97 protein-coding genes and 4 tRNA genes (1 of these 101 running past the window's edge) are annotated in these 100,528 nt (G+C 67.1%); 69 read left to right on the plus strand and 32 right to left on the minus strand.

The annotated features are described in order from the left end of the window. On the plus strand, nt 1-1,767 hold the 3' portion of the coding sequence (locus tag ACJ4V0_RS11365) for an RNA degradosome polyphosphate kinase (RefSeq protein WP_448299692.1). It extends 507 nt beyond the left edge of the window; 1,767 of the gene's 2,274 nt are visible here — the last part of the coding sequence; its start codon lies off the left edge, out of view; it ends in the stop codon at nt 1,765-1,767. After that, on the plus strand, nt 1,757-3,280 hold the full coding sequence (gene ppx / locus ACJ4V0_RS11370; protein ID WP_448299787.1) for an exopolyphosphatase: 1,524 nt from the start codon (nt 1,757-1,759) through the stop codon (nt 3,278-3,280). Before ACJ4V0_RS11365 ends, ppx begins: the two co-directional genes overlap by 11 nt. On the opposite strand, the gene ACJ4V0_RS11375 is transcribed toward ppx, so the two are convergent. Next, entirely contained in the window at nt 3,270-3,707 is a 438-nt protein-coding gene (locus ACJ4V0_RS11375) for a winged helix-turn-helix transcriptional regulator (RefSeq protein WP_448299693.1), read from the minus strand. The genes ppx and ACJ4V0_RS11375 overlap by 11 nt on opposite strands. Before the next feature lie 130 nt (nt 3,708-3,837). On the opposite strand from ACJ4V0_RS11375, the gene ACJ4V0_RS11380 reads away from it, so the two are divergent. The 3 genes from ACJ4V0_RS11380 to ACJ4V0_RS11390 all read left to right on the plus strand — a co-directional run bounded on the left by ACJ4V0_RS11380 (nt 3,838) and on the right by ACJ4V0_RS11390 (nt 6,751). Further along, complete coding sequence (locus tag ACJ4V0_RS11380; protein ID WP_448299694.1) at nt 3,838-4,404, plus strand: NADPH-dependent FMN reductase; 567 nt, start codon at nt 3,838-3,840, stop codon at nt 4,402-4,404. 158 nt (nt 4,405-4,562) lie between these two features. Beyond that, nucleotides 4,563-6,584 (plus strand): acetyl-CoA carboxylase biotin carboxylase subunit, encoded by a 2,022-nt coding sequence (locus ACJ4V0_RS11385; RefSeq protein WP_448299695.1) that lies wholly within the window; start codon nt 4,563-4,565, stop codon nt 6,582-6,584. 82 nt (nt 6,585-6,666) lie between these two features. Continuing rightward, nucleotides 6,667-6,751, plus strand: a tRNA-Leu gene (locus tag ACJ4V0_RS11390). Between the two features lie 124 nt (nt 6,752-6,875). Here ACJ4V0_RS11390 and ACJ4V0_RS11395 read toward each other — a convergent pair. Together ACJ4V0_RS11395 and ACJ4V0_RS11400 are read right to left on the minus strand one after the other, a co-directional pair. Next, nucleotides 6,876-8,387 (minus strand): tripartite tricarboxylate transporter permease, encoded by a 1,512-nt coding sequence (locus ACJ4V0_RS11395; protein WP_448299696.1) that lies wholly within the window; start codon nt 8,385-8,387, stop codon nt 6,876-6,878. Between the two features lies 1 nt (nt 8,388). Next, nucleotides 8,389-8,832 carry a tripartite tricarboxylate transporter TctB family protein gene (locus ACJ4V0_RS11400; protein WP_448299697.1) on the minus strand — a complete coding sequence of 148 codons (444 nt, stop codon included), beginning with the start codon at nt 8,830-8,832 and terminating at the stop codon, nt 8,389-8,391. Nucleotides 8,833-9,352: 520 nt separating this feature from the next. Between ACJ4V0_RS11400 and ACJ4V0_RS11405 the strand changes: the two genes are divergently transcribed. Continuing rightward, nucleotides 9,353-10,945 carry an ABC transporter substrate-binding protein gene (locus tag ACJ4V0_RS11405; protein ID WP_448299698.1) on the plus strand — a complete coding sequence of 531 codons (1,593 nt, stop codon included), beginning with the start codon at nt 9,353-9,355 and terminating at the stop codon, nt 10,943-10,945. Nucleotides 10,946-11,001: 56 nt separating this feature from the next. Here ACJ4V0_RS11405 and ACJ4V0_RS11410 read toward each other — a convergent pair whose 3' ends face one another. Beyond that, nucleotides 11,002-11,772 carry a polysaccharide deacetylase family protein gene (locus ACJ4V0_RS11410; protein WP_448299699.1) on the minus strand — a complete coding sequence of 257 codons (771 nt, stop codon included), beginning with the start codon at nt 11,770-11,772 and terminating at the stop codon, nt 11,002-11,004. A 93-nt stretch (nt 11,773-11,865) separates the two neighbouring features. On the opposite strand from ACJ4V0_RS11410, the gene mgtE reads away from it, so the two are divergent. The 5 genes from mgtE (at nt 11,866) to ACJ4V0_RS11435 (ending at nt 17,301) form a co-directional block, all read left to right on the plus strand. Beyond that, nucleotides 11,866-13,278 carry a magnesium transporter gene (mgtE, locus tag ACJ4V0_RS11415; protein ID WP_448299700.1) on the plus strand — a complete coding sequence of 471 codons (1,413 nt, stop codon included), beginning with the start codon at nt 11,866-11,868 and terminating at the stop codon, nt 13,276-13,278. A 178-nt stretch (nt 13,279-13,456) separates the two neighbouring features. Continuing rightward, nucleotides 13,457-15,031: a putative bifunctional diguanylate cyclase/phosphodiesterase gene (locus tag ACJ4V0_RS11420; protein ID WP_448299701.1), complete on the plus strand. Its 1,575-nt coding sequence runs from the start codon at nt 13,457-13,459 to the stop codon at nt 15,029-15,031. A 74-nt stretch (nt 15,032-15,105) separates the two neighbouring features. Continuing rightward, nucleotides 15,106-15,438 (plus strand): DUF1330 domain-containing protein, encoded by a 333-nt coding sequence (locus ACJ4V0_RS11425; RefSeq protein WP_448299702.1) that lies wholly within the window; start codon nt 15,106-15,108, stop codon nt 15,436-15,438. A gap of 100 nt (nt 15,439-15,538) precedes the next feature. Next, nucleotides 15,539-16,246 carry a ribonuclease activity regulator RraA gene (locus ACJ4V0_RS11430; protein WP_448299788.1) on the plus strand — a complete coding sequence of 236 codons (708 nt, stop codon included), beginning with the start codon at nt 15,539-15,541 and terminating at the stop codon, nt 16,244-16,246. 53 nt (nt 16,247-16,299) lie between these two features. After that, nucleotides 16,300-17,301: a glycoside hydrolase family 25 protein gene (locus ACJ4V0_RS11435; RefSeq protein WP_448299703.1), complete on the plus strand. Its 1,002-nt coding sequence runs from the start codon at nt 16,300-16,302 to the stop codon at nt 17,299-17,301. Nucleotides 17,302-17,452: 151 nt separating this feature from the next. Here the strand turns inward: ACJ4V0_RS11435 and ACJ4V0_RS11440 are convergent, their stop codons facing one another. Then, nucleotides 17,453-18,187 (minus strand): outer membrane protein, encoded by a 735-nt coding sequence (locus ACJ4V0_RS11440; protein WP_448299704.1) that lies wholly within the window; start codon nt 18,185-18,187, stop codon nt 17,453-17,455. A 163-nt stretch (nt 18,188-18,350) separates the two neighbouring features. Next, nucleotides 18,351-18,833 (minus strand): methyltransferase family protein, encoded by a 483-nt coding sequence (locus ACJ4V0_RS11445; RefSeq protein ID WP_448299705.1) that lies wholly within the window; start codon nt 18,831-18,833, stop codon nt 18,351-18,353. A gap of 102 nt (nt 18,834-18,935) precedes the next feature. On the opposite strand from ACJ4V0_RS11445, the gene ACJ4V0_RS11450 reads away from it, so the two are divergent. Genes ACJ4V0_RS11450 through ACJ4V0_RS11460 form a run of 3 tightly spaced genes read left to right on the plus strand, consistent with a single transcriptional unit; the run spans nt 18,936 to nt 21,535 of the window. After that, nucleotides 18,936-20,108, plus strand: a complete 1,173-nt coding sequence (locus ACJ4V0_RS11450) for an isovaleryl-CoA dehydrogenase (RefSeq protein ID WP_448299706.1) — start codon at nt 18,936-18,938, stop codon at nt 20,106-20,108. Nucleotides 20,109-20,120: 12 nt separating this feature from the next. After that, entirely contained in the window at nt 20,121-20,717 is a 597-nt protein-coding gene (locus ACJ4V0_RS11455) for a GNAT family N-acetyltransferase (RefSeq protein ID WP_448299707.1), read from the plus strand. After that, nucleotides 20,714-21,535: a YdcF family protein gene (locus tag ACJ4V0_RS11460; protein WP_448299708.1), complete on the plus strand. Its 822-nt coding sequence runs from the start codon at nt 20,714-20,716 to the stop codon at nt 21,533-21,535. Before ACJ4V0_RS11455 ends, ACJ4V0_RS11460 begins: the two co-directional genes overlap by 4 nt. Nucleotides 21,536-21,539: 4 nt before the next feature. Here the strand turns inward: ACJ4V0_RS11460 and ACJ4V0_RS11465 are convergent, their stop codons facing one another. Both ACJ4V0_RS11465 and ACJ4V0_RS11470 read right to left on the minus strand, forming a co-directional pair. Beyond that, complete coding sequence (locus ACJ4V0_RS11465) at nt 21,540-21,800, minus strand: DUF3253 domain-containing protein (RefSeq protein WP_448299709.1); 261 nt, start codon at nt 21,798-21,800, stop codon at nt 21,540-21,542. A 42-nt stretch (nt 21,801-21,842) separates the two neighbouring features. Continuing rightward, nucleotides 21,843-22,520 (minus strand): DUF599 domain-containing protein, encoded by a 678-nt coding sequence (locus tag ACJ4V0_RS11470; RefSeq protein ID WP_448299710.1) that lies wholly within the window; start codon nt 22,518-22,520, stop codon nt 21,843-21,845. Between the two features lie 110 nt (nt 22,521-22,630). Between ACJ4V0_RS11470 and ACJ4V0_RS11475 the strand changes: the two genes are divergently transcribed. From ACJ4V0_RS11475 to ACJ4V0_RS11495, 5 genes are all read left to right on the plus strand, one after another. Beyond that, nucleotides 22,631-23,044, plus strand: coding sequence for a rhodanese-like domain-containing protein (locus ACJ4V0_RS11475; RefSeq protein ID WP_448299711.1), 414 nt, complete (start codon nt 22,631-22,633; stop codon nt 23,042-23,044). A gap of 92 nt (nt 23,045-23,136) precedes the next feature. Beyond that, a complete protein-coding gene (locus ACJ4V0_RS11480; RefSeq protein WP_448299712.1) occupies nt 23,137-23,784 on the plus strand; it encodes a glutathione S-transferase family protein in 648 nt (215 codons plus the stop codon). An 83-nt stretch (nt 23,785-23,867) separates the two neighbouring features. Beyond that, nucleotides 23,868-25,475 (plus strand): carboxyl transferase domain-containing protein, encoded by a 1,608-nt coding sequence (locus tag ACJ4V0_RS11485; protein ID WP_448299713.1) that lies wholly within the window; start codon nt 23,868-23,870, stop codon nt 25,473-25,475. 297 nt (nt 25,476-25,772) lie between these two features. Further along, nucleotides 25,773-26,501: an SDR family NAD(P)-dependent oxidoreductase gene (locus ACJ4V0_RS11490; RefSeq protein ID WP_448299714.1), complete on the plus strand. Its 729-nt coding sequence runs from the start codon at nt 25,773-25,775 to the stop codon at nt 26,499-26,501. Between the two features lie 60 nt (nt 26,502-26,561). Further along, nucleotides 26,562-27,302, plus strand: coding sequence for a hypothetical protein (locus ACJ4V0_RS11495; RefSeq protein WP_448299715.1), 741 nt, complete (start codon nt 26,562-26,564; stop codon nt 27,300-27,302). A gap of 18 nt (nt 27,303-27,320) precedes the next feature. Here the strand turns inward: ACJ4V0_RS11495 and ACJ4V0_RS11500 are convergent, their stop codons facing one another. Next, the gene (locus tag ACJ4V0_RS11500) at nt 27,321-28,718 is read right to left on the minus strand and encodes an amidase (RefSeq protein ID WP_448299716.1); all 1,398 of its coding nucleotides are present in this window, start codon (nt 28,716-28,718) and stop codon (nt 27,321-27,323) included. A 163-nt stretch (nt 28,719-28,881) separates the two neighbouring features. On the opposite strand from ACJ4V0_RS11500, the gene ACJ4V0_RS11505 reads away from it, so the two are divergent. The 3 genes from ACJ4V0_RS11505 to ACJ4V0_RS11515 all read left to right on the plus strand — a co-directional run bounded on the left by ACJ4V0_RS11505 (nt 28,882) and on the right by ACJ4V0_RS11515 (nt 32,042). Beyond that, nucleotides 28,882-30,939 (plus strand): acetyl/propionyl/methylcrotonyl-CoA carboxylase subunit alpha, encoded by a 2,058-nt coding sequence (locus ACJ4V0_RS11505; RefSeq protein WP_448299717.1) that lies wholly within the window; start codon nt 28,882-28,884, stop codon nt 30,937-30,939. 280 nt (nt 30,940-31,219) lie between these two features. Then, nucleotides 31,220-31,582, plus strand: a complete 363-nt coding sequence (locus ACJ4V0_RS11510) for a netrin-like domain-containing protein (RefSeq protein ID WP_448299718.1) — start codon at nt 31,220-31,222, stop codon at nt 31,580-31,582. Between the two features lie 46 nt (nt 31,583-31,628). Further along, nucleotides 31,629-32,042, plus strand: a complete 414-nt coding sequence (locus tag ACJ4V0_RS11515) for a DUF1489 family protein (RefSeq protein WP_448299719.1) — start codon at nt 31,629-31,631, stop codon at nt 32,040-32,042. 10 nt (nt 32,043-32,052) lie between these two features. Here the strand turns inward: ACJ4V0_RS11515 and ACJ4V0_RS11520 are convergent, their stop codons facing one another. After that, nucleotides 32,053-32,274, minus strand: coding sequence for a DUF2842 domain-containing protein (locus ACJ4V0_RS11520; RefSeq protein WP_448299720.1), 222 nt, complete (start codon nt 32,272-32,274; stop codon nt 32,053-32,055). A 93-nt stretch (nt 32,275-32,367) separates the two neighbouring features. Between ACJ4V0_RS11520 and ACJ4V0_RS11525 the strand changes: the two genes are divergently transcribed. Beyond that, nucleotides 32,368-33,453 carry a COX15/CtaA family protein gene (locus ACJ4V0_RS11525; protein ID WP_448299721.1) on the plus strand — a complete coding sequence of 362 codons (1,086 nt, stop codon included), beginning with the start codon at nt 32,368-32,370 and terminating at the stop codon, nt 33,451-33,453. 277 nt (nt 33,454-33,730) lie between these two features. On the opposite strand, the gene ACJ4V0_RS11530 is transcribed toward ACJ4V0_RS11525, so the two are convergent. The 3 genes from ACJ4V0_RS11530 to ACJ4V0_RS11540 all read right to left on the minus strand — a co-directional run bounded on the left by ACJ4V0_RS11530 (nt 33,731) and on the right by ACJ4V0_RS11540 (nt 36,478). Next, on the minus strand, nt 33,731-35,014 hold the full coding sequence (locus ACJ4V0_RS11530; RefSeq protein WP_448299722.1) for an O-acetylhomoserine aminocarboxypropyltransferase: 1,284 nt from the start codon (nt 35,012-35,014) through the stop codon (nt 33,731-33,733). 100 nt (nt 35,015-35,114) lie between these two features. After that, nucleotides 35,115-35,666, minus strand: coding sequence for a CoA-binding protein (locus ACJ4V0_RS11535; protein WP_448299723.1), 552 nt, complete (start codon nt 35,664-35,666; stop codon nt 35,115-35,117). Beyond that, nucleotides 35,663-36,478 (minus strand): enoyl-CoA hydratase, encoded by an 816-nt coding sequence (locus ACJ4V0_RS11540; protein WP_448299724.1) that lies wholly within the window; start codon nt 36,476-36,478, stop codon nt 35,663-35,665. The genes ACJ4V0_RS11535 and ACJ4V0_RS11540 overlap by 4 nt, the downstream gene beginning before the upstream one ends. Before the next feature lie 99 nt (nt 36,479-36,577). Here ACJ4V0_RS11540 and ACJ4V0_RS11545 point away from each other — a divergent pair, with 99 nt between their 5' ends. Next, nucleotides 36,578-37,027, plus strand: a complete 450-nt coding sequence (locus tag ACJ4V0_RS11545; RefSeq protein WP_448299725.1) for a PaaI family thioesterase — start codon at nt 36,578-36,580, stop codon at nt 37,025-37,027. 52 nt (nt 37,028-37,079) lie between these two features. Here ACJ4V0_RS11545 and ACJ4V0_RS11550 read toward each other — a convergent pair whose 3' ends face one another. After that, nucleotides 37,080-38,669: an AMP-binding protein gene (locus ACJ4V0_RS11550; RefSeq protein ID WP_448299726.1), complete on the minus strand. Its 1,590-nt coding sequence runs from the start codon at nt 38,667-38,669 to the stop codon at nt 37,080-37,082. A 222-nt stretch (nt 38,670-38,891) separates the two neighbouring features. On the opposite strand from ACJ4V0_RS11550, the gene ACJ4V0_RS11555 reads away from it, so the two are divergent. The 3 genes from ACJ4V0_RS11555 to rpsI all read left to right on the plus strand — a co-directional run bounded on the left by ACJ4V0_RS11555 (nt 38,892) and on the right by rpsI (nt 40,742). Then, complete coding sequence (locus tag ACJ4V0_RS11555; protein WP_448299727.1) at nt 38,892-39,596, plus strand: glutathione S-transferase N-terminal domain-containing protein; 705 nt, start codon at nt 38,892-38,894, stop codon at nt 39,594-39,596. Nucleotides 39,597-39,801: 205 nt separating this feature from the next. Continuing rightward, nucleotides 39,802-40,263: a 50S ribosomal protein L13 gene (gene rplM / locus ACJ4V0_RS11560; protein ID WP_296576957.1), complete on the plus strand. Its 462-nt coding sequence runs from the start codon at nt 39,802-39,804 to the stop codon at nt 40,261-40,263. Between the two features lie 2 nt (nt 40,264-40,265). Then, nucleotides 40,266-40,742 carry a 30S ribosomal protein S9 gene (gene rpsI, locus ACJ4V0_RS11565; protein WP_448299728.1) on the plus strand — a complete coding sequence of 159 codons (477 nt, stop codon included), beginning with the start codon at nt 40,266-40,268 and terminating at the stop codon, nt 40,740-40,742. A 230-nt stretch (nt 40,743-40,972) separates the two neighbouring features. On the opposite strand, the gene ACJ4V0_RS11570 is transcribed toward rpsI, so the two are convergent. Next, on the minus strand, nt 40,973-41,437 hold the full coding sequence (locus ACJ4V0_RS11570; protein ID WP_448299729.1) for a hypothetical protein: 465 nt from the start codon (nt 41,435-41,437) through the stop codon (nt 40,973-40,975). A gap of 118 nt (nt 41,438-41,555) precedes the next feature. Next, complete coding sequence (locus tag ACJ4V0_RS11575; protein WP_448299730.1) at nt 41,556-41,786, minus strand: hypothetical protein; 231 nt, start codon at nt 41,784-41,786, stop codon at nt 41,556-41,558. A 110-nt stretch (nt 41,787-41,896) separates the two neighbouring features. On the opposite strand from ACJ4V0_RS11575, the gene ACJ4V0_RS11580 reads away from it, so the two are divergent. Beyond that, nucleotides 41,897-42,718 (plus strand): alpha/beta hydrolase, encoded by an 822-nt coding sequence (locus tag ACJ4V0_RS11580; protein WP_448299731.1) that lies wholly within the window; start codon nt 41,897-41,899, stop codon nt 42,716-42,718. Here the strand turns inward: ACJ4V0_RS11580 and ACJ4V0_RS11585 are convergent. Then, nucleotides 42,715-44,733 carry a PhoX family protein gene (locus ACJ4V0_RS11585; protein WP_448299732.1) on the minus strand — a complete coding sequence of 673 codons (2,019 nt, stop codon included), beginning with the start codon at nt 44,731-44,733 and terminating at the stop codon, nt 42,715-42,717. The two genes, ACJ4V0_RS11580 and ACJ4V0_RS11585, sit on opposite strands and share 4 nt — an antisense overlap. Before the next feature lie 231 nt (nt 44,734-44,964). On the opposite strand from ACJ4V0_RS11585, the gene ACJ4V0_RS11590 reads away from it, so the two are divergent. Next, a complete protein-coding gene (locus ACJ4V0_RS11590; protein WP_448299733.1) occupies nt 44,965-45,177 on the plus strand; it encodes a hypothetical protein in 213 nt (70 codons plus the stop codon). A gap of 79 nt (nt 45,178-45,256) precedes the next feature. Next, nucleotides 45,257-46,072 carry a transglutaminase-like domain-containing protein gene (locus ACJ4V0_RS11595; RefSeq protein WP_448299734.1) on the plus strand — a complete coding sequence of 272 codons (816 nt, stop codon included), beginning with the start codon at nt 45,257-45,259 and terminating at the stop codon, nt 46,070-46,072. Between the two features lie 153 nt (nt 46,073-46,225). Here ACJ4V0_RS11595 and glnA read toward each other — a convergent pair whose 3' ends face one another. Next, complete coding sequence (gene glnA, locus ACJ4V0_RS11600; protein ID WP_448299735.1) at nt 46,226-47,635, minus strand: type I glutamate--ammonia ligase; 1,410 nt, start codon at nt 47,633-47,635, stop codon at nt 46,226-46,228. A gap of 57 nt (nt 47,636-47,692) precedes the next feature. After that, nucleotides 47,693-48,031, minus strand: coding sequence for a P-II family nitrogen regulator (locus ACJ4V0_RS11605; RefSeq protein ID WP_106748590.1), 339 nt, complete (start codon nt 48,029-48,031; stop codon nt 47,693-47,695). A gap of 333 nt (nt 48,032-48,364) precedes the next feature. Between ACJ4V0_RS11605 and ACJ4V0_RS11610 the strand changes: the two genes are divergently transcribed. After that, the gene (locus ACJ4V0_RS11610) at nt 48,365-49,873 is read left to right on the plus strand and encodes an NAD(P)H-hydrate dehydratase (RefSeq protein ID WP_448299736.1); all 1,509 of its coding nucleotides are present in this window, start codon (nt 48,365-48,367) and stop codon (nt 49,871-49,873) included. On the opposite strand, the gene ACJ4V0_RS11615 is transcribed toward ACJ4V0_RS11610, so the two are convergent. Further along, nucleotides 49,870-51,153 (minus strand): multicopper oxidase family protein, encoded by a 1,284-nt coding sequence (locus ACJ4V0_RS11615; RefSeq protein ID WP_448299737.1) that lies wholly within the window; start codon nt 51,151-51,153, stop codon nt 49,870-49,872. The two genes, ACJ4V0_RS11610 and ACJ4V0_RS11615, sit on opposite strands and share 4 nt — an antisense overlap. A 105-nt stretch (nt 51,154-51,258) precedes the next feature. Here ACJ4V0_RS11615 and ACJ4V0_RS11620 point away from each other — a divergent pair, with 105 nt between their 5' ends. From ACJ4V0_RS11620 to ACJ4V0_RS11660, 9 genes are all read left to right on the plus strand, one after another. After that, entirely contained in the window at nt 51,259-51,405 is a 147-nt protein-coding gene (locus ACJ4V0_RS11620; protein ID WP_448299738.1) for a hypothetical protein, read from the plus strand. Nucleotides 51,406-51,529: 124 nt separating this feature from the next. Further along, a tRNA-Leu gene (locus tag ACJ4V0_RS11625) sits at nt 51,530-51,614 on the plus strand. 43 nt (nt 51,615-51,657) lie between these two features. Beyond that, complete coding sequence (gene tig, locus ACJ4V0_RS11630) at nt 51,658-53,016, plus strand: trigger factor (protein WP_448299739.1); 1,359 nt, start codon at nt 51,658-51,660, stop codon at nt 53,014-53,016. A 164-nt stretch (nt 53,017-53,180) separates the two neighbouring features. Next, nucleotides 53,181-53,816, plus strand: coding sequence for an ATP-dependent Clp endopeptidase proteolytic subunit ClpP (gene clpP / locus ACJ4V0_RS11635; protein WP_448299740.1), 636 nt, complete (start codon nt 53,181-53,183; stop codon nt 53,814-53,816). A gap of 255 nt (nt 53,817-54,071) precedes the next feature. Continuing rightward, nucleotides 54,072-55,328: an ATP-dependent Clp protease ATP-binding subunit ClpX gene (gene clpX / locus ACJ4V0_RS11640; RefSeq protein WP_448299741.1), complete on the plus strand. Its 1,257-nt coding sequence runs from the start codon at nt 54,072-54,074 to the stop codon at nt 55,326-55,328. 393 nt (nt 55,329-55,721) lie between these two features. Then, the gene (lon, locus tag ACJ4V0_RS11645; protein ID WP_448299742.1) at nt 55,722-58,148 is read left to right on the plus strand and encodes an endopeptidase La; all 2,427 of its coding nucleotides are present in this window, start codon (nt 55,722-55,724) and stop codon (nt 58,146-58,148) included. A gap of 164 nt (nt 58,149-58,312) precedes the next feature. Next, on the plus strand, nt 58,313-58,624 hold the full coding sequence (locus ACJ4V0_RS11650; RefSeq protein WP_448299789.1) for an HU family DNA-binding protein: 312 nt from the start codon (nt 58,313-58,315) through the stop codon (nt 58,622-58,624). 147 nt (nt 58,625-58,771) lie between these two features. Next, a tRNA-Val gene (locus ACJ4V0_RS11655) sits at nt 58,772-58,847 on the plus strand. 173 nt (nt 58,848-59,020) lie between these two features. Next, a complete protein-coding gene (locus ACJ4V0_RS11660; protein WP_448299743.1) occupies nt 59,021-60,133 on the plus strand; it encodes an AbrB family protein in 1,113 nt (370 codons plus the stop codon). A 69-nt stretch (nt 60,134-60,202) separates the two neighbouring features. Here the strand turns inward: ACJ4V0_RS11660 and ACJ4V0_RS11665 are convergent, their stop codons facing one another. Further along, nucleotides 60,203-62,182 (minus strand): methyl-accepting chemotaxis protein, encoded by a 1,980-nt coding sequence (locus ACJ4V0_RS11665; RefSeq protein WP_448299744.1) that lies wholly within the window; start codon nt 62,180-62,182, stop codon nt 60,203-60,205. Between the two features lie 267 nt (nt 62,183-62,449). Here ACJ4V0_RS11665 and ACJ4V0_RS11670 point away from each other — a divergent pair. The 25 genes from ACJ4V0_RS11670 (at nt 62,450) to sugE (ending at nt 85,776) form a co-directional block, all read left to right on the plus strand. Further along, nucleotides 62,450-62,526 (plus strand) — tRNA-Asp (locus tag ACJ4V0_RS11670). Between the two features lie 285 nt (nt 62,527-62,811). Beyond that, complete coding sequence (locus ACJ4V0_RS11675; protein WP_448299745.1) at nt 62,812-63,189, plus strand: NADH-quinone oxidoreductase subunit A; 378 nt, start codon at nt 62,812-62,814, stop codon at nt 63,187-63,189. Between the two features lie 10 nt (nt 63,190-63,199). After that, the gene (locus ACJ4V0_RS11680; protein WP_448299746.1) at nt 63,200-63,781 is read left to right on the plus strand and encodes a NuoB/complex I 20 kDa subunit family protein; all 582 of its coding nucleotides are present in this window, start codon (nt 63,200-63,202) and stop codon (nt 63,779-63,781) included. Nucleotides 63,782-63,790: 9 nt separating this feature from the next. After that, nucleotides 63,791-64,429, plus strand: a complete 639-nt coding sequence (locus ACJ4V0_RS11685) for an NADH-quinone oxidoreductase subunit C (protein ID WP_448299747.1) — start codon at nt 63,791-63,793, stop codon at nt 64,427-64,429. A 2-nt stretch (nt 64,430-64,431) separates the two neighbouring features. Continuing rightward, entirely contained in the window at nt 64,432-65,616 is a 1,185-nt protein-coding gene (locus ACJ4V0_RS11690; protein WP_448299748.1) for an NADH-quinone oxidoreductase subunit D, read from the plus strand. After that, complete coding sequence (nuoE, locus tag ACJ4V0_RS11695; RefSeq protein WP_448299749.1) at nt 65,613-66,668, plus strand: NADH-quinone oxidoreductase subunit NuoE; 1,056 nt, start codon at nt 65,613-65,615, stop codon at nt 66,666-66,668. Before ACJ4V0_RS11690 ends, nuoE begins: the two co-directional genes overlap by 4 nt. A gap of 4 nt (nt 66,669-66,672) precedes the next feature. After that, entirely contained in the window at nt 66,673-67,974 is a 1,302-nt protein-coding gene (gene nuoF, locus ACJ4V0_RS11700; protein ID WP_448299750.1) for an NADH-quinone oxidoreductase subunit NuoF, read from the plus strand. Nucleotides 67,975-67,979: 5 nt separating this feature from the next. Further along, entirely contained in the window at nt 67,980-68,438 is a 459-nt protein-coding gene (locus ACJ4V0_RS11705) for a hypothetical protein (protein WP_448299751.1), read from the plus strand. Nucleotides 68,439-68,613: 175 nt separating this feature from the next. Continuing rightward, the gene (locus ACJ4V0_RS11710; protein ID WP_448299752.1) at nt 68,614-69,519 is read left to right on the plus strand and encodes a hypothetical protein; all 906 of its coding nucleotides are present in this window, start codon (nt 68,614-68,616) and stop codon (nt 69,517-69,519) included. 119 nt (nt 69,520-69,638) lie between these two features. Beyond that, nucleotides 69,639-71,714 (plus strand): NADH-quinone oxidoreductase subunit NuoG, encoded by a 2,076-nt coding sequence (gene nuoG / locus ACJ4V0_RS11715; RefSeq protein WP_448299753.1) that lies wholly within the window; start codon nt 69,639-69,641, stop codon nt 71,712-71,714. Between the two features lie 9 nt (nt 71,715-71,723). After that, the gene (nuoH, locus tag ACJ4V0_RS11720) at nt 71,724-72,743 is read left to right on the plus strand and encodes an NADH-quinone oxidoreductase subunit NuoH (protein WP_448299754.1); all 1,020 of its coding nucleotides are present in this window, start codon (nt 71,724-71,726) and stop codon (nt 72,741-72,743) included. Nucleotides 72,744-72,753: 10 nt separating this feature from the next. After that, nucleotides 72,754-73,011 carry a hypothetical protein gene (locus ACJ4V0_RS11725; RefSeq protein WP_448299755.1) on the plus strand — a complete coding sequence of 86 codons (258 nt, stop codon included), beginning with the start codon at nt 72,754-72,756 and terminating at the stop codon, nt 73,009-73,011. Between the two features lie 13 nt (nt 73,012-73,024). Further along, nucleotides 73,025-73,525 carry an NADH-quinone oxidoreductase subunit NuoI gene (gene nuoI, locus ACJ4V0_RS11730; protein WP_448299756.1) on the plus strand — a complete coding sequence of 167 codons (501 nt, stop codon included), beginning with the start codon at nt 73,025-73,027 and terminating at the stop codon, nt 73,523-73,525. Between the two features lie 133 nt (nt 73,526-73,658). Further along, nucleotides 73,659-74,264, plus strand: coding sequence for an NADH-quinone oxidoreductase subunit J (locus ACJ4V0_RS11735; protein WP_448299757.1), 606 nt, complete (start codon nt 73,659-73,661; stop codon nt 74,262-74,264). Between the two features lie 3 nt (nt 74,265-74,267). Next, nucleotides 74,268-74,579: an NADH-quinone oxidoreductase subunit NuoK gene (gene nuoK, locus ACJ4V0_RS11740; RefSeq protein ID WP_448299758.1), complete on the plus strand. Its 312-nt coding sequence runs from the start codon at nt 74,268-74,270 to the stop codon at nt 74,577-74,579. A 7-nt stretch (nt 74,580-74,586) separates the two neighbouring features. Next, nucleotides 74,587-76,644 carry an NADH-quinone oxidoreductase subunit L gene (nuoL, locus tag ACJ4V0_RS11745; protein WP_448299759.1) on the plus strand — a complete coding sequence of 686 codons (2,058 nt, stop codon included), beginning with the start codon at nt 74,587-74,589 and terminating at the stop codon, nt 76,642-76,644. Next, nucleotides 76,644-78,167, plus strand: a complete 1,524-nt coding sequence (locus ACJ4V0_RS11750) for an NADH-quinone oxidoreductase subunit M (RefSeq protein WP_448299760.1) — start codon at nt 76,644-76,646, stop codon at nt 78,165-78,167. The genes nuoL and ACJ4V0_RS11750 overlap by 1 nt, the downstream gene beginning before the upstream one ends. A gap of 11 nt (nt 78,168-78,178) precedes the next feature. Then, on the plus strand, nt 78,179-79,615 hold the full coding sequence (nuoN, locus tag ACJ4V0_RS11755; RefSeq protein WP_448299761.1) for an NADH-quinone oxidoreductase subunit NuoN: 1,437 nt from the start codon (nt 78,179-78,181) through the stop codon (nt 79,613-79,615). Nucleotides 79,616-79,776: 161 nt separating this feature from the next. After that, complete coding sequence (locus ACJ4V0_RS11760) at nt 79,777-80,550, plus strand: biotin--[acetyl-CoA-carboxylase] ligase (protein ID WP_448299762.1); 774 nt, start codon at nt 79,777-79,779, stop codon at nt 80,548-80,550. Between the two features lies 1 nt (nt 80,551). Further along, entirely contained in the window at nt 80,552-82,237 is a 1,686-nt protein-coding gene (locus tag ACJ4V0_RS11765; protein ID WP_448299763.1) for a ribonuclease J, read from the plus strand. 99 nt (nt 82,238-82,336) lie between these two features. Then, complete coding sequence (mce, locus tag ACJ4V0_RS11770) at nt 82,337-82,741, plus strand: methylmalonyl-CoA epimerase (protein WP_448299764.1); 405 nt, start codon at nt 82,337-82,339, stop codon at nt 82,739-82,741. Then, nucleotides 82,738-83,010 carry a DUF1467 family protein gene (locus ACJ4V0_RS11775; RefSeq protein WP_448299765.1) on the plus strand — a complete coding sequence of 91 codons (273 nt, stop codon included), beginning with the start codon at nt 82,738-82,740 and terminating at the stop codon, nt 83,008-83,010. The genes mce and ACJ4V0_RS11775 overlap by 4 nt, the downstream gene beginning before the upstream one ends. Before the next feature lie 522 nt (nt 83,011-83,532). Continuing rightward, a complete protein-coding gene (gene proS, locus ACJ4V0_RS11780; RefSeq protein WP_448299766.1) occupies nt 83,533-84,858 on the plus strand; it encodes a proline--tRNA ligase in 1,326 nt (441 codons plus the stop codon). A 3-nt stretch (nt 84,859-84,861) separates the two neighbouring features. Further along, the gene (locus ACJ4V0_RS11785; RefSeq protein WP_448299767.1) at nt 84,862-85,293 is read left to right on the plus strand and encodes a GNAT family N-acetyltransferase; all 432 of its coding nucleotides are present in this window, start codon (nt 84,862-84,864) and stop codon (nt 85,291-85,293) included. Between the two features lie 162 nt (nt 85,294-85,455). Continuing rightward, nucleotides 85,456-85,776, plus strand: a complete 321-nt coding sequence (sugE, locus tag ACJ4V0_RS11790) for a quaternary ammonium compound efflux SMR transporter SugE (RefSeq protein ID WP_448299768.1) — start codon at nt 85,456-85,458, stop codon at nt 85,774-85,776. Nucleotides 85,777-85,920: 144 nt separating this feature from the next. Here the strand turns inward: sugE and ACJ4V0_RS11795 are convergent, their stop codons facing one another. Continuing rightward, nucleotides 85,921-87,024 (minus strand): Kelch repeat-containing protein, encoded by a 1,104-nt coding sequence (locus ACJ4V0_RS11795; protein WP_448299769.1) that lies wholly within the window; start codon nt 87,022-87,024, stop codon nt 85,921-85,923. A gap of 142 nt (nt 87,025-87,166) precedes the next feature. Here ACJ4V0_RS11795 and ACJ4V0_RS11800 point away from each other — a divergent pair, with 142 nt between their 5' ends. Next, nucleotides 87,167-87,919 (plus strand): vWA domain-containing protein, encoded by a 753-nt coding sequence (locus ACJ4V0_RS11800; RefSeq protein WP_448299770.1) that lies wholly within the window; start codon nt 87,167-87,169, stop codon nt 87,917-87,919. A 72-nt stretch (nt 87,920-87,991) separates the two neighbouring features. After that, nucleotides 87,992-88,711 (plus strand): J domain-containing protein, encoded by a 720-nt coding sequence (locus ACJ4V0_RS11805; RefSeq protein ID WP_448299771.1) that lies wholly within the window; start codon nt 87,992-87,994, stop codon nt 88,709-88,711. 30 nt (nt 88,712-88,741) lie between these two features. On the opposite strand, the gene ACJ4V0_RS11810 is transcribed toward ACJ4V0_RS11805, so the two are convergent. Beyond that, entirely contained in the window at nt 88,742-90,307 is a 1,566-nt protein-coding gene (locus ACJ4V0_RS11810) for a serine hydrolase (protein ID WP_448299772.1), read from the minus strand. A 425-nt stretch (nt 90,308-90,732) separates the two neighbouring features. Here ACJ4V0_RS11810 and ACJ4V0_RS11815 point away from each other — a divergent pair, with 425 nt between their 5' ends. Further along, entirely contained in the window at nt 90,733-91,071 is a 339-nt protein-coding gene (locus ACJ4V0_RS11815) for a phasin family protein (RefSeq protein WP_448299773.1), read from the plus strand. Between the two features lie 79 nt (nt 91,072-91,150). Here ACJ4V0_RS11815 and ACJ4V0_RS11820 read toward each other — a convergent pair whose 3' ends face one another. From ACJ4V0_RS11820 to ACJ4V0_RS11850, 7 genes are all read right to left on the minus strand, one after another. Further along, nucleotides 91,151-92,356 (minus strand): vWA domain-containing protein, encoded by a 1,206-nt coding sequence (locus tag ACJ4V0_RS11820; protein WP_448299774.1) that lies wholly within the window; start codon nt 92,354-92,356, stop codon nt 91,151-91,153. 178 nt (nt 92,357-92,534) lie between these two features. Beyond that, nucleotides 92,535-93,323, minus strand: a complete 789-nt coding sequence (gene trpC, locus ACJ4V0_RS11825) for an indole-3-glycerol phosphate synthase TrpC (RefSeq protein WP_448299775.1) — start codon at nt 93,321-93,323, stop codon at nt 92,535-92,537. A 4-nt stretch (nt 93,324-93,327) separates the two neighbouring features. Beyond that, a complete protein-coding gene (gene trpD / locus ACJ4V0_RS11830) occupies nt 93,328-94,344 on the minus strand; it encodes an anthranilate phosphoribosyltransferase (protein WP_448299776.1) in 1,017 nt (338 codons plus the stop codon). After that, nucleotides 94,344-94,958 (minus strand): anthranilate synthase component II, encoded by a 615-nt coding sequence (locus ACJ4V0_RS11835; RefSeq protein WP_448299777.1) that lies wholly within the window; start codon nt 94,956-94,958, stop codon nt 94,344-94,346. The genes trpD and ACJ4V0_RS11835 overlap by 1 nt, the downstream gene beginning before the upstream one ends. 9 nt (nt 94,959-94,967) lie before the next feature. Next, nucleotides 94,968-95,330 (minus strand): hypothetical protein, encoded by a 363-nt coding sequence (locus ACJ4V0_RS11840; RefSeq protein ID WP_448299778.1) that lies wholly within the window; start codon nt 95,328-95,330, stop codon nt 94,968-94,970. Next, nucleotides 95,327-96,844, minus strand: coding sequence for an anthranilate synthase component I (trpE, locus tag ACJ4V0_RS11845; protein WP_448299779.1), 1,518 nt, complete (start codon nt 96,842-96,844; stop codon nt 95,327-95,329). Before trpE ends, ACJ4V0_RS11840 begins: the two co-directional genes overlap by 4 nt. Nucleotides 96,845-96,868: 24 nt before the next feature. Continuing rightward, nucleotides 96,869-98,755 carry a SurA N-terminal domain-containing protein gene (locus ACJ4V0_RS11850; protein ID WP_448299780.1) on the minus strand — a complete coding sequence of 629 codons (1,887 nt, stop codon included), beginning with the start codon at nt 98,753-98,755 and terminating at the stop codon, nt 96,869-96,871. A 165-nt stretch (nt 98,756-98,920) separates the two neighbouring features. Here ACJ4V0_RS11850 and tpiA point away from each other — a divergent pair, with 165 nt between their 5' ends. Then, nucleotides 98,921-99,673, plus strand: a complete 753-nt coding sequence (tpiA, locus tag ACJ4V0_RS11855) for a triose-phosphate isomerase (RefSeq protein WP_448299781.1) — start codon at nt 98,921-98,923, stop codon at nt 99,671-99,673. Nucleotides 99,674-99,710: 37 nt separating this feature from the next. Here tpiA and ACJ4V0_RS11860 read toward each other — a convergent pair whose 3' ends face one another. Further along, a complete protein-coding gene (locus ACJ4V0_RS11860) occupies nt 99,711-100,037 on the minus strand; it encodes a hypothetical protein (RefSeq protein WP_448299782.1) in 327 nt (108 codons plus the stop codon). A gap of 261 nt (nt 100,038-100,298) precedes the next feature. Then, a partial coding sequence (locus ACJ4V0_RS11865; protein ID WP_448299783.1) for a transposase occupies nt 100,299-100,528 on the minus strand: 230 nt, incomplete at its 5' end.

Below are 100,528 nucleotides of genomic sequence, written 5' to 3' on the forward strand. Positions count from 1 at the left end.
GCCTGGCTGGAGGACCATTTCCTTGGCCATGTCTTTCCGGTGCTGACGCCGCTGGCGATCGACCCGGCCCATCCCTTTCCCTTCATTCCCAACCTCGGCTTCACGGTCGCCCTGCAGTTGCAGCGCCAGAGCGACAGCCGACCGATGCGCGCGCTCATCCGCGTGCCCGCCAAGATCGACCGGTTCATCCGGCTGCCCGACCTCGCGGAGACCGGCGCCCGGCGCTTCGTCACACTGGAGCAGACGGTCGGCCTGTTCATCAACCGCCTGTTCCCCGGCTATGACGTGAAGGGGCAGGGCGCCTTCCGCGTCATCCGCGATAGCGACCTCGAGATCGAGGAAGAAGCCGAGGACCTCGTCCGCCATTTCGAGTCGGCGCTGAAGCGCCGCCGGCGCGGCTCGGTCATCCGGCTCGAGGCCGAGGCCTCCATGCCCGACGACCTCCGGCATTTCATCGCCGGGGCACTCGGCGTCGTCGACGACGAGATCTTCCGCGTCGAAGGCGTCCTCGCCCTCAATGAACTGGCCCAGCTCGTCTCGCTCGACCGTCCCGACCTGAAGTTCGTCCCCTATGCGCCGCGCTACCCCGAGCGCATCCGCGACCAGGGCGGCGACTGCTTCGCGGCCATCCGCCAGAAGGATCTGGTGGTGCATCACCCCTACGAGAGCTTCGACGTGGTGGTGCAGTTCCTCAACCAGGCCGCCCGCGACCCCAACGTCGTCGCCATCAAGCAGACGCTCTACCGCACCTCCTCGGACTCGCCGATCGTCAAGGCGCTGGCGGAAGCGGCCGAGGCCGGCAAGTCGGTGACCGCGCTGGTCGAACTGAAGGCGCGCTTCGACGAGGAGGCCAATATCCGCTGGGCGCGCGATCTGGAACGCGCTGGCGTTCAGGTGGTCTTCGGCTTCATCGAGCTCAAGACCCACGCCAAGCTGTCGATGGTCATCCGCCGCGAGGGCGAGAACCTCGTTACCTACTGCCACGTCGGGACGGGCAACTATCACCCGATCACGGCGCGCATCTACACCGACCTGTCCTATTTCACCGATGATGCGGTGATCGGACGCGATGTCGCGCGCACCTTCAACTTCATCACCGGCTATGCCGAGCCGCAGGAACTGGAGGCCATGGCCGTCTCCCCGCTCGGCCTGAAGAAGCGGTTGCTCGACCACGTCGCCGAAGAGATCGCCTTCGCCAAGGCCGGCAAGCCCGCCGCCATCTGGCTGAAGATGAACTCGCTCGTCGATCCCATGATCATCGACGCGCTCTATGATGCGAGCCAGGCCGGCGTGCGCATCGACCTCGTTGTGCGCGGCATCTGCTGCCTGAGGCCGGGCGTGCCCGGCCTGTCGGAGAACATCCACGCCAAATCGATCGTCGGGCGTTTCCTCGAGCACAGCCGCATCTACGCCTTCGGCGGCGGCCATGGACTGCCGCACGCGAAGGCCAAGGTCTACATCTCCTCAGCCGACCTGATGCCGCGCAATCTCGACCGGCGCGTCGAGGTTCTCTGCCCGCTGGTCAACCCGACGGTCCATGAGCAGGTGCTCGACCAGATCATGATCGCCAACCTGAAGGACAACCAGCAGAGCTGGCGTCTCTTGCCGGATGGGACCTCGACGCGTATCAAGCCGGCCGAAGGCGAAGAAGCCTTCAACGTGCACAAATACTTCATGACCAATCCGAGCCTGTCGGGACGTGGAAAATCGCTCAAGGAATCGTCTCCCCGCCGCTTCGCCGCCAGGGCCGAGCGGGCTGACGACTGATGCCTTCGAGATCGCCCCGGGCCGTCTCCAGCTCGGTCCGACGATCGGCGTCATCGACATCGGGTCGAATTCCGTGCGCCTCGTCGTCTATGAGGCGCTGACGCGCTCGCCGACCCCGATCTTCAACGAGAAGGCGCTGTGCGGCCTCGGCCGCAATGTGTTGACCTCGGGTCGTCTGGGCGACGAAGCCGTGGCGCGGGCGCTGGCCTCGATCCGCCGGTTCCGGGCGCTCTGCCGGCAATTGCGCGTCGGCGAACTGCATGTGCTGGCGACCGCCGCGGTGCGCGACGCGAAGAACGGCGGCGAGTTCATCGCGGCCTGCGAGGCGATCTGCGGCGTGCCGCTGAGACTGCTGTCGGGCCGCGAGGAGGCCTATTTCGCCGCCCTCGGCGTCGTCTCGGGCATGCACCAGCCCCACGGGATCGTCGGGGACCTCGGCGGCGGCTCGCTCGAACTGGTGGATCTCAAGGGCGGGAAGATCGGTGCCGGCGTGACACTGCCGCTCGGCGGCCTGGCGCTGCAGGACACCTCAGGGCAATCGGTGAAGAAGGCCGAGCGGATCGCCGCCAAGCTGGTCGGCAAGGTCGATCTCCTCAAGAAGGGCAAGGGCCTGACCTTCTATGCGGTCGGCGGCACCTGGCGATCGCTGGCCAGGCTCCACATGGCGCAGCGCGGCTATCCGCTCAACGTGATGCACGGCTATTCCCTGACCGGCAAGGAGATCGCCGACTTCTGCTATCTCGTCAGCCGCCAGCCGACGGATTCGATTTCGCGCATCGACGTCGTGGCGGAAAGCCGCCGTCCGCTGCTCGCCTACGGGGCCCTTGTCCTCGAGGCGGTGGTTCGCGCCGCGAAGGTCGACAAGGTGGTGCTGTCGGTGACCGGCGTGCGCGAGGGCCTGCTCTATTCCCTCCTCGACGATGAGGAGAGGGCGGCCGATCCGCTGATTTCGGCTGCCAGGGAGCTCTGCCTGCTGCGCTCCCGTTCGCCGCGCCATGGCGAGGAACTGATCGCCTGGACCGACCGGTTCATGGAGGTCACCCATCTGGAGGAATCGGCGGAGGAGCAACGGCTGCGCCATGCCGCCTGCCTGCTGGCCGATATCGGCTGGCGCGCCCATCCCGACTATCGCGGCGAGCAGAGCCTCAACATCATCGCCCACGCCAATTTCGTCGGGGTCGACCATCCGGGCCGCGCCTATCTGGCGCTGGCGAGCTTCTACCGCCACGAGGGCCTGCTCGACGAGTTCATGTCGCCGCGCATCCGCGAACTCGTCGGCGTCAGGCTGCTCGACCGCGCCCGCATCCTCGGCGCGGCGATGCGCGTCGCCTATCTGGTCTCCGCCGCCATGCCGGGCGCCCTGCCGCGGGCGCCGGTGGCGGTCGAGGACCGCCGCCTCGTCCTGACGCTGGCCGGCGACCTCGCCGGGCTTGCCGGCGAGCGCCTGTCCAACCGGCTGCGGGCGCTCGGCCGTCTCGTCGGGCGCGAGAGCGAGTTGCGCGTCATCCCTTGAGGGCGGCGGCCGCTGTCCGGGCTGCGGCCTTCGGCGGGGCAGGGCGCTCGGCCTTGCCGTGCAGCCGGTCGAAACGGGCGCGCGCCGCGTCCATCTCCTCGCGATGGGCGAAGGCCCAGTTGCCGAGAGCCTCGATCGGCACCATCAGCGAGCGGCCGAGCGCGGTCAACTCGTATTCGACCCGCGGCGGGATCGTCGGATAGACGGTCCGGGTCACCAGGCCGTCCCGCTCCAGCCCGCGCAGCGACAGGGTCAGCATCCGCTGCGAGATGGTGCCGATCTCGCGCCTGAGCTCGTTGAACCGTCGCGGGCCCTTCCGCCCCAGCATGCGGACGATGAGCACCACCCACTTGTCGCCGATGCGTGCCAGAACCGGTTTCACCGCCGCGCAATCCTCGGGGCGGTCGTGCGTGTCGGTCACATCCATGTGCCCTGCTTCCTTCCGCGTGCCTTCTTGCGCGATGCAGCGCAAGTTACCAGACTATCCTCGGTTACAAAGAGTAACTACCAATCACGCGCTGCGGAAGCCCCACGGCGGCGCCGCACAGGAGACAACCATGAGCCTCAAGCTCCACACCATCATCACCAGCACGCGCCCCGGCCGCGTCGGCCCGCAGGTCGGCAAGTGGTTCAACGACTACGCCGTCGCGCATGGCGGCTTCACCGCCGAACTCATCGACCTCGCAAGCTTCAAGCTGCCGGTCTTCGACGAGCCGAACCATCCGCGCATGGCCAAATACGAGAAGGATCATACCAAGGCCTGGTCGGAGAGCGTCAAGGCAGCCGACGCCTTCGTCTTCGTCACGCCCGAGTACAATTACGGCGTCTCGCCGGCGCTCTACAACGCGCTGACGTTCCTGGCGCAGGAATGGGCCTACAAGCCGGTGGCCTTCGCTGCCTATGGCGGCGTGTCCGGCGGCCTGCGCGCCGTGCAGCACATCAAGCCGATCCTCACCACCCTCAAGATGATGCCCATTCCGGAGGCGGTCGCCGTTCCCGGCTTCGGGTCCTTCCTCGGCCCCGACGCAGCCTTCAAGCCGAACGATCTCATCGAGACGAGCGCCAAGCAGGTGCTCGACGAACTGGTGAAGTGGGCGGGTGCGCTGAAGCCGCTGCGGGGCTGATCCCCGTCTTTCGGCAGGCAATTTGCATGGATGGTGGCGGCTCCGGAACCCTGTTCCGGGGTCGTCATCCCATTAGCTGAGTGGACGGGTGAGGGGCCTTGGCTCTAGAACCCATCCGATCTCCCCCTTGCTGCGTGCCGCCTGAAAGACTTTCCCGCATGTTCAAGAAGATCCTGATCGCCAATCGCGGCGAGATCGCCTGCCGCGTGATCAAGACCGCGAGGAAGATGGGCATCAAGACGGTCGCCGTCTATTCCGACGCCGACCGCGACGCCATGCATGTGGAGATGGCCGACGAGGCCGTCCATATCGGCCCGCCGGCCGCTGCCGAGAGCTATCTCGTCATCGACAAGATCATTGCCGCCTGCAAAGAGACCGGCGCCGAGGCCGTCCATCCCGGCTACGGCTTCCTGTCCGAGCGCGAGGCCTTCGCCCAGGCCCTGAAGGACAACGGCATCGTCTTCATCGGCCCCAACCCGCACGCCATCGCGGCGATGGGCGACAAGATCGAATCGAAGAAGGCGGCGGCGGCCGCGCATGTCTCCACCGTGCCCGGTTTCCTCGGCGTGATCGAGGACGCGGCGCACGCCACCCGCATCGCCGATGAGATCGGCTATCCCGTGATGATCAAGGCCTCCGCCGGCGGCGGCGGCAAGGGCATGCGCATCGCCAACTCCGCCTCGGAAGTCGCCGAGGGCTTCCAGTTGGCCAAGTCCGAGGCGAAATCCTCCTTCGGCGACGACCGTGTCTTCGTCGAGAAGTTCATCGTCAATCCGCGCCACATCGAGATCCAGGTGCTGGGCGACAAGCACGGCAACGTCATCTATCTCGGCGAGCGCGAGTGCTCGATCCAGCGCCGCAACCAGAAGGTCATCGAGGAGGCGCCCTCGCCGCTGCTCGACGAGGCCACCCGCCGCGCCATGGGCGAGCAGGCGGTCGCGCTCGCAAAGGCCGTGAACTACGATTCCGCCGGCACGGTCGAGTTCGTCGCCGGCCAGGACAAGTCCTTCTACTTCCTCGAGATGAACACCCGCCTGCAGGTCGAGCATCCGGTAACCGAGATGATCACCGGCATCGACCTCGTCGAGCAGATGATCCGCGTGGCGGCCGGCGAGCCGCTCGCGCTCACCCAGGACAAGGTGAAGCTGAACGGCTGGGCGGTCGAGAGCCGCATCTACGCCGAGGACCCCTATCGCAACTTCCTGCCCTCCATCGGCCGCCTGGTGACCTACCGGCCGCCGGCAGAGGGGCCGGTCGGCGAGGCGGTGGTGCGCAACGACACCGGCGTTTTCGAGGGTGGCGAGATCTCGCTCTACTACGATCCGATGATCGCCAAGCTGGTCACCTGGGCGCCGACGCGCGCCAAGGCCATCGCGGCGCAGGCGGATGCCCTCGACGCCTTTGCCATCGAGGGCATCCAGCACAACATTCCCTTCCTTTCGGCCCTGATGCAGCATCCGCGCTGGCAGTCCGGCAATCTCTCGACCGGCTTCATCGCCGAGGAATATCCCGAGGGCTTCAAGGCCCGCCTGCCAGAGGGGGAGGCCGCCGGCGTGATGGCCTCCGTCGCCGCCTTCATCGACCACCTCCACAACGTCCGCAAACGCAAGATCTCCGGCCAGATGCACCAGGGGCACCGGGTCGCCTTCGACCGCGAGCGGGTCGTGCTGATGGCCGGCACGCGCCATGACGCCGAGGTCATCGACGAGGGCGGCAAGATCGCCGTGCGCCTGTTCGACGGACCCGACGGCGCCGAGACCGCGACCCATACGGTCGTCTCGGCCTGGCTGCCGGGCCAGCCGGTCTTCACCGGACAGGTCGACGGCCACACCGTGAACCTGCTCGTCCGCACGGTGCCCAATGGCGTCACGCTCGCCTATCGCGGCATCGCGACCACGGTTCACGTCTATACCCGCCGCGAGGCGGAACTCGCCGCGCTGATGCCGGTGAAGGTCGCCGCCGATACGGGCAAGAAACTGACCTGCCCGATGCCGGGCCTCGTCAAGTCGATCGCGGTTGTGGTCGGCCAGGAGGTGAAGGCCGGCGAGGCGCTCTGCGTCGTCGAGGCGATGAAGATGGAAAACGTGCTGCGCGCCGAGCGCGACGGCAAGGTCAAGTCCATCGCCGCCAAGGCCGGCGACAGCCTCGCCGTGGACGCCGTCATCATGGAGTTCGCGTGAGGCTGCCGGCGGGCGTTGTTTGAGCCTTGCGGCGAGAAGAACGCTCTGCTATTCAGCCGCCTCGCCGGGGCAACCCGGCACTGCGGTCGTGGCGGAACTGGTAGACGCGCTACCTTGAGGTGGTAGTTCTTAACCGAGTGGAGGTTCGAGTCCTCTCGACCGCACCAAATTCGAAGCCCCGGAGGACGAAGGTCCACCGGGGCTTTTTGCTGCGTGGCGCAGGGTCAGGGCACGAAGGGCTTGTCCCTCGGCCGGAGGCGCCCTTGGGCGCCCCCGGGAACAGGGGTCATGTCAGACGGCCGATTTCGCCGCAGCCGGGCGTCGTAGAGCCTGCCGGACCGTCGCGTAGAGCGCCCAGACGACGAGGAGCAAGGCCAGCGTCAGCAGCGTGGCGCTGATCGGCCGGTCGAAGAGGCTCAGGTAGTCACCTCTCGCCATCAGCATGGCGCGCCGGAAGTTCTCCTCGATCATCGGCCCCAGAACAAAGCCGATCAGCAGGGGCGCCGGCTCGAACCCGAGCACCCGCATCGCATAGCCGATGAGGCCGAATCCGAGCGCCATATAGACGTCGAAGACGCTGTTGTTGACGCTGTAGACCCCGATGCAGATCAGCACCAGGATGGCAGGGTAGAGCAGGTGGTAGGGCACGGTGAGGATCCGCACCCACAGCCCGATCAGCGGCACGTTCAGGACCACCAGAAGCACGTTGCCGATCCAGAAGCTCGCGACGAGGCCCCAGAACAGTTCGGGCCGGTTCGTCATCAGCATGGGGCCGGGCGTGATGCCGTGGATCATCAGGGCGCCGAGCATCAGCGCCATCGTGGCGGCGCCGGGAATGCCCATGGTCAGGGTCGGAATGAACGCGGTCTGCGCGGCTGCATTGTTGGCGGCCTCCGGCCCCATGATCCCTTCGATCGCCCCCTTGCCGAACCGCTCGGGCGTTCGCGAGACCTTCTTCTCCACCACATAGCTCATGAAGGCGGCGATGGTCTGGCCGGTGCCGGGCAGGGTGCCGAACAGGGAGCCGATCGCGGCGCCGCGCGCCATCGGCATGATGGACCGCTTCATCTCGCCGGGTCTCGGCAGCATGGACCGGAAGGTGATCCGCGTGTGGGGGCGCTGCTGGCTGCCTTTGATCGATGCGATGATTTCGGAAATGCCGAAGAGACCCATCGCCAGGGCGATGATGCTGACGCCGTCGAACAGGTTGTGGAAGCCCATGGTGAAGCGGTCGGCCCCGGTTTCCAGATCGGCGCCGATGCAGCCGATGAGGACGCCGAGCACCACCATGATGATGCCCTTCACGGGCGAGCCCTGGCTGATGGCGCTGGCCGCGAGAAGTCCGAATAACATGACGGCGAAATAGTCCGCCGCCCCGAAGGCCAGCGCGACCTTCGAGAGAAGCGGCGCAAACCCCATCAGCAGGATGATGCCGACGCTGCCGCCGACGAAGGAGGCAACTGTCGTCATCAACAGCGCCTCGCCGGCGCGCCCCTGCTGCGACATCGGATAGCCGTCGAGGCAGGTCACCGCCGCGGAAGGCGTGCCCGGGAGGTTGAGCAGGATGGAGGCGATCGAGCCGCCATATTCGGCGCCGTAGTAGACGCCCGCGAGCATGACGAGCGCCGCCGTGGGCGACAGGTAGAAGGTCACCGGCAGGAGCATGGAGACGGCGGCAAGCGCGCCGATGCCCGGCAGAACGCCAATGAAGGTCCCGAGAAAGACCCCCAGGAAGCAATAGAGCAGGTTTTCGGGAGAGAAGGCGGTCTGGAAACCCAGCGCCATATTGGCCAGCAGATCCATGTCAGTACCACTTGAGGGGCTGCATGGGCATGCCGAGCAGCTTGATGAACAGGACATAGGCCCCCACGCACAGACCCGCGGCCAGAAGCAGCGTCGGCACGGGGCGGGAGCGGCGGTCGGCCAGCGAGGCGATCGCGACGGTGGCGAAGATGGCCGGCATGAGGCCGAGGAAATCCATCACGATGGCGAAGGTCAGGATGGACGCGCCGACGCTCAGCAGCGGCCGCCAGGACACCTCGGGTGCATCGCCCGGGCGGACGAGGGATGAAACGACGATGATCAGCGACAGGCCGATCATCGCTCCCGATGCCAGCATTGGATAATAGCCCGGGCCCATGGCCGTACTCGTGCCGACCTGGAGCTGGAGCGACCGGACCAGAAACCAGACACCAAGAGCAAACAGGAGGGCGCCTCCGATGAGGTCGCGCAGGTCAATTCGCAGCACGTGGAGAGCCTCCCCTAAAGGGTGATGTTCTTGTGTGATGGGGATGGGGGAACCAATGCAACGATCCATGCCCATCGTGTTCATAGGCGATGCCGGCGATTGCTGGCAAGCAAGGCGCGAATTCGTCAGTATAAGACTATAAAGTGAATTGTGATAATATTGCCGTATTAGTCAATTGTGTTGTGTTACACGTAAATTTCTCGAAACGAATATACCGTTACGGTAACTAGACAATAGAGATGCGATCAGATTGCAACGCGCTTTGGCGAGGGGGGCGCGCTTTTGCCGCATGCAGGGCTTGCCCGCGACACACGCTCCCGCCGGGCCTGCGACACTGCAGTCGGTGCATCCATCGTATCGCTGACCGATAATGATGTGTCGGCATTGGACACCAGTCTTGCCAACTTCGCATGTCTGACGAGAAGAAACTTCCATACGCTTCGTGTGGAAAGGCGGCCCCGTCGTCGGGGAGGTGCCGTCCGCAATTCCCTATGCCCGACCAGATCGAGGGAGCTTTTCCATGCGCATCACCCGTAGGCAGGGCCTTGTCGCAGCCGCCGCGATCCTGGCGGCCCCGAGGGCCACGTTCGGCCAGTCGCGCGACCGGCCGCTGCGTTTCGTCGTCAATGTCGGTCTGCAGAACCTCGACCCGATCGCCAGCCCGTCCTTCGTGACGCGCAACTTCGGCTATCTCGTCTTCGACACGCTGGTCTCGCTCGACGGCAAGGGCGAGTACAAGCCGCAGATGCTGGAGGGCTGGGAGATCAGCGCCGACCGCCTGACCTGGAAGTTCAAGCTGCGCAGCGGCCTTGCCTTCCACGACGGCAACAAGGTGACGTCGGAGGATGTCATCGCCTCGCTGAAGCGCTGGGGCAACCGCGACTCCATCGGCCGTCGCCTGATGGCGGCCACCGGCGAGCTGACGGCTGACGGTCCGGATGCCTTCACGCTGAAGCTGAAACGGCCCTTCGGCGGCGTGCTTGAGGCGCTCGGCAAGCCGTCGGTTCATGTGCCGATGATCATGCCGGCACGCATCGCCAACGCCACCCCGCCAACGCAGCAGGTCTCCGAGATCATCGGCTCCGGTCCTTATGTCTTCCAGCGCAGCGAATGGGTGCCGGGCGACCGCGCTTCCTTCCGCAAGTTCGACAAGTATGTGCCGCGCAGCGAGGCGGCCGACGGCCTCGCCGGCGGCAAGATCGCCAAGATCGAGCGCGTCGAGATGCTGACCATGCCGGACATCGCGCTGCGCTATGCCGCGCTGACGCGCGGCGAGGTCGACTATCTCGAATATGCGCCGGTGGATCTCATTCCGCGCATGCGTCGCGACCGCAACCTCACCTTCGCCCAGGCGAGCGGCCGCGCCAACCTCATGTATGCGGTCTCGATCAACCACTTCCAGGCGCCAATGGACAACGTGCTCGTCCGCCGGGCCATCCAGCAGTGCCTCGACCGCGGTGAGGTGCTGGCCGGCGCCGGCTTCGGCGGCGATCTCGGCAAGCCCGACTGCACCTCCATGTTCATGTGCGGCGCGCCGTTCGAGAACACGGGCGGCAGCGGCAGCATCGCCAATCCGAGCATCGACAAGGCCAAGGCCCTGCTGGCCGAGGCCGGCTACAAGAACGAGAAGATCGTCGTCCTGCATCCGCTCGACAGCCCGCTGCTCAATCCCTTCGGCGCGGTGCTGATCGACCGGATGAAGCGCGCCGGGTTCAATGTCGATGTCCAGGGGCTTGAATGGTCGGCCATCGCCCAGCGCTGGGTGCAGAAGAACCCGCTGGAGCAGGGCGGATGGAGCGTCATCCCGGTGGTCTACACCGGTTTCGACATGTCCGATCCGCTGTCCAACCTCGGCGTCGGCTTCAACTGCACCGGCAACCAGCCCTGGGGCTATTGCGTGCAGCCGATGGTGCCGGCGATCGAGCGCTTCGAGGCGGAGAGCGATCCGGCCAAGCGCAAGGTGATCGCCGAGGAGATCCAGAAGTTCGCGCTGGAAAACGCGACCTTCCCCATCGCCGGCCAGTTCCAGAGCCCGGCGGTGTGGCGCAGCGAGCTCGAGGGCGTCATCGACTTCGGCTTCCCGGTGATCTGGAACATCGAGCGCAAGGCCTGATTGGGGCGCGTCCTTGCGGGGGAGGCGGCTTCGGTCGCCTCCACCCGACCACCGTCTCAGGCCGGCACGATGTGGACGATGCGGTAGCCGTCGCTCGCCATCGCATGCAGCAGGTCCGGCAGCATCGCCGCAGTCTGCGGGCGGGTGTCGTGAAACAGCAGGATGCCGCCGCGCGTCTGGCGTAGCCGTCGCGTGACCAGCGCCAGTTGGGCGTCGGGCGCCATATCGTTCCAGTCGCTCGCCCACAGGTCGCAGCCGAAGACGCCGATGCCGCGGGCGGCGAGCGCCTGGTTCAGCGCAGCGGAATCGCCGAAGCCCGGATAGCGGAAGAACGGCGTGCGGGGCCGGCCGGCATAGCGGCCATAGAGCGCGCGATCGACGGCGGCGAAGCCCGCCTCCATGTCGGCTTCGGCCTCGGCTTGTGGAAGCTGCGCCAGCGTCATCGGATGGGTCATCGAGTGATGACCGACCGTATGGCCCGCCGCGAGCACCCGGCGTGCGAGGGCAGGGTGGGCCGCGGCCTGGCGCCCGATCATGAAGAAGGTCGCCCGCACGCAGTTCTCGGCGAGGGTCGTGAGGATGGGTTCCGTGGTGCCGGGATGCGGTCCGTCGTCGAAAGTCAGCACCACCTCGCCGGGGCTGAGCGGCAGGGTACGCGGGTAGCTCTTGCGGCCGACGCGCAGGCCGTTGCCTGTCGCCACGGGCAGGACCCGCGCCGTGCCGAGGCGGCCCCCGCCACATGTCGCGGCGAGGGCCGGGGCAGCGAGCAGCGGCATGGCGAGCGCGCCGAGAAGGGTTCGACGGGTCGCAGTGCAGGCACGTTTCATCGTCGCGTCATCCTGTGCTTGCCAAACGCGGGCGGCGCATCCAAGAACGGTGCATCCCCACCCAAGTTCATCCCCTCGCTCCGGGAGGCATCCATGGCCGAAACCACGTCGCCTGCCGCCATGGCGGAAGAATGGCGCGACCGGGACTGGCGCGACGAGGATGGCGAGCTTCTTCCCGCCGTCCTGAAGGTCGTGCTGGCGGCTCTCGCGGTCAATGACGCCGGCAGCCTGAAGGCCCTCGTCTCGGCCGCGCACGAGGCCGACGTCGGCGCGGTGCTGTCGCAGCTCAAGTCCGACGATCGCGGCAAGCTCATCGAGCTCCTGGGCTCCGATTTTGACTTCACCGCCCTGACAGAAGTCGACGAGACGATTCGTGTCGAGATTCTCGAGGACATGGCCCCCGAACAGGTGGCCGAGGGCATCGCCGACCTCGAGACCGACGACGCCGTCTCCATTCTCGAGGGCCTCGACGACGACGACCGGTCGCAGATCCTGGACAGGCTGGCGCCCGGCGACAGCTTCGCCCTGCGCCGGGCCTTCGACTATCCGGTGGGGTCGGCCGGCCGCCTGATGAAGGACGAGTTCATCGCCGTGCCGCCGTTCTGGACGGTCGGGCAGGTGATCGACCATCTGCGCGAATCCGCCGATCTGCCCGACGACTTCACTGAAATCTTCGTCATCGATCCGGCGTTCCACCTGCAGGGGCACATCCGTCTCGACCGCTTGCTGCGCACCAAGCGGCCGGTGACCGTCACCGATATCCTCGAGGAGGAGATGCACACGGTCGGCGCCTCCGAGGACCAGGAGGATGTGGCGCTGCTCTTCGAGCGCTACAACCTGCTCTCGGCGCCCGTGGTGGACGAGGCCAATCGCCTCGTCGGCGTGCTGACCGTCGACGACATCGTCGACGTCATCGAGGAGGAGGCTGACGAGGACATCAAAGCGCTCGGCGGCGTCAAGGCGGACGAGGAGATCTCCGACAGCGTCTGGACCACCGCCAAGAGCCGTTTCCGCTGGCTGCTGATCAATCTCGTCACGGCCTTCCTGGCGACCACCGTGCTGAAATCCTTCGAGCACCAGCTCGAGGCCATGGTCGCGCTCGCCATCCTCGCGCCCATCGTGGCGAGCCAGGGCGGCAGCGCCGCGACGCAGACGATGACGGTGGCCGTGCGTGCGCTCGCAACCCGCGAACTCGGGCCCCGCAATGCCTGGCGTATCGTCCGCCGCGAGGCGATGGTCGGTCTTCTCAACGGCATCGGATTTGCGGTCATCACCGGCACGGTGGCCAGCTTCTGGTTCACCAATGTAGGCATCGGTGCGGTGATCGGGCTCGCCCTGATCTGCAACCTCATGGCGGGATCGCTGGGCGGCGTCCTGGTGCCCCTGGCCCTCGACCGGATGAAGATCGATCCGGCGATCTCGTCCGGTCCTTTCGTCACCACGGTGACGGATGTCATCGGGTTCTTCAGCTTCCTGACCATTGCGACATGGTGGTTCAGGCTGTGAGCGGCATGGCATTCAAGTGTTGGTAACCCCGCCAGGATATCCATCAGCTAGCCGGCTGATGATCGCGCGTCGTCGCGGATCGCTCCCGCGCGCCATCATGCCGCACCGCAAAACCTTATCTTAAGCGTCACCGGCTAGCGTCCCACCGGCAGATCATCCGCCTCATCGGGGAACGCGAATGTCGATGTCGGTGAAGCGTCGCGCGGACGCGGCGTTGAGCGGCCATGTCTGGGCGGTCGGCATCGCCATTGCCGCGACCGGAGGTCTGGCAGCGCTGCTCGGGTCGATCGCCTGGTATCCGGCGCGCCTCGTGTGGGGGGCGGACGGGTCGTGGGTCAGCCAGCTTGCGGTCGCCTCCGTTATCACCGCGGTCCTGGCCCTCGCCCTGCTCGCGCGGTTGCGGCTGGCGCAGCGCGACGTGATCGCCGGAGCGCGTTTCCTGCTGCCACCCGGAATGGACAGCCTGACCGGGCTGGCGAACCGCGCCGCCTTCGGGCGGTCCTTCGACGACGCCCTGGCCGACATCGGCCGCAAGGGAGGCGTTACCCTCCTGCTTCTTGACCTCGACCTCTTCAAGGAGATCAACGACACTTACGGCCATCATGCGGGTGACACGGTGCTGGCGGAAGTGGCGCGCCGGCTCGTGAGCGTGTGCGGCCCGGAGGCTGTCGTCGGCCGTCTGGGCGGTGACGAATTCGCCATTCTGATCCAGGGGGCCCCCGCGGCCACCGATATTGCCGCCGCCTGCCGCATGATCATCGCGTCGATCCGCAAGCCGATCATCTGCGACGGCAACACCTTCGGCGTCGGCGTCTCCATCGGGTTCCTGTCCTCGGAAGAGCGCGGGGTTAGCCGCGATGACCTCATGCGGCGCGCCGACCGGGCGCTCTATGCGGCCAAGGCCAGCGGCAAGAGCTGCGCCGTGGCCTTTCATCCCGACATGGACCGGGACGAATCCCACCGTCGCTACCTCGAGCGGGAACTTCGCGGCGGCATCATCAACGGCGAGATCGACATCGACCTGCAGCCGATCTTTTCCGCCGATGGCCGCCAGATCGAAGGCGCGGAAGCTCTGGCGCGATGGAACCATAGCTATCGCGGCAGGATCATGCCGTCCGAGTTCATTGCGCTGGCGGAGAGCTGCGGGCTCATTCACCAACTGGGTTCCGCGATCCTCCTCAAGGCCTGCCGGGCGGCGGCCCGGTGGGACGGTCCCTTCGTTTCGGTCAATGTCTCGCCGATCCAGATGCGGAGACCGGAATTCGTCGCCGATCTGAAGGCGGTGCTCCAGGAAACCGGGCTTCCTGCCGAACGCCTGACTCTGGAGATTACCGAAGGGGTCATGATCGATGATGCGGAGCACGCTCTCAGGTTGACGCGGGAAATCCGCGCGCTCGGCGTCAAGATCGCGCTCGACGACTTCGGAACAGGGTTCTCCTCGCTCAGCTACCTGCGCAAGTTCGGTCTCGATGCGCTGAAGGTCGATCGCAGTTTCGTTGCCGACCTCGATAGCGGAGCCGAGGCCGCGGCGATCCTCCACTGCGTCGTCAACCTCGGACGCGCCCTGGGGCTCACGGTCGTCGCGGAAGGCGTGGAGACTGCAGAACACGCCCGATTCCTGCGGGCGGCCGGCTGTCACCGCATGCAGGGCTACCACTTCAGCGAACCCCTCGGCCTGCAGGCCTTCGAGGCGCGCTTCGGCCTCGACGGCAAGGCGCATGGAATGAGGGCCTTGCGCAGCGCCGTGGCATGACCTCAGGGGTTATCGCGCCCGTCGACGCGCCACGTCAGACTGCCTCGCACCGATCGGAGAGCGAGGAGTTCGCCATGACCGCCTATGCCGTAGCCCACCTGTCGTCCGTCACCATGGGACCGGCCATCGTTGCCTATCTCGAAGCGATCGATGGGACACTCGCCCCCTTCGGCGGGCGCTTCATCATCCATGGCGGCCGTCCAGAGGTTCTCGAAGGCCCCTGGTCGGGGGACCTCATCGCTATCGCCTTTGGCGATCGCGACAGTGCCGCGGCCTGGTACCGCTCGCCGGCCTATCAGGCGATCCTGCCCCTGCGCCGCGACCATTCGGTGGGCGCGTGCTTCCTGATCGACGGTGTCGACGACACCCACCGCGCAACCGATATCCTCGTGCAAGCCGGGGGATGAGGCGTCTGTCCGGCGCTTTGTGTCCTCGACAGCACCGCCGGCGTCGGGCAGGGTCGCGCCTTCATTCTGCCCTCCACGGACCCCTGCCATGACCGACGTCCTGCCCCTCGATCCCGCCATCAAGTCCAGGCTCGAGGCCATCACCACCGCGACACTGACGACGGTGTTGCTCAAGAAGGGTCTGCGGAAGATCTGGATGGCTGGTACGCAGCCGTTCTCGCATGCCGGCAAGCGCACGGTCGGGCGGGCGTTCACGCTGCGCTTCGTGCCCGCGCGCGAGGACCTGGCGACGCCGGCGAGCTGGTCCCACCCGATCTCCACCCGAGGCGCCATCGAGGCGATGCCGGAGGGCGTGATCGCCGTGGTCGACGCCATGGGCTCGAAGGAGGCCGGCATCTTCGGCGACATCCTGTGCGCCCGCATGGCCAAGCGCGGGGTCGCCGCTCTCGTCACCGATGGCGTCGTGCGTGACGCCGACGGCGTGCGCGGCACCGGCCTGCCGGTCTGGTGCTCGGGCGCCGCGGCGCCGGCCTCCGTCGCAGCCCTGACCTTCATCAACTGGCAGGAGCCGATCGGCTGCGGCGGCGTCGCCGTCTTCCCGAACGACATCGTCGTCTGCGACGGCGACGGCGCCGTGCTGATCCCGCAGGACCTGGTCGAGGCGGTTCTGGACGCCGCCGAGGCGCAGGAGCACCTTGAGGGCTGGCTGATGGGCGAGATCGAGAAGGGCGTGCCGCTGCCCGGCCTCTATCCGCCGAACGCCGAGACCAAGGCCCGTTACGAAACCGAAACCGGCCGTAAAGCATAAGGATGGAAGCGGCTGCCATTTCGCAGCCGCAATCCTTGGCCACATCGGTGACGATGACGCGACGCTCCATCTCCCTCTCCGCCATGGTCCTGATGGGGTTCGCCCTCGCCGGGTGCGGCAGCGTGCCGACCGCCGACATCAGTGCGCCGCAGACGGGCGACCATCCCTTCCCGACGCTGACCCACACCGTGGGCCACCACGTCCACCCGGTGCACGGCATCGATGTGTCCAAGTACCAGGGGCAGATCGACTGGGAGCAGGTGAGGGCGGCCGGCGTTGCCTTCGCCTTCATCAAGGCCACTGAAGGCGGCGACCGGCTCGACAGCCGCTTCCGCGAGAACTGGGAAGCCTCGCGCCGGGCCGGCGTGCCGCGCGGCGCCTATCACTTCACCTACTGGTGCCGGCCGATGGCCGACCAGATCGCCTGGTTCAAGCGCAACGTCCCCGTCGAGCCGGATGCTCTGCCGCCGGTGCTGGACGTCGAATGGAATTTCCAGTCGCCGACCTGCCCGCGCCGCGTTCCCGTGGCGCTGGCGCAGGCGAAGATGCGCGAGTTCCTGCACGCCATGGAGCGGCACTACGGCAAGAAGCCGATCATCTATGCCGACATCAAGTTCCACCGCGAGGTCCTCGCCGGCAACGAGTTCGCCGAATACCCGTTCTGGGTCCGCTCGGTGGCGGCTGTGCCGCACGAGCGCTATCCGGGCCGGCGCTGGGCCTTCTGGCAGATCACCGCGACGGGCCGCGTCGCCGGCATCAATACGCCGGTGGACCGCAATGTCTTCGCCGGCACGCGCCAGCAGTGGCAGCAGATCGCCCAGACCGGCTTTCGTCATCGCGGCCAGCCGGTGACGGCGGTGGCCTCCGCCGCGCCGGCCGCGCCCGCTCCTGCTCAGGCCGGCGTGCCGTCGCAGGCTCTCGCACTCGCCGCCGCCGAGACGACCCCGACGCAGGTGCCGACCGCGACCACCAGCGTGCCCGCCGCGGCGGTTCCGCCGGCCGACACGCCGGCCATGACCTCGGCGCCGCTGCCGGCGTCGCGTCCGCGGTTCTGAACGGGTTTCGACTTTGGCATGGGCGCCTTCCAGGGGCGTCCAGGAGTTCCCTGCATTGCCGCCGGAGGCGGTCGGGCATGGCCGGCAGATTCGGCGACAAAGAAAAAGACCGCCCGAATGGGCGGCCTTTCCTGCCTGCAACCGAGCGGCTTCAGTAGCGGGCGACGACGGCCGAGGGCCCCGTCGAGAAGCGGTAGTTGAAGCCCACCATGCCGAGATGGACACGGGTCGCCATGGGCGAGTCGTTGTTGATGACGATGGTGTTGCCCTTTGAGCCGAGGTCCGTGTAGCGGTACTCGGCGAACAGCGACCAGTTCGAAGCAAAGCGGTATTCCGCGCCGACACCGGCCGTCCAGCCAACCATGGTCCGGTTGACGGCGAAGGAGCCGCCGTTCAGGCCGCTGATGTCGAGGAAGGCATAACGGCGCTGGCCGATGGCCAGGCCAGCGGTGCCGTAGAGAAGAAGATCGGGTGTCGCCAGGAAGCCGATGCGGCCGCGGACGCTCCCCATCGTCCGGAGCCAGGTCTCCTGTTCAGAGCCGAGCCCGGTATTGGTCCGCAATCCGATGTTGCCGAACGATACATCGGCGACAACGCCGGCAACAAGGCGATCGACCTGCCAGTCGAAGCCGGCCTGCACACCCCCGAACACGCCTTTGCCGCCGAGCTGCAGGATCCCGCCGGCGCCATTGACCCATCCGAGCGGGTTGGCGACGTTCCAGCCGCCACCATAGCCGACGTGCCCACCGGCATAGAACCCGGTCCAGGACGGAGCGGTCGCGACGATCGCCGCTGCTACCGGTCCCCTGGCGACGCCCAAATCCGCCGCATGCGCTGCCCCTGCCATTGCAATTGCGGCAATGCCGCCAAAGAGAATCGACTTCATGTGCTGTGTTTGCCCTTGCGAATGCGCGGCAGACAAGACCCACCTCAGGTTTCTGAATTGTGTCGGGAATGGGGCGACGGCGCCGTTCTCATGCGATGTTGTATGTCCGCAACAGCGCATATGGCTTCAGGCTTCCCGTCGCGGCGCAGGCGATGGGGACCGTTCAGACCCATCGCCTGACGCGGGCTGCATAGGCCTGCCACTGTTCCCCGAAACGGGCGGCGAGATGCGCTTCCTCGCGGACGATGGCGAAATGCGTCATGGCGAGGAGGAAGACCACGCCCGCAACCCAATAGGCCAGCGAGCCCTCGACGCCGCCGAGGCCGGCTATGAGCAGAAGCTCTCCCAGATAGATCGGATTGCGCGACCAGGCGAAAGGTCCGGCCGTGACGAGCCGCGTGGCGGCGTGGTGCGGCAGGATGGCGGTCCCAGCCCGCGACAGGGTCGAGGAGGCCCAGAGGATGAGCGCGAGGCCTGCGCCGAGGCCGAGAGCGCCGACGAGCTTGGCGAGGCCAGGGAGGGGCAGCGCGACGGGGGCCAGGGCGTTCAGCCCGTATCCCAGCGCCAGCGATGCGACGAAGATGAGCGGCGGCAGCGGATAGCGGTTCGGCCGGTCGGCGCGGGACGTCTCGGGTGTTTCCGTCATGGTCTCTCCCTGCCGCACGGCCGATCATGACAGCCCGCCGCGCCGCTTCTATAACCGGTCGACCCCTGAGGACCCAAGGCCGACACCGTCAAGGACAGAGCCATGCTGAGGAACGCACCGCGCCCCTTCGACTTCGACCTCGGCGAGACCGCCGACATGCTGCGCGACACGGTGTTCTCATTCGCGCAGGCCGAGATCGCCCCGCGCGCCGCCGAGATCGACAAGACCGACCAGTTCCCCATGGACCTCTGGCAGAAGTTCGGGAACCTCGGCCTCCTCGGCATGACCGTGCCGGAGGAGGATGGCGGCACCGGGCTCGGCTATCTCGAGCACTGCATCGCGATGGAAGAAATCTCGCGGGCCTCCGCCTCCGTCGGGCTCTCCTATGGCGCCCATTCCAATCTCTGCGTCAACCAGTTGCGCAAGAACGGCAATGCCGAGCAGAAGAAGCGCTACCTGCCGAAGCTGATGAGCGGCGAGCATGTCGGCGCGCTGGCCATGTCCGAACCGGGCGCCGGTTCCGACGTCGTCTCGATGAAGCTGAAGGCCGAGAAGAAGGGCGACCGCTACGTCCTCAACGGCACCAAGATGTGGATCACCAACGGCCCCGATGCCGACGTGCTCGTCGTCTATGCCAAGACCGATCCGGCGGCCGGCGCGCGCGGCATGACGGCCTTCCTCATCGAGAAGAGCTTCAAGGGCTTCTCCTGCGCCCAGAAGCTCGACAAGCTCGGCATGCGCGGCTCGCACACCGGCGAACTCGTCTTCGAGGATTGCGAGGTGCCGGAGGAGAACGTGCTCGGCCAGGTCGGCAAGGGCGTCAACGTCCTCATGAGCGGCCTCGACTACGAGCGCGCCGTGCTCTCCGCCGGCCCGCTCGGCATCATGCAGGCCTGCATGGACGTGGTCATGCCCTATATCCACGAGAGGAAGCAGTTCGGCCAGGCCATCGGCGAGTTCCAGCTGGTGCAGGGCAAGATCGCCGACATGTATGTGTCGATGAACGCCGCGCGCGCCTATGTCTACGCGGTGGCAAAGGCCTGCGACCGCGGCCAGACGACGCGCGAGGACGCCGCCGGCGCCATCCTCTATGCGGCGGAGAACGCCACGAAGATGGCGCTGGACGCCATCCAGCTGCTGGGCGGCAACGGCTACATCAACGATTATCCGACCGGCCGCCTGTTGCGCGACGCCAAGCTCTACGAGATCGGCGCGGGAACGAGCGAGATCCGCCGCATGCTGATCGGGCGCGAGCTGTTCAACAAGACGATGTGACGGGGGCGGGCGGTGGCCGTCACGCTCAAGCCGCTTACGCCTGATCTCTGGCCGGCGCTGGAAGACCTGTTCGGTCCCAACGGCGCCCATGGCGGCTGCTGGTGCATGTACTGGCGCATTCCGGGACCGCGTCGGAACTGGGCCGACGCCTGTGGCGAGCCGAACCGCGATGCCTTCGAGGCCGTTGTCGAGCGCGGACCTCCGCCTGGTCTGATCGCTTTCGACGGAGAGCGGCCCGTCGGCTGGGTCGCGGTCGACCCCCGGCGTCTCTATCCACGGTTCAATGCGGCGCGGACATCCGCTCCTGTCGGGGCCGGCGGCAGCGACGACGCAGGCGTCTGGGTCATCAACTGTTTCTTCGTCCGGTCCGGAGCGCGGGGCGGCGGCCTGATGCGTGTGCTGATCGACGGCGCTGCCGCCTTCGCGCGACAGAACGGAGCGCGGTGCCTCGAGGCCTGTCCGATCGAGGCGACGCGCAAGCTCGTCTGGGGCGAGGGCTATGTCGGTATCGGCACGACCTTTCGCGCCGCCGGCTTCCGCGAGGTCGCGAAACGGACGCAAACGCGCCCCCTCATGCGGCTCGACCTCTCCCCCGGAAGTCCCGCGTGACCGTGTTCAACACCCTCTTCTTCTACCTCTCCAAGATCATCTGGTGGTTCGCCGCCCCGTCGAACGTGATGATCGGCCTGACGGTGCTGGGAGGGCTGCTGCTCTTCACGCGCTGGAGTCGGGGAGGGCGGCGTCTGGTCGTGCTGGGTGCCCTCGGCCTTGCCGTCTGCGCCTTCTCGCCGCTCGGCGTCTGGCTGGCGCGGCCGCTGGAGGACCGCTTTCCGGTGCAATCGCAGGAGATGCCACCGCCGACCGGCATCCTCGTCCTCGGCGGCTCCATCGACCAGCTGACGACGGCGGCCCGCGGCGGACAGGTGACGCTGACGGCGGCTCCCGGCCGGCTGACCGAAGCGGTCGCGCTCGCCCGCCGCTATCCGGAGGCCCGCCTCGTCTTCACCGGCGGGTCGGCGGCGCTGCTGCGCGCCAACGCCATCGACGAGGCCCGCTCCGCCGCCAAGCTTTTCACTGAGCTCGGCATTCCCACCGACCGCATCACGCTGGAGCGCGAGAGCCGCAACACCTACGAGAATGCCGTGCTGACCAAAGCCCTCGTCCAGCCGAAGCCCGGCGAGCGCTGGCTGCTCGTCACGTCCGCGTGGCACATGCCGCGCTCGGTCGGAATCTTCCGGCGGGCCGGGTGGGAGGTGATCGCCTATCCCACCGATTTCGAGACGCGCGGCACGGAGCGGGAACTCTGGCGGCCGATCCTGCCGGGAAGCCGCGGGCTCGACCTCGTCGACCGCATGGCGCGGGAGTGGCTCGGCCTTCTCGCCTACCGGGTCGGCGGCAGGACGGACGCGCTGTTCCCGGCGCCCTGACGGCCTATTCCTCGCGTGGAATGGTGAGGCGGTAGACGCCGCGGAAGTCGGCGGGATCGACCGGCTTGCCCTTGCGCAGGATGATCAGCCGGCCCTCGATCGCCAGCCGCACGGCGGCGCGGCGCACCGGCTGCATCAGGCTGTGCCAGTCGACGCCGCGGGCGACCGCCACCTGCTTGGCCGGTTCGGACGGATCGATGGACTTCTCGGGACCGCGGGCCCGCGCCAGCGACAGGATGGCTTCTTCGAGATCGGATTCGCTCATTCGCCCCTCATGCACCGATGGCGGCAGGGTGTCGAGCCTCGGTCAGATCACCGACTGACGGCTTTCCGAATAGAACTGCCGGCGGTAGAGCACGGCGAAGACGGCGGTGGTCGCGACCACGAAGACGATGGGGCCGGCGAACCAGCCGAGATAGCCGAGGGCGAAGAAGAAGGCGCGCTGGCCGCGGTTGAAGTGCGCGGCGGCGATGGAGTTCATGCGCGCCGCGCGATCGGCCATGGCCTTCGCCTCGTCGGAGGTGCGACGCTCGCCCTCGGGCGTCGCACCGATCAGGATGGCGCAGTAGTTGAACAGCCGATAGGCCCAGCCGAACTTGAAGAAGGCATAGACGAAGATCACCAGGAGCCCGGCGAGCTTGATCTCCCATTGCTGGCGCGATCCGGCATGGCCGAAGGACAGCGACTGCACCACCTCCACGGCCCGGTCGGAGGCGTTCATGAGGCCGAGGCAGGCGCCGACCGCCAGCAGCGACGTCGAGGCGAAGAAGGACGAGCCCTGCTGCAGGGTCATGTTGATCTGGGTGTCGACGATGCGGTTGGGGCGCACCAGCATCTCCGCCATCCAGCGCTGGCGATATTCGGTCATGGTGGCGGTGAGGCCGCGCTTGCGCCCGCCCCATATCTCCACCAGCCAGGCATAGGCGGCCCAGGCGATGGCGAAGTAGGCGAAGGCGAGACCGTCGAGGAGCGTCAATCCGAACATGGACCATCGGTAGCAAGCCATGTGCCGCGGCGTCCACCCGTCTGCCGTCCGGCGGGTGGTTCAATCCGCGCCCCTGATGCTAGGCTCGCCGCAACCCATCGGAGGAACCCATGCCGCAGACGATCACCAGGGGCTACAAGGCCCTGTTGGAAGAGGCCAATGCCGCCGTCGAGACCCTGACGGTGGAGGACGCCAAGGCGCTGCACGGCCGCGACGACGTCGTCCTCGTGGACCTGCGCGACCCGCGCGAGCTGGAGCGGGACGGCAAGGTGCCCGGCGCCTTCCACTGCCCGCGCGGCATGCTGGAGTTCTGGATCGACCCGGAAAGCCCCTATGCCAAGCCACAGTTCCAGCAGGACAAGAAGTTCGTCTTCTTCTGCGCCGGAGGCCTGCGCTCGGCGCTCGCGGCGAAGACGGCGGTCGACATGGGCCTGAAGCCTGTCGCCCATATCGAGGGTGGCTTCGGGGCCTGGAAGAAGACCGGCGGCCCGGTCGAGGAATGGGTGCCGAAGCACAAGGCCTGACCGATCAGCGCAGCGAATGAGCCGATCACGGCAATTCGCTGGATCGGGTCGCACCCGACGGACATCGTGGCGTCTCGCACGGGAGGCGCCTCATGAAACTCGTCATCGGCAACAAGGCCTATTCGTCCTGGTCGTTCCGGCCTTGGGTTCTCATGCGGATGCTGGACCTTCCCTTCGAAGAGGTGCTGGTCCCGCTCTATCGCGACGGCTCGGCGGAGCGCATTCGTGCGCTCTCGCCCGGCGGCAAGGTTCCCGCGCTGATCGATGGCGACATCGTCGTCTGGGAGAGCCTCGCGATCATCGAACATCTTGCCGACCGTTTCCCCGGCCGGGTCTGGCCTGAGGAGGCCGCGGCGCGCGCCCACGCCCGCTCGCTGTCGACCGAGATGCATGCCGGTTTTGCGGCGCTGCGCAGCCGCTGCCCGATGAACATGCGCCGGGCGCCGAAGGCCGTCGTGCTCGGGCCGGAGACGGAGGCCAATGTCGCGCGCATCGTCGCGGGCTGGGCCGAGGCGCGCAGCCGCTTCGGTGGGGGAGGCGCCTTCCTCTACGGAGCCTTCTCGGGGGCCGACGCCATGTATGCGCCCGTGGTGTCGCGGTTCCACTCCTACGCGGTGGAGGTGCCGGCGGTGGCCCGCGCCTATATGGACGCGGTCATGGCGCTGCCGGCCTGGCGGGAGTGGAAAGAGGCGGCCGACGCCGAGCCCTGGCACCTGGCCGACAGCGACGAGGTGACCTGACCTCCGCCTCTCCGCCCGGATGACAGGCCCGGCGGGCCGCGCTAACCAAGGCGTCCCGCATCCCTCGCAGGAGCCGTGACGCCTTGGCCATCCTGAAATCCGCCTTCAACGCCGCCGCCCCCGAGGCGAAAGCCAATGCCGAATCCTGGCGGGCGATCATCGCCGACCTCCAGGCCAGGCGCGCGGAAGCCGCGCTCGGCGGCAACGAGAAGTCGCGCCAGCGCCATGTCGCTCGCGGCAAGCTGCTGCCGCGCGACCGCGTCATGGGCCTGCTCGATCCCGGCTCGCCCTTCCTCGAACTGTCGCAGCTCGCCGCCAACGGCATGTATGGCGAGCCGATCCACGGCGCGGGCGTCATCACCGGCGTCGGCCGGGTCGAGGGCCGCGAGGTGATGATCGTCGCCAATGATTCCACCATCAAGGGCGGCACCTACTACCCGATGACGGTGAAGAAGCACCTGAGGGCGCAGGAGATCGCCCTGCAGAACAGGCTGCCCTGCGTCTATCTCGTCGATTCCGGCGGCGCCAACCTCCCGCACCAGACCGAGGTCTTCCCCGACCGCGAGCACTTCGGCCGCATCTTCTACAATCAGGCCAACCTCTCCGCCGCGCGCATCCCGCAGATCGCCGTGGTCATGGGCTCCTGCACGGCCGGTGGCGCCTATGTGCCGGCCATGTCCGACGAGACGGTGATCGTGCGCAGGCAGGGCACCATCTTCCTCGGCGGCCCACCGCTGGTGCGCGCCGCCACCGGCGAGATCGTCACGGCGGAAGATCTCGGCGGCGCCGACGTCCATGCCCGCCAGTCCGGCGTCGCCGACCACTATGCCGTCGACGACACCCATGCGCTGGCGATCGCCCGGCGCATCGTCGCCAATCTCAATTCGGTGAAGTCCGTCGACATCGCGCTCGCCGAGCCGCGCGAGCCGAAATACGACCCTGTCGAGCTGGAAGCGCTGGTCCCGACAAACCTCAAGACGCAGTACGACATCCGCGAGATCATCGCCCGGCTGGTGGACGCTTCCGAGTTCGACGAGTTCAAGGCGCTCTACGGCACCACCCTCGTCACGGGGTTCGCGCGCCTGCACGGCATGCCGGTCGGCATCATCGGCAACAACGGCATCCTCTTCTCCGAAAGCGCCCAGAAGGGCGCGCATTTCATCGAGCTGTGCTGCCAGCGGCGCATTCCGCTCCTGTTCCTGCAGAACATCACCGGCTTTATGGTCGGCCGTCAGTTCGAGGCTGGCGGCATCGCCAAGGACGGGGCGAAGCTTGTCACCGCGGTCGCCTGCGCCCAGGTGCCGAAGATCACGCTGCTGGTCGGCGGCTCCTACGGCGCCGGCAATTACGGCATGTGCGGGCGGGCCTATTCGCCGCGCTTTCTGTTCACCTGGCCGAACAGCCGCATCTCGGTGATGGGCGGCGAGCAGGCGGCGAGCGTGCTGGCGACCGTGAAGCGCGAGAACTTCGAGGCCGAGGGCAAGGACTGGAGCCTGGACGAGGAAGAGGCCTTCAAGGCGCCGATCCGGGCCAATTACGAGGCCGAGGGCCATCCCTACTACGCCACGGCGCGCCTCTGGGACGACGGCATCATCCTGCCGTCGGAGACGCGGCGCGTGCTGTCGCTGGCGCTGTCGGCCTGCCTCAACGCGCCGGTGCCGGAGACGCGCTTCGGCGTGTTCCGGATGTGAGGTGGCCCGACAACGTGGGTGTTGCACGACGCAAGTGCGTCCTTCGAGGCTCGCCCTGCAGGCGAGCACCTCAGGATGAGGAGGGTGGTGCGCGGCATCAGCGTTCTCAACGGCCCGGCCGTAGCGTCTTGGCCTGACGCAGGTCTCTCATCCCCCCTCATCCTGAGGTGCGAGCGACAGCGAGCCTCGAAGGACGCACTTGAGAAATGCAGCGCAGCCGCTCGCCTGGTCCCCTCGGAGCCGTCTAGTCTCTTCCCGACAAGGGCCGGCGAACGGCCCGCATGAGGGACGAAACGCATGAGCACCCATCAACCCGCCGCGCTCGTCACCGGCGGCTCCCGCGGCATCGGGGCCGCCATCGTGCGGAGGCTGCTCGCGCGCGGTCTTCCGGTGGTCATTCTCGACCGCGAGGCCCCGGCAGAGGCCTCAGCCGCGCGTTTCGTTCAATGCGACCTGACCGACCTCGCGGCCACGCAGGCAGCGCTTGCCCGCATCGCGGAGGAGAGCGCCATCCTTTGGCTCGTCAACAATGCCGGCATCGCCGCTCCCGCGACGCTGGAGGAAACCACCATCGAAGACTTCGACAGGGTGGTCGCCATCAACCTGCGCGCCTGCATCCTCGCCGCGCAGGCGGCGCTCCCGGCCATGAAGGCGGCGGGCAAGGGGCGCATCGTCACGATTTCCAGCCGCGCCGCGCTCGGCAAGGAGCTGCGCACCGCCTATTCCGCCACCAAGGCAGGGGTGATCGGCCTCACCCGAACCTGGGCGCTGGAGCTCGCGCCGCACGGCATCACCGTCAACGCCATCGGCCCGGGGCCGATCGAGACGGAGCTGTTCAAGTCCGCCAATCCGCACAACTCGCCGCGCACCCAGGCGATCATCCGCGGCGTGCCGGTGCAGCGGCTCGGCCAGCCCGAGGATATCGCCCACGCCGCCGATTTCTTCCTGTCGGACGGCGCGAGCTTCGTGACCGGGCAGGTGCTCTATGTCTGCGGCGGCATGACGGTGGGCGTGGCGCCGATTTGACATGCTACAACCTTAAGTGTGTTGTAACGGCTATCTGCAGATTGAGAGATCAAGAAGAAATTGCCCCACAAATGGATCAAGACAGCGTCCGATTGGCTGTTTGAGCCATTCGTCCTGTTTATTTTGGGGGCTGTCGCTTACTGCGTTGGATACGTTTCATATTACGATTTTGGGCTTGCCAGTCTTTTTGGATTTTTTGATCTTCTTATGGTGGACATTGCGGGGTTGTTCAATGTAATGGCGAGTTTGTATTTTTTTCTATTTATATTTGCTCTGCGAAATCACGATAAAACAGTATACGAACGAATAAATATCTCTGAGAAATTTTTTAGAAATATCCATTTTGAGTCGCTGCTTTTTTCTTTGGCGTTTATGTTTTTTACTTTTATACTTTTTGCTGTAGTGGTATTTATTGACGTGTCGAATCGCTTGTATCTATTAGTATCATATCTATCAATGTTTCTATTGTTTTCGTGCCCACTCATCTACTTCGCGAGGGCGCTCTCATTCATCGGCAACGTTGGCCGCAAGATCACACTCACGCTGTATATTCGCTGTATATTTATTCCCCTATTTGCTGGTTGGTTCTCAATCATTGGCGCTACAAAGGCGGCTTGGAACGATTTGTCTCGTAGCGAAAGAATAATTATAACAATGTCATCGGGATCGTTATTTGGACGAATGCCGATTTATACGCAGAAAGGTGTTGTTATTCTGGCGGGGGAGACTGCGAGAGAATATTCATTTATTCCTTTCGATTCTATTCAGCGTATCGACCGCTATTCGGCCGTCACCCGGTGAGGCTAACAACTTTTCGGGCTACCCCACCACCGGCCAGGCCTTCTGCGCCGGCCGGAGCTTTTCCAGCGCCGCACAGAGGCGGATGACGCCGATGTCGTCGAAGCGGTGGCCGGTGACCTGCACCCCGATGGGGAAGCCGGTCCTGTCGTAGCTCCAGTTGACGCTCGCCGCCGGCTGCTCGGAGAAGTTCTGCGCCACCGTGAAGGGGATGTGGTCGAGCGCGCGGTGCGGGTCGTCGGTCGGCGAATGGGCCTCCGCCGCATAGTTCACCGGGCAGGTGCAGGGCGAGATGAGGACATCGAAGGGGGCGAGGGCCTTGGTCGCCGCCTCGCGCATGGCCTGCACGGCGAGGAAGCCGCTCATCACGTCCTCGCCGGTGAATTTGCGCGCCCGCCAGGTCGCCCACTCGATGATGTAGGGCAGGATCTTCTTCTTCTCGGCGGCCTTGAGCTTCGCCACGTCGCCATAGGAGCGCGCCTCGAGGAAGCGGCAGATGCCGTCCAGCATGGCGTGGGTGAGGTAGCCCTCGACCGGCGTGACGATGGCACCCTCGGCGGCGAGCGCCTTCGCTGCGGCCTTCACCGCCCGGACGATGGCGGGATCGACCGGCAGTCCCGCCTGCATGGCGGTGATGACGCCGACCTTCAAACCCTTCAGCGACAGGCTGTTCAGCCCCTTCGCGTGATCGCGACCGTCGTGGGGGAGGCTCGCATAGTCGCGCGGATCGGGCCGGGAGATGACGTTCATCAGCAGCGCGCCGTCCTCCACCGACCGCGTCATCGGGCCCGCGACGCGGCCGAGGAAGGGCGGGTGGATCGGCACGCGGCCATAGGAGGGCTTCAGCCCGAACAGCCCGCAATGGGCGGCCGGCAGGCGGATCGAGCCGCCGATGTCGGTGCCGATGTGCAGGGGACCGTAGCCGGCGGCCGCCGCCGCACCCGCGCCGGAGGAGGAGCCGGCGGGGTTCTTCGTGAGGTCCCAGGGGTTGCGGGTGATGCCGTGGAGCGAGGAGAGCCCGGAGGACATCATGCCGAAGTCCGGCATGGTGGTCTTGCCGAGGATGACGCAGCCGGCTTCCCGGAGTCGGGCCGGCACCGGCGTGTCCTCCGCCCGCGGCGTCATGTCGGCGATCGGCACGCCGATGGGCGCCGGGTCGCCCTTCGTGCCGATGTTCTCCTTGATGGTGACCGGCACCCCGTCGAGGGCCGAGAGCGGCGCGCCTTTGGCCCAGCGCTTCTCGGCCGCCTTGGCGGCCTTCAGCGCCGCCTCGGAGGAGACGATGTACATGGCGTTGATAGCGGGCTCGCAGGCCTCGATGCGGGCGAGCACCGCGCGGGTGACCTCGACCGGCGAGAGCTTCCGCGCCTTGTAGGCCTTCGACAGGGCGGCGGCGGAGAGGTCGGCGAGATCGGTCATGGTCGGCTCCGGACGGCTGGCGATCCTTGTCCCGCCGCCGCGCGATCTGCGCAAGGGATGGCGGGGGAACCCAAGCCATGCATCGTCGTCGCTCCTTCGGCATGCTGGCATCGGCGCGCGAACAGGCTACATTCTCCGCCCCTCATCCTTGCCCGAGGCCTGCATGCTGTCCTCCGTCCTCATCGCCAATCGCGGCGAGATCGCCGTCCGCGTCATCAAGACGGCGAAGCGCCTCGGCCTTCGGACCATTGCGGTCTATTCGGAGGCCGATGCGAACGCGATGCACGTCAAGCTGGCGGATGAGGCCTATCCGATCGGCCCGGCCCCGGCGCGCGACAGCTACCTCGTCATCGACAAGATCATCGCGGTGGCGCGGCAGGCCAAGGCCGAGGCGATCCATCCGGGCTACGGCTTCCTCTCCGAGCGCGCCGAATTCGCCGAGGCCTGCGAGGCGGCCGGCATCGTCTTCGTCGGGCCGCCGGCCTCCGCCATCCGCGCCATGGGCCTGAAGGACGGCGCGAAAGCCCTGATGCAGAAGGCCGGCGTGCCGGTGGTGCCGGGCTATCACGGCGCCATGCAGGACGCGAAGTTCCTGAAAGAGAAGGCCTACGAGATCGGCTATCCCGTGCTGATCAAGGCGGTCGCCGGCGGCGGCGGCAAGGGCATGAAGCGCGTCGACAAGGCGATGGACTTCGACGAGGCGCTGGCCTCCGCACAGCGCGAGGCGCAGGGCGCCTTCGGCGATCCGCGCGTGCTGATCGAGAAATACGTGCTCTCGCCCCGCCATATCGAGATCCAGGTCTTCGGCGACGCCAAGGGCAATGTCGTCCACCTGTTCGAGCGCGACTGCTCGCTGCAGCGCCGCCACCAGAAGGTGATCGAGGAGGCGCCGGCGCCCGGCATGCCCGAGGCGATGCGCGAGGCCATGGGCCGGGCGGCGGTGGAGGCGGCGAAGGCGGTCGGCTATGTCGGCGCCGGCACGGTCGAGTTCATCGCGGATGGGTCGCAGGGGCTGCAGCCGGACCGGTTCTGGTTCATGGAGATGAACACCCGCCTGCAGGTGGAGCATCCGGTGACGGAGATGATCACCGGGCAGGACCTGGTGGAGTGGCAGCTCAGGGTGGCCTCCGGCGAGCGGCTGCCGCTGCTGCAGGAGAACCTCGCCATCGAGGGCCATGCGGTCGAGGCGCGGCTCTATGCGGAGGACCCCGAGAAGGGCTTCCTGCCGTCGACCGGGACGCTGCACGCGCTGGAATTCGGCACGGCGGAGGGCGTGCGCATCGACACGGGCGTGGAGGAGGGGGCCGAGGTCTCGCCCTATTACGATCCGATGATCGCCAAGGTGATCGCCCATGGCGCGACGCGCGACGAGGCGCTGGACCGGCTGGGCGCGGCGCTGGCTGGCACGGTGGTGGCGGGTCCGCGCACCAATGTGCGGTTCCTGAAGGCGCTGACCGAGGCGGAGGGGTTCCGGGCCGGTGACTTCGACACGGGGTTCATCGACCGGAACGTCGAGGCGCTGGGCGCCGTGCCGCAGCCGATGGATGCGAAGGCGGCGGCGGTGGGTGGGCTTTCATTGGTTTATCGACAGCTCAAGAACCTTCGTTGGTCGGAGACGTCGCCACTTTTTGATCCTTGGAATGTCGCTTCCGTGGATGGCTTTCAGCTTTCTGAGAGTGAGTGGCGGCGCAAGATCGTCATAATCGTCGATGGCGAACGTGCTGACGCAACACTTTCCTGGTCCAAGTTCGGCCCCTCGATGTCCGTCAACGGCGCATTAATGCGGCCCAAATTGGAGAAAAGACGCGGCCTAGACCCAGATCCCACTCCCGCTCTGGATTGGGTTCTAAGCGATGGCAATGAGTTCCTTTTGGAGGGGTTCGCTGCTTTGCATGCAGCCGACCGCGTCTTCGTCATCCGCAATGGTCGCCAGACCGAGGTCCGCGCCTTCGATCCGCTCGATGTCGACTTCGACCATCTCGACGGCGGCGGGTCGGTGAAGGCGCCGATGCATGGCAAGGTCGTGCAGGTCTTCGTCGAGCCGGGCCAGCAGGTGGCCAAGGGCGACCGCATCGCCGTCATCGAGGCGATGAAGATGGAACACACGCTGGTGGCGCCGAGCGACGGCACCGTGACGATGGTGGCGGTTCTGGCCGGCGAGCAGGTGGCCGAAGGCGCACCGGTGGCGTCCATCGAGGCGGCCGAGGCGCAGGCGGCGTGAGCGGGGTGCCTTGCATCGGCCAAGGCCCTGCATCGGCCAAGTGCGTCCTTCGAGGCTCGCCCAGCCGAGATGCCGGAGCATCTCGTGGGCTCGCACCTCAGGATGAGGAGGTGGGTGTATGGCCCCCCTGTTGTTGAGGCGTTGGCGCCGCGCCTTGAGCACGGCCGGTGCAAGTCTCCGTCCTCCTCATCCTGAGGTGCGAGGACCGGGCGATGCGTCCAGCATCGCCCGGAGCCGAGCCTCGAAGGACGCACTTGCCCGCATCCAGGGAGGACGCGCCATGGGGCTTGTCCTCGCCGGCATCCTCCTCGCCCTCGCGACGCCCGCGTCGGCCTGCCAGTGCTACAATTTCTCCCGCGCCGAGATCGTCCAGCGCGCCGACATCGTCTTCGAGGGGACGGTGGCCGTCGTCACCGTGGCGCGGAGCCAGTTGCAGGCGACCATCGACGTGCAGCGGCTGGAGAAGGGGCCGAACGTCACCTCGATCACCCTGCTCACCCCGGCGAGCGCGGCGGCCTGCGGCGTGTCCTTTCGGGTCACCCAGCGCGTCGTGGTGGCGGCGCGGCGCGACGGCGGTGTCTGGCGCACCGACCTCTGCATGGCGCTGGCGCTGCGGCCCGCGCCCTTTGTCCCCAACCGCTGAGGCGCGAGGCCTTGGGCGGCGGCGGCCGGCGCGCTAGGGTCTGCCCATGACCCTCCACCTCATCAAGCTCTGCGTCGGCGCCGATTCCGTCGAGGACCTGCAGCAATGGGTCGACTGGCGCATCAAGAGCTTCGGTGAGCAGGTGCATACCACCCGGATGCAGCCGAAGCGGGCCGACGAGATCGTCGGCGAGGGCTCGCTCTACTGGGTGATCAAGGGGCAGGTTCTCTGCCGGCAGCGGCTTCTCGGCGTGCGCCCCTTCACCGACGGTGAGGGCATTTCCCGCTGCGACCTCATCCTTGAGCCGGTCATCCACCGGGTGCAGCCGCGCCGCAAGGGGCCGTTCCAGGGCTGGCGCTATCTCACCGCCGCGGATGCGCCGCCCGATCTCGATTCCGGCGCGACCAAGGGCATGCCGCCGGAGCTGGCGAAGGAACTGGCGGAACTGGGGCTCCTGTGAGCGCGTGACCTCAGGCCTCTTCCTCGTCCGGGTCGGGCCGCGCCATCCACCAGATCACCAGCATGGCGACGGGGATCCAGGCAATGCCGGCGAGCGCGTAGAAGACCGGTTCGCCCACGGGGCCGAAGCGCCGGACGGCATTGTGCGTGATCGCCATGACGACCAGCGCGTAGAAGATCACCCAGGCGAGCAGCAGGACCGTGCCGAGGAGTTTGCGGGTGCGTTGACGCATGCGTGATGACCGGGTCAGGTTGCCGCCTTGTCGGGCGATGGGGCAGGGCTATATCTCCGCTCCTACGCTCACCACAAGCTGGAGGATCGCCGCATGCCGGCGACGGCCGACCTTTCCGCCCGCCCCGACACCGACAGGATCATCCGCCTCTGGCTGCTGATCGTCGCCGTGCTGGTCTTCGCCATGGTTGTGGTCGGCGGCGCCACGCGACTGACGGATTCGGGCCTCTCCATCACCGAGTGGAAGCCGGTGACGGGCTCCGTGCCGCCGCTGTCCGCGGCGCAATGGGCCGAGGAGTTCGCCAAGTACCGGGCGAGCCCGCAATATGACGCGATTAACCGCGGCATGAGCCTCGCCGATTTTCAGTTCATCTACTGGTGGGAATGGGGCCATCGCTTCCTCGGGCGCCTCACCGGCGCGGCCATGCTGCTGCCCTGGCTCTTCTTCGTGGCGCGCGGCTGGATGTCCGTGCGGCTCGCCGCCGGCACCTTCGCCATCGGCCTGCTGATGGGCCTTCAGGGCTTCGTCGGCTGGCTCATGGTGGCCTCGGGCCTCAAGCCCGGGATGGTCTATGTCGCGCCGCTGAAGCTGATGTTCCACCTGTCGCTCGCCTGCCTGATCTTCGCGCTTCTGGTGTGGACGGCGCTCCGGCTCGGGCCGCAGCGCGCGCGCGAGCCGGTTACCGACAGGGTGCGGTGGGGTGGCATCGCCGTCCTTGCCGTCCTCGCGCTGCAGATCGCGCTCGGCGCGCTGGTGGCCGGCAACAAGGCGGGCATGCGCTTCAACGACTGGCCGCTGATGGAAGGGGCGCTGGTGCCGCCCATGGCCGTGCTGTTCGACCGCCCGACCGTGGCCGAGGCCTTCATCGATTCGCTGGCGCTGGTGCAGTTCAACCATCGCCTCGTGGCCTACGGGCTGCTGGCGCTGGCGCTGTGGCACATGCTCTCGGCGCGCGGCTCGGCCTATGCCAAGGGCGCGACGGTGCTGTTCGGGCTGATCTCGGCGCAGGCGGTGATCGGCATCGTCACACTGATGCTGGTGGTGCCGCTCTGGGCCGGCCTGCTGCACCAGGGCTTCGCCGTTGTGGTGCTGGGACATGCGCTGTCGCACGTCTTCGCGCTGACGCGGGCGCCGCGGCTGGCCGAGGCGAGCGTTGGACAGGTCGTCCCGGCGGAGTAGGGGGCAGGGCCGGCGCTGCACGAACGAAGTGCGTCCTTCGAGGCTCGGCTGTCGCCTCGCACCTCAGGATGAGGACGTTGGGAGTCCTGCACGAGGGCCGTGCAGCGACGGGTCGTCTCATCGGCCGCCCTGCAAAGCTGCACCATCCTCATCCTGAGGTGCGAGCCCGGAGGGCGAGCCTCGAAGGACGCACTACCGTGATGCAGGGCAATGCACCTGCGCGGGCGTCCATGTCCGGGATTGACTCGGGCATGTCGCGATGATCACGCAGTCGGCCTCACACGGCCGCCAGCGCCGCTTCCAGGTCGGCGATGATGTCGGCGGCGTCCTCGATGCCGACCGACAGGCGCACCACCTCCGGGCCCGCACCGGCGATCGACTTCTGCTCGTCCGACAGCTGCTTGTGGGTGGTCGAGGCCGGGTGGATGATGAGCGAGCGCGTGTCGCCGACATTGGCGAGATGCGAGAAGAGCTTCACCTCGGAGACGAGCTTCACGCCGGCCTCGAACCCGCCCTTGAGGCCGAAGGTGAAGACTGCGCCCGCGCCCTTCGGCGTGTATTTCTGCGCGAGGGCGTGGCCCTTGTCGCCGGGCAGGCCGGGATAGGAAACCCAGGCGACCTTCGGGTGCTTCGACAGGAATTCCGCGACTTTAAGCGCATTGGCCGAATGACGCTCGATGCGCAGCGGCAGGGTCTCGATGCCGGTCAGGATCAGGAAGGCATTGAAGGGCGAGAGGGCCGGACCGAGGTCGCGCAGCCCCAGCACGCGCACGGCGATGGCGAAGGCGAAATTGCCGAAGGTCTCGGCCAGAACGATGCCGCCATATTCCGGCCGGGGCGAGGTCAGGAAGGGATAGCGGCCCGACTTGATCCAGTCGAAGGTGCCGCCGTCCACGATGATGCCGCCGATGGAATTGCCGTGGCCGCCGAGGAACTTTGTGGCGGAATGGACGACGATGTCGGCGCCATGCTCGAACGGCTTGATAAGGTAGGGCGTCGCCAGCGTGTTGTCGACGACCAGCGGGATACCGTGCTTCCTGGCGATCGCCGCGATGGCCGCGATGTCGGTGATTTCTCCGGCCGGGTTGGCGATGCTCTCGATGAAGATCGCCTTGGTCTTCGGCGTGATGGCGCGCTCGAAGGACGCGATATCGTCCTGATCGGCCCAGACGACGTTCCAGTTGAAGCTCTTGTAGGAGTGGTTGAACTGGTTGATCGAGCCGCCATAGAGCTTGCGTGAGGCGACGAACTCGTCGCCCGGCTGCAGCAGGGCGTGGAAGACGAGGAATTCGGCTGCGTGGCCGGAGGCGACTGCGAGCGCTGCCGTGCCGCCCTCGAGCGAGGCGACGCGCTCCTCCAGCACGGCGTTGGTCGGGTTGCCGATGCGCGTGTAGATGTTGCCGAAGGCCTGCAGGCCGAACAGCGATGCCGCGTGGTCGACGTCGTCGAAGACGAAGGACGTCGTCTGGTAGATCGGCGTGGCGCGGGCGCCGGTGGTCGGGTCCGGCTGCGCGCCGGCATGGACGGCGAGGGTCGAAAAACCGGGAACGCGGTCGGCCATGGGGATCCTCCTAGAGCGCCGCCGTGCGGCTGATTTCATTGGCGAACGATGCGTTCGTTTTACCGAACGGGCGAATGAGGCGTCAAGCGAACGGAATTCTCTAGTCGCCGTCGGGACCGGAACCGAATGTCTGCCTGAGGCCGAGCTTCTGGAACTTGCCGGTCTTGAGCTGCGGCGCGCGTTTGGCCGAGATGGTGCGCGAATTGACGCCCATCCACGAGATCTCCGACGACAGGCGGCCGAGCTCGATCTTCGGGCACCGGTTCATCACCACCTTGAGGCCGGCCGCCTCGGCCCTGGCCGCCGCCGCGTCGTTGCGGACCGACAACTGCATCCAGATGACCTTCGGCGGCACGGGGAGGGCGAGGGCCTCGTCGACGACGGCGCCGGCGGCCTCCGCATTGCGGAAGATGTCGACCATGTCGATGGGTTCCGGAATCTCGCCCATAGCACCATAGACCTTCTGGCCGAGGATCTCCTTGCCGGCGAGGCCCGGGTTGATCGGGTGAACGCGGTAGCCGCGGTCGAGGAGGTACTTCAGCACGAAGAAGCTGGGGCGCACCTCGTTGGCCGAGGCGCCGACCATGGCGACCACCTTCACCGCCGAGAGGATGGAGCGGATGTAGTCGTTGGAATAGGCGTCGTGATTCACCGGTCCTCCCATCGCGGCTGGCGCTTCTCGAGGGTGGCGCCGATTCCTTCCTCGGCGTCGCGCGCGAGCATGTTCTCCACCATCACCGCGCTGGCATGCGCATAGGCGTCGGCAAGGCCCATCTCGATCTGCCGGTAGAAGGCGCGCTTGCCGACCTTCACGGTCAGCGAGGACCTGGCGGCGATGCGGGCGGCGAGCGCCTCGGCCTCGCGCACCTCCGCGCCGGCGGGCACGACCCTGTTGACGAGGCCCATGCGGAAGGCCTCCTCCGCCGGGAGTATGTCGCCGAGCAGCAGCATCTCCATGGCGTGCTTCGGCGCCACGTTGCGGGAGAGCGCCACCATCGGCGTCGAGCAGAAGAGCCCGATATTGACGCCCGGCGTGCAGAACCGCGCCTCGCTCGATGCCACAGCGAGATCGCAGGTGGCGACGAGCTGGCAGCCGGCCGCCGTGGCGAGGCCCTGGACAGCGGCGATGACCGGCTGCGGCAGGGCGACGATCTGCTGCATCATCGTCGCACAGCGCGCCATGATGTCGGCGAAATAGGCCCGGCCGCGATCCGGATCGGCACGGCGGGCCGTCATCTCCTTGAGATTGTGCCCCGAGGAGAAGCAGGGACCGACGGCGGTCAGCACGACCGCCCGCACCGAGCGGTCCTCCGCGATGGCGGCGAAGGTCTCCGACAGGGCCGCGAGCATCGCCTCCGACAGCGCATTGCGGCTCGTCGGATCGTTGAGGGTCAGGGTCGCCACGCCGCCGGAATCGCGGCGCTCGAGGATGGCGGTGCGGGAGGTGAGGGCCGGCGCGTTCATCGCTATCCGCCTTTCGCAAGAGGGACGGCGCCGAACTTCGCCCGCTATCGTCGCGTTCGCAAGGCGGCCGAAAGGCCGCGTCAGGATCTGACGGGTTCCATGGCGAAACACGAGCGATTGCCGCAGATGATGACTGCCGAAGAAATGGAGGCGTTCCTCGAACGGGAGTTTCCGCAGGTCTTCGGGGCCGGCAAGACCTTCCACGTCGAGGCGGTCGACCACCGCTTCGCCCGCATGCGCTGCCGCTACGATCCGCGGCAACTCAGGCCGGGGGGCACCATCTCCGGCCCGACCATGATGACGCTGGCCGATACCGGGCTCTATGTGGCGATCCTCGCGTCCATCGGCCCGGTGGCGCTGGCGGTCACCACTAACCTCAACATCAACTTCCTGAGGAAGCCGGATCAGAGGGACCTTCTCGCCGAATGCCGGCTGGTCAAGCTCGGCAAGCGGCTGGCGGTGGGCGAGGTGTCGATCTGGTCGGAAGGGCACGAGGACGATCTCGTGGCCCACGCCACCGGCACCTATTCCATTCCGCCGGAGCGGTGAGGGCTGGTTCTCGACCCGTTCTCCAATGGAAGGCCCCACCTTTACCCTTCGGTTACACCTCCAGTCGCTTGCGTAACTCCGCCTTGGCGATCTTTTCCAGCGTCGATCGCGGCATGTCGTCGACGAGATGGACCTCGCGCGGCACCTTGAAGTTGGCGAGCGCGGCCCGGCATGCGGCGAGGATCGCATCGGCGAGCGTCGGTGGGGCGCCGGCGACACCGGCCTGCGGGATGACGAAGACCACGGGCACCTCGTCGAGCATCGGGTGCTTCTTCGCCACCACCGCCACCTCGCGGACCCCGGGGACCGTCACGACGACCTGCTCGATTTCGGAGGCGGCGACGTTCTCGCCGCCGACCTTCAGCATGTCCTTGTCGCGGTCGGCGAACTTCAGGAAACCGTCAGGGAGAAGGGTGATGCGGTCGCCGGTGATGAAATAGCCGTCCTCGTCGAAGCTCTCGGCCATCGCCTTGTCGTTGAACAGATACTCCTTGAACAGCGTCAGCCCGGGAATGCCGCGGATCCTCAGATGCCCGGTGCCGCCGACCTCGGTCGCGCGGCCGTCGTCGTCGCTGACCCGGATCTCGTATTCCGGCGCGGCGCGGCCAATGGACATGGGGATGTTCGGCTGGTGCATCTCGCCGATGATGCCGTGGGTGATGGTCTCGGTCATCCCCCACCAGCCGATGGTGCGGACGCCGAACAGCGCATCGGTCGGCGGCTGCGACACGGCGCTGCCCCACAGGCGGAAGGTGTGGGTCTTCGGGATGTCCCGTTCCATCAGGGCGCGCACGCAGAACGGCACCACCGAGGTCCAGGTGCAGCGGTGCTCGGCGGCAATTGCCCAGAAGCGGCTCGCCGAGAAGCGCGGCATGATGACGGCCGTGCCGCCCACCCAGAGGCTCGCCAGCACCGAATAGGCGAGCGCATTGGTATGGAACAGCGGCAGGTGAACGAGGTGGACGTCCTCGGGGCGCAGGTCCTCATGGGCGGCGTTGATCTTTGCGCCCCACAGGGCATTGGCGTGTGTCCACAGCACCGCCTTCGGGCGGGCGGTCGTGCCCGAGGTGTACTGGACGCTGCAGGGCCAGGCGGGATCATGCGGCCGGGACGGGCGGTCGGCGGCATCGGCGAAGAGGGCGTCGAACCGCTCCGCCCTTTCCGGGATACGGGCGCCGAGGGCCGGTTCGCCGCTGTCGTTGTCGGTGACGGCGAGCCAGCACAGGGCGGGGCAGTGGGCGGCGACGATGTCGGCATAGGCGAGCTGGGTGATGGCGGCCACCGCGCCGCAGTGTTCGGCGAAATAGGCGACCTCGGGGCCTGCCGAGCGCGTATTGGTGGTGACTGCGATCGCCCCGAGCTCGACGCAGGCGTACCAGGCCAGGATGGCTTCCAGGCAGTTGTCGAGGTGGATCAGCACGAACTCGCCAGGCTTCACGCCGCGGCGGGCAAGGCCTGCGGCCAGGGCCCCGACCCTTTCGCGGAACGCGCCGTAGGTCAGGGTGACGGCTGGCCGCTCGAAGGGCGCCCAGACGACGAAGGGATGGTCGCGCCGCGTCTCCGCCCTGAGCTTCAGGAGCCAGGGAACGTCGAGCCCGGCGAAGGGGCCGACATGGCCCGGCGGCGTCGCAACCATCGGCATGGGATATCCTCTCGGGTCGTCACGGGACGGGTTGGTCCCGCCTCCAGGGTCCGGCCAGCGTGGGGCAGGGCGGGCCGCCGCTCAACTCGCCCGTGCGGCAGATCAGCAGTCGGGCCCTGGTGATCACGATGCCGCGAGGGTTGCGGCGTGCCCTTCGATCGGCAAGTCTCGCCGCCCATCTGACGGGAGCTCGCCGTCATCCCGACCGGCAGAGGAGCCCCCATGTCCGATCTCTCCGCCTTCCCGATCACGCGCCGCTGGCCCGCCGCCCATCCCGACCGCATTCAGCTCTATTCCCTGCCGACGCCGAACGGGGTGAAGGTGTCGATCATGCTGGAGGAGACAGGGCTCCCCTATGAGCCGCACACCATCAACATCGGCGAGAACGAGACCTGGGGGCCGGAGTTTCTCTCGCTGAATCCCAATGGCAAGATCCCGGCGATCATCGATCCGGACGGTCCCGGCGGAAAGCCGATCGGCCTGTTCGAATCCGGCGCGATCCTGCTCTACCTCGCGGAAAAGACCGGCAAGTTCCTGCCCGCCGATCCGGCCGCCCGCATCGAGACGATCCAGTGGGTGTTCTTCCAGATGGCGGCGGTGGGACCGATGTTCGGGCAGCTCGGCTTCTTCCACAAGTTCGCCGGCCGCGAATACGAGGACAAGCGACCGCTGGAGCGCTACCGCGCCGAATCCCACCGTCTGATCCGGGTGCTGGAGACGCGCCTCGCCGGGCGCAGCTACATCATGGGCGACGACTACACCATCGCCGACATCGCGCTTCTCGGCTGGGTGCGCAATCTCATCGGCTTCTACGGGGCGGGGGATCTCGTCGCCTATCACGAGCTGAAGGAGGTACCGGCCTGGCTCGAACGCTGCCTCGCGCGCCCGGCCGTGCAGCGGGGACTGGAGATCCCGAAACGCCCGTAGCGGCTCGCGGGATGACCAAGTCCTTGCAAAATCGACCATAAAATAAAGGTATCAAAATACCAAATTCATAAGTCTTTGCTTTTGCTTCGAAAATTGAGCATCTCGCACATTGACCTCTGGCGCGCTCTCGCCTATAGCCCTCCCGACGCGACGGCCGGTCTCCGGTCCGCCGCTTCCGATTTCCTCTTTTCCGGAAGACACGACCATGAAGACCTATGTGGCGAAGCCCGCCGAGGTCGACAAGAAGTGGGTTCTGATCGACGCGAAGGGCCTGGTTGTGGGCCGCCTCGCGACGATCGTGGCGACGCGCCTGCGCGGCAAGCACAAGGCCACGTATACCCCCCATGTCGACTGCGGTGACAATGTCATCATCATCAATGCGGACAAGGTGGTCTTCACCGGCCGCAAGTGGGACCAGAAGGCCTACTACCATCACACCGGCTATCCGGGCGGCATCAAGGAGCGGATCGCCAAGACCATCCGCGACGGCAAGTTCCCCGAGCGCATCGTCGAGAAGGCCGTGGAGCGCATGATCCCGCGCGGTCCGCTCGGCCGCCGGCAGATGTCGAACCTGCGCGTCTATGGCGGCGACAAGCACCCCCATGAGGCCCAGGCGCCCGTCGTCCTCGACGTCGGCGTGTTGAACTCCAAGAACGTGAGGGCCTGACCATGGCTGAGACCGTTACGTCTCTCGAGGGCCTCAGCGCCCTCAAGCCGGCGGCCGCTGACGCCCCCCGGCACGTGCAGAAGCTCGACAAGCAGGGCCGCGCCTATGCCACCGGCAAGCGCAAGGACGCGGTCGCCCGAGTCTGGGTCAAGCCGGGCTCCGGCAAGATCACCGTCAACGACCGCACGCTCGAGGTCTATTTCGCGCGTCCGGTTCTGCGCATGCTGCTGAAGCAGCCGCTGGTCCTCGTCGGCCGCGACACGCAGTACGACATCAACGTCACGGTCGCCGGCGGCGGGCTTTCGGGCCAGGCCGGCGCAGTGCGCCACGGCATTTCCAAGGCTCTGACCTACTACGAGCCGGATCTGCGCGGCACGCTGAAGAAGGGTGGCTTCCTCACCCGCGACAGCCGCGTGGTCGAGCGCAAGAAGTACGGCAAGGCAAAGGCCCGCCGGTCCTTCCAGTTCTCGAAGCGCTGATCCGTTTCACATCGGTCGACATGGAAAAGCCGGGCCTTGCGCCCGGCTTTTTCGTTGGCTGAAGCGGACGATCTGGCGAAGTTCGCCGTGACCATCGAGAAGGTTGTTGGCTGGGCTGAGGAGGAGCGGCGCCTCAAGCCATACAATCCGCCCAATGGTCAGCGCGGCCGTTCGCCTTGCCGATTGTCCGATTTCCCGCGCGCTCCGCGTTCTTGAAAATGCGAATGCGGCTAGACCTGCCGCCCGGCCTGCTGCGCCCACCATTCGCGGTTGGCGGCGATATGCTCGCGGAACTCTTCCGCTGAACCAAACCCATAATCACCGCTCTTCGTTCGGACGCGGATCGTGCCGTCGGACAGGATAGTATAGTAGAGTCCGAGATAGGTTCTGGTCGATACAACCGTGGGCTCGCCAGAGTTCGAGGCGGGCGCCGGCTCTCCGACAACTGGCGCGACCTGTTTCTCCCCGCAGACTGTAGGGGGCGGGGTCGGGGGTATCTTAGCGGCGAGGGCAGCTGGCAGCGTCCGCAATGTCTGAATGACTTGGTGGCCTGCTACCGCCACGGCGACGGTCACCAAGCCGCCCGTCCACAGCACCGCGCCTAGCGTCTCATGGGTGACATATTTGGCGCTCACGGAAATGACGATGCCGAAGAATGCCGTAATGGCACCTACCAACGCCAGAAATACAATCATGAGATGCTCCCGCGATGACGCGCGAGCTTAAGGCGAAGTACCCCGCGAGGGCAAAGGCCTGATGGCGATCACGGTCCGGCGTCGAATCTTGGTCGGCTCCTGCCGACAAGAACAAGCGTCAGGCGTTCTTCGGCACGAGCTTGTCGTGAGCGGGCGCCGTGGTGCCGTCCTCTGTGGCAGTGAAATGGGCCTCGCGCAGGCCCTTTGCGCCCGTTCCTTCGCGCTTCGCCGCCTCTTGTCCTCGCGCTCCGTCGCCATCCTTGTTCATCCAGTGCTGGCTGACGATGGTGGTGCCGGGCTCGTTGGTCGTCGTCTTTTTGGTTCGGGTGCGGCTCGCCTTGTCGGCCATGATCGCGTCTCCTTCGGGGTTCCCTGTCAGAACCGCCGGCAGGGCGGGGCGGTTCCTTGCCCGTCGCTCGACGCCGGTCTAGGCAGTCTCGATCATGGAGAAGTCCGATCATGGCCATAGACGCCTCGCCCGTTCCGCAGGCCTTGCGCGATGCCGCCTACAACAACGGCCAGGCCGTACCGACCTGGGTCGAAAAGTTCGCGGGATGGACAGCCGAATCCGCCGCGATCCGCGCGCGGTTCAGTTCGACCATGGATCTGCCCTACGGCCGGGGTGAGCGGCAGAAGATCGACCTCTATCCCAGGCGCGATGCCAGCGCGCCATGCCTCGTCTATTTCCATGGCGGCTACTGGATGCGCAATTCGCGCGAGATGTTCGCCGTGCTCGGGGAGGGCGTCGCGGCCCACGGCTGGTCGGTCGCCATGCCCGGCTACACGCTGGCGCCTGATGCGACGCTGGCCGACATCGTCGCCGAATGCAGCGCCGCCCTCGACTGGCTCGCGGCCAACGGCGCCGCGCATGGCGTCAAGGGTCCGCTGATCGTCTCGGGCTGGTCGGCCGGCGGGCATCTCGCCGCCATGGCGCTGAGCCACGAGGCGGTGACGGCCGGCCTCGCCATCTCCGGCATCTTCGAGTTGGCGCCGCTCGCCGACACCTATCTGAATGAAAAGCTGACGCTCTCGCCTGCCGAGATCGCCGACCTGTCGCCGCTGCGCCGTCCGCCGGTGATGAAGCCGCTCGCCGTCACCTATGGCGGCAATGAACTGCCCGCGCTGGTGGCCAATTCCCACGCCTTCCACGCCACGCGGGCGCGGGTCGGCGCACCGGGGCCTCTGATCCCCGTCGCCGGCGCCGAGCATTTCTCCATTCTCGACACGATGCGCAGTCCCGAGGGCGCCCTGACGCGGGCGCTCCTCGACATCGCCCGCTAGCTGCCGATCCGCCCGCCACCCTTGCGGGTGATGGCGACGACCGCGGGACGCGGTGGCATGCCCGGCGCGAAATCCGGCCAACGCGTCAGCGGCTGCTCGAAGGTCGAGCCGCGCTCCTCGCCGGGATGCTGAATGGCGACGAAGAAGGTCTCGCCGTCCGGTGTGAATTCCGGGCCGCAGAGTTCGGCGCCAAAGGGGCACTTGAAGAACAGCTTGGAGGTGCCGCGCGCCTCGCCCTCCGTCTCGATCGCCCAGACGCCGTCGTTGCGGCCCGTCACGGCGGGGCTGTTGCCGTCGGTGGTGATCCAAAGCCGCCCGTCGGCGTCGATGGCGCAATTGTCCGGCATGGCGAACCAGCCGTCCTGCGAAGTCCGGCTGTTGAAGGTGGCGCCCACCGCCGCCACGGCGGGGTCGCCGCAGCGCACGAGGATGTCCCAGGTGAAGCGCGGCGCGGCATGGTCGCGCCCGTCGGGCAGCATCTCGATGATGTGGCCGAAGCGGTTGTCGGCGCGCGGGTTGGCCGGGTCGACCTCGTCCTCCTTGCGGCGGTTGTTGCTGGTCAGCATGACATAGACCTTGTCGGTCTTGGGGTTCGCCTCGACGTCCTCCGGCCGGTCCATGCGGGTGGCGCCGAGGAGGTCCGCGGCGCGGCGCGTTTCGATCACCACGTCGGCCTGGGAGTGGAAGCCGTTGGCGGGGGTCAGCGGTCCGGTACCGAAAACGAGCGGCAGCCAGTCGCCGGTGCCGTCGGCATTGTAGCGGGCGACGGAGAGCGTGCCGGCATCGAGCAGGTCGGCATCGCGCGCCCGGTCGCCGGTGACACGGCCTTCGGTGACGAAGCGATAGACGTGGTCGAAGCGTTCGTCGTCGCCGGAGTAGAGCACGTAGCGGCCGTCGCGCGCGGTGATGCCGGCCGCGCCCTCGTGCTTGAAGCGGCCGAGGGCGGTGCGCTTCTTCGGCGTCGAGGCGGGATCGAAGGGATCGATCTCCACCACCCAGCCGAAGCGGTTCGCCTCGTTCGGCTCCTTGTCGAGGCTGAAGCGGTCGACATGATCGCCCCAGTTAAGCCAGCGGCCGGGAATGCCCATGCGACGGTAGTTCGCGGCCTCCGGATGGCCCTCCGGCAGGCGTCCCGTGAAGTAGCCGTTGATGTTCTCCTCGCAGGTCAGCCAGGTGCCCCAGGGTGTGCGGCCGCCGGCGCAGTTGTTGAGCATTCCAAGGACGCGTCGGCCGGTCGGATCGGCGTTTGTCTGCAGGCGCCGGTGACCGGCGGCCGGACCGGTCATCTCCATCGGCGTCTCGGCAGTGATGCGGCGGGCGTGGCGCGACCCGGCGACGACCTGCCAGGTCTCGCCCTCGCGGCGCACCTCGAGCACGCTGCCGCCATGGGCCATCATCTCGATGGCGACGAACTCCGCCGTCATGCCGGCGAAGGCCTTGTCGCGGCCGAGCGGCCCGCCGGCATCCTGCCGGCCGAGGCCGGGAAACATCAGTTCCTCGTTGGTGTATTCGTGGTTGACGCAGAGCAGGCCGTGGCGCGAGGGATCGGCGGCGCCGGGCATCGGGAAGTAGCCGAGATAGTCGTTGTTGTAGCCGAACTGGCGCGCCTGGCTCGCGGCGGTCTGGGCGGCGGGGGCGAAGGGCGGCGCATCGGCGAGAACCGGATCGCCCCAGCGGATCAGCACCTCGGCCGCATGGCCCTCGGCCACTTCGGCGCGGTCGGTGGGAGCCGAGGACAGTTCCCTGAAGCCGAAGGAGGGCGTCGTATTGTCGACGCCCGCCGGCTGCGCGGCGGCGGTGCGCGCGGCGAGCCTCGCCGGTCCCAGCGCCGCCGTGATGGCGCCGACGCCGAGCAGGCCCTTCATCAGGTCGCGGCGGTCGTAGCGCGCGGCGACGACGTCGCCGATCGTCGGATTGTCCGGCGCGCTGGTGCCGGCATCCTCAGCGAACTCGGCCGCCTGCGAGCGGCTGAGGGGCGCTTCTGAAGGGTCGGGGTCGGGCAGCGGATCGGACATGGCGGGCTCCTGTTGAACGACAGGCTAGAGCGGAGCGCGTCCCTGCGACACCGCCATGACAGCGCCCGGCACCCGGCGACTTGCGACAAAAATGCCACAGCCGACCCGCTTCTGCCGCTGGAGGAGCCGCCGTCGCCGAAGCCGCCGCCGGCGACAAGGCCTCGTTTACGCGCGCGCCCCTATCGTCCGTTTCCAGCGGCCAGGATGACCGCGAGCGTACGGAGTGACGTGATGGACCGCGTATTCGGACTGGTCACCGTCGAAGCCGACATGGCGAAGCTGATGCGGGCGGCGGAACGCGCCGGCCTGGCGCTCGGCTGCATCGACCCGGAAGAGACGAGCCTGGTGCTTCCCGGCGACGTGAAGGACCCGGAATGGACGCTCGGCCGCATCGGCGCCTGGGCCATCACGATGGCGCTGGCCGCTGCCTTCCTGGTGCTGTGAGGCGCGCCGCCTCGCCGGATCTGCACGACCCTCGCCGCCCCGACCCCCGTACGAGCGCCTGCCTTGCTGAACGGCCGGGTTGACGACCAGCCGGCTCGCCACCGAACCTGCCGCAACAAGGTCGATGGGCGGCGGGCAGGAGATGCGGGCGATGATCGAGGTGGTGCATACCGGACCGGGCGTCGTGCTCGGCGACCATCCGGCCTATCTCGCGCCCGGCCGCTTCATAGACAGCGATCATCCCGCCATCCGCGAGCGGGCCGCATCGCTCGTCGCGGGTGCCGTCGGTGATCGCGAGAAGGCGGTCAGGCTCTTCCATCACGTGCGCGATGGCTGGCGGTACGACCCGTTCCACTTCCGCCTGACGCCCGAACACCACACCGCGAGTACCGTGCTCGGTGTCGACTACGGCTACTGCATCACCAAGGCGGTGCTGCTGTCGGCGCTCGCCCGCGCCGTCGGCATTGCCTCCGCCATCGGCCTCGCCGACGTCACAAACCACCTGACCTCGGAGAAGCTGACGCGGCAGATGGGTGGCAGCACGCTGTTCGTCGATCACGGCTTCTCGGTCCTGAAGATCGACGGCGCCTGGGTGAAGGCGGCGCCGGCCTTCAACATCGAGCTGTGCGAGCGCTTCGGCGTGGCGCCGACCGAATTCGACGGGACGGCGGACGCCATCCTGCAGGAATTCGACGCGCGGGGCCGCCGGCACATGGAGTACCTCCGCCACCACGGCTCCTGGTCGGACCTGCCCTTCGACAAGGTGGAGCGCGATTTTCACGCGGCCTATGCGGGCTCCGACATGATCCGGGCGGCAAAGGCGGAGGGGGAGGGGGCCGCGACAGCGGCTCAGGCCGACGACCCTTTCGGGGTCGTGTCGCGTCGGGCTGAGTGACTCCCAACAAAACGGGCGCCCGAGGGCGCCCGCGAAAGGTGACAGCGGCCTGAAGCCGGCGGCATGGAGGAAGCCCGGGAAACAGTCTTCTCCGACAGGCACCGGCGCGGCCGGTGCGGGGCAGGGCGGGCCCGAAGGCCCGCCCGGTCCGGATCAGACCGAGTAGTACATGTCGTACTCGACCGGGTGCGGCGTCATCTCGAAGCGCATCACCTCGGTCATCTTCAGCTCGATGTAGCTGTCGATGAAGTCGTCGTTGAAGACGCCGCCGGCCTTCAGGTAGGCGCGGTCCTTGTCGAGGTTCTGGAGAGCCTCGCGCAGCGAGCCGCACACCGTCGGGATCTTCTTCAGCTCCTTCGGCGGCAGGTCATAGAGATCCTTATCCATGGCGGAGCCCGGATCGATCTTGTTGGTGATGCCGTCGAGGCCGGCCATCAGCATCGCCGCGAACGCCAGGTAGGGGTTGGCGGTCGGGTCGGGGAAGCGGACCTCAACGCGCTTGGCCTTCGGGTTGGCCGTCCACGGAATACGGCAGGAGGCCGAGCGGTTGCGGGCCGAATAGGCCAGCAGCACCGGAGCTTCGTAGCCGGGGACCAGACGCTTGTAGGAGTTGGTCGACGGGTTGGTGAAGGCGTTCAGGGATTTGGCGTGCTTGATGATGCCGCCGATGTACCAGAGGCACTCCTGGCTGAGATCGGCATACTTGTTGCCGGCGAACAGCGGCTTGCCGCCCTTCCAGATCGACTGGTGCACGTGCATGCCCGAGCCGTTGTCGCCGAAGACGGGCTTCGGCATGAAGGTGGCGGTCTTGCCGTAGATGTTGGCGACCTGATGGATGCAGTACTTGTAGATCTGCATCTGGTCGGCCATGTGCGTCAGCGTGTCGAACTTCATGCCGAGCTCGTGCTGGGCGGAAGCGACCTCGTGGTGATGCTTCTCGACCTTCACGCCCATCTTGGCCATGGAGGCGAGCATCTCGCCGCGCATGTCCTGCAGGCTGTCAATCGGCGGCACGGGGAAGTAGCCGCCCTTGGTGCGGACGCGGTGGCCGAGGTTGCCGCCCTCGTAGTCGGTGTAGGAGTTGGTCGGCAGCTCGGACGAATCCACCTTGAAGCCGGTGTGGTAGGGCTCGGCGGCGAACTTCACGTCGTCGAAGACGAAGAACTCGGCCTCGGGGCCGACGAAGATGGTGTCGCCGATCTTGGTCGACTTCAGATAGGCCTCGGCCTTCCTGGCGATGCCGCGCGGGTCGCGGTTGTAGGGCTCGCCGGTCGAGGGCTCGAGAATGTCGCAGACGATGGACAGCGTCGTCTCGGCGAAGAAGGGGTCGATCTGGGCGGTCGACGGGTCGAGCATGAGGAGCATGTCGGACTCGTTGATCGCCTTCCAGCCGGCGATCGAGGAGCCGTCGAACATCGTGCCCTCGGCGAAGATCTCCTCGTCGATCATGGTGATGTCGAAGGTGACGTGCTGCCACTTGCCACGCGGGTCGGTGAAGCGGAGATCGACGTACTTCACGTCGTTCTCCTTGATCATTTTCAGGACATCCTTGGCAGTCGTCATTGTGCTTCCTCTTGGTTTGCACGTTTGCATGCGGCGGGCAGGCCCGCCGAATTCCGATCAGATCGCGTCGAGGCCGGATTCGCCGGTGCGGATGCGGATGGCTTCCTCGATGGTGGAGACGAATATCTTGCCGTCGCCGATGCGTCCGGTCTGCGCGGCACGGCGGATGGCGTCGATTGCCTTCTCTACCATGTCGTCGGGCATGACGATCTCGATCTTCACCTTGGGCAGGAAATCCACGACATATTCAGCGCCGCGATAGAGCTCCGTGTGACCCTTCTGGCGGCCAAATCCCTTCGCCTCGGTGACGGTGATGCCCTGGAGGCCTACCTCCTGGAGCGCCTCCTTCACCTCATCGAGCTTGAATGGCTTGATGATCGCCTCGATCTTCTTCATCCCGTTCCTGCTCCTGTGATCCGGTCATCGGCATTGGCGGCCGCGTCGCCAGACCGCTTCGCGGGCTAGCAGAAGGCGTGCCAGAGTGAGCCGCGTGCAATTCTGCTGGAATTGCAAGGGGAAAGCCATCCGTGTCTTTCGAGCGCCATGGCGCTGGAACGAAGAGATGATCACAGAACAGGCATGTTGACCAATCGATAGGCATATCGGCTGGTCGCGGTCGGCGGCCGTGGCGTCCTCCGGTTCGACATGCCCTAATCTTAGGCAGACAATTCGCGCGGACCGGCAACCTGAACGATTGACCCGTGCGTGGACGCTGCCGAAGGTAGCGCCATGACACGCCAATCCTGCGCCCTTCTGACGCCGCGCGCCATGGCCGAGGCCGATCGCCTGACCATCGCGGCGGGAACGCCGGGCGCCGTACTGATGCATCGCGCGGGCGTTGCAATCGCCGACGCGGTGGCGCGCGCGACCCCGCTCGGCGCGCGCATCGCGGTCCTGTGCGGGCCTGGCAACAATGGCGGCGACGGTTATGTGGCCGCCAAGGTCCTGCGCGAGCGCGGGTTCAGCGTGACGGTTGCGGCCTCCGGCCCGCCCCAGGGCCGGGCCGGGGATGCGGTGGCGGCGGCCGAAGCCTGGGGGCGGGCGCCCGTCCCGCTGGAAAAATGGGCCGCGAGCCGGCCGGCCGTCGTCGTCGATGCGCTCTATGGCGCGGGGCTTGCCCGTGACATCGATGGCGAGGACGCCGCGGTGATCGCCGCCGTCAACGCCGCCGGCTGCCGGGTCGTTGCGGCCGACATCGCCTCCGGCATTGATGGCGAGACGGGCGCGATCCGCGGCCTGGCCGTCAAGGCGGACGAGACCGTCACCTTCTTCCGCCGCAAGCCGGGTCACCTGCTCCTGCCCGGACGGCTGCTTTGCGGCACGGTCAGGGTGGCCGACATCGGCATTCCGGCGTCCGTGCTGGAGACGATCGGCCTCTGGGCCTTCGCCAACGAGCCGGAATTGTGGGGTGATCTCTTCCCGTTTCCCCGCGTCGAGGGCCACAAATACCGTCGCGGACATGCCGTGGTCGTCTCCGGCACGATGACCCGCACCGGGGCCGCGCGGCTCGCGGCGCGCGGTGCGCTCCGGGCCGGGGCAGGGCTGGTGACCATGGCCTCGCCGCCGGAGGCGCTGGCGGTCAACGCGGCGCATCTCACCGCCATCATGATCGAGCGCATGGAGGGGGTGGCCGGGCTGGCAACGATCCTTTCCGACCGTCGGCGCAATGCTGTCTGCCTGGGGCCGGCGCTGGGCACCGGCGCGGGGACGCGGGTGCTTGTGGCCGAGGCGCTGGCGAGCGGGGCCGCCACCGTCCTGGACGCCGATGCGCTGACCGCCTTCGCCGATGCGCCCGACGCGCTCTTCGCCGGCATCCGCGCCTGGCCCGACCGGCCGGTGGTGTTGACGCCGCACGGCGGCGAATTCTCCCGGCTGTTCGGCGCGGTGGAGCAAGGCTCCAGGCTCGACGCGGCCCGCCGGGCGGCCGAGCAGTCCGGGGCCGTCGTGATCCTGAAGGGGCCGGACACCGTGGTGGCCGCGCCGGACGGGCGCGTCGCGATCGCCGCCAACGCGCCGCCCTGGCTCGCCACGGCGGGCTCGGGCGACGTGCTGGCCGGGATCGTGACCGGTCTGCTGGCGCAGGGCATGCCCGCCTTCGAGGCGGCGAGCGCCGCGGTCTGGATGCATGGCGAGGCGGGGCAGGCGGCAGGCATCGGGCTGATCGCTGAGGACTTGCCGGAGGCGTTGCCGGGGGTGTTCGCAAGCCTCGCCAGCCGGCTGGCCGGAGTTGCTGGCTAGCCGACCTCGAAGGCGGCGACGAGCGGTCCCTGCGGATCGTTGATCGCCTGCGCCGTCATCAGGAAACGCCCTGCCGTTTCGGCGAGGAAGGCGATGCGCGCCGTGGTGGCCGGGGCAATGAGGACGGTGTCGAGGAAGAAGGGCTTCCAGCCGTCGTCGAGCCCGTCGAGCAGGCGGGCCGGATGTCCCTCAATGTGGATCGCCTGGAACTGCGCCGTGTCGTTGCGCAGCGCCGCCGTGACGACGGCGCCGCGGCGGATCCTGAACAGCGGGTCGCGGGGAGCGGACCGCTCGCTCCGCCCGCCGAAGGTGACGACGCCGGCCACGCCCGTTGCGACGGCGAGGTCGAGCCGCGTCGCGCGGCGGAAATCCATCGCCTGCGGCAGCGGATTGGGCGAAAGGGGCGCCGTCGGCCCGAGAGGCGCATCCCTGAGTGGGGAGCCCGTGACCGAGAGCCGGCCGGCAAGGGTCGTCCCGGCAAAGTTCACGATCGTGACCGGAACGTCGGGGCCGGCCGGTCCCGCGACGTCCCACATGATCTCGGCCCGCTGGCCCGGCGCGAGCAGGAGGCGGCCGCCGTCGAGGCGGAAGGGCTCGCAGGGCTGGCTGTCCAGCGCGACCAGCGTCAGCGCCTGGTCGGGGACGGTCATCTGCAGGATGCGATGGGCCGTCCCGTTGGCGAGGCGAAGCCACAGACGCTCGTTCGGCCGGGCCTCCAGCGCGAGGTCCGGCTTTCCGTCCACCAGAATGACCGGCGTCGTGTCGGTCGAGCCGACCTCCGAGAGCAGCATCGCGATCTCGCGGTCGTGGACCGGCGGACGGGCGTCGTCGACGATGAGGAGGCCGGCGAGACCGCGCCGCAACTGATCCTCGCCTCCCGCCAGACGGGGACGATAGAGGAAGGTGCCGGCATCGCGGGGCGTGACGGCATGGCGGGCGGTGGCGCCGGGCTGAAGCGGCAGGGATGCCACATCCGCCGCGCCGCGCCGCAGCCCGTGCCAGTGGAGTTGCGTCGGCTCGGCGAGGTCGTTGCGGAGATCGACGGCGATCGGTTCGCCGCGCCGGACGCGGATCACCGGTCCGGGCTGACGCCCATCATAGCCGAGGAAGGGCGTCACTGGTCCGTCGGGACCCGCGAGGCGGGCGTCGCCGGCTGCGGCGGTCAGTCGCAGAACCGGCGTGTCCGCCATTGCCGAGCGTGACCCCGTCACGGTGCCGAGGCCCGCGAGGGGCAGGGCGGCAAGGAGCGCGCGGCGACTGGGATCGGAGCGGAGCGGCATGGACGGACTTTCGGCTGGCCCGGAGGCCGGGTGGAAATGTGTGCCGGATCGGGATGGCACGATTGTTGAGGAGGTCTCGTTCCGGGTCCCGATTGGAGGCACTCCATGGCGAAATTAGCAGTGATCGGTGTCGGTGGCCTTGTCGCCGCCGGATATCTCGGTGTCATCCCCCACAGCCAGGCGAGCGTTGCGCTCGGCGCTGCGGCCGCGACCGTCCTGATGGTCTGGATCGGCCTGTTCGCGCGGGTCTGAGGCCCCGAACGGCGCGGCGAGCCCGCATTTTCTTGATGCAATCGCCCGGGGGCGGTGTTATGAGGCCGCGCCCGGCGGGTGACTTGCATCCGAAGGGACGAGAAGCTATTTCGAGCGGCCCTCGGCGGGCGTGGTGGAATTGGTAGACACGCGGGATTTAGGTTCCCGTGGCGAAAGTCGTGGGGGTTCAAGTCCCTCCGCCCGCACCATCCTGCCGGCCGCGCCGATCACGAACACGAAAGAAACCAAGCCATGCAGGTGACCGCCACCCTGTCCGAAGGTCTCAAGCGCGAATTCCGCGTGGTGGTGCCGGTGACCGACCTTGCCGCCCGGGCCGACGCCCGGCTCGACGACCTGAAGGGCCGCGTCAACATCAACGGGTTCCGTCCCGGCAAGGTGCCGATGCATCACCTGAAGAAGCTCTATGGCAAGGCCGTGCTGGCCGAGACCATCGAGGCTCTCGTCGGCGAGACGAACCAGAAGATCGTCGAGGAGAACGGCTTCAAGCTGGCGCAGGAGCCCTCCGTGAAGCTGCCCGAGGCCGAGGCCGAGGCGAAGGCCGTGTTCGACGGCACCGCCGACCTCGACTACACGGTGGCCTTCGAGGTCCTGCCGACCATCCAGCTTGCCGACTTCAAGGGCATCAAGGTCGAGAAGCCGGTCGTCGAGCCGGCCGAGGCCGACGTTCAGTCGATGCTGGAGACCATGGCCAAGCAGAACCGTCCGTTCGAGGCCAAGGCCGAAGGCGCGAGCGCGGAGGACGGCGACCGCCTGACAATCTCGTTCGTCGGCACCATCGACGGCGAGAAGTTCGAGGGCGGCACCGCCGAGGACATCCAGCTCGAGCTCGGCTCGAAGTCCTTCATTCCCGGCTTCGAAGACCAGCTGGTCGGCGTCAAGGCCGGCGATGAGAAGGTCGTCAACGTCAAGTTTCCGTCGAACTACATGGCCGAGGCTCTGGCCGGCAAGGATGCCGAGTTCGCCGTCACCGTGAAGTCGATCGAGAAGCCCGGCGACCGCGCTATCGACGACGAGTTCGCCAAGATGGTCGGCTTCGAGGACCTCGCCAAGTTGAAGGCCGCCGTCTCCGATCGCCTGAAGAGCGAATACGCCGCCGCCTCGCGCCGCAAGGTGAAGCGCTCGCTGCTCGACGCGCTCGACGAGAAGCACGCCTTCGACCTGCCGCAGACGCTGGTCGACCAGGAGTTCGAGAGCGTGTGGCGCCAGGTGAGCCAGGACCTCGAGTCCCGTGGCAAGACCTTCACCGACGAAGAGACCACCGAGGAAAAGGCGCGCGAGGAATATCGCCAGATCGCCGAGCGCCGCGTGCGCCTCGGCCTCGTCCTTGCGGAAATTGGCGAGAAGGCCCAGATCAAGGTCACGGACGAGGAAGTGTCGCGCGCCGTGGTCGAGCGTGCGCGCCAGTTCCCCGGACAGGAGCAGCAGGTCTGGGACTACTACCGCAAGACGCCCCAGGCGCTGGCTTCGCTCCGCGCCCCGATCTTCGAGGAGAAGGTCGTGGACTACATCCTCGAGCTCGCCGACGTGACCGAGAAGACCGTCTCCAAGGACGACCTCTTCAAGGACAACGAGGACGAGGAAGCCGCCTGAATGGGGCCGCGACCGGACAATTCCTGGTGAGGGAAGGGCCGCCGCTGGCGGCCCTTCGCTTTTCCGGAGCCCCGTTCACCCCACCTGCGCATTGCCGTTAGGATGTCGTCAAAGAGATTCGGGGAATGCTCTGCCCGAATCGCGACCCCAAAGGACCGAAGACGATGAGAGACCCGCACGACACGCTGATGAACTATCTGGTCCCGATGGTGGTCGAGCAGACCAATCGCGGCGAGCGTTCCTACGACATCTACTCGCGCCTGCTGAAGGAGCGCATCATCTTCCTGTCGGGTCCGGTCGAGGACGGCATGGCGACGCTGATCGTCGCCCAGCTGCTGTTCCTAGAGGCGGAGAACCCGAAGAAGGAGATCAACATGTACATCAACTCGCCGGGCGGTGTCGTCACGGCGGGCATGTCGATCTACGACACGATGCAGTTCATCAAGCCGGCCGTCACTACGCTCTGCATGGGCCAGGCCGCCTCGATGGGTTCGCTGCTGCTCACCGCGGGCGCCAAGGGCCAGCGCTTCGCCCTGCCGAATTCGCGCATCATGGTGCACCAGCCCTCGGGCGGCTATCGCGGCCAGGTGACGGACATCCTGATCCACGCCGAAGAGGTGAAGGAACTGAAGTCGCGGCTGAACGGCATCTACGTGAAGCATACTGGCCGGACGCTGAAGGAGATCGAGGACGCCCTCGAGCGCGATAATTTCATGTCGGCGCAGAAGGCGCAGGAATTCGGCCTCATCGACAAGGTCATCGAGGAACGCGCCGAGGAAGCCGAGCCCGCCAAGGCGTGATCGGGCAGGCGCGGGTGTCGCTTTTGGGACACCATCGGCGGCCCGCACCTTGCATAGACTGATCCAGCGTCACACGCGGCTCGTTATGAATTGTGTGTGACAAAATAGCATTAAGCCTTTCTTGATCCGGCGGGGCGCACCATGTTTGGCTATTCGGCCAAGGTGCGTTCGGGGTCGAGAAACCGAGGGACCTCCGGGGTCTCGCGTCAGACGATCCGGATCCGATGAGGATGCGGGTCGCGTTGGAGAGACATGATGAGCAAGGCCGGCAGCGACGCGAAGAACACCCTCTACTGTTCCTTCTGCGGCAAGAGCCAGCATGAGGTCCGCAAGCTGATTGCCGGGCCAACGGTCTTCATCTGCGACGAATGCGTCGAGCTCTGCATGGACATCATCCGTGAAGAGTCGAAGTCCTCGCTGGTCAAGTCCAAGGACGGCGTTCCGACGCCGAAGGAGATCTGCAAGGTCCTGGACGACTATGTGATCGGCCAGTTCCACGCCAAGCGGGTGCTGTCGGTTGCGGTCCACAACCACTACAAGCGGCTCAACCACGCCAGCAAGCACAGCGACGTCGAGCTGTCGAAGTCGAACATCCTGCTGATCGGTCCAACCGGATCGGGCAAGACTCTGCTCGCCCAGACGCTCGCCCGCATCCTCGACGTGCCCTTCACCATGGCCGATGCGACGACGCTGACGGAGGCCGGCTATGTCGGCGAGGACGTCGAGAACATCATCCTGAAGCTGCTGCAGGCCTCGGACTACAATGTCGAGCGGGCCCAGCGCGGTATCGTCTACATCGACGAGATCGACAAGATCTCGCGCAAGTCCGACAATCCCTCCATCACCCGCGACGTGTCGGGAGAGGGCGTGCAGCAGGCGCTCTTGAAGATCATGGAAGGCACGGTCGCCTCCGTGCCGCCGCAGGGCGGACGCAAGCACCCCCAGCAGGAGTTCCTGCAGGTCGACACCTCCAACATCCTGTTCATCTGCGGCGGCGCCTTCGCCGGCCTCGAGAAGATCATCTCGACCAAGGGGCAGGGCTCGTCGATCGGCTTCGGCGCCACGGTGCGCGCGCCGGAAGAGCGTCGGACCGGCGAGATCTTCCGCGAGGTCGAGCCCGAGGATCTGCTGAAGTACGGTCTCATCCCCGAGTTCGTCGGCCGCCTGCCGGTTCTGGCGACGCTTGAAGACCTCGACGAGACGGCGCTGACCAAGATCCTGACCGAGCCGAAGAACGCCCTGGTCAAGCAGTACCAGCGGCTGTTCGAGATGGAGAATGTCGACCTGACCTTCCACGAGGACGCCCTCGGCGCCATCTCGCGCAAGGCCATCGAGCGCAAAACCGGCGCCCGCGGCCTGCGGTCGATCATGGAGGGCATCCTGCTCGACACCATGTACGACCTGCCGGGCCTGGAAGGCGTCGAGGAGGTGGTGATCTCCGACGAGGTGGTGCAGGGCAAGGCCCGGCCGCTCTACATCTATGCCGAGAAGGAGAAGGCGCAGAGCGCCTGATTCCTCTTCTCCGGCCATCGACCAGGGCGGGCCTTCGGGTCCGCCCTTTTCGTTTGTGCGCCGCCGAAGGATCCGGGTGGCGTGGCATTTCCGCCGCCCGGCCGCGCCACTGTGGGGCAGAACCTTTCGCCGCCTTGACACCTGCCGGGCGGGTCTCCACCTAATGGATACCGACAGACCCCCGGGCAGGGATTTGTGCCCGAGGTCGGCCAAGCGCCTCGAGTCCCCTCAAGGAAGCCGGAGAGCTTCCGATCCGGCCTCAATCCCGCCGCCGTCCCCGCGCGACAAGAGCGTAATTCCGCGTCATCCTTGCCAGGAATCATCCGAGCGCCGCCGTCGGCGCGGGCCCATCCGGGCCGCTTCGCGGCGTGTCGAGGAAAGGACGAGTGAATCATGAGCGAGACCAAGAAGCGTCCGCCCCTCAACCCCGGCGAGGTCAAGACCTTCCCGGTTCTGCCGCTGCGCGACATCGTGGTGTTTCCCCACATGATCGTGCCGCTCTTCGTCGGCCGCGAGAAATCGATTCGCGCCCTCGAGGAGGTCATGCGCGCCGAGACTCATATCCTGCTCGCCACCCAGATGAAGGCGCAGGACGACGATCCGGAGCCGGATTCCATCTACGAGATCGGTACGCTGGCCAGCGTGCTTCAGCTCCTCAAGCTGCCCGACGGCACCGTCAAGGTGCTGGTCGAGGGCGTGTCGCGCGCCCGCATCGGTCCCTATTCCGGCCGCGAGGAGTTCTATGAGGCGGAAGCGACGACCGTCGCCGACGAGATCACCGACAAGGTCCAGGTCCAGGCGCTCGCCCGTTCGGTGGTCACCGAGTTCGAGGGCTATGTGAAGCTGAACAAGAAGGTCTCGCCCGAGATCGTCTCGGTGGTCAGCCAGATCGACGAGCCGTCCAAGCTCGCCGACACGGTGGCCTCGCATCTGGCGGTGAAGATCTCCGACAAGCAGGCCGTGCTGGAGACGATCGACGTCGCCAAGCGCCTCGAGAAGGCGCTCGGCCTGATGGAGAGCGAGATCTCCGTGCTGCAGGTCGAGAAGAAGATCCGCACCCGCGTCAAGCGGCAGATGGAGAAGACCCAGCGCGAGTACTACCTCAACGAGCAGATGAAGGCGATCCAGAAGGAACTCGGCGACGAGGACGGTCGGGACGAACTCGTCGAGCTCGAGGACAAGATCAAGCGCACGAAGCTCTCGAAGGAGGCCCGCGACAAGGCCCACCACGAGCTGAAGAAGCTGCGCCAGATGTCGCCGATGTCGGCCGAGGCCACCGTCGTCAGGAACTATCTCGACTGGCTCCTGTCCCTGCCGTGGGGCAAGAAGAGCAAGATCAAGAAGGACCTGCCGGGCGCCCAGACCCTGCTCGACGCCGACCATTTCGGCCTCGACAAGGTCAAGGACCGCATCGTCGAGTACCTGGCCGTGCAGCAGCGCGCCAACAAGCTCACCGGTCCGATCCTCTGCCTCGTCGGTCCGCCCGGCGTCGGCAAGACCTCGCTCGGCAAGTCGATCGCCAAGGCGACGGGACGCGAGTTCGTGCGCATCTCGCTCGGCGGTGTGCGTGACGAGGCCGAGATCCGCGGCCACCGGCGCACCTATATCGGGTCCATGCCCGGCAAGATCATCCAGTCGATGAAGAAGGCCAAGACGGCGAACCCGCTGTTCCTGCTCGACGAGATCGACAAGATGGGCCAGGACTTCCGCGGCGACCCGTCGGCGGCCCTCCTCGAGGTTCTCGACCCCGAGCAGAACGCCACGTTCAACGATCACTATCTGGAGGTCGACTTCGACCTCTCGAGCGTGATGTTCGTCACCACGGCGAACACGCTGAACATTCCGCCGGCCCTTCTGGACCGCATGGAGACGATCCGCATCGCCGGCTACACCGAGGACGAGAAGCGGGAGATCGCCAAGAAGCACCTGATCCCCAACGCCATCGCCAAGCATGGCCTGACGGAGAAGGACTGGTCGATCACCGACGAGGCGCTGATGACGGTCGTGCGCCGTTACACGCGCGAGGCCGGCGTCCGCAACCTGGAACGCGAGATGTCCAATCTCGTCCGCAAGGGCGTGAAGGACCTGACGCTGACCAAGAAGAAGACGATCAAGGTCACCCCGAAGGTGGTCGAGGAGTATCTCGGCGTGCCGCGCTATCGCTATGGCATGGCGGAGACCGAGGATCAGGTGGGCGCCGTCACCGGCCTTGCCTGGACCGAGGTCGGCGGCGAGCTGCTCACCATCGAGGCCGTGATGATGCCCGGCAAGGGCCGCATGACGGTCACCGGCAACCTCAAGGACGTGATGAAGGAGTCGATCTCGGCAGCCGCGTCCTACGTCCGTTCGCGGTCGCTGGCCTTCGGGATCAAGCCGCCGCTCTTCGACAAGCGCGACGTCCACGTCCACGTGCCGGAGGGCGCCACGCCGAAGGACGGTCCGTCCGCCGGCATCGCCATGGCCACGGCCATCATCTCGGTGATGACGGGCATTCCGATCCGCAAGGACATCGCCATGACCGGCGAGGTGACCCTGCGCGGCCGGGTGCTGCCGATCGGCGGCCTGAAGGAGAAACTGCTCGCGGCGCTGCGCGGCGGGCTGAAGATGGTCCTCATTCCCGAGGAGAACGCCAAGGATCTGGCGGAAATCCCCGACAACGTGAAGAACGGTCTGGAGATCATTCCGGTGTCGCGGATGGACGAGGTCGTCAAGCACGCCCTCATCCGTCAGCCGGAGCCGGTGGAGTGGGACGAGGAAGCCGAGCCCGTCACGCCCCGCAGGGCGGGTGACGAGGACCCGTCCGGCGTCGTCGCGCATTGATCGCAGCAACGGTTCGACAGGATGGAAGCCCCGGGCCTCGCGCCCGGGGTTTTCTGTTGAAAGCGTCGTCGATTCGACGGCGCTCCCATCGCAAAGCCAGCATTTTCCTTGCTTTTGCAACGGTTGCACGGCAAACGGAACACCCGTCGGCAACGGAATCACGCATTCCCGGATCGGCGCAAACAGAAGGAGAACAGCCCGTGACCAAAAACGAACTGATCGCCGCGGTCGCCGATGCGGCGAGCCTCACCAAGGCGCAGGCGGGTGCAGCAGTGGATGCAACCTTCGATTCCATCACCGCCACGCTGAAGGCCGGCGGCGATGTGAAGCTCGTCGGCTTCGGCGCCTTCTCGGTGTCCAACCGTGCCGCCCGCCAGGGCCGCGACCCGCGCACCGGCAAGCCCGTCGAGATCAAGGCCTCGAAGGCCCCGAAGTTTTCGGCCGGCAAGGGCCTGAAGGATGCCGTGAACTCCTGATCACGGACCTGTCCTCGCCATCGAAACGCCGTCGGGCATGGCCCCGGCGGCGTTTCCGTTTTCCGCCTCTGGCCGGCGTGCCGCAGCTCACTCCGCGCCCCTTGCCCGGCGGGCAGGGGCCGGCTACATGGCGGGAGCGTCTTTTCCGGGCGGTTAGCTCAGTTGGTAGAGCGCCTGCTTTACACGCAGGATGTCGGCGGTTCGAGCCCGTCACTGCCCACCATTCCCTTGTCCGTGCCCATGACCGCAGCGGTGGCGACCAGTCGTCGCCCCGTCTGTCCCGCGCTCCGGCCATTCCTGACCCGACGAAATCGGCCTCGCCCCAGCGACGTGCCGTGCTAATCGGCGGGGCCGCCTCCGGCGGATGGTGTTGACGCCCGAAGCGGGGACCGAGACGTGAGAAGCTGGCTGGCCGAAGTACGAAGCGGTTTCGCAGAGCTGTCCCCCGCCGTCTTTCCCTATCGTCGCTTCGCCTTCGCTCTCGTGCTCGGCGTCATCGGCGGCGCCCTGTTCTACTGGCTGCGCCTGCCGCTCCCCTGGATGCTGGGGGCCATGACCTTCTGCACCGTCGCCGCGCTCTGGGGTGCGCCCGTGGCGGCGCCTGGCGTCATCCGCTCGCCGATGTCGGCCATCATCGGCGTCATGCTGGGGTCGGGCTTCTCGCCGGACATCGTCTACCAGCTGCCGCAATGGCTGGTGCCGCTCGCCGGCCTCGTCCTGTTCATGACCGCCAGCGGCGTCAGCGTCGTCTGGTACTACCGCAAGGTCGGCGGCTACGACTGGGTCACCGCCTTCTTCTCCGGCATGCCCGGGGGGCTGGTCGAGATGGTGATCTATGGCGAGGAGCGGGGCGGCGACGCGCGGGTCATCGCGCTGGTTCATTCCGCCCGCATCCTGATGGTGGTGATGACGCTGCCCTTCATCATCCAGTTCACCCAGGGCATTCGGCTCGACCGGCCGATGACGGGCATTTCCATCGTCGATGCACCCCTCCTCACCGAAGTCTGGCTCGTCGTCTGCGGCTTTGCCGGCGCCTTCCTCGGCCATGTGCTGAAGCTACCCGCCAAGACCCTGCTCGGCTGCATGATCGTCAGCGCCATCGTCCATGTCTCGGGCGTGTCGGACTTCAAGCCACCCTTCGAGATCGTCAATGCGGCGCAGCTCGTTCTCGGCGTCGCCATCGGCTGCCGGTTCGCCGGGACGGCGAGCCGGGTCGTCTGGAAGGTGCTGGCGCTCTCGGTCGGCTCGACCGCCATCCTGCTGTTCTGGATGACGGTCTTCGCCGTGGCGGTCTCGCACCTGTCGGGCTTTTCGACCGTGACGCTGATCCTTGCCTATTCCCCCGGCGGCCTCACCGAGATGGCTCTGATCGCGGTGGCGCTCCATGCAGAGGTGGCCTTCGTCGCCGCCTTCCACATCATCCGCGTCTTCCTGACGATGATTGCCGCGCCGCTGACGTTCCGCTGGCTGGGCGGTGCCCCAGGGCGGGGCGGATCAGCCCCCTCCTGAACGCGAAAGCCCGGAGCCTCGCGGCCCCGGGCGTCTGCGCTTTCCTTCGACCGAAGCGTTGCCGGCGGGTCAGGCCGCCCTGACCTCCGCAAGGAAGGTCTCGACGGAGCGGGAGAGGGTGGTTGCCTGTCCGGACAGGCTCTGCGCCGCAGACAGGACCTCGGAGGCCGAGGCATTGGTCTGGGCCGAGGCGGTGGTGACGCCGGTGATGTTGTCGACGACGCGGGCGGTGCCGGTGGCGGCGGCCTGGACGTTCTGCGAGATCTCGCCGGTCGCCGCGCGCTGCTGCTCGATCGCCGCGGCCACCGCGGAGGCGTAGCTGGCGACCTCCTTCATCGTGCCGGCGATGGCCTCGATGGAGGCGACCGCCGTCGTCGTCTCCTGCTGCACCGCGTCGATCTGGGCGGCGATCTCCTCGGTCGCCCTGGCGGTCTGGCCAGCCAGCGACTTGACCTCGGACGCCACCACCGCAAAGCCGCGGCCGGCTTCGCCCGCGCGGGCCGCCTCGATCGTCGCGTTGAGGGCAAGGAGGTTGGTCTGCTCGGCGATGGCACGGATGAGGTTCAGAACCTCGCCGATGCGGCCTGCTGCCTCCGCCAGCGTCTTGACGCGACGGTTGGCGCCTTCCGCCTCGGTGCTGGCCCGCTCGACCACCGCATTGGTCTGGCCGATCTGGTTGGCGATCTCGTTGATGGAAGCCGAGAGCTCCTCGGAGGCGGCGGCGACCGACTGGACGTTGGCCGAGGCCTGGCGCGAGGCTCCCGAGGCGTCGTCGGCCTGCCCGGATGCTTCCGCGGCGATGCCGGTGAGGTTGCGGGCTGTCTCCTCCATGCGTCCGGCGTTGTCGCCGACGCCGCTGAGGACGGTGCCGATCGATTCGGAGAAGTCGCGGACGAGATGGTCGATGCGGGCCTGGCGGGCCTGCCGGGCGCGAGCGTCGGCCTCCGTCTCGCTCTCGAGGCGGGCGCGCGCCACCGCATTGTCGCGGAACACCTCGACCGACCGGGCCATGTCGCCGATCTCGTCGCGGCGTTCCGTCGAGGGGACCTCGCGGGTATGGTCGCCGCCGGCGAGCGCCGTCATCGTGTCGTTCAACTCGCGGATCGGCTTGCCGAGATGGCGGGTGAGGAGCGTGGCGATACCGATGCCCGCGACGGCCACCGCCAGCAGCACCGCCAGCAGAGTCAGCATGGCGGTGTTGCGCGCGCCGACGAAGGCGGCCGTGTCGATGGCGACCTCCAGCGTGCCGATCGGCTGGCCGGAATAGTTGTTCAGCGGTCCCGCGAGCACGGCGACGGGATGGCCGCCGATGGTGCCGGCGCGCCACGCCGTCGTCTGCCGCATCGCCGTCTGGTGGACCGGCAAGTCGAGCAGGGTCTTCTCGGCGAAGGTGGCGCCGAGGGAGTTCACCTTGCCGTCCTGGATGAGGTGCATGGCGATGTCGACCTTGAAGCGGCGCTTCAGATCGGTGAGGAAGGGCACGCCGAGGGCGGCGCCGACGTCGGTGACGCCGATGATCTGGCCGCCCGAGCGCACGGGAACGACGGAGAAGATCGAGACGTTGTCGCGTCCCGGTTCGATGCCGGTGACCGGGCTGCCGCTGGAGACGGCGGCGCGGATCGTGTTGCGGCGGGAGAGGACATTGTCACCGAAGGCCTGTGGCGCGTGGACACGGACGAAAGCGGTGCCGTCGGCCCGCTGGAAGCTGATGAGGCCGAGGCCGAGGCCGGTCTTCAGCGGTTCGCCGAGGTCCTTCATGGCGGCGAGCAGGGCGGGGCGGTCGTCCTTGACGAAGGCCTCGACCACCCGTGGATCGTTGGCGATGGAGCGCGCGGCCGCGGCGGCGCGCTGGCCCTGGTCGGCCATGGCGGCGACGACGGCCTCGTAGCGCTGGGTCAAGGCCGATTCGATGGCCTGATTGCTGAGCGCGTCCTGCTGGAGATAGCCGGCGACACCGACCGCGCCTGCCGCGACCAGGGCGGTCACGGTCACCGACGCCATGAGTTTCGCGCCGATGGTGCGCAGTTGGAGAATGCTGCCGAGAGCCATTGCGTTTTCCACCCAAAATCCGGCGCATTGGCGCGCCTTGTCCCAGCGTCATTGCACGTCAGGGTGGTTAAGAAAGGCTCAAGCCACCCTGTGGCATGTATGCTTTTCGCGCGGAGGGCCCATGCAGCGGGACCCCGCAGGGAGCAGCGGGCGCCGGCGCTCATCACCAGCCGACGGTCTCGCGCCGCAATTCGCCTTGACAGGCCTTTGAGCCTCCCTTAAGTCCCGCCACCTCGACCGGCGCACGTCAAGCGCGCCGAGCAACGCGCGGGCGTAGCTCAGTTGGTTAGAGTGCCGGCCTGTCACGCCGGAGGTCGCGGGTTCGAGTCCCGTCGCCCGCGCCATTTTCCCCGGGACACATCTTGCCCCTAGAGGGGTCGTCCGACCGCTTCCGGAGAATCACCGGATGCAGGGAAGTCGGGCTGTTCACGCGCCAAAACGGCCGCTTCTTGTCCCCCTTCCAAAGGTGCGTGGCGCGGTCCGGCGGATTATCATAACGTTTCCAGAGAAACCGACTCTTCCTGCCCGGCCCGCGGCTTGCACCGCAACAGGGGAGGGAGTAAGGCACAGACCGAAACCGGCTTCCGGGGCTCGTCACTCCCTTCGCCGGCCAAGCAGGAGGGCCTTCGATGCAGGCTGCGACGACCACGCTGCTCAACGACTATCTGCCGCTGGTCATCTTCATCGCGCTGGCCGGTGTCATTGGTGCCGCCCTCCTCGTCGCCCCCTTTGTCGTCGCGTTTTCCCGGCCGGATGCCGAGAAGCTCTCGGCCTACGAGTGCGGCTTCAACGCCTTCGACGACGCCCGCATGAAGTTCGACGTGCGGTTCTATCTCGTCGCCATTCTCTTCATCATCTTCGACCTCGAGGTCGCCTTCCTGTTTCCCTGGGCGGTGGCGTTCAAGGAGGTCGGGCTGTTCGGTTTCTGGTCCATGATGGCCTTCCTCGGCGTACTGACGATCGGCTTCGTCTACGAGTGGAAGAAGGGCGCCCTGGAGTGGAATTGAGGTTCTGATCATGGCCACCGCCATCGACCGCGGCGATCCGCTCGTCGCACCGGCCCCGAAGGGTCTTCTGGGCGCGGACGGCAGGCCCCTCGGCGCCGGCGATTCCTTCTTGACGGGAATCAACAACGAACTGGCCGACAAGGGTTTCATCGTCACGGCCACCGACGACCTGATCAACTGGGCTCGCACCGGCTCGCTGATGTGGATGACCTTCGGTCTCGCATGCTGCGCGGTCGAAATGATGCAGCTCTCCATGCCGCGCTACGACGTCGAGCGCTTCGGCTTCGCGCCGCGCGCCTCGCCGCGCCAGTCCGACGTGATGATCGTCGCCGGCACGCTGACCAACAAGATGGCTCCGGCCCTGCGCAAGGTCTACGACCAGATGCCAGAGCCCCGCTACGTCATCTCCATGGGCTCCTGCGCCAATGGCGGCGGCTATTACCACTATTCCTACGCGGTGGTGCGCGGCTGCGACCGGATCGTCCCTGTCGACGTCTATGTGCCGGGCTGCCCGCCGACCGCCGAGGCCTTGCTCTATGGCGTGCTTCTTCTGCAGAAGAAGATCCGCCGTACCGGCACGATCGAGCGGTGAGGGGGCATCATGTCGACTGAAGCTGTTTCACCGCCGGAAACCACTGTGTCGCCGCTGGAGGCCCTGGGCGCCTCTCTCATGGCGGCTCTTCCGGGAGCTGTCACGTCCAGCAGGGTGGCCTATGGCGAACTGACGCTGGAGGCCGAGGCGGGTCAGATCATCCGCATCCTGACCCACCTGCGCGACGATGCCGACTGCCTGTTCCGCAACATCATCGACATCTGCGGCGTCGACTACCCGGGCCGGCAGAAGCGCTTCGACGTCGTCTATCATCTGCTGTCGCCGAAGTTTAACCGCCGCATCCGCGTCAAGATCCAGACCGACGAAACGACGCCGGTGGCCTCCGCGACCGACGTGTTCACCGGCGCGTTGTGGTTCGAGCGCGAGACCTACGATCTCTACGGCGTGCTGTTTACCGGCCACCCGGACCTGAGGCGCCTGCTGACGGACTATGGCTTCGACGGCCATCCGCTGCGCAAGGACTTCCCGACCTCCGGCTTCGTCGAGGTGCGCTACGATGACGAGGTGAAGCGCGTCGTTTACGAGCCGGTGCGCCTGGCGCAGGAGTTCCGGCAGTTCGATTTCCTCAGCCCCTGGGAAGGTACGGACTACGTGCTGCCCGGCGACGAGAAAGCCAAGGCGAACTGAGCATGGCTGAAGCCGAGATCCGCAACTTCACCTTCAACTGGGGCCCGCAGCACCCGGCGGCTCACGGTGTGCTCCGCCTCGTCATGGAACTCGATGGCGAGGTCGTCGAGCGCTGCGATCCGCATATCGGCCTCTTGCACCGCGGCACCGAGAAGTTGATCGAGACCAAGACCTACCTGCAGGCGATCCCCTATTTCGACCGGCTCGACTATGTCGCGCCGATGAACCAGGAGCACGCCTTCTGCCTGGCGGCGGAGCGGATGCTCGGCATCGAGGTGCCGCGGCGCGGTCAGCTCATCCGCGTGCTCTACTGCGAGATCGGCCGCATCCTCTCGCACCTTCTCAACGTCACCACGCAGGCGATGGACGTCGGCGCTCTCACCCCGCCGCTGTGGGGCTTCGAGGAGCGCGAGAAGCTGATGATCTTCTACGAGCGCGCCTCCGGCTCGCGCATGCACGCGGCCTATTTCCGCGTCGGTGGCGTGCACCAGGACCTGCCGCCCGCCCTGATCGACGACATCGAGGCCTGGTGCGATCCCTTCCTCAAGGTGGTCGACGACCTCGACGCGCTGCTGACCCCGAACCGCATCTTCAAGCAACGCAACGTCGACATCGGCGTGGTGACGCTGGACGAGTGCTGGGCCTGGGGCTTCTCGGGCGTGATGGTGCGCGGCTCGGGCGCGCCCTGGGACCTCAGGAAGTCGCAGCCCTACGAGTGCTATGCCGAGATGGATTTCGACATCCCGATCGGCAAGAACGGCGACTGCTACGACCGCTATCTCATCCGCATGGAGGAGATGCGCCAGTCGGTGAAGATCATGCGCCAGTGCTGCAAGCTGCTGCGCGAGACGCCCGGCCCCGTGTCGGCCAAGGACAACAAGGTGGTGCCGCCGAAGCGCGGTGAGATGAAGCGCTCGATGGAGGCTCTCATCCACCACTTCAAGCTCTACACGGAAGGCTTCCACGTGCCGCCCGGCGAGGTCTATGCGGCCGTCGAGGCGCCCAAGGGCGAGTTCGGCGTCTATCTCGTCGCCGACGGCTCCAACAAGCCCTATCGCTGCAAGATCCGCGCGCCGGGCTTTGCACATCTCCAGGCCATGGACTTCCTGTGCAAGGGCCACATGCTGGCGGACGTCTCCGCTATCCTCGGCTCCATCGACATCGTGTTCGGAGAGGTTGACCGGTGAGCGTTCGCAGACTGGCGCCAGACGAGGTCCAGCCGGCCTCCTTCGCCTTCACGCCCGACAATCTGGCCTGGGCGCAGAAGACCATTGGCAAGTATCCGGCCGAGCGGAAGGCGTCCGCCGTCATCCCGCTGCTGTGGCGCGCGCAGGAGCAGCACGCCTACTGGCTGCCCAAGGCGGCCATCGAGTATATCGCCGAAATGCTCGACATGCCGTACATCCGGGTGTTCGAGGTGGCGACATTCTACACCATGTTTCAGCTGCAACCGGTTGGGAAGAAAGCACATATTCAGGTTTGCGGCACCACGCCCTGCATGCTGCGCGGCGCCGAGGCGCTGATCAAGGTCTGCAAGAGCCGCATCCATCACGAGCCGTTCCACCTCTCCGACGACGGCGACTTCTCGTGGGAAGAGGTCGAATGCGCCGGCGCCTGCGTCAACGCGCCGATGATCCAGGTTTTTTCGGACACCTACGAGGACCTGACACCCGAGAGCCTGGAGTGGCTGATCGATGCCTTCTCCCGCGGCGAAAAGCCGAAGCCGGGGCCGCAGAACGGTCGCCACGGCTCGGAGCCCGAGGGCGGTGCGTTGACCCTGCGCGACCTTCCGTTCAATTCCGCCGGCCCCGCCGGGGCCGCGGTGGCGGAGAAGCCGAAGGTCGCGACAAAGCCCGTCGCCGTGGAGGAGGGGCCGTCCGCGACCGCCCTTGCTCTGGCGGCGAGCGAAGAGGCCGAGATCAGGGCGAAGCTGTCGACCCTGGCCGCCGACGCGACCCCCGAGCAGAAAGCCGACGCCGTCGGTACCCGACCTGCCGGACTTGTCGCCGCACGCGAGGCGAAGGCCGACAAGCTGCAGAGGATCAAGGGCATCGGCCCGGTGAACGAGGGCAAGCTGCACGCCCTCGGCGTCTTCCATTTCGACCAGGTCGCTGCCTGGACCCGCGAGGAAATCCGCTGGGTCGGCACCTATCTGTCGTTCCCCGGCCGGATCGACCGCGAGGAGTGGACGGTTCAGGCCAAGGCGCTGGCGGCGGGTCTGCCGTCCGTGAAGGAGTGATCGGATGCTCGCCGACAAGGACCGCATCTTCACCAACATCTACGGCTTCCACGACAAGAGCCTGAAGGGCGCGATGGCGCGCGGGCACTGGGACGGCACCAAGGCCATCATCGACAAGGGCCGGGACTGGATCATCCAGGAGATGAAGGATTCCGGCCTGCGCGGCCGTGGCGGCGCCGGCTTCCCGACCGGCCTCAAGTGGTCGTTCATGCCGAAGCAGTCGGATGGCCGGCCGCACTATCTCGTCGTCAATGCCGACGAATCCGAGCCGGGCACCTGCAAGGACCGCGAGATCCTGCGCAACGACCCGCACACGCTGATCGAGGGCTGCCTGATCGCCGCCTGCGCCATGGGCGCGCATGTGGGCTATATCTACGTGCGCGGCGAGTTCATCCGCGAGCGCGAGGCGCTGCAGCGCGCCATCGACGAGTGCTACGACGCAGGGCTCCTCGGCAAGGGCAACACGAACGGCTGGGATTTCGATCTCTACGTTCACCACGGCGCCGGCGCCTATATCTGCGGCGAGGAGACGGCGCTGCTGGAGAGCCTCGAGGGCAAGAAGGGCCAGCCGCGCCTGAAGCCCCCGTTCCCGGCGAACATGGGCCTCTACGGCTGCCCGACCACGGTGAACAACGTCGAGTCGATCGCTGTCGCGCCGACCATCCTGCGCCGCGGCGCGTCCTGGTTCTCGTCCTTCGGCAAACCGAACAATGTCGGCACCAAGCTGTTCTGCGTCTCCGGCCATGTGAACAAGCCGGCGACCTTCGAGGAGGCGATGTCGATCCCCTTCTCGGAACTGGTCGAGAAGCATTGCGGCGGCATCCGCGGCGGCAAGGACAACCTGCTGGCGGTCATTCCCGGCGGCTCGTCGGTGCCACTCGTTCCGGCCGAGCAGATCTGGGACGCGGCGATGGACTTCGATTCGCTCCGCGCCCTGCGCTCGGGCCTCGGAACGGCGGCGGTCATCGTCCTCGACAAGTCGACGGACGTGGTGAAGGCGATCACCCGCATCTCCTACTTCTACAAGCACGAGAGCTGCGGCCAGTGCACGCCGTGCCGCGAGGGCACGGGGTGGATGTGGCGTGTTCTCACCCGCATGTCGGAAGGCCGCGCCCAGAAGAAGGAGATCGACATGCTCCTCGAGGTGGCGGGGCAGGTCGAGGGTCACACGATCTGCGCGCTCGGCGATGCCGCGGCCTGGCCTGTCCAGGGCCTGATCCGGCATTTCCGTCACGAGATCGAGAAGAAGATCGACGCCTATTCGGCCAACCCGCACGGCGAGCCCGTGCGTATCGCTGCGGAGTGAACCCGATGACCCGGCACGGCCTCTTCCTGATCGGTGCTCTCGCCCTCGGCGGCTGCGTCACGGCGGCCCCGCCGCCGCCGCGCCCGACCGGCGAGGCCGCGCTGCGCGTCGCCATCAACGCCTCGCCTGAGTTCGTTCGCCAGACCATCCTGATGCGGGCGGCCTCGCGGGGCACGCAGGGGCGGACGCCCAATCCGCGCACCATCGTGCTGGAGCGCCAGATCACCGAGACGACGCCCGCCCTGCAGGCCGTCTGCGGTCCGCACAAGCCGGGCCGCCGGGTCAGCGTGGTCATCACGACCGAGCGCGCCGGCACCCGCACGGCCGTCACCGAACGACGCTTCCTCATCGACGGCGACGGCACCCGCTGCGCCGTTGTGCTCACCCCCGAGGACGTCGCCGCCGGCAACCGCTCCCTCGCCGAATTGAAGGCGCAGGTCGAGACACAGATGGCGGGGCGCTGACGACCATGACCGCGGCCCGTCCCAGCACCGGCGCTCTGCCCTCCGCTTGCCGCGGAGTACGGACGTCTGTGCGGTCGGGCCGCGCCGCAACCGTGCCTTTCGACAAGAAGCCGACCTCGGGAAACGCCTCGCAAAGGGGCCAGTGCATCACCGCAACCGCGATGGAGGGCCGGCCATGACCGCTGCCGCCAATACCGTGAGTGCATTGCCGACCGGCAGGATTGCCCCGCTCAACGCTATGGCCGGCCCGGCCATGGCGGCGATGGTGCTGCCGACGACCATGATGATGGGCGGTTTCGTCGCCATGTGCGGCGTCGGCTATGCCTTCGCCCGCGCATTCGCCCTGACCGTCCGCGACGAAGCGGTGCCCGCGAAGGCGCCGGCTCCTGCCGCGCCTTCCGCGGTTGCGGCGCCGCGGCTCGTGGTGTCGAACCCGGTGGCGCCTGTCGTGAAGGCCGCGGCGGTGGAAGCCGCGAAGCCGACGCCGCCCAAGCCGTCGGGCGCACCGCCGAAGCCGACGCCGCCGGGCGGCTCGCCGCCGAAGCCCAGGGCGGCCAAGGCCGCCAATTCGAAGGAAGCGGCGCCAGCCCCCAAGGCAAGCGCCGTGACGCTGCCCGCCGCCGAGGTCACGGCTGTTGTCGCGGTCGAGGCTGCCAAGCCCGTTCCGGCCAAGCCGACCGGCTCGCCGCCGAAGCCGACGCGGCCGGGCGGTTCGCCTCCGAAGCCCAAGGCCGTCAAGGCTGTATCGCCGAAGGATGCGGCTCCCGCGCCGAAAGCCGGCGCGGCAAAGCCGCCCGCCGCGGAGGTCCTAGCTGTCGCCGAGGTCGAGGCTTCGAAGCCCGTTCCGGCGAAGCCAACGGGGATACCGCCGAAGCCGACGACGCCGGGCGGCTCGCCGCCGAAACCGAAAATGGCTGCGGCTTCAACGGTGAAGGCCGCGAAGAGCGGTGCCGCTGCAAAAAAAGTAATCCCCAGCGTGCCGAAACCGCTGACAATCGAGACCACATCGACGTCGAAGGGCATTTCGCTGCCCAAGGTGTCGTTCCAGAAGAAGCCGGGCGTCGCCCCGGGCAAGGACTGATGCGTTTCGCCGCCCGCAAGCGGGTGGCGGTGATGAAATGAGGGGCGGCGCGAGCCGCCTCACGAGGATGCCGGGGCCGCCGTCGGGTGGTCCTGGCCAAGACCGGATGGAATGAGCCGATGGCGAAGGTGATCGTCGACGGGCAGGAGATCGAGGTCCCGGCCGAGTACACGCTGATGCAGGCGTGCGAGGCGGCCGGCGCCGAGATTCCGCGCTTCTGCTACCATGAGCGGCTGTCGATCGCCGGCAACTGCCGCATGTGCCTCGTCGAGGTGAAGGGCTCGCCGAAGCCGGTGGCCTCCTGCGCCCAGAACGTGCGCGACCTGCGTCCCGGCCCGAACGGCGAGGCGCCCGTCATCAACACCAAGACCCCGCTGGTGAAGAAGGCCCGCGAGGGCGTGATGGAATTCCTGCTCATCAATCACCCGCTGGATTGCCCCATCTGCGACCAGGGCGGCGAGTGCGACCTGCAGGACCAGGCCATGGCCTATGGCGTCGACAAGTCGCGCTACAGCGAGAACAAGCGCGCGGTCGAGGACAAATATATCGGCCCGCTGGTGAAGACGGTGATGACGCGCTGCATCCACTGCACGCGCTGCGTCCGCTTCACCACCGAGGTCGCCGGCATCTCCGAACTCGGCCTCATCGGCCGCGGCGAGGACGCCGAGATCACAACCTATCTTGAGCAGGCGATGACCTCCGAGCTGCAGGGCAACGTCGTCGACCTCTGCCCCGTCGGCGCGTTGACCTCGAAGCCCTTCGCCTTCAACGCCCGCCCTTGGGAACTCCTGAAGACCGAATCCACCGACATGATGGATGCGGTCGGCTCTGCCATCCGTGTCGATGCGCGCGGCCGCGAGGTCATGCGCGTGCTGCCGCGCCTCAACGAGGCGGTCAACGAGGAGTGGATCTCCGACAAGACCCGCCACGTCGCCGACGGCCTGCGCTCGCAGCGCCTCGACCGGCCCTATATCCGCGAGAACGGCCGCCTGCGCCCCGCGACCTGGCCGGAGGCGTTCGAGGCGATCGCCGCCAAGGTCAAGGCGACCGCCCGCGACAAGATCGGTGCGATCGCCGGCGACATGGCGACGCTGGAGGAAATGTACGCGCTCAAGGGCCTCGTCTCGACCCTCGGTTCGCAGAACATCGACGGCCGCCAGGACGGTGTGAAGCTCGACCCGGCGCTCGGCCGCGCGACCTACGTCTTCAATCCCGGCATCGCCGGGATCGAGGAGGCCGACGCCATCCTGCTGGTCGGCACCAATCCGCGGCGCGAGGCGCCGCTCGTTAATGCCCGCATCCGCAAGCGCTGGCGCATGGGCGGGGTGAAGATCGCCGTCATCGGCGAGGTGGTCGATCTCACCTACAAGTATGACTATCTCGGCGCCGGTCCTGACACGCTGGCCGACGTCGTCTCGGGCAAGCACTCCTTCGCCGAGGTGCTGAAGGGCGCCACGAAGCCGCTGGTCATCGTCGGTCAGGGGGCGCTTGCCCGCGCCGACGGTCCGGCCGTCCTGTCGCTCGCCGCCCATGCCGCCACCGCCTTCGGCGCGGTGGCCGAGGGCTGGAACGGGTTTGCGGTGCTGCACACCGCGGCCTCGCGGGTCGGCGCGCTTGATCTCGGACTCGTGCCGGGCGAGGGCGGCCTCGACGCGGCGGCCATGGCGGGGGGCGGCGTCGATCTCCTGTTCAATCTCGGCGCCGACGAGATCGCCGTCGCGGACGGCCCCTTCGTCGTCTATGTCGGCACCCACGGCGACCGCGGCGCGCACCGCGCCGACGTCATCCTGCCGGGCGCCGCCTATACCGAGAAGGCGGGCCTCACTGCCAACACGGAAGGCCGCATCCAGGTGGTAAACCGCGCCGGCTTCCCGCCGGGCGACTCCAAAGAGGACTGGGCCATCCTGCGCGCCCTCTCCGACGTGCTCGGCGTGAAGCTGCCCTACGACTCGCTGCAGCAACTGCGCGCCGCCATGGCGAAGGACCATCCTCACACGCTTCGGATCGGCGTTCTCGGCCCGGTGGATGCCGGCGCCATCGGCGCGCTCGCCGGCAAGGGCGGCAAAGTGGAGGCCGCACCTTTCGCGGCCGTCATCGACGACTTCTACATGACCAACCCGATTGCCCGCGCTTCGGCGACGATGGCCGAATGTTCGGCAATCGCCAAAGCCGCGCACCGGCAGGCGGCGGAGTAAGGCAGAGCCATGGACTTCTTCTGGACCCATCTCTGGCCGATCGTCCTCATCGCCATCCAGAGTCTCGTGCTCATGGTGGCGCTGCTGGTGTTCGTCGCCTTCATCCTGCTCGCCGACCGCAAGATCTGGGCGGCGGTGCAGCTGCGCCGCGGCCCGAACGTCGTCGGCCCCTTCGGCCTGCTGCAGAGCTTCGCCGACCTGTTGAAGTTCGTCTTCAAGGAGCCGGTCATCCCGGCAGGCGCCAACAAGGGCGTCTTCCTGCTGGCGCCCTTCGTCTCGGTCCTCCTGGCGCTCGCGGCCTGGGCGGTGATCCCGCTCGCCGACGGCTGGGTGATCGCCGACCTCAATGTCGGCGTCCTCTTCATCTTCGCGGTGTCGTCGCTGGGCGTCTATGGCGTGATCATGGGCGGCTGGGCGTCCAACTCGAAGTACCCGTTCCTCGGCGCGCTGCGCTCGGCGGCGCAGATGGTGTCCTACGAGGTCTCCATCGGCTTCGTCATCATCTGCGTGCTGCTCTGCGTCGGCTCGCTCAACCTCTCCGACATCGTCAAGGCGCAGGACAAGAGCATCGGCATGTTCGGCTGGTTCTGGCTGCCGCTGTTCCCGGTGTTCGTGATCTTCTTCATCTCGGCGCTGGCGGAGACCAACCGCCCGCCCTTCGACCTGCCCGAGGCCGAGTCCGAGCTCGTCGCCGGCTTCATGGTCGAGTACGGCTCGACGCCGTACATGATGTTCATGCTGGCCGAATACGTGGCCATCATGACCATGTGCTCGCTCACCACCATCCTGTTCCTCGGGGGCTGGCTGCCGCCGTTCCCGATCGCGCCCTTCACCTGGGTGCCGGGCGTGGTGTGGTTCGTTCTCAAGATTTCGCTGGTCTTCTTCATGTTCGCCATGGTGAAGGCCTTCGTGCCCCGCTACCGCTACGACCAGCTCATGCGGCTCGGCTGGAAGGTGTTCCTGCCGATCTCGCTGGCGATGGTCGTGGTGGTTGCGGCCGTGCTGCAGTTCACCGGCTGGGCGCCGTAAGGGGCCCGGCATGGAAGGCTTGTTCACCCCGGCCGGACTGATCGGCGCCCTGGTGGGCGCCGCGGTCGGCTGGGTCGACTACCGGATCGTCTCGGGTCTGGTGGCGGGCAAGCTGAGGCAGACCGATCGCTCGACCACCCCGGCCGAGCGGCAGGACTACGAGCGCCGGATCGTCCTGGCGCAGCGGATCCTGATGGTCGTCATCGTGCCCGCCTTCGCGGGGCTTGGATACTGGCTCGGCCGCTCGCTCAGCGGCTGGGGCATTTGAGGAGAAGAGGTCCATGGCGTCGACGTTCCGGCTCGACCGCGCGGCCAAAGCCCTGTTCCTGACGGAGTTCGTCTCGGCGTTCTTCCTGTCGATGCGCTATTTCTTCAAGCCGAAGGCGACGATCAACTACCCCTTCGAGAAGGGGCAGATCTCGCCGCGCTTCCGGGGCGAGCATGCGCTGCGCCGCTATCCGAACGGCGAGGAGCGCTGCATCGCCTGCAAGCTGTGCGAGGCGATCTGCCCGGCCCAGGCCATCACCATCGAGGCCGGCCCGCGCCGCAATGACGGCACCCGGCGGACGACGCGCTACGACATCGACATGGTGAAGTGCATCTACTGCGGCTTCTGCCAGGAAGCCTGCCCGGTGGACGCCATCGTCGAGGGGCCGAACTTCGAGTTCGCCGTGGAGACGCGCGAGGAGCTCTATTTCGACAAGGCGCGGCTGCTTTCGAACGGTGATCGCTGGGAACGCGAGATCGCCGACAGCCTGAAGAAGGACGCGCCCTACAGGTGACGACACGCGGGATGCGGCCGGGCGGTTCGCCGTCTGGACGCCTTCCAACTTGGACTTTAAGAGTGGCGCGCGCAGGGCTCCCCCGAGTCTCACCGAGCGCTTCCTTGGAAACAGGAACGGGGCAAAGGGGCAGATGCTCGCCGGTCTCTTCTTCTACCTTTTCGCAGCGGTGCTCGTGGCGTCCGCCTTCATGGTGATCGCCGCGCGCAATCCCGTGCACTCGGTGCTGTTCCTCATCCTCGCCTTCGTCAACGCCTCCGGCCTGTTCGTGCTGATGGGCGCGGAGTTCCTGGCGATGATCCTGGTGGTCGTCTATGTCGGCGCGGTGGCGGTGCTGTTCCTCTTCGTCGTCATGATGCTGGACATCGACTTCGTCGAGCTGCGCCAGGGTTTCCTGCAGTACCTGCCGGTCGGCGCGCTGATCGGCCTTGCCGTGCTGGCCGAGCTGTTCATGGTGATCGGCGCCTGGACCATCGGCGGCGCCGCGCCGAAGACGCTGACCGCGCCGATCCCCGCCGGCATCACCAATGCCGAGGCGCTGGGACAGGTCCTCTACACGAAGTACGTCTATTTCTTCCAGCTCTCGGGCCTCGTGCTGCTGGTCGCCATGATCGGCGCCATCGTGCTGACGCTCAGCCACCGCACCGGCGTCAAGCGGCAGGACCCGGGCGCGCAGTCGGCGCGCACGCCCGAGACGGCCATCGAGGTGGTCAAGGTCAAGACGGGCGAGGGGGTCTGATCCATGTTCACCATCGGTCTGTCCCACTACCTCTCTGTCGCGGCGATCCTGTTCACGCTGGGCATGCTCGGCATCTTCCTCAACCGGAAGAACATCATCGTCATCCTGATGTCGATCGAGCTGATCCTCCTGTCGGTGAACATCAATCTCGTCGCCTTCTCCACCCATCTGGGCGATCTGGTCGGCCAGGTCTTCGCGCTGCTGGTGCTGACGGTGGCGGCCGCAGAGGCGGCCATCGGGCTCGCCATTCTCGTCGTCTTCTTCCGCAACCGCGGCTCGATCGCGGTGGAAGACGTCAACATGATGAAGGGCTGACCGGTCCATGTATCAGGCCATCGTCTTCCTTCCGCTCGTCGGCTTCCTGATCGCCGGCCTGTTCGGCCGGGCACTCGGCGCGCGCGCCTCCGAGATCGTCACCACCAGCCTTCTCGGCATCTCGGCGCTTCTGTCCTGGGTCGCCTTCTACCAGGTCGGCTATGCCGGGCAGGGCACCACGGTCGAGCTCTTCCGCTGGATCAGCGCGGGATCGCTGAACGTCTCGTGGTCGCTGCGCATCGACACCCTCACCGCCGTCATGCTGGTGGTGGTGAACTCGGTCTCCTTCGTCGTGCACCTCTATTCCATCGGCTACATGCACGAGGATCCGGACCGGCCGCGCTTCTTCGCCTACCTGTCCTTCTTCACCTTCGCCATGCTGATGCTGGTGACGGCCAACGACCTCCTCCAGATGTTCTTCGGCTGGGAGGGTGTCGGCGTCGCCTCCTACCTGCTCATCGGGTTCTGGTACAAGAAGCCCTCGGCCAATGCCGCGGCGATGAAGGCCTTCATCGTCAACCGCGTCGGCGACTTCGGCTTCCTGCTCGGCATCTTCGGCCTCTACCATCTCACCGGCGCCATCGGTTTCGAGGCCGTGTTCGGCGCGGCTCCGGGCCTTGCCGGCCAGAAGATGGAGTTCCTCGGCTATCAGCTCGACGCGCTCACCATCGTCTGCCTTCTCCTGTTCATGGGCGCCATGGGCAAGTCGGCGCAGTTCCTGCTGCACACATGGCTGCCCGACGCCATGGAAGGCCCGACGCCGGTCTCGGCCCTCATCCACGCCGCGACCATGGTCACCGCCGGCGTGTTCATGGTGGCGCGCCTGTCGCCCGTCTTCGAATATGCGCCCATCGCCCTGCAGGTCGTGATCTTCTTCGGCGCCACCACCGCCTTCTTCGCCGCCACCGTCGGCCTCGTGCAGAACGACATCAAGCGCGTCATCGCCTATTCGACCTGCTCGCAGCTCGGCTACATGTTCGTGGCGCTCGGGGCAGGGGCCTATTCGGTCGGCATCTTCCACCTCTTCACCCACGCCTTCTTCAAGGCGCTGCTGTTCCTCGGCGCCGGCTCGGTCATCCACGCGATGCACCACGAGCAGGACATCCGGCGGATGGGCGGTCTCAGCACGCACATCAAGTTCACCTATGCGATGATGGTGATCGGCACGCTGGCGCTGACCGGGTTCGGCATCCCGTTCCTGCACATCGGCTTTGCCGGCTATCACTCGAAGGACGCGATCATCGAGGTCGCCTATGCCGCGCAGGGCGCCATGGGGCCCTATGCCTTCGTCATGACGGTCGCCGCCGCGCTGATGACCTCGTTCTACTCCTGGCGCCTGATCTTCATGACCTTCCATGGCAAGCCGCGCTGGGAGCATCACGGCGATCATGCGCATGCCGACGCTCATGCCCACGCGGCCGATGCGGCCCATCGCGACCACGCCCATGCCGATGATTCGCATGGCCACCAAGGCCATGCCCACACGCCGCATGAGAGCCCGCTGGTGATGCTGGTGCCCCTCGGCCTGCTCGCCGTCGGAGCGGTGCTGTCGGGCGTCGTCTTCATGAAGAAGTTCACCGACGAGGCCGGCATCAAGGGCTTCTTCCGCGACTCCATCTTCATGCGGCCGGAGAACCACATCATCCACGACTTCCACAGCGTGCCCGGCTGGGTTCCGTGGACGCCCTTCGTGATGATGGCGATCGGCTTCGCGCTCGCCTGGTACATGTACATCAGGCGACCCGACGTGCCGGCGAAGCTCGCCCGCGAGCATCAGGGCCTGTACCAGTTCCTGCTCAACAAGTGGTACTTCGACGAACTCTACGACCGCATCTTCGTGCGGCCGGCGCGCTGGCTCGGCCGCTTCCTCTGGAAGAAGGGCGACGGCTGGCTGATCGACGGCTTCGGGCCCGACGGCATCGCCGCGCGCGTCGTCGACGTCACCCGCGGCGTGGTGCGCCTGCAGACCGGCTACGTCTATCACTATGCCTTTGCCATGCTGATCGGTGTCGCGGCTCTCGCCACCTGGTTCATGTTCTCCGGCGGCGTCGGAGGAGCACGTTGATGTCGAATGCCCCGATCCTCTCGCTGATCACCTTCCTGCCGCTGCTCGGCGCCGCGCTCATCCTCATGGTGCGCGGCGACGACGAGGCCGCGAAGCGCAACATCCGCATGATCGCGCTGTTCGCGACGCTGGTGACCTTCGGGCTGTCGCTGATCCCGGTCTGGCTGTTCAACCCGGCGACGGCGGAGTTCCAGTTCGTCGAGAAAGCCGCCTGGCTCGGCGGCGTCATCAGCTACCGGATGGGCGTCGACGGCATCTCGCTGCCGCTGGTCATCCTCACCACCTTCCTGATGCCTTTCTGCATCCTCGCCTCGTGGGTCTCCATCGACAAGCGGGTGAAGGAATACATGGTGGCCTTCCTGGTGCTCGAGACGCTGATGATCGGCGTCTTCTGCGCCCTCGACATCGTGCTGTTCTACCTGTTCTTCGAGGCCGGCCTGATCCCGATGTTCCTCATCATCGGGATCTGGGGCGGCAAGCGGCGCGTCTATGCGGCCTACAAGTTCTTCCTCTACACGCTGCTAGGCTCGGTCCTGATGCTCCTCGCCATCATGGCGATGATCTGGACCGCCGGCACCTCGGACATTGCCGAGCTCCTGCGGAACGGCCCGAAGGTCTTCTCGCGCGACATGCAGTTCTGGCTGTGGATCGCCTTCTTCGCCTCCTTCGCGGTGAAGATGCCGATGTGGCCGGTGCATACCTGGCTGCCGGACGCGCACGTCGAGGCGCCGACGGCCGGCTCGGTGATCCTGGCCGGCGTGCTGCTGAAGATGGGCGGCTACGGCTTCCTGCGCTTCTCGCTGCCGATGTTCCCGGAGGCCAGCGCCTTCTTCGCGCCCTTCGTGTTCACCCTCTCGGTGATCGCCATCATCTACACCTCGCTGGTGGCGATGATGCAGGAGGACATCAAGAAGCTGATCGCCTACTCCTCCGTGGCCCACATGGGCTTCGTCACCCTGGGCATCTTTGCCGGCAACGCCGAGGGCATCCAGGGCGCCGTCTTCCAGATGATCTCGCACGGCATCGTCTCGGGGGCGCTCTTCCTCTGCGTCGGCGTCGTCTATGACCGCATGCACACCCGCGAGATTGCCGCCTATGGCGGCCTCGTGAACCGCATGCCGATCTACGCCGTCATCTTCATGGTCTTCACCATGGCCAATGTCGGCCTTCCCGGCACCTCGGGATTCGTCGGCGAATTCCTGACGCTCATGGGCACGTTCAAGGCCTCCACCAAGGCGGCCTTCCTCGCTGCCACCGGCGTCATCCTCTCGGCCTGCTATGCGCTCTGGCTCTACCGCCAGGTGATCTGGGGCGAACTGACCAAGCCCTCGCTGAAGGCCATCACCGACGTCGACCGCCGCGAGCTGACGATCCTCGTCCCGCTGGTGGTGCTGACGATCTTCTTCGGCGTCTATCCGCGTCCGATCCTGGCGACCTCCGAGGTCGCGGTGAACGCGCTGGTGGAATCCTACAATCAGGCGAACGGAGCGGCCCGCACGGCCGCTGCCGTTCCGCCGCGCTGACGGTGCCGACGATGAATGCTCCGGTCCTCGACTTCGTCCCCATCCTGCCCGAGATGATCCTGGCGCTCGGCGCCATGGCGCTGCTCATGTACGGCGCCTTCGTCGGCGAGCGCTCCGCCGGAACCGTGACGACCGTCTCCATCGTGCTGCTCGTCGCGGCCGCGGCCGCGGTGATGATGATCGGCGGCGCGCCGCGCACCGCCTTCGGCGCCTCCTTCGTGTTCGACGCCTTCGCCCGCTACATGAAGGTTCTGGCCTTCCTCGGCGCGGCGGTCGCCCTGATGATGTCGCAGGACTTCCTCAGGCGCGAGAAGATCGAGAAGTTCGAGTTCCCGATCCTCATCCTCCTGTCGACCACCGGCATGGGCGTGCTGATCTCGGCGGGCGACCTCATCGCGCTCTACATGGGCCTCGAGCTCATGTCGCTGGCGCTCTACGTCATCGCCTCGATCCACCGCGACAATGCCAAATCGACGGAAGCCGGCCTGAAATACTTCGTTCTCGGGGCGCTGTCCTCCGGCATGCTGCTCTACGGCTGCTCGCTGATCTACGGCTTCACCGGCACGGTGGAGTTCGCGGGCATCGCCACGGCGCTCAAGGGCGGCCCGATTGGGCTCGGCCTCGTCTTCGGCCTCGTCTTCCTGATCGCGGGCATGGCCTTCAAGGTCTCGGCGGTGCCGTTCCACATGTGGACGCCCGACGTCTATGAGGGCGCACCGACGCCGGTGACAGCCTTCTTCGCCGCCGCGCCGAAGGTCGCCGCCATCGCCATCTTCGCCCGGGCGCTGACCACGGGCTTCCCGGCTGCCACGCACCAGTGGCAGCAGATCGTCGTCTTCGTGTCGGTCGGCTCCATGCTGCTCGGCGCCTTCGCGGCCATCGGCCAGACCAACATCAAGCGCCTGATGGCCTACTCCTCCATCGGCCACATGGGCTTCGCGCTGGTCGGCCTGTCGGCCGGCACGGCCACCGGCGTGCAGGGCGTCGCGGCCTACATCGCCATCTACATGATCATGACGCTCGGCACCTTCGCCTGCATCACGGCGATGCGGCGCGGCGACGAGGCGGTGGAGACCATCGACGACCTCGCGGGACTGTCGCGCACCAATCCGCTGATGGCGGCGGCGCTCGCGGCGCTGCTGTTCTCGCTCGCCGGCATTCCGCCGCTCGCCGGCTTCTTCGCCAAGTGGTACGTCTTCTCGGCGGCCATCGAGGCCAAGCTCTACACGCTGGCTGTCATCGGCGTGCTGTCGAGCGTGGTCGGCTGCTACTACTATCTGCGCATCGTGAAGCTGATGTATTTCGACGAGCCGGCGCCGGCCTTCTCGCCGGTGCGGCTGGAGCTGAAGACGGTTCTGGTGGCCTCCGCCCTGTTCAATACCTTCTTCGTCCTCTATCCGGCGCCGCTCGTCGCGGCCGCGGCCGCTGCGGCGCGCTCGCTCTTCTGAGCCGGATGACCGAACTGTTGCGGCTCATGCCGCGTATCGGGAGGGTCGGTCTTGTCCCGGCCTTTCGCCGCTTATAGGACTGCCGCCTGGACGGCTTGCCGGCCCGGCGACGACCGTTGCGTGCCATCCGCCCGTATTGACGACCCAAGAAGCAGAGTTCCGTGCTGACCCTTTCCGACACCGCCGCGGCGGCTGGCTATCACCTCCTCCATCTGACCGAAGTCGGTTCGACCAACGCCGAGGCGTTGGCGCGCGGGGCGGCCGGCGAGGTCAGGCCGACCTGGGTCGTCGCCGACCGGCAGGTGGCGGGCAGGGGGCGGCGCGGGCGCGACTGGGCGGGCTTCGAGGGCAATCTCTTCGCGACGCTGCTCCTGACCGATCCCGCTCCGGCGCCGCGTATTGCCGAACTGTGCTTCGTCACCGCGCTGGCGCTGGACGATGCGCTGCTGACCCTCGCGCCGGATCTGGAGGCGCGCTTCAAGGTGAAGTGGCCGAACGATGCGCTGCTCGACGGCGCCAAGGTATCGGGCACCCTGATCGAGGCGACGACGCGCGGCTCGGCCACGCAGGTCGCCATCGGCATCGGCGTCAACATCACGCGCCATCCCGAGGGCATGCCCTACCCGACGATATCCCTGCAGGCCGCCGGCATCGACGTGACGCGCGACGCCGTCTTCGCCGCGCTCAGCCGCTCCATGGTCACCGCGCTCGCCATATGGCGGCGGGGTGACGGTTTCAACGCGATCCGCGCCGGGTGGATCGCCCGTGCGCACAATCTGGGAGGCCATCTGGTGGTGAGGACCGACGACCGGCGGATCGAGGGGATTTTCGTGGGGCTGGACCCGCAGGGGCGGCTGCTCCTCGACACGCCGGACGGGCGCGAGGCGGTGACGGTCGGCGAGGTCGTGCCGACCCTGCCGGCGACGGTGCACTGACATGCCGAAGCGCGTCCCCCACGGTCCCGCCGAGGAACTGGTCTTCTGCCCGCTCGGCGGAGTCGGCGAGATCGGCATGAACTTCTCGCTCTACGGCTTCGGCTCGCCGGCGAAGAAAGACTGGATCGCCGTCGATTGCGGCGTCGCCTTCGCAGGCCTCGACCTGCCGGGCATCGACCTGATCATGCCGGACCCGCGCTTCATCGCCGGGGAGAAGAAGCGGCTGCGCGCGCTCATCATCACCCACGCGCACGAGGACCATATCGGCGCGGTTGCGGACCTCTGGCCGCGCCTCGGCTGCCCGGTCTATCTGACGCCCTTCGCGGCCGCCATGCTCGAGGCCAAGCGCCTGTCGGAGGCCGGCGCGCCGAAGATGCCGATCCACATCATCCGGCCAGGCCAGCAGATCGACCTCGGGCCGTTCTCCTTCGAGATGATCGCCGTCGCCCATTCGATCCCCGAGGCGACCTCGCTCGCCATCCGCACGCCGCTGGGGCTCGTCATTCATACGGGCGACTGGAAGATCGATCCGACACCGGTGCTCGGCGACGTCACCGACGAGGCCCGCTTCCGGGCGCTCGGCGACGAGGGCGTGCTCGCCATGATCGGCGATTCCACCAATGCCATCCGCGAGGGCATCTCGCCCTCCGAGCGGGAGGTGGCCTCGGAGCTCGAGAAGATCATCCGCGCCGCGAAGGGCAGGGTTGCGGTGACCACCTTCGCCTCCAACGCCGGACGCATCCGCTCGGTGGCGGAAGCCGCCATGCGCTGCGACAGGCAGGTGGTGCTGGTCGGCCGCGCCATGGAGCGCGTCATCGGCATCGCCCGCGAGCAGGGCATGCTGGAGGGCATTCCGCCCTTCGTCGGCGCCGAATCCTATGGCTACATCCCGCGCGACAAGATGGTGGCGGTGCTCACCGGCAGCCAGGGTGAGCCGCGCGCGGCGCTGGCCCGCATCGCCAACGACGATCATCCGGAGGTGACGCTGACCCCTGGCGACACGGTCGTCTTCTCCTCGCGCACCATCCCCGGCAACGAGAAGGCCGTCGGCGCGATCATCAACAACCTGATCAAGCAGGGCGTGAAGATCATCACCGACCGCGACGGGCTGGTGCATGTCTCCGGCCATCCGCGCCGCGGCGAGATGGAGCAGATGTATTCCTGGGTCAGGCCGAAGATCGCCATCCCGGTCCACGGCGAGGCCTATCACATGGCCGAACACGCCGCGCTGGCGAAGCGCATGGGCGTCAAGGATGTCATCCTCGCCAATGACGGCGACATGGTGCGGCTCGCGCCCGGCGAGCCGGACGTTGTCGACACCGTGCCGGCGCAGCGGCTCTTCAAGGACGGATCGCTGCTGATCGAGGAGGCGGCGCGGGTCGTTCCCGAGCGCCGGCGCCTGTCGTTTGCCGGCATCGTCTCGGTCGCCATCGCGCTGGACGACCGCGGACAGATCGTCGGCGACATCCAGATGGACATGGCCGGCGTGCCCGAACAGGACGCGACGGGCGAGGATCTCGCCGAACTCGTCGAGGAAACGGTCATCGATTGCGTCGAAGGTCTGCCCAAGGCCCGCCGCCGCGATCCGGATGCGGTGGCCGAAAGCGTCACCCGCGCCATCCGCGGCACTCTCAACGGCAAGTGGGGCAAAAAGCCGATGTGCCACGTGCTGGTGCTGACGGTATAAGACGGCATGAGGAACGGGGCGGTCGGCAGTCGGTATGACCGCGGCGTCCAGGGTTCCGACTGCCGATTGCCCATCGCCGACTGCCGAGCGGAGCCTTTCATGATCGGACGCCTCAACCACGTCGCCATCGCCGTCCGCGACATCGAGAAGGCGAGCGCGCTCTACCGCGACACGCTGGGAGCGAAGGTCACGCCGCCGGTCGACCAGCCGGCCCATGGCGTCACCGTCGTCTTCGTCGAACTGCCCAACACCAAGATCGAATTCCTGCAGCCGCTCGGCGCCGACAGCCCGATCGCGAAATTCCTCGACAAGAACCCGGACGGCGGCATCCACCACGTCTGCTACGAGGTCGACGACATCATCGCCGCGCGCGATCATCTGAAAGCCTGCGGCGCGCGTATCCTGGGGGATGGCGAGCCGAAGATCGGCGCGCACGACAAGCCGGTGCTGTTCCTGCACCCGAAGGACTTCAACGGAACGCTGGTGGAACTGGAACAGGCATGAGCATTGCGGCCGCCGTCGCCATCTATTTCATCATCTGGTGGCTGACCCTGTTCGCCATCCTGCCCTTCGGCGTGCGTTCGCAGGTCGAGGCTGGGGCCGTCATCCCCGGCAGCGAGCCCGGGGCGCCGCACCGGACCGCCATGCTGCGGAACGTGATCTGGACGACCATCGTCGCCGCCATCCTGTTCGGCCTCTATTATGCGAACTATACACTCGGGATCATCACCCTCGACGACGTCCCCTTCCTGCCCCGGGCCGTCATCCACTGACCCCAAGCGGCCGGACCTGTATGCTGCAATGCAGCGCAAGATCGGGTCAGTATTCTTCCGGAAGGGTGTTTTTGCACTTTTTTTCGCCACCCCATGCCCAAGTTGGTGACAAAACATTTTCTGTCGTCTAGCGTCTCCTTGCTGCAAGAAAGAAACCGTCCGCTCGCGAAGGTGGAAAGGTTTCATGGCTCAGGTCTTGGGAGGAAGACCCCCTGGGGCGGAGGTTCGGGAGAGCCCTCGTCACGGGATACAAAACAGAAGACGGCTGGCGCGATCTCCGCGACGCTGAACTTCGAACGCATGGCCTAGAGGAGGCGGGATCCCTGATCCCGCCTTTCCTTTTTCTGGCGGTCCGTCATCTCCCGGCACGCAGCCGAGCCGACGGCGTTCCAGGCATCGCGTCGCCGGGACCCTGGATTTTCGGGCCGCCGACTTGCTTCCGCCGTCAAAAACGGGTCAATTCCGCCTCCCGCGCTGCCGAAGGCGTCGCGCCCTCATGCCACCGCCGTTCCGAGGTCTTCGATGCGTCTCTCCCGCTATTTTCTGCCCATCCTGCGCGAGACGCCCAAGGAAGCCGAGATCGTCTCCCACCGCCTGATGCTGCGCGCCGGCATGGTGCGGCAGGAGAGCGCCGGCATCTATGCCTGGCTGCCGCTCGGCCTGAGGGTGCTGAACAAGGTGCAGCAGATCGTGCGCGAGGAGCAGAACCGCTCCGGCGCTATCGAGCTCCTGATGCCGACCATCCAGTCGGCCGATCTGTGGCGCGAGAGCGGGCGCTACGACGCCTATGGCAAGGAGATGCTGCGGATCCGCGACCGGCACGACCGCGAGATGCTGTTCGGGCCGACCAACGAGGAGATGATCACCGAGATCTTCCGGGCCTATGTGAAGAGCTACAAGGACCTGCCGCTCAACCTCTACCACCTGCAGTGGAAGTTTCGCGACGAGGTGAGGCCCCGCTTCGGCACCATGCGGTCGCGCGAGTTCCTGATGAAGGACGCCTATTCCTTCGACCTCGACAAGGAGGGTGCGGTCCACGCCTACAACAAGATGTTCGTCGCCTATCTGCGCACCTTCGAGCGGCTCGGCCTGAAGTCGATCCCGATGCGCGCCGACACCGGCCCGATCGGCGGCGACCTCAGCCACGAGTTCATCATCCTCGCCGAGACCGGCGAGAGCCAGGTCTATTGCCACAGGGACTATCTCGACTTCGCCGTGCCGCCGGCCGACACCAATTTCGACGATGTCGATGGCATTAAGGCGACGGTGGCGAAGTGGACCTCGCTCTATGCCGCCACCGACGAGATGCATGACGCAGCCGCCTATGACGCGATCCCCGAGGCCTCGCGCGTTTCGGCCCGCGGCATCGAGGTCGGCCACATCTTCTATTTCGGCACCAAGTACTCCGACCCCATGGGAGCGACGGTGCAGGGGCCCGACGGCAAGCCGGTGCCCGTCCACATGGGCTCCTACGGCATTGGCCCGACCCGCGTGGTCGCCGCCATCATCGAGGCCTGCCACGACGAGGCCGGCATCAAGTGGCCGGCGGCGGTCGCGCCGTTCACGGTGTCCGTCATGAACCTGAAGCAGGGCGACAGCGCCTGCGACGCCGCCTGCGAGGAACTCTACCGCACGCTCTCCGCCAAGGGCGTCGATGTGCTCTACGACGACCGCGACGACCGGCCGGGCGCCAAGTTCGCCACCGCCGACCTGATCGGCATCCCCTACCAGGTGATGATCGGTCCGCGCGGCCTCGCCGAGGGCAAGGTGGAACTGAAGCTGCGCGCCACGGGCGATCGCGAACTGCTGAGCCCGGCCGATGTGGTGGCGCGGGTCACGGGGGCCTGAGGCGTGGCGACCGGCGGGGTGGAGATCAGGCCTGTCGGCCCCGCCGATTCCGGCCTGTTCGCGCGCGTCGCCCCGGATGTCTTCGACGGCCCTTTCGTGCCTGCCCGGCTCGCGGCCTATCTCGCCGCTCCCGGTCACCTGATGGTGCTCGCCATCAGGGACGGTGCGGTGGTGGGGCAGGTCGGGGCGGTGATCCACCGGCATCCCGATATGGCGACGGAACTCTACATCGACAATCTCGGCGTGACGCCCGCGCTTCACCGCCATGGGATCGGCCGGCGGCTGGTCGAGGCGGTGATGGAGATCGGGCGAGAGCAGGGCTGCGCCGAGGCGTGGGTCGCGACCGAGACCGGCAACCGCGCCGCGCGGGGGCTGTACCGGCGGCTCGGACCGAAGGAGGAGGCCGCCGTGGCCTTCTATCTCTACGATCTCTGAGCCGGCATGAGGACGGTGGCAGGCGTCCGGTCACAAGCCGGGCAGGGCCGCCATGGCTTGCACCGGCCGGCCGATGTCCCATCTGACCGAGGAGCGGGGACGACCCCGCGCTTCCCGACAATCCCGCGGGTGGGGACGACCCTGTCCTGACGGAGGGCCGCCATGGCCTGGATCACCCTGTTCGTCGCCGGCCTGTTCGAGATCGGCTGGGCCATCGGACTGAAATACACCGACGGCTTCACGCGACCCCTGCCGACCGTCCTCACCATCGCCAGCATGATCGTCAGCATCGGCCTTCTCGGCCTCGCGCTGAAGACGCTTCCGGTCGGCACCGCCTATGCGATCTGGACCGGCATCGGGACCGTAGGCACGGTGGCGCTCGGCATTGTGCTGCTCGGCGAGAGCGTCAATGCGCTCAGGCTCGCCTGCATCGGACTGATCGTTGCCGGCATTCTCGGGCTGAAGGTCGTTTCGCCGGAATGATGAGTCGGACGAATCACTTGGCAGGGAATGCTGAGGGAGTGATTCCGCTGCGTCACATGTTGATTCAGCGGGTGCCCGCGGCTGGGCGGCCTGCGGAACAGAGTCGGCAAGCCGCGCCAAGCCATTGATCGTCAATCGCAATCGTCAGGCGAGCGTGAACGCCTCGTGGATGGCGCTCTTCACGCCGCCGCCCATCTGCGGACCGCCGCCTGCGACGTAGATGGCATCGCCGATGGCGACCGCCCCCATGCCGTGGCGCGGGGTGAGCATGGGGGCGTAGGCCTCCCATTTGTCGGCGACCGGGTCATAGGCCTCGTTCTGGCCATAGACGCGGTTCCAGCCCTCGCCGCCCATGCAGAAGATCTTGCCGCGATAGAGCACGGCGCCGTGGCCGGAGCGGGCGGTGGGCATGTGGTTGCGCGCCGTCCACTTGTCCTCCTTCGGATCATAGACGTGATGGAGGACGGAGTTGGTGTGGAAACTGTCGACGCGCCCGCCGATGAGATGGATGAGGCCGTTCAGGGCGACGATGCCGGTATGGTCGCGGCCGAGCGGCATGGGGGCGAGCTTCGTCCAGCGGTCGTCCTTCGGGTCATAGACCAGGTGCCAGTCGATCGACTTGCGATTGGCGAAGGTGGTGCCGACGGCGCCGCCGATGGCATGGATGCGCTCGCCCATATTGACGCAGGCGATGGCGCCGCAGGCCTCAGGGAGGGGGCGGATCGCTGTCCACCGGTCGCCGTCGGCGCCCCAGACGAAGCACTCGGCATGGGGCGTGCGGTTCTGCTCGATGAAGCCGCCGATGGCATAGAGCTTCGTGCCGGAGACAGCGACGCCGACATGGTTGGCACCGCGCGGCACCTCGGCGGCGGCGATCCAGCTGTTCGCGGCGGGATCGTAGACATGGTGATAGGGGCGGTCGACCCGCTGCTCGGCATAGCCGCCGACGAGGTGCATGCGCCCCTCGCGGCCGACCGCCCAGGCCATTTCGGTGCGCGGGATGGGGAGGGGCGCCCGCGGCGTCCAGCGGCCGGGATGGGCGGCCATGGGGACCGGGCTCGCCGAATAGACCTGGCTGTGATGGATGTCGGGGATATCGACGCGGCCGGGGGCGTTGAGCCGCTCGAACTGGCCGTCGCGGTGGGGATGATGCGGGCCGTGCTGGGAATGCTGCGTCTGGGCGAGGGCAGCGCCTGACAGGGTGGCAAGGCCGCCGGAGAGCATCAGGCGTCGGGAGGGATGGGTCATCGCGATCACCGTGTCTGAGGACGATGGCGTGGAAGCTAGCGCGCCGGCGGCGCAGGGCAACGCCGGTGGTGGCCTAGACCGCTGACGGCGTCCGCCATCGATGACGACTTGCATTCGACGCCGCCTGCGCCAAATTCAGCCCATGACGCAGAAGAATCCCATCGCCCCCGGCACCGGCGGGGCCACCACTCCGGCAGGACGCGGCACCGGCGGAGTGTCCGTGTCCGGCGCGGCCGATATCTCCGCCTTCCTGAAGACGGCGGCCGCAGTCGGCCCGCCGAAGGTGCCCGGCGAGCGCGGGCGCCTCGTCTTCGCCCTGGATGCGACCGCAAGCCGCGAGCCGACCTGGGGCATGGCCCAGGAGATCACCGGCCAGATGTTCACGGAGGCCGCGAAGGTCGGCACGCTGGACATCCAGCTCGTCTTCTTCCGTGGCATGGGCGAATGCCGTTCTTCGGGCTGGGTGGCCGATGCCGCGCGCCTGAAGGATCTCATGCGCAAGGTCTCCTGCATCGGCGGCCAGACGCAGATCGGCCGCATCCTGTCGCATGCTGCGGAGGAGGCGGGCGCGCGCCGCATCCACGCCGTCGTCTATGTGGGCGATGCCATGGAGGAGAGTCTCGACGACCTCTGCGGCAAGGCGGGCCGCCTCGCCATGGCCAAGGTGCCGGTCTTCACCTTTCTGGAGGGCGGCGATCCGGTGGCCGAGCATGCCTATCGCGAGATCGCAAGGATCACGCGGGGCGCCTTCGCCCGGTTCGACCCCGGCGCAGCCTCGCAATTGGCGGAACTCCTCAAGGCGGTCGCGGCCTTTGCCTCCGGTGGCCGGCTGGCGCTGGCGGATGCGGCGAAAGGCTCGCGCGGCGCGCAACTCCTGCTCGGGCAGATGGGTTAGGGTGCCATGCTCCCGCGTTTTCTTCACGCGAACCGGTGCCCAACTCGCTCGAAAACGCTATAGACGCGACCCATGACCTATTTCATCGCGGGCCTGATCGCGCTCATTGTCTTTTCGGGCGCCCTCAACCAGATCCTGGGCGCCAATCCCAAATGGCTGTCGAACCAGATGAAGAAGGTGGGCGGCGTCGCCGCAATCGCCTTCGGGCTGTTCCTTCTGGCGCGCGGGCGCTGGGAGATGGCCTTGCCCGCCTTTCTGGCCGGCGCGACGCTGCTCGGCCTCGTGCCGGGGCAGGCCATGCTGTCGGGATGGGGGCAGGCGGGACAGAAGACGCCCAGCCAGTCGTCGACGGTCAGGTCGCGCTTCGTCGAGATGGTGCTCGATATCGATACCGGGCACATGACCGGCCGGATCCTTGCCGGCTCGCTCGCCGGCCAGGCGCTGGAGCAGATCCCGGTGCCGCGGCTGATCCAGGCCTTCGCCGAGATCGACGCGGAAAGCGCGCAGCTACTCGAGGCTTATCTTGACCGCCGGGAGCCCGGCTGGCGTGAACACGGAAATGGCTATGCGGGTGCGGGGCAGGGCGGCCCGGCGGCTTCGAGCGCCATGACCGAGGAGGAGGCCTACCAGATCCTTGGCCTTCAGCCCGGGGCGGACGAGGAGGCCATCCGCGGCGCGCATCGCGCGCTGATGAAGAAGCTGCACCCCGACCAGGGCGGCTCGACGTGGCTCGCCTCGCGTGTCAACCAGGCCAAGGACACCCTCCTGGATCGTCATCGCCGGAACTCCTGAAACACGTGTCATCCGGATGAGGCCGGTCCGTCAGTTGCGGACCGGGATGCAGTCGAAGTCCTGGGCCTTGAGGGCACGGCAGGCGGCGTCCGCGCCCGGCCTGTCGAAACCGGCGAAACGGGCGCGCACCAGCGTCATGCCGCGGGCCTCGACCTTCTCCGTGTAGGGATCGGCGGCGCCGAGCTGGCGGCCGGAGGCCTCGCGCGCTTCCTTGAGCGTGTCCTGCGCCGCGCCCTCGGTAGGGAAGGCGCCGATCTGGATCGACCATTCGCCGCGCCGGCGCGGAGCGGCCTCGGCGACGGGAGCGCTGCCGGGAGAGGCCATCTGCACGGGCCGCGGGGCGACCGAGGCGGTGGTCAGCTGCGAGGCGTTGATCGTGCCCAGCACGCCTGGGCGCGGATTGGGGTTGCCGGGTGCGATAGCCGGACGCGAGGCGGCGGATGAGAGCATCGCCGCGGCAGCCGGAGGCGGCGCCACCTCGGCCTGGATCACCTGCCGGTGCGGCTGGGCGTTGGCGGTGACGGGGGCTGCGGCCGAAGCGCCGGTGGAAGCGCCGCCGCGGGTCTGGCCGGCGGTGATGACGGCGGCGGCCATCGGAGTGATCGGCATGGGGGCTGCGACCGGCTGGCGGCGGCCCGGCACGGGCACCTGGGCGGCAACCGCGATACGGGTCTGCGGCCGCGCGGGTTCGGCGGCGCGGGCGATCATCGGGGCGGTGCGGGCGCCGGCATAGGCGCGCGGGAAGTTGGCATCGACCAGCTGCCGCATGCGGGCGTCGCGGGCGCCGCCGGTGCGGCCACCCATCACCACGGCGACGATCTGGCGCTGGCCGCGGCGGGCGGAGGTCAGCAGGTTGAAGCCGGAGGCGCGGATATAGCCCGTCTTGATGCCGTCGACGCCCTCGACGCGGCCGAGAAGGCGGTTGTGGTTGCGGAAGTTCACGCCGCGATAGGCGAAGGAATAGGTCTGGAAGTAGCGGAAATAGGTGGGATAGTGATCCTGGATGGCGCGTCCGAGGGTGGCGAGGTCGCGCGCCGTGGTGATCTGTTCGGCGTCGGGCAGGCCCGAGGCGTTGCGGAACGTCGTGCGGCTCATGCCGATGGCGCGGGCCTTGCGGGTCATGAGCTGGCCGAAGGCCTCTTCCGACCCGGAGATGTTCTCGGCGATAACGACGGCGACGTCGTTGGCCGACTTGGTGACGAGGGCGCGGATCGCCTCCTCGACGGTGATGGTGGAGCCGGGGCGCACGCCGATCTTCGAGGGCGGCTGGCTGGCGGCTTCCGTCGAGACGCGCAGCGGCGACTGCAGGGAGAAGCGGCCGGCTTCGATCTGCTCGAACAGCAGATAGAGCGTCATCACCTTGGTGACGGAGGCGGGAAAGCGATGGGCGTCGGCCGCCTCGGCATGGAGGGTCTGGCCGGTCTTGGCGTCGATGACGATGGCGGAATAGGCGGGCGCATAGCCGCCGTAGCGGCGGGGGCGGGCCTCGGCCTCACCCATTGCGGCGATGCCGATCACCGCAGCCGTTGCGACCGCCGCGAGCCTGAGGGCCGTGCGGCTCCACGCCACGCAGCCGGCGTCGTCGATCCTCGCCATTACGCCACCCCTGAACTCACCACGAGCGTCCGGGAGCCTTCTGGCGACCGGTCCGCAATCCCGTCCCTGGCGCACCGGGCAGGACTGCATCGACCGGATCTCGCAACCGACGGTCCCGAAGGACCGCCGGCGACGCGACACCACACTCGGCGATACGCAGCCGTACTCGGCACTGCGGTCCCCGAAGTCATGGGAACCGTTGACAAGCACGGTAAGCGTTTGCGGTTGCCAGGAAGTTAAGCACCGATTCGTCGGGCGATTCGGGGTGAGGCGAACCGCGTCGGCATCCCCCGAGCGACGGATGCTGCAGTGCGAAAGGTTAATTGACGCAGTGCAGCATTTCCGGTAATTTGCGTCTGCGTGAGTGGCTGAAAGGCCCGCGCCAGGAAATGCCGGTTGGAAGACCCATCGCGAGGAGAGCGGCCATGGCCCAGAATTTCGAAGACGTGCAGAAGCTCGGCAAGGACAATCTCGACAGCGCCGTCAAGGCCATGACGGTTCTGACCAAGGGCTATCAGGCGATCGCCGCCGAGATGGTCGACTATTCGAAGAAGTCCTTCGAGGAAGGTTCCGCGACGATCGAGAAGATCGCCGCCGTGAAGAGCCTCGACAAGGTGATCGAGGTCCAGTCCGACTATGCGAAGGCCGCCTACGAGGCTGCCGTCGCCCGTGCCACGAAGATCGGCGAGCTCTACACCGACCTCTTCAAGGAGGCGTTCAAGCCCTACGAGGCCGCCTTCGGCAAGTTCGCCCCGGCGAAGTAAGACCTTCAGGGTCCTGTCCAGACGTTCAAAGGCCCGGTGCAGCGCACCGGGCCTTTTTCGTGCGTGAGGCGGGTCCCGACTACTGCGTGAGGCGCAACTGGCCGATCTCGGCGGCAATGCGCTGGAACACCGGTACGAGTTCCGAGGCGGAACGGACGTCGTAGTACATCGACGTCTCGCTGGCGCAGCGGCGCAGCAGCGCGGCGTCGCCATCGATGACGCGGATCGTGTAGAGGCGGATGCCGTTCGTCTTGGTGTTGGTGCAGGCAAGGTCCGTCCGCGCATCGATGGAGGTGCCGTTGGTCGTCCAGCGGTTCTGCGTGTTGTTGCCATCGGTGAGCAGGATGATGATCCGCTCGAGGTCGGGCTCGGTCGCGAGGGTTCGCGCGGTGGTGAGCGGCGCGTTGGCGTTGAGCATGTGCATGCCCCACACGAGGCCGATGGTCACGTTGGTATTGCCGGCAGGCGACATGGCATCGACCTTGGCCTTGAGGGCCGTCCAGTCGGTCGACAGCGGCATGATCGACGTCAGATTGGAGTTGGTGCAGTTGCGCGCCGGGAAGAGGGTCGCGGCAACCGCGGTCGTCGGCGTGGTGTTGGCGACGTCATGGCTCTGGTCCCGGTCGGCCACGCAGCCCGTCCAGGAATTCGCCGTGATGCTGGTGCCCGCATAGGTGAGCCAGCTCTGGTTCTTGTAGGTCGTGCCGATCCGGACCTGCACGTCGAAGGGCACGATGCCGATGCGGATGGCGTCGGGCTTGTTGGACACCAGCGCCATGGTGTCGATGAGGTTCTTGGCGGCCGTCCTCAGCGCGGTCATCTTGCCGGAGCTCGACATCGAGCCCGTGTTGTCGAGGACGAGGACCAGATCGATCTTCTTGGTGCGCCAGGCGGCGCCGGCGGTGCCGCGGATCGACAGGTCGGTGTTGACGAGCAGCCCGGGAACCATGGAATTGAGGTTGCCGCTGCCGGTGACGCGGACGTTGCTGTTGTCGACCGTCGCGGAGACCGTGACGTTCAGCAGGTCCGACGGATTGATGTTGCCGAGAACGATGGCGCGTGCGGCGGCACTGAGGTCGGCCGGTGACTTGCCATCGGCCACGAGGCGGGCGACGAACAGGGCGGCGGCGTCGAGGGCGGCCTGGAGGCGCGCCTGCTGCTGGCTCATGCGGCTGAGATCGATCGCCGCGACGATCATCATCATGACGGGATAGATGGCGACGGCGAAGAGAACGGCGATGGCTCCGCGCCTGTCCCTGCCGAATGAAAGGATTTTGTTCCACATGAGTGGCGACCCCCAGAACTGCGACCGGGATCGAGAATAGAGGTCAGCCGATAAGCATTTGGAATCGCACGTGATTCAATTGTTTTAGTGTCTTAAGGAAAGAATTGACCGATCATTTACCAACAAATCGCCGATTTCGCTGACGGCGCAACGGAAGCTCACCTTCCCCAAAGTCGCGTTAGGTCAGGAGAGCCCGCGTCGCTGACGTAACGTCAGGTTGACGCATCAAACTTTCTCCGACGAGCAGCGTCCGGATGCCGACCTGTCGCAGCCGTAAGACATCTGATGGGACAAAAATCCCGCTTTCGCCGACCACAATGCGGTCGGCAGGAATGCGCGGAGCGAGCCGCTGGGAGGTCTCCAGCGTCACCTCGAAGGTCCTGAGATTGCGGTTATTGATGCCGATGAGCCGCGAGGGAAGGGCGAGCGCCCGGTCGAGTTCGGCGTCGTCATGAACCTCGATGAGCGCGTCCATGCCATAGTCCGCCGCGGCGGCGACAAGGTCGCGCGCCAGCGCATCGTCGACCGAGGCCATGATCACGAGGATGCAGTCGGCCCCCCAGACGCGGGCCTCAGCCACCTGGTAGGTGTCGTGCATGAAGTCCTTGCGCAGTGCCGGCAGCGCGCAGGCGGCGCGGGCGGCGGTGAGGAATTCCGGTGCGCCCTGGAAGGAGGGAGCGTCGGTCAGCACCGAGAGGCAGGTGGCGCCGCCCGCCTCATAGGCGCGGGCAAGCGCCGGCGGATCGAAATCGGGACGGATCAGCCCCTTGGACGGGCTCGCCTTCTTGATCTCGGCAATGAGGGCGGTGCCGCCGGCGGCAAGCCTTGCGTCTATCGCGCCGGCAAAGGGCCTGACGGGCGGTGCTGACCGCGCGGCGGCATCAACCACGGAGAAGGGTCGCTCGCGCTTCGCCGCGGCGATCTCCTCCCGCTTGTAGGCCTCGATCGCCTTCAGGATATCCGCCATGGGATCAGGCCGCGCCGGAGATGGCAACGAGGCGGTCGAGCGTCTTCGCCGCAGCGCCGGTGTCGAGCGAGGCCTCAGCCATGGCGAAGCCGTCGGGCAGCGTCGCGGCCTTGCCGGAGACGACGAGGGCGGCTGCGGCATTGAGGGCGGCGACATCGCGATAGGCGTTGCGGGCGCCGGTGAGGACGGCTCGCAACTGCGCGGCGTTGTGGGCGGCATCGCCGCCCTTGAGATCGCCGGGCTGGCAAAGGCCGAGGCCGACGTCGGAGGGGCTGACCTGGAAGGTCGAGACGCGGCCACCCTTCAGTTCGGCGACGGCGCTGGGGCCGGTGCCGGTCACCTCGTCGAGCCCATCGGAGCCGTGGACGACCCAGGCATGGGTGGAGCCAAGATTGCGCAGCACCTCGGCGAGCGGCGAAACCCAGTGCCCGGAAAAAACGCCGACCATCTGCCGCTTGACGCCGGCCGGATTTGAGAGTGGTCCGAGCAGGTTGAAGATGGTTCGGGTGCCGAGTTCGACGCGCGTCGGGCCGACATGCTTCATCGCGGGGTGATGGGCCGGGGCGAACATGAAGCCGATGCCGGCCTCGCGGATGCAGCGAGAAATCCCCTCGGGGCCGAGGTCGATCTTCACGCCGAGCGCCATCAGGCAGTCGGCGGCGCCGGAGCGGGAGGAGAGGGCGCGGTTGCCGTGCTTGGCGACCGGCACGCCGGCCCCGGCGACGATGAAGGCGGCGCAGGTCGAGATGTTGAGGGAATGGGAGGCGTCGCCACCCGTGCCGACCACGTCGACCGCATCGGCTGGCGCTTCCACCCGCACCATCTTTTCGCGCATGGTGGCGACAGCGGCGGTGATCTCGTCAACGGTCTCGCCGCGCACGCGCAGCGCCATCAGGAAGCCGCCGATCTGCGAGGGCGTGGCATTGCCCGACATGATCTGGTCGAAGGCCGCGGCGGCCTCCTCGCGGGTCAGGGGGGTACCGGTCGCCGCCTTGGCGATCAGGGTCTTGAACTGTTCCATCAGCGGCGTCCCTGGCTGCGGTTCCACTCGGCCGCGAGGTCGAGGAAGGTGGCGATCATGCGGTGGCCGTGCTCCGAGGCGATGCTCTCGGGATGGAACTGCACCCCGTGGACCGGGCGCGAGCGATGCATCAGGCCCTGGATCACGCCGTCCTCGGATTCCGCGGTGATCTCGAGATCGTCAGGCCAGGTGGCGCGGTCGACGGTGAGCGAATGATATCGGGTCGCCTGGAAGTCGCCGTTGATGCCGCGGAAGACGCTACGGCCCGAGTGGCGGATGGTCGACATCTTGCCGTGCATCGGCTTCGGCGCGCGCACCACATGGCCGCCGAAGACCTGGCCCATGGCCTGATGCCCGAGGCAGACGCCGAACATGGGGATCGTCTCCGACGCCTTGCCGATGAGGTCGAGGCAGATGCCGGCTTCGTTCGGCGTGCAGGGGCCGGGCGAGAGCACGATGGCGTCGGGGTCGGAGGCGATCACGGCATCGGCCGTGGTCTTGTCGTTGCGGATGACCTCGACTTCGGGGCGAACGCCGCCGATCTCCTGGCCGCCGATATAGTGGACGAGGTTCCAGGTGAAGCTGTCGTAGTTGTCGATGAGGGTGATCTTCAAAGTAGGAACTCACTCAAGCTCATAGAGCTTTTCCACCAGATCGAGCTCAAATATCTCGCCAGATACAGTCACATTCGCGACCTTCCATACCGCAATGTATCCGGTTCGCTTCATGGCGAGGCCCTCTTGGGTCCGGCCGTCTTTTCCCAGGGGCTTGTCGTTAGTCAATATGGCTTCGCCACCGTTAGCGACCGCTTCGTGCAATTCACGCCACTGCTTTGAATCGTAATAGCCGGGATCGCGATATCGCAGGCCTGTGAGCCAGTGCCGGTGAATGCATGGAAGTGCCTTGTCATCGACGGTCGCGAACCAAGAACCTCGGCGTCCTAGCGCCTTTTTGCGCGGGAGCTTCTTGTGTGGGGCGTGGTTCACTGGCCCCTCCCGACCCGGGCCGCCGTCTTCACCGCCTCGTCGGCGGCGTGAACGAGGGCTCTCGCCTTGTTGACGCACTCGGCCTGTTCCATGGCGTTGACGCTGTCGGCAACGATGCCGGCGCCGGCCTGCACATACATCTGCCCGTCCTTGACCACTGCCGTGCGCAGCACGATGCAGGTGTCCATGGCGCCGGTGGCGGAGAAGTAGCCGACACAGCCGGCATAGATGCCGCGCTTTTCCTTCTCCAGCTCGTCGATGATCTGCATGGCGCGCACCTTCGGCGCGCCGGAGACCGTGCCGGCCGGAAATCCCGCGGCGAGGGCGTCGATCAGGTCGTGCTTCGGATCGAGCTCGCCCTCGACGTTGGAGACGATATGCATGACGTGGGAATAGTGCTCGAGGAAGAACTTGTCGGTGACTTCCACCGTGCCGATCTTTGCCACGCGCCCGACGTCGTTGCGGCCAAGATCCAGCAGCATGAGGTGCTCGGAGCGCTCCTTCGGGTCGGCGAGAAGCTCCTCGCCGAGGCGCTTGTCCTCGGCCGGCGTCGCGCCGCGCGGGCGGGTGCCGGCGATCGGCTTGATGGTGACGCGACCGTCGCGCACGCGGACGAGGATTTCCGGAGACGACCCGGCCACCGAGAAGCCGTCGAAGGCGAGATAATAGAGGAAGGGCGAGGGGTTCACCCGCCGCAGCGCCCGGTAGAGCGAGAAGGGCGGCAGGGTGAAGGGCGTCGAGAAGCGCTGCGACAGCACGACCTGGAAGATGTCTCCGGCGGCGATGTAGTCCTTGGCCCGGTCGACCATGGCGGAGTAGCCCGCCTCCGAGGTGTTGGAGACGAGGCCGGCCATGATCTCGGCGTGATCGGGCAGGGGCGTCTGCTTGTCGAGCGGGCTGTCGAGGGCGTCGACCACCGCCACCAGCCTGTCGACGGCGCGCTCATAGGCCTGCTTGGCGGTCTGCCCGGACTGCGGCCGCACCGGCGTCACGACGGTGATCTGGTCCTTTACCGCGTCGAAGACGAGGACGACGGTCGGGCGGATGAACAGCGCGTCGGCAAGGCCGAGCGGGTCGGGCGGCACGTTCGGCAGGTGCTCCATCTGCCGGACCATGTCGTAGCCGAGATAGCCGAAGACGCCGGCCGCCATAGGCGGCAGCTTCTCGGGGATATCGATGCGGCTGTCGGCGAGCAGCTTGCGCAACTCGGTCAGCGGCGCGTCGGGGAGCGGCGTGAAGGCGTTGCGGTCGGCGCCGGGCCGACGGTTGATCTCGGCCACCGATCCGCGGCAGCGCCAGATGAGGTCCGGCTCCATGCCGAGCACGGAATAGCGCCCCTTGATGGCGCCGCCCTCGACGGATTCGAGCAGGAAAGCGTTGGTCTTGGCGCCGGCGATCTTCAGATAGGCGGAAACCGGCGTCTCGAGATCGGAGACGAGCGTCGTCCACACCACCTGCGGCTGTCCCGCAGCGTGGAGGGGCTGGAAGGCCTCGAAGGCCGGCTCGATCTGCATGACGTCCTCGTGGTCGCTCCCGACCTACCTGGCGTCGGCGGAGCCGCCGACCGCCCGGTTGAGCAGGGTGCGGTTGACGGTGGTGCCGAAGTCGCGCTGGAGGCGGGCGATATATTGCGCGAGGACATCGTCCTCGATCGATTGCGAGAGCTGGTCGCGGGTGCGCTGGTCGAGGCTCGCATCCGCCGGCAGGGCGACCTCTGTCGTCACGAAGACGACGCGGTCGATGCCGTCGGCCGCGGGCGCATTGGCCGCCTGGCCCTTCGCCGTGGCGAAGAGCATCTGCACGGTGCTGGCACCCCAGACGCCGTCGGTGGTGGTGCGCTTCAGGGCCGGGGTGGTCTTCACCTCGAGGTTCAGCGGCTGGGCGAGTTCCGCCAGCGTCCGGCCCTCGCGCAGGGCGGTCGCCATGACGTCGGCGGCCTTGCCGATGCGCACCTTCACCTCGTCCTCGCGCCATCGGGCCTCGACCTGGGGCCTGACCTCGTCGAGCGTGCGGTCGCGCGCCGGGGTGATGGCGGCGACCTCGTACCAGATCCAGAGACCCGACTGGCGGTTGTTGACCGGCTCGTTCTCGAGGCCGACTTCGGCGCGGAAGGCGGTGGGCAGGAATTCGGACGCGCCGGGCAGGTTGAGCTGCACCTCCGAGGGGTCGCGACCCTGGACGTCGATGGCGTCGACCGTGGTGACGGAGACGCCGACCTTGGCGGCGATGTCGGTCAGCGGCAGGCCGGAGGAGCGCTCCTTCTCGATCCGGTCATGCAGGTCGTTGACGGCGCTGCGGGCCATGGTGGTGGCGATGGTCATGCGCGCCTGCTCGCGCGCCTGACCCTCGTTGAACGGCTCGATCGCCGTCACCTTGAGGAGGACCGTGCCGAAGCGGCCGCGCACCGGTTCGCTCACCGCGCCCTCGGCGAGGGCGAAGGCGGCGTCGCGCACCGCCGGATCGGCGATCTGGGCGCGCGACAGGTTGCCAAGCGCCAGATCCGCCGGGGTGACGTTGCGCTCCTTGGCGAGGTCCTCGAAAGAGAGGCCCTCCTTCAGGCGCTTTGCCGCCGCCTCGGCCTCCTCGGGTGTCGGGAACGTCAGTTGCTGAATGGCGCGGCGCTCGGAGGTCTCGCGCAGGCGGGCGACCTCCTCGTCGAGCTGTGCGTCCGGCACCTGCTGGAAGCCGATCTGATCCTGAGGGGAAAGAGACAGCACCACCAGCTTGCGGAACTCGGGGCCGCGGAACGCGACCTTGTTGGCCTCGAAATAGGCCTGAAGCGTGCCGGCGTCCGGCGCGGGGACGTCGCCGGCCTGGGCCGCGCCGATCACCACGTACTGGGCCTGACGCGTCTCGTTCTGGAACCGGGTCATGGCGTCGATGAGCACCTGCGGCGTTCCGAGCCTGTCGGAGACGGCGCCGGCGATCTGCTGGCGCACGGCGAGGCGACGCTCGAGATCGATATAGGCCTGCTCGTTGTAGCCGTTCTGGCGCAGCACCTCCTGGAAGGCGCCGCGGTCGAACTGGCCCGTGGGGCCGCGGAAGGCGGGCGTCGAGACGATGCGGGTGCGGATGGTGTCGTCGTCGATGCCGAGGCCGAGCTGACGACCGCGCTCGTCCAGCGTCGCCTCGGTGACAAGCTGGTTGAGGACGCGCTGATCGACGCCGAACTGGCGCGCCTGGTCGGGGGTCAGGCCGCGGCCGACCATGCGGCCGAGATTCTGGACCTCGCGGTTATAGGCCGTCTGGAACGTCTGGACGTTGATCTGGGTGTCGCCGACGGTCGCCACCGTCGTGGCCGTGCCGCCGCGGAAGATGTCACCGATGCCCCAGACGGCGAAGGACAGCACCAGCACCGCCATGAGGGCGATGAGGACGAAGCGGGCGAAGCCCTTCTCGAAGGCGGAGCGAAGGCCGGTCAGCATGCCGGTGGATTCTCCAACGAGCGGCGATGAGGCCGCTGGGGGTCTGAAAAAGTCGGCGGAGCATAGTGAGGGGACCCCAAGGGGGCAAGCATGCCGGGTGGCACGCCTCGGGGGCTTCTGCTAGGCAGCGGCCATCGTGGTCGGATCGCAGTGAAGGAGGGTCTCATGGGCATGCGCCCGCTCGTCGCCGGCAACTGGAAGATGAACGGCAGCCGCTCGGCACTGAAGGAACTCGCCACCATGGCCGAGGGCTTCGACGCCGGCCTGAAGGCCAGGGTCGACCTGATGATCTGCCCGCCCGCGCCGCTGGTCTTCCTCGCGGCGGCCGCGGCCATCGGCACGCGCATCGCCATCGGCGGGCAGGACTGCCACACGGAAGCCTCCGGCGCCTTCACCGGCGAGGTCTCGGCCGAGATGCTGGCGGATGCCGGCGCCAGCGCCGTGATCGTCGGCCATTCCGAACGCCGCCAGTATTTCAGGGAGACCGACGCGCAGGTCGCCGCCAAGGCGACGGCCGCAAACAGGGCAGGGCTCGTCGCCATCGTCTGCGTCGGCGAGACGCGTGAGGAGCGCGAGGCCGGCAAGGCACTGGCCGTCGTCGGCCGGCAGGTGGCGCGGTCCGTGCCCGAGGGAGCGACGCCCGACACGATCGTCGTCGCATATGAGCCGGTCTGGGCGATCGGCACCGGGCTGACGCCGACCGCCGCCGACGTCGCCGAGGTCCATGCGCTGATCCGCAAGAATCTCGTGTCGCGCCACGGCAAGCAGGCCGCCGGCATCCGCATTCTCTATGGAGGCTCGGTGAAGCCGGCCAACGCCAGGGAGCTGATGACCGTGCCGAACGTCGACGGGGCGCTCGTCGGCGGCGCCAGCCTCAAGGCGGCGGATTTCCTCGCCATCGCCGAGGCCTATCGATAGGGTGGGGAGCGTTTCCAACGCGGCCGTCGGCTAGCGTTCAGTTTTCCTTCTTAAAAGGTGTCGGGTCGTTGCCGAAATTGCCGCCGAAAATGCGGCTTCGAAGTGCGACCTGCGCAGCCGTTAGGTAACGCCCCTTGCTCAGCGGTTCCATGCGCCGGCGAGAGTTGGGCCGGCGACCTTGCGCATGGACCAATAGGTCTATTCCAAAATTGAAACGATCGACGAATCTGAGCAGATGCGATTTCGGAAATCCATGAGCTTCAAGCATGGGCCATAGATCTTCAGCTCGTACTGGATACCTTTGCCACCAAACGGTCTGGATAATCGCGAACTCTGCATTTTCCAATCTCGAGAGTTTGGTCATGCCACAAGTTTCGTCCCACATGTAGATCATGCTCTCGTGGATTTGAAAGACATCATCGATCGACAATGGTGGGAGCCATTCGACAAATTTGGCGTAGTCTTTCTCTATAAAGAGATCTTTTGACAGTATTACTCTGAAGCTCGAGCCTAGCGCGTCGTTGGGAAAACGGGCGCTGAGTTCACCTTGTCGCGCCTCCGCCACTTCATCATTTATCAGTGCCGCACATTGTCCAGCGTGGAAGCCGCATAATACCAACGGCCCTCACGACTGACCGATGTGTGCCCAGTCGCGCATGCCGATTGACGTGATGGTCCCTGGCAGCGCGACGAGCCTGTTCCAGGCCTCGCACGACGCCTGGATGATATCGTCGTAGGTCTCGAACACGCGGTTGGAGAGGAAGTTGGCGCGCAGGAACTGCCAGACCTGCTCGACCGGATTCAGCTCCGGCGAGCGCGACGGCAGGAGGATTGGCGTGATGTTCTTCGGCCATT

It is taken from the genome of Phreatobacter aquiterrae, assembly GCF_053471285.1.

Excerpts from the sequence above, each read along its gene's own strand:
- ACJ4V0_RS11375 (WP_448299693.1), bottom strand. The coding sequence starts at position 3,707 with ATGGATGTGACCGACACGCACGACCGCCCCGAGGATTGCGCGGCGGTG.
- ACJ4V0_RS11380 (WP_448299694.1), top strand. The coding sequence starts at position 3,838 with ATGAGCCTCAAGCTCCACACCATCATCACCAGCACGCGCCCCGGCCGC.
- ACJ4V0_RS11385 (WP_448299695.1), top strand. The coding sequence starts at position 4,563 with ATGTTCAAGAAGATCCTGATCGCCAATCGCGGCGAGATCGCCTGCCGC.
- ACJ4V0_RS11395 (WP_448299696.1), bottom strand. The coding sequence starts at position 8,387 with ATGGATCTGCTGGCCAATATGGCGCTGGGTTTCCAGACCGCCTTCTCT.
- ACJ4V0_RS11405 (WP_448299698.1), top strand. The coding sequence starts at position 9,353 with ATGCGCATCACCCGTAGGCAGGGCCTTGTCGCAGCCGCCGCGATCCTG.
- ACJ4V0_RS11410 (WP_448299699.1), bottom strand. The coding sequence starts at position 11,772 with ATGAAACGTGCCTGCACTGCGACCCGTCGAACCCTTCTCGGCGCGCTC.
- mgtE (WP_448299700.1), top strand. The coding sequence starts at position 11,866 with ATGGCCGAAACCACGTCGCCTGCCGCCATGGCGGAAGAATGGCGCGAC.
- ACJ4V0_RS11420 (WP_448299701.1), top strand. The coding sequence starts at position 13,457 with ATGTCGATGTCGGTGAAGCGTCGCGCGGACGCGGCGTTGAGCGGCCAT.
- ACJ4V0_RS11425 (WP_448299702.1), top strand. The coding sequence starts at position 15,106 with ATGACCGCCTATGCCGTAGCCCACCTGTCGTCCGTCACCATGGGACCG.
- ACJ4V0_RS11435 (WP_448299703.1), top strand. The coding sequence starts at position 16,300 with ATGACGCGACGCTCCATCTCCCTCTCCGCCATGGTCCTGATGGGGTTC.
- ACJ4V0_RS11440 (WP_448299704.1), bottom strand. The coding sequence starts at position 18,187 with ATGAAGTCGATTCTCTTTGGCGGCATTGCCGCAATTGCAATGGCAGGG.
- ACJ4V0_RS11445 (WP_448299705.1), bottom strand. The coding sequence starts at position 18,833 with ATGACGGAAACACCCGAGACGTCCCGCGCCGACCGGCCGAACCGCTAT.
- ACJ4V0_RS11450 (WP_448299706.1), top strand. The coding sequence starts at position 18,936 with ATGCTGAGGAACGCACCGCGCCCCTTCGACTTCGACCTCGGCGAGACC.
- ACJ4V0_RS11465 (WP_448299709.1), bottom strand. The coding sequence starts at position 21,800 with ATGAGCGAATCCGATCTCGAAGAAGCCATCCTGTCGCTGGCGCGGGCC.
- ACJ4V0_RS11470 (WP_448299710.1), bottom strand. The coding sequence starts at position 22,520 with ATGTTCGGATTGACGCTCCTCGACGGTCTCGCCTTCGCCTACTTCGCC.
- ACJ4V0_RS11475 (WP_448299711.1), top strand. The coding sequence starts at position 22,631 with ATGCCGCAGACGATCACCAGGGGCTACAAGGCCCTGTTGGAAGAGGCC.
- ACJ4V0_RS11480 (WP_448299712.1), top strand. The coding sequence starts at position 23,137 with ATGAAACTCGTCATCGGCAACAAGGCCTATTCGTCCTGGTCGTTCCGG.
- ACJ4V0_RS11490 (WP_448299714.1), top strand. The coding sequence starts at position 25,773 with ATGAGCACCCATCAACCCGCCGCGCTCGTCACCGGCGGCTCCCGCGGC.
- ACJ4V0_RS11500 (WP_448299716.1), bottom strand. The coding sequence starts at position 28,718 with ATGACCGATCTCGCCGACCTCTCCGCCGCCGCCCTGTCGAAGGCCTAC.
- ACJ4V0_RS11505 (WP_448299717.1), top strand. The coding sequence starts at position 28,882 with ATGCTGTCCTCCGTCCTCATCGCCAATCGCGGCGAGATCGCCGTCCGC.
- ACJ4V0_RS11510 (WP_448299718.1), top strand. The coding sequence starts at position 31,220 with ATGGGGCTTGTCCTCGCCGGCATCCTCCTCGCCCTCGCGACGCCCGCG.
- ACJ4V0_RS11515 (WP_448299719.1), top strand. The coding sequence starts at position 31,629 with ATGACCCTCCACCTCATCAAGCTCTGCGTCGGCGCCGATTCCGTCGAG.
- ACJ4V0_RS11520 (WP_448299720.1), bottom strand. The coding sequence starts at position 32,274 with ATGCGTCAACGCACCCGCAAACTCCTCGGCACGGTCCTGCTGCTCGCC.
- ACJ4V0_RS11525 (WP_448299721.1), top strand. The coding sequence starts at position 32,368 with ATGCCGGCGACGGCCGACCTTTCCGCCCGCCCCGACACCGACAGGATC.
- ACJ4V0_RS11530 (WP_448299722.1), bottom strand. The coding sequence starts at position 35,014 with ATGGCCGACCGCGTTCCCGGTTTTTCGACCCTCGCCGTCCATGCCGGC.
- ACJ4V0_RS11540 (WP_448299724.1), bottom strand. The coding sequence starts at position 36,478 with ATGAACGCGCCGGCCCTCACCTCCCGCACCGCCATCCTCGAGCGCCGC.
- ACJ4V0_RS11545 (WP_448299725.1), top strand. The coding sequence starts at position 36,578 with ATGGCGAAACACGAGCGATTGCCGCAGATGATGACTGCCGAAGAAATG.
- ACJ4V0_RS11550 (WP_448299726.1), bottom strand. The coding sequence starts at position 38,669 with ATGCCGATGGTTGCGACGCCGCCGGGCCATGTCGGCCCCTTCGCCGGG.
- ACJ4V0_RS11555 (WP_448299727.1), top strand. The coding sequence starts at position 38,892 with ATGTCCGATCTCTCCGCCTTCCCGATCACGCGCCGCTGGCCCGCCGCC.
- rplM (WP_296576957.1), top strand. The coding sequence starts at position 39,802 with ATGAAGACCTATGTGGCGAAGCCCGCCGAGGTCGACAAGAAGTGGGTT.
- rpsI (WP_448299728.1), top strand. The coding sequence starts at position 40,266 with ATGGCTGAGACCGTTACGTCTCTCGAGGGCCTCAGCGCCCTCAAGCCG.
- ACJ4V0_RS11570 (WP_448299729.1), bottom strand. The coding sequence starts at position 41,437 with ATGATTGTATTTCTGGCGTTGGTAGGTGCCATTACGGCATTCTTCGGC.
- ACJ4V0_RS11575 (WP_448299730.1), bottom strand. The coding sequence starts at position 41,786 with ATGGCCGACAAGGCGAGCCGCACCCGAACCAAAAAGACGACGACCAAC.
- ACJ4V0_RS11580 (WP_448299731.1), top strand. The coding sequence starts at position 41,897 with ATGGCCATAGACGCCTCGCCCGTTCCGCAGGCCTTGCGCGATGCCGCC.
- ACJ4V0_RS11585 (WP_448299732.1), bottom strand. The coding sequence starts at position 44,733 with ATGTCCGATCCGCTGCCCGACCCCGACCCTTCAGAAGCGCCCCTCAGC.
- ACJ4V0_RS11590 (WP_448299733.1), top strand. The coding sequence starts at position 44,965 with ATGGACCGCGTATTCGGACTGGTCACCGTCGAAGCCGACATGGCGAAG.
- glnA (WP_448299735.1), bottom strand. The coding sequence starts at position 47,635 with ATGACGACTGCCAAGGATGTCCTGAAAATGATCAAGGAGAACGACGTG.
- ACJ4V0_RS11605 (WP_106748590.1), bottom strand. The coding sequence starts at position 48,031 with ATGAAGAAGATCGAGGCGATCATCAAGCCATTCAAGCTCGATGAGGTG.
- ACJ4V0_RS11610 (WP_448299736.1), top strand. The coding sequence starts at position 48,365 with ATGACACGCCAATCCTGCGCCCTTCTGACGCCGCGCGCCATGGCCGAG.
- ACJ4V0_RS11615 (WP_448299737.1), bottom strand. The coding sequence starts at position 51,153 with ATGCCGCTCCGCTCCGATCCCAGTCGCCGCGCGCTCCTTGCCGCCCTG.
- ACJ4V0_RS11620 (WP_448299738.1), top strand. The coding sequence starts at position 51,259 with ATGGCGAAATTAGCAGTGATCGGTGTCGGTGGCCTTGTCGCCGCCGGA.
- tig (WP_448299739.1), top strand. The coding sequence starts at position 51,658 with ATGCAGGTGACCGCCACCCTGTCCGAAGGTCTCAAGCGCGAATTCCGC.
- clpP (WP_448299740.1), top strand. The coding sequence starts at position 53,181 with ATGAGAGACCCGCACGACACGCTGATGAACTATCTGGTCCCGATGGTG.
- clpX (WP_448299741.1), top strand. The coding sequence starts at position 54,072 with ATGAGCAAGGCCGGCAGCGACGCGAAGAACACCCTCTACTGTTCCTTC.
- lon (WP_448299742.1), top strand. The coding sequence starts at position 55,722 with ATGAGCGAGACCAAGAAGCGTCCGCCCCTCAACCCCGGCGAGGTCAAG.
- ACJ4V0_RS11665 (WP_448299744.1), bottom strand. The coding sequence starts at position 62,182 with ATGGCTCTCGGCAGCATTCTCCAACTGCGCACCATCGGCGCGAAACTC.
- ACJ4V0_RS11675 (WP_448299745.1), top strand. The coding sequence starts at position 62,812 with ATGCAGGCTGCGACGACCACGCTGCTCAACGACTATCTGCCGCTGGTC.
- ACJ4V0_RS11680 (WP_448299746.1), top strand. The coding sequence starts at position 63,200 with ATGGCCACCGCCATCGACCGCGGCGATCCGCTCGTCGCACCGGCCCCG.
- ACJ4V0_RS11685 (WP_448299747.1), top strand. The coding sequence starts at position 63,791 with ATGTCGACTGAAGCTGTTTCACCGCCGGAAACCACTGTGTCGCCGCTG.
- ACJ4V0_RS11690 (WP_448299748.1), top strand. The coding sequence starts at position 64,432 with ATGGCTGAAGCCGAGATCCGCAACTTCACCTTCAACTGGGGCCCGCAG.
- nuoF (WP_448299750.1), top strand. The coding sequence starts at position 66,673 with ATGCTCGCCGACAAGGACCGCATCTTCACCAACATCTACGGCTTCCAC.
- ACJ4V0_RS11705 (WP_448299751.1), top strand. The coding sequence starts at position 67,980 with ATGACCCGGCACGGCCTCTTCCTGATCGGTGCTCTCGCCCTCGGCGGC.
- ACJ4V0_RS11710 (WP_448299752.1), top strand. The coding sequence starts at position 68,614 with ATGACCGCTGCCGCCAATACCGTGAGTGCATTGCCGACCGGCAGGATT.
- nuoG (WP_448299753.1), top strand. The coding sequence starts at position 69,639 with ATGGCGAAGGTGATCGTCGACGGGCAGGAGATCGAGGTCCCGGCCGAG.
- nuoH (WP_448299754.1), top strand. The coding sequence starts at position 71,724 with ATGGACTTCTTCTGGACCCATCTCTGGCCGATCGTCCTCATCGCCATC.
- ACJ4V0_RS11725 (WP_448299755.1), top strand. The coding sequence starts at position 72,754 with ATGGAAGGCTTGTTCACCCCGGCCGGACTGATCGGCGCCCTGGTGGGC.
- nuoI (WP_448299756.1), top strand. The coding sequence starts at position 73,025 with ATGGCGTCGACGTTCCGGCTCGACCGCGCGGCCAAAGCCCTGTTCCTG.
- ACJ4V0_RS11735 (WP_448299757.1), top strand. The coding sequence starts at position 73,659 with ATGCTCGCCGGTCTCTTCTTCTACCTTTTCGCAGCGGTGCTCGTGGCG.
- nuoK (WP_448299758.1), top strand. The coding sequence starts at position 74,268 with ATGTTCACCATCGGTCTGTCCCACTACCTCTCTGTCGCGGCGATCCTG.
- nuoL (WP_448299759.1), top strand. The coding sequence starts at position 74,587 with ATGTATCAGGCCATCGTCTTCCTTCCGCTCGTCGGCTTCCTGATCGCC.
- ACJ4V0_RS11750 (WP_448299760.1), top strand. The coding sequence starts at position 76,644 with ATGTCGAATGCCCCGATCCTCTCGCTGATCACCTTCCTGCCGCTGCTC.
- nuoN (WP_448299761.1), top strand. The coding sequence starts at position 78,179 with ATGAATGCTCCGGTCCTCGACTTCGTCCCCATCCTGCCCGAGATGATC.
- ACJ4V0_RS11765 (WP_448299763.1), top strand. The coding sequence starts at position 80,552 with ATGCCGAAGCGCGTCCCCCACGGTCCCGCCGAGGAACTGGTCTTCTGC.
- mce (WP_448299764.1), top strand. The coding sequence starts at position 82,337 with ATGATCGGACGCCTCAACCACGTCGCCATCGCCGTCCGCGACATCGAG.
- ACJ4V0_RS11775 (WP_448299765.1), top strand. The coding sequence starts at position 82,738 with ATGAGCATTGCGGCCGCCGTCGCCATCTATTTCATCATCTGGTGGCTG.
- proS (WP_448299766.1), top strand. The coding sequence starts at position 83,533 with ATGCGTCTCTCCCGCTATTTTCTGCCCATCCTGCGCGAGACGCCCAAG.
- sugE (WP_448299768.1), top strand. The coding sequence starts at position 85,456 with ATGGCCTGGATCACCCTGTTCGTCGCCGGCCTGTTCGAGATCGGCTGG.
- ACJ4V0_RS11795 (WP_448299769.1), bottom strand. The coding sequence starts at position 87,024 with ATGACCCATCCCTCCCGACGCCTGATGCTCTCCGGCGGCCTTGCCACC.
- ACJ4V0_RS11800 (WP_448299770.1), top strand. The coding sequence starts at position 87,167 with ATGACGCAGAAGAATCCCATCGCCCCCGGCACCGGCGGGGCCACCACT.
- ACJ4V0_RS11805 (WP_448299771.1), top strand. The coding sequence starts at position 87,992 with ATGACCTATTTCATCGCGGGCCTGATCGCGCTCATTGTCTTTTCGGGC.
- ACJ4V0_RS11810 (WP_448299772.1), bottom strand. The coding sequence starts at position 90,307 with ATGGCGAGGATCGACGACGCCGGCTGCGTGGCGTGGAGCCGCACGGCC.
- ACJ4V0_RS11815 (WP_448299773.1), top strand. The coding sequence starts at position 90,733 with ATGGCCCAGAATTTCGAAGACGTGCAGAAGCTCGGCAAGGACAATCTC.
- ACJ4V0_RS11820 (WP_448299774.1), bottom strand. The coding sequence starts at position 92,356 with ATGTGGAACAAAATCCTTTCATTCGGCAGGGACAGGCGCGGAGCCATC.
- trpC (WP_448299775.1), bottom strand. The coding sequence starts at position 93,323 with ATGGCGGATATCCTGAAGGCGATCGAGGCCTACAAGCGGGAGGAGATC.
- trpD (WP_448299776.1), bottom strand. The coding sequence starts at position 94,344 with ATGGAACAGTTCAAGACCCTGATCGCCAAGGCGGCGACCGGTACCCCC.
- trpE (WP_448299779.1), bottom strand. The coding sequence starts at position 96,844 with ATGCAGATCGAGCCGGCCTTCGAGGCCTTCCAGCCCCTCCACGCTGCG.
- ACJ4V0_RS11850 (WP_448299780.1), bottom strand. The coding sequence starts at position 98,755 with ATGCTGACCGGCCTTCGCTCCGCCTTCGAGAAGGGCTTCGCCCGCTTC.
- tpiA (WP_448299781.1), top strand. The coding sequence starts at position 98,921 with ATGGGCATGCGCCCGCTCGTCGCCGGCAACTGGAAGATGAACGGCAGC.
- ACJ4V0_RS11860 (WP_448299782.1), bottom strand. The coding sequence starts at position 100,037 with ATGACCAAACTCTCGAGATTGGAAAATGCAGAGTTCGCGATTATCCAG.